At 34.0% G+C, this 115,343-nt stretch carries 97 protein-coding genes and 1 pseudogene (1 of these 98 running past the window's edge); 45 read left to right on the forward strand and 53 right to left on the reverse strand.

Going from position 1 to position 115,343, the window contains the following annotated elements:
* From EIG86_RS06210 to EIG86_RS06240, 7 genes are all read right to left on the reverse strand, one after another.
* The coding region (locus EIG86_RS06210) for a T9SS type A sorting domain-containing protein (RefSeq protein ID WP_157983113.1) at positions 1 to 888 on the reverse strand (888 nt) is incomplete at its 3' end.
* A 149-nt stretch (positions 889 to 1,037) separates the two neighbouring features.
* Positions 1,038 to 2,966, reverse strand: coding sequence for an amino acid ABC transporter substrate-binding protein (locus EIG86_RS06215; protein ID WP_240032186.1), 1,929 nt, complete (start codon positions 2,964 to 2,966; stop codon positions 1,038 to 1,040).
* A 2-nt stretch (positions 2,967 to 2,968) separates the two neighbouring features.
* Positions 2,969 to 4,498 (reverse strand): glutamine-hydrolyzing GMP synthase, encoded by a 1,530-nt coding sequence (gene guaA, locus EIG86_RS06220; protein ID WP_127845302.1) that lies wholly within the window; start codon positions 4,496 to 4,498, stop codon positions 2,969 to 2,971.
* Between the two features lie 332 nt (positions 4,499 to 4,830).
* On the reverse strand, positions 4,831 to 5,457 hold the full coding sequence (locus EIG86_RS06225; RefSeq protein WP_127845303.1) for a hypothetical protein: 627 nt from the start codon (positions 5,455 to 5,457) through the stop codon (positions 4,831 to 4,833).
* Between the two features lie 156 nt (positions 5,458 to 5,613).
* Complete coding sequence (locus tag EIG86_RS06230) at positions 5,614 to 5,931, reverse strand: type II toxin-antitoxin system RelE/ParE family toxin (RefSeq protein ID WP_127845304.1); 318 nt, start codon at positions 5,929 to 5,931, stop codon at positions 5,614 to 5,616.
* Positions 5,922 to 6,167 (reverse strand): hypothetical protein, encoded by a 246-nt coding sequence (locus EIG86_RS06235; RefSeq protein ID WP_240032187.1) that lies wholly within the window; start codon positions 6,165 to 6,167, stop codon positions 5,922 to 5,924. Before EIG86_RS06235 ends, EIG86_RS06230 begins: the two co-directional genes overlap by 10 nt.
* Before the next feature lie 95 nt (positions 6,168 to 6,262).
* Positions 6,263 to 6,868, reverse strand: a complete 606-nt coding sequence (locus EIG86_RS06240; protein ID WP_127845305.1) for a hypothetical protein — start codon at positions 6,866 to 6,868, stop codon at positions 6,263 to 6,265.
* 219 nt (positions 6,869 to 7,087) lie between these two features.
* Here EIG86_RS06240 and EIG86_RS06245 point away from each other — a divergent pair, with 219 nt between their 5' ends.
* From EIG86_RS06245 to EIG86_RS06255, 3 genes are all read left to right on the forward strand, one after another.
* Complete coding sequence (locus EIG86_RS06245; RefSeq protein ID WP_127845306.1) at positions 7,088 to 7,630, forward strand: hypothetical protein; 543 nt, start codon at positions 7,088 to 7,090, stop codon at positions 7,628 to 7,630.
* Between the two features lie 237 nt (positions 7,631 to 7,867).
* Positions 7,868 to 8,473, forward strand: a complete 606-nt coding sequence (locus EIG86_RS06250; RefSeq protein WP_127845307.1) for a DUF4136 domain-containing protein — start codon at positions 7,868 to 7,870, stop codon at positions 8,471 to 8,473.
* A 203-nt stretch (positions 8,474 to 8,676) separates the two neighbouring features.
* Positions 8,677 to 10,521, forward strand: coding sequence for a PLP-dependent aminotransferase family protein (locus tag EIG86_RS06255; protein WP_127845308.1), 1,845 nt, complete (start codon positions 8,677 to 8,679; stop codon positions 10,519 to 10,521).
* A gap of 184 nt (positions 10,522 to 10,705) precedes the next feature.
* Here EIG86_RS06255 and EIG86_RS06260 read toward each other — a convergent pair whose 3' ends face one another.
* From EIG86_RS06260 to EIG86_RS06290, 7 genes are all read right to left on the reverse strand, one after another.
* The gene (locus EIG86_RS06260) at positions 10,706 to 12,229 is read right to left on the reverse strand and encodes a class I SAM-dependent DNA methyltransferase (RefSeq protein WP_127845309.1); all 1,524 of its coding nucleotides are present in this window, start codon (positions 12,227 to 12,229) and stop codon (positions 10,706 to 10,708) included.
* Positions 12,230 to 12,231: 2 nt separating this feature from the next.
* On the reverse strand, positions 12,232 to 13,203 hold the full coding sequence (gene rhuM, locus EIG86_RS06265; protein ID WP_127845310.1) for a virulence protein RhuM/Fic/DOC family protein: 972 nt from the start codon (positions 13,201 to 13,203) through the stop codon (positions 12,232 to 12,234).
* Between the two features lie 38 nt (positions 13,204 to 13,241).
* A complete protein-coding gene (locus EIG86_RS06270) occupies positions 13,242 to 14,753 on the reverse strand; it encodes a restriction endonuclease subunit S (RefSeq protein WP_127845311.1) in 1,512 nt (503 codons plus the stop codon).
* A 9-nt stretch (positions 14,754 to 14,762) separates the two neighbouring features.
* Positions 14,763 to 16,499: a P-loop NTPase fold protein gene (locus EIG86_RS06275; RefSeq protein WP_127845312.1), complete on the reverse strand. Its 1,737-nt coding sequence runs from the start codon at positions 16,497 to 16,499 to the stop codon at positions 14,763 to 14,765.
* Between the two features lie 10 nt (positions 16,500 to 16,509).
* A complete protein-coding gene (locus EIG86_RS06280; protein WP_127845313.1) occupies positions 16,510 to 19,317 on the reverse strand; it encodes a type I restriction endonuclease subunit R in 2,808 nt (935 codons plus the stop codon).
* A gap of 655 nt (positions 19,318 to 19,972) precedes the next feature.
* Entirely contained in the window at positions 19,973 to 24,634 is a 4,662-nt protein-coding gene (locus tag EIG86_RS06285; protein WP_127845314.1) for a T9SS type A sorting domain-containing protein, read from the reverse strand.
* 161 nt (positions 24,635 to 24,795) lie between these two features.
* Positions 24,796 to 25,572: a UbiA prenyltransferase family protein gene (locus EIG86_RS06290; protein WP_127845315.1), complete on the reverse strand. Its 777-nt coding sequence runs from the start codon at positions 25,570 to 25,572 to the stop codon at positions 24,796 to 24,798.
* 158 nt (positions 25,573 to 25,730) lie between these two features.
* Between EIG86_RS06290 and gcvP the strand changes: the two genes are divergently transcribed.
* The 7 genes from gcvP (at position 25,731) to EIG86_RS06325 (ending at position 33,235) form a co-directional block, all read left to right on the forward strand.
* Complete coding sequence (gene gcvP, locus EIG86_RS06295; protein ID WP_127845316.1) at positions 25,731 to 28,577, forward strand: aminomethyl-transferring glycine dehydrogenase; 2,847 nt, start codon at positions 25,731 to 25,733, stop codon at positions 28,575 to 28,577.
* A gap of 242 nt (positions 28,578 to 28,819) precedes the next feature.
* Positions 28,820 to 29,275: an excisionase family DNA-binding protein gene (locus EIG86_RS06300; RefSeq protein WP_127845317.1), complete on the forward strand. Its 456-nt coding sequence runs from the start codon at positions 28,820 to 28,822 to the stop codon at positions 29,273 to 29,275.
* Positions 29,265 to 29,828, forward strand: a complete 564-nt coding sequence (locus EIG86_RS06305) for a PIN domain-containing protein (RefSeq protein WP_127845318.1) — start codon at positions 29,265 to 29,267, stop codon at positions 29,826 to 29,828. The genes EIG86_RS06300 and EIG86_RS06305 overlap by 11 nt, the downstream gene beginning before the upstream one ends.
* An 84-nt stretch (positions 29,829 to 29,912) precedes the next feature.
* The gene (locus EIG86_RS06310; protein ID WP_127845319.1) at positions 29,913 to 30,641 is read left to right on the forward strand and encodes a hypothetical protein; all 729 of its coding nucleotides are present in this window, start codon (positions 29,913 to 29,915) and stop codon (positions 30,639 to 30,641) included.
* Between the two features lie 97 nt (positions 30,642 to 30,738).
* A complete protein-coding gene (locus EIG86_RS06315) occupies positions 30,739 to 31,800 on the forward strand; it encodes a 3-oxoacyl-ACP synthase III family protein (protein ID WP_127845320.1) in 1,062 nt (353 codons plus the stop codon).
* Positions 31,801 to 31,858: 58 nt separating this feature from the next.
* A complete protein-coding gene (locus EIG86_RS06320; protein WP_127845321.1) occupies positions 31,859 to 32,383 on the forward strand; it encodes a methyltransferase domain-containing protein in 525 nt (174 codons plus the stop codon).
* A gap of 3 nt (positions 32,384 to 32,386) precedes the next feature.
* Positions 32,387 to 33,235 (forward strand): glycosyltransferase, encoded by an 849-nt coding sequence (locus EIG86_RS06325; protein ID WP_127845322.1) that lies wholly within the window; start codon positions 32,387 to 32,389, stop codon positions 33,233 to 33,235.
* On the opposite strand, the gene pafA is transcribed toward EIG86_RS06325, so the two are convergent.
* The gene (gene pafA / locus EIG86_RS06330; RefSeq protein ID WP_127845323.1) at positions 33,227 to 34,855 is read right to left on the reverse strand and encodes an alkaline phosphatase PafA; all 1,629 of its coding nucleotides are present in this window, start codon (positions 34,853 to 34,855) and stop codon (positions 33,227 to 33,229) included. The genes EIG86_RS06325 and pafA overlap by 9 nt on opposite strands.
* A 116-nt stretch (positions 34,856 to 34,971) precedes the next feature.
* Between pafA and EIG86_RS06335 the strand changes: the two genes are divergently transcribed.
* Both EIG86_RS06335 and EIG86_RS06340 read left to right on the forward strand, forming a co-directional pair.
* Positions 34,972 to 35,715, forward strand: coding sequence for an MlaE family ABC transporter permease (locus tag EIG86_RS06335; protein ID WP_127845324.1), 744 nt, complete (start codon positions 34,972 to 34,974; stop codon positions 35,713 to 35,715).
* A gap of 1 nt (position 35,716) precedes the next feature.
* Positions 35,717 to 36,481, forward strand: coding sequence for an ABC transporter ATP-binding protein (locus tag EIG86_RS06340; RefSeq protein WP_127845325.1), 765 nt, complete (start codon positions 35,717 to 35,719; stop codon positions 36,479 to 36,481).
* On the opposite strand, the gene EIG86_RS06345 is transcribed toward EIG86_RS06340, so the two are convergent.
* The 6 genes from EIG86_RS06345 to pdhA all read right to left on the reverse strand — a co-directional run bounded on the left by EIG86_RS06345 (position 36,478) and on the right by pdhA (position 43,106).
* On the reverse strand, positions 36,478 to 37,941 hold the full coding sequence (locus EIG86_RS06345) for a DUF389 domain-containing protein (RefSeq protein ID WP_127845326.1): 1,464 nt from the start codon (positions 37,939 to 37,941) through the stop codon (positions 36,478 to 36,480). The genes EIG86_RS06340 and EIG86_RS06345 overlap by 4 nt on opposite strands.
* Positions 37,942 to 38,038: 97 nt before the next feature.
* Complete coding sequence (locus tag EIG86_RS06350) at positions 38,039 to 38,635, reverse strand: SprT-like domain-containing protein (RefSeq protein ID WP_127845327.1); 597 nt, start codon at positions 38,633 to 38,635, stop codon at positions 38,039 to 38,041.
* A gap of 2 nt (positions 38,636 to 38,637) precedes the next feature.
* Positions 38,638 to 39,321 (reverse strand): SDR family NAD(P)-dependent oxidoreductase, encoded by a 684-nt coding sequence (locus tag EIG86_RS06355; protein ID WP_127845328.1) that lies wholly within the window; start codon positions 39,319 to 39,321, stop codon positions 38,638 to 38,640.
* On the reverse strand, positions 39,318 to 40,292 hold the full coding sequence (locus EIG86_RS06360) for a M20/M25/M40 family metallo-hydrolase (RefSeq protein WP_127845329.1): 975 nt from the start codon (positions 40,290 to 40,292) through the stop codon (positions 39,318 to 39,320). The genes EIG86_RS06355 and EIG86_RS06360 overlap by 4 nt, the downstream gene beginning before the upstream one ends.
* A 78-nt stretch (positions 40,293 to 40,370) precedes the next feature.
* Positions 40,371 to 42,104, reverse strand: a complete 1,734-nt coding sequence (locus tag EIG86_RS06365; RefSeq protein ID WP_127845330.1) for a pyruvate dehydrogenase complex dihydrolipoamide acetyltransferase — start codon at positions 42,102 to 42,104, stop codon at positions 40,371 to 40,373.
* 3 nt (positions 42,105 to 42,107) lie between these two features.
* On the reverse strand, positions 42,108 to 43,106 hold the full coding sequence (pdhA, locus tag EIG86_RS06370; protein WP_127845331.1) for a pyruvate dehydrogenase (acetyl-transferring) E1 component subunit alpha: 999 nt from the start codon (positions 43,104 to 43,106) through the stop codon (positions 42,108 to 42,110).
* 158 nt (positions 43,107 to 43,264) lie between these two features.
* On the opposite strand from pdhA, the gene EIG86_RS14110 reads away from it, so the two are divergent.
* Complete coding sequence (locus EIG86_RS14110; RefSeq protein WP_157983114.1) at positions 43,265 to 43,402, forward strand: hypothetical protein; 138 nt, start codon at positions 43,265 to 43,267, stop codon at positions 43,400 to 43,402.
* Positions 43,403 to 43,572: 170 nt separating this feature from the next.
* A pseudogene (locus EIG86_RS14370) lies at positions 43,573 to 43,706 on the forward strand (IS982 family transposase); the annotation flags it as partial.
* A gap of 357 nt (positions 43,707 to 44,063) precedes the next feature.
* Here EIG86_RS14370 and EIG86_RS06375 read toward each other — a convergent pair.
* Together EIG86_RS06375 and EIG86_RS06380 are read right to left on the reverse strand one after the other, a co-directional pair.
* On the reverse strand, positions 44,064 to 44,702 hold the full coding sequence (locus tag EIG86_RS06375; RefSeq protein WP_127845332.1) for a hypothetical protein: 639 nt from the start codon (positions 44,700 to 44,702) through the stop codon (positions 44,064 to 44,066).
* A gap of 122 nt (positions 44,703 to 44,824) precedes the next feature.
* A complete protein-coding gene (locus EIG86_RS06380; RefSeq protein WP_127845333.1) occupies positions 44,825 to 45,391 on the reverse strand; it encodes a lipocalin family protein in 567 nt (188 codons plus the stop codon).
* A 479-nt stretch (positions 45,392 to 45,870) separates the two neighbouring features.
* Between EIG86_RS06380 and EIG86_RS06385 the strand changes: the two genes are divergently transcribed.
* The gene (locus EIG86_RS06385; protein WP_127845334.1) at positions 45,871 to 47,088 is read left to right on the forward strand and encodes an LETM1-related biofilm-associated protein; all 1,218 of its coding nucleotides are present in this window, start codon (positions 45,871 to 45,873) and stop codon (positions 47,086 to 47,088) included.
* 122 nt (positions 47,089 to 47,210) lie between these two features.
* Here the strand turns inward: EIG86_RS06385 and EIG86_RS06390 are convergent, their stop codons facing one another.
* The 3 genes from EIG86_RS06390 to EIG86_RS06400 are packed head-to-tail and all read right to left on the reverse strand — an operon-like array spanning position 47,211 to position 50,006.
* A complete protein-coding gene (locus EIG86_RS06390; RefSeq protein WP_127845335.1) occupies positions 47,211 to 48,056 on the reverse strand; it encodes a head GIN domain-containing protein in 846 nt (281 codons plus the stop codon).
* Positions 48,057 to 48,085: 29 nt separating this feature from the next.
* Entirely contained in the window at positions 48,086 to 49,669 is a 1,584-nt protein-coding gene (locus EIG86_RS06395) for a PspC domain-containing protein (RefSeq protein ID WP_127845336.1), read from the reverse strand.
* Positions 49,662 to 50,006 (reverse strand): PadR family transcriptional regulator, encoded by a 345-nt coding sequence (locus EIG86_RS06400; protein WP_127845337.1) that lies wholly within the window; start codon positions 50,004 to 50,006, stop codon positions 49,662 to 49,664. Before EIG86_RS06400 ends, EIG86_RS06395 begins: the two co-directional genes overlap by 8 nt.
* A gap of 457 nt (positions 50,007 to 50,463) precedes the next feature.
* Here EIG86_RS06400 and hpt point away from each other — a divergent pair, with 457 nt between their 5' ends.
* The 6 genes from hpt to gap all read left to right on the forward strand — a co-directional run bounded on the left by hpt (position 50,464) and on the right by gap (position 55,147).
* The gene (hpt, locus tag EIG86_RS06405; RefSeq protein ID WP_127845456.1) at positions 50,464 to 50,988 is read left to right on the forward strand and encodes a hypoxanthine phosphoribosyltransferase; all 525 of its coding nucleotides are present in this window, start codon (positions 50,464 to 50,466) and stop codon (positions 50,986 to 50,988) included.
* Between the two features lie 7 nt (positions 50,989 to 50,995).
* Positions 50,996 to 51,568 (forward strand): adenylate kinase, encoded by a 573-nt coding sequence (locus tag EIG86_RS06410; RefSeq protein ID WP_127845338.1) that lies wholly within the window; start codon positions 50,996 to 50,998, stop codon positions 51,566 to 51,568.
* A 16-nt stretch (positions 51,569 to 51,584) separates the two neighbouring features.
* A complete protein-coding gene (obgE, locus tag EIG86_RS06415; protein WP_127845339.1) occupies positions 51,585 to 52,610 on the forward strand; it encodes a GTPase ObgE in 1,026 nt (341 codons plus the stop codon).
* A 17-nt stretch (positions 52,611 to 52,627) separates the two neighbouring features.
* Entirely contained in the window at positions 52,628 to 53,086 is a 459-nt protein-coding gene (locus EIG86_RS06420) for a hypothetical protein (RefSeq protein WP_127845340.1), read from the forward strand.
* A 149-nt stretch (positions 53,087 to 53,235) separates the two neighbouring features.
* A complete protein-coding gene (lipA, locus tag EIG86_RS06425; protein ID WP_127845341.1) occupies positions 53,236 to 54,138 on the forward strand; it encodes a lipoyl synthase in 903 nt (300 codons plus the stop codon).
* A gap of 1 nt (position 54,139) precedes the next feature.
* A complete protein-coding gene (gene gap, locus EIG86_RS06430) occupies positions 54,140 to 55,147 on the forward strand; it encodes a type I glyceraldehyde-3-phosphate dehydrogenase (protein ID WP_127845342.1) in 1,008 nt (335 codons plus the stop codon).
* On the opposite strand, the gene cmk is transcribed toward gap, so the two are convergent.
* Both cmk and EIG86_RS06440 read right to left on the reverse strand, forming a co-directional pair.
* Positions 55,144 to 55,833, reverse strand: coding sequence for a (d)CMP kinase (gene cmk, locus EIG86_RS06435; protein WP_127845343.1), 690 nt, complete (start codon positions 55,831 to 55,833; stop codon positions 55,144 to 55,146). The genes gap and cmk overlap by 4 nt on opposite strands.
* A 1-nt stretch (position 55,834) precedes the next feature.
* On the reverse strand, positions 55,835 to 57,877 hold the full coding sequence (locus EIG86_RS06440; RefSeq protein ID WP_127845344.1) for an HD family phosphohydrolase: 2,043 nt from the start codon (positions 57,875 to 57,877) through the stop codon (positions 55,835 to 55,837).
* A 168-nt stretch (positions 57,878 to 58,045) separates the two neighbouring features.
* Here EIG86_RS06440 and EIG86_RS06445 point away from each other — a divergent pair, with 168 nt between their 5' ends.
* Entirely contained in the window at positions 58,046 to 59,221 is a 1,176-nt protein-coding gene (locus tag EIG86_RS06445; RefSeq protein ID WP_127845345.1) for an acetyl-CoA C-acyltransferase, read from the forward strand.
* Between the two features lie 22 nt (positions 59,222 to 59,243).
* A complete protein-coding gene (locus EIG86_RS06450; protein WP_127845346.1) occupies positions 59,244 to 59,987 on the forward strand; it encodes a C40 family peptidase in 744 nt (247 codons plus the stop codon).
* On the opposite strand, the gene EIG86_RS06455 is transcribed toward EIG86_RS06450, so the two are convergent.
* Positions 59,984 to 63,715, reverse strand: coding sequence for a metallophosphoesterase (locus EIG86_RS06455; RefSeq protein WP_127845347.1), 3,732 nt, complete (start codon positions 63,713 to 63,715; stop codon positions 59,984 to 59,986). The genes EIG86_RS06450 and EIG86_RS06455 overlap by 4 nt on opposite strands.
* A 49-nt stretch (positions 63,716 to 63,764) precedes the next feature.
* On the opposite strand from EIG86_RS06455, the gene EIG86_RS06460 reads away from it, so the two are divergent.
* Positions 63,765 to 64,952 (forward strand): Pycsar system effector family protein, encoded by a 1,188-nt coding sequence (locus tag EIG86_RS06460; protein WP_127845348.1) that lies wholly within the window; start codon positions 63,765 to 63,767, stop codon positions 64,950 to 64,952.
* Here the strand turns inward: EIG86_RS06460 and EIG86_RS06465 are convergent.
* Entirely contained in the window at positions 64,944 to 67,313 is a 2,370-nt protein-coding gene (locus EIG86_RS06465; protein ID WP_127845349.1) for a GAF domain-containing protein, read from the reverse strand. The genes EIG86_RS06460 and EIG86_RS06465 overlap by 9 nt on opposite strands.
* 155 nt (positions 67,314 to 67,468) lie before the next feature.
* Between EIG86_RS06465 and EIG86_RS06470 the strand changes: the two genes are divergently transcribed.
* Entirely contained in the window at positions 67,469 to 68,581 is a 1,113-nt protein-coding gene (locus EIG86_RS06470) for a TlpA disulfide reductase family protein (RefSeq protein ID WP_127845350.1), read from the forward strand.
* A 76-nt stretch (positions 68,582 to 68,657) separates the two neighbouring features.
* Here EIG86_RS06470 and EIG86_RS06475 read toward each other — a convergent pair whose 3' ends face one another.
* The 7 genes from EIG86_RS06475 to nadC form a co-directional block, all read right to left on the reverse strand.
* The gene (locus EIG86_RS06475; protein WP_127845351.1) at positions 68,658 to 70,181 is read right to left on the reverse strand and encodes a SulP family inorganic anion transporter; all 1,524 of its coding nucleotides are present in this window, start codon (positions 70,179 to 70,181) and stop codon (positions 68,658 to 68,660) included.
* 229 nt (positions 70,182 to 70,410) lie between these two features.
* Entirely contained in the window at positions 70,411 to 71,361 is a 951-nt protein-coding gene (locus tag EIG86_RS06480; RefSeq protein ID WP_127845352.1) for a hydrogen peroxide-inducible genes activator, read from the reverse strand.
* Positions 71,362 to 71,459: 98 nt separating this feature from the next.
* Positions 71,460 to 73,922, reverse strand: coding sequence for a replication restart helicase PriA (gene priA, locus EIG86_RS06485; protein ID WP_127845353.1), 2,463 nt, complete (start codon positions 73,920 to 73,922; stop codon positions 71,460 to 71,462).
* Between the two features lie 18 nt (positions 73,923 to 73,940).
* Positions 73,941 to 74,366 (reverse strand): DUF2147 domain-containing protein, encoded by a 426-nt coding sequence (locus tag EIG86_RS06490; protein ID WP_127845354.1) that lies wholly within the window; start codon positions 74,364 to 74,366, stop codon positions 73,941 to 73,943.
* A 3-nt stretch (positions 74,367 to 74,369) separates the two neighbouring features.
* Positions 74,370 to 74,930, reverse strand: a complete 561-nt coding sequence (locus EIG86_RS06495) for a chalcone isomerase family protein (protein ID WP_127845355.1) — start codon at positions 74,928 to 74,930, stop codon at positions 74,370 to 74,372.
* Positions 74,927 to 75,862, reverse strand: a complete 936-nt coding sequence (locus EIG86_RS06500; protein ID WP_127845356.1) for a YihY/virulence factor BrkB family protein — start codon at positions 75,860 to 75,862, stop codon at positions 74,927 to 74,929. Before EIG86_RS06500 ends, EIG86_RS06495 begins: the two co-directional genes overlap by 4 nt.
* Before the next feature lie 3 nt (positions 75,863 to 75,865).
* Complete coding sequence (gene nadC, locus EIG86_RS06505; RefSeq protein WP_127845357.1) at positions 75,866 to 76,723, reverse strand: carboxylating nicotinate-nucleotide diphosphorylase; 858 nt, start codon at positions 76,721 to 76,723, stop codon at positions 75,866 to 75,868.
* 47 nt (positions 76,724 to 76,770) lie between these two features.
* Between nadC and rlmH the strand changes: the two genes are divergently transcribed.
* Positions 76,771 to 77,244 carry a 23S rRNA (pseudouridine(1915)-N(3))-methyltransferase RlmH gene (gene rlmH / locus EIG86_RS06510; protein ID WP_127845358.1) on the forward strand — a complete coding sequence of 158 codons (474 nt, stop codon included), beginning with the start codon at positions 76,771 to 76,773 and terminating at the stop codon, positions 77,242 to 77,244.
* 3 nt (positions 77,245 to 77,247) lie between these two features.
* Here rlmH and EIG86_RS06515 read toward each other — a convergent pair whose 3' ends face one another.
* From EIG86_RS06515 to EIG86_RS06530, 5 genes are all read right to left on the reverse strand, one after another.
* Positions 77,248 to 77,610: a cupin domain-containing protein gene (locus EIG86_RS06515; RefSeq protein WP_127845359.1), complete on the reverse strand. Its 363-nt coding sequence runs from the start codon at positions 77,608 to 77,610 to the stop codon at positions 77,248 to 77,250.
* Positions 77,610 to 78,053 carry a c-type cytochrome gene (locus EIG86_RS06520; protein WP_127845360.1) on the reverse strand — a complete coding sequence of 148 codons (444 nt, stop codon included), beginning with the start codon at positions 78,051 to 78,053 and terminating at the stop codon, positions 77,610 to 77,612. The genes EIG86_RS06515 and EIG86_RS06520 overlap by 1 nt, the downstream gene beginning before the upstream one ends.
* Before the next feature lie 2 nt (positions 78,054 to 78,055).
* Complete coding sequence (locus tag EIG86_RS06525; protein ID WP_394342213.1) at positions 78,056 to 79,168, reverse strand: PQQ-dependent sugar dehydrogenase; 1,113 nt, start codon at positions 79,166 to 79,168, stop codon at positions 78,056 to 78,058.
* 91 nt (positions 79,169 to 79,259) lie between these two features.
* Entirely contained in the window at positions 79,260 to 79,409 is a 150-nt protein-coding gene (locus tag EIG86_RS14115; RefSeq protein ID WP_157983115.1) for a hypothetical protein, read from the reverse strand.
* The gene (locus EIG86_RS06530; RefSeq protein WP_127845362.1) at positions 79,409 to 80,170 is read right to left on the reverse strand and encodes an MBL fold metallo-hydrolase; all 762 of its coding nucleotides are present in this window, start codon (positions 80,168 to 80,170) and stop codon (positions 79,409 to 79,411) included. The genes EIG86_RS14115 and EIG86_RS06530 overlap by 1 nt, the downstream gene beginning before the upstream one ends.
* Positions 80,171 to 80,277: 107 nt before the next feature.
* On the opposite strand from EIG86_RS06530, the gene EIG86_RS06535 reads away from it, so the two are divergent.
* Positions 80,278 to 81,738 carry a TonB-dependent receptor gene (locus EIG86_RS06535; RefSeq protein ID WP_127845363.1) on the forward strand — a complete coding sequence of 487 codons (1,461 nt, stop codon included), beginning with the start codon at positions 80,278 to 80,280 and terminating at the stop codon, positions 81,736 to 81,738.
* A gap of 194 nt (positions 81,739 to 81,932) precedes the next feature.
* On the opposite strand, the gene EIG86_RS06540 is transcribed toward EIG86_RS06535, so the two are convergent.
* From EIG86_RS06540 to trkA, 3 genes are all read right to left on the reverse strand, one after another.
* Positions 81,933 to 82,511: a DUF6252 family protein gene (locus EIG86_RS06540; RefSeq protein WP_127845364.1), complete on the reverse strand. Its 579-nt coding sequence runs from the start codon at positions 82,509 to 82,511 to the stop codon at positions 81,933 to 81,935.
* A 77-nt stretch (positions 82,512 to 82,588) separates the two neighbouring features.
* The gene (locus EIG86_RS06545) at positions 82,589 to 84,049 is read right to left on the reverse strand and encodes a TrkH family potassium uptake protein (RefSeq protein ID WP_127845457.1); all 1,461 of its coding nucleotides are present in this window, start codon (positions 84,047 to 84,049) and stop codon (positions 82,589 to 82,591) included.
* Between the two features lie 35 nt (positions 84,050 to 84,084).
* Entirely contained in the window at positions 84,085 to 85,455 is a 1,371-nt protein-coding gene (gene trkA, locus EIG86_RS06550) for a Trk system potassium transporter TrkA (RefSeq protein WP_317129920.1), read from the reverse strand.
* 77 nt (positions 85,456 to 85,532) lie between these two features.
* Here trkA and ubiE point away from each other — a divergent pair, with 77 nt between their 5' ends.
* Positions 85,533 to 86,261, forward strand: a complete 729-nt coding sequence (gene ubiE / locus EIG86_RS06555; RefSeq protein ID WP_127845366.1) for a bifunctional demethylmenaquinone methyltransferase/2-methoxy-6-polyprenyl-1,4-benzoquinol methylase UbiE — start codon at positions 85,533 to 85,535, stop codon at positions 86,259 to 86,261.
* Between the two features lie 5 nt (positions 86,262 to 86,266).
* A complete protein-coding gene (porT, locus tag EIG86_RS06560; RefSeq protein ID WP_127845367.1) occupies positions 86,267 to 86,959 on the forward strand; it encodes a type IX secretion/gliding motility protein PorT/SprT in 693 nt (230 codons plus the stop codon).
* Between the two features lies 1 nt (position 86,960).
* Here porT and EIG86_RS06565 read toward each other — a convergent pair whose 3' ends face one another.
* The gene (locus tag EIG86_RS06565) at positions 86,961 to 87,689 is read right to left on the reverse strand and encodes a TrmH family RNA methyltransferase (protein WP_127845368.1); all 729 of its coding nucleotides are present in this window, start codon (positions 87,687 to 87,689) and stop codon (positions 86,961 to 86,963) included.
* 27 nt (positions 87,690 to 87,716) lie between these two features.
* Here EIG86_RS06565 and tamL point away from each other — a divergent pair, with 27 nt between their 5' ends.
* The 9 genes from tamL to EIG86_RS06610 all read left to right on the forward strand — a co-directional run bounded on the left by tamL (position 87,717) and on the right by EIG86_RS06610 (position 99,715).
* Positions 87,717 to 90,275 (forward strand): translocation and assembly module lipoprotein TamL, encoded by a 2,559-nt coding sequence (gene tamL / locus EIG86_RS06570; protein WP_127845369.1) that lies wholly within the window; start codon positions 87,717 to 87,719, stop codon positions 90,273 to 90,275.
* Between the two features lie 48 nt (positions 90,276 to 90,323).
* Positions 90,324 to 91,391 carry a class II fructose-bisphosphate aldolase gene (gene fbaA, locus EIG86_RS06575; protein WP_127845370.1) on the forward strand — a complete coding sequence of 356 codons (1,068 nt, stop codon included), beginning with the start codon at positions 90,324 to 90,326 and terminating at the stop codon, positions 91,389 to 91,391.
* Between the two features lie 12 nt (positions 91,392 to 91,403).
* Complete coding sequence (accD, locus tag EIG86_RS06580) at positions 91,404 to 92,261, forward strand: acetyl-CoA carboxylase, carboxyltransferase subunit beta (protein ID WP_127845371.1); 858 nt, start codon at positions 91,404 to 91,406, stop codon at positions 92,259 to 92,261.
* A gap of 767 nt (positions 92,262 to 93,028) precedes the next feature.
* Positions 93,029 to 93,298, forward strand: coding sequence for a 30S ribosomal protein S15 (gene rpsO, locus EIG86_RS06585; RefSeq protein ID WP_127845372.1), 270 nt, complete (start codon positions 93,029 to 93,031; stop codon positions 93,296 to 93,298).
* Between the two features lie 155 nt (positions 93,299 to 93,453).
* Positions 93,454 to 95,598, forward strand: a complete 2,145-nt coding sequence (locus EIG86_RS06590) for a polyribonucleotide nucleotidyltransferase (RefSeq protein ID WP_127845373.1) — start codon at positions 93,454 to 93,456, stop codon at positions 95,596 to 95,598.
* A 279-nt stretch (positions 95,599 to 95,877) separates the two neighbouring features.
* Complete coding sequence (gene proC / locus EIG86_RS06595) at positions 95,878 to 96,681, forward strand: pyrroline-5-carboxylate reductase (protein WP_127845374.1); 804 nt, start codon at positions 95,878 to 95,880, stop codon at positions 96,679 to 96,681.
* A gap of 16 nt (positions 96,682 to 96,697) precedes the next feature.
* Positions 96,698 to 97,468 (forward strand): glutamate 5-kinase, encoded by a 771-nt coding sequence (gene proB / locus EIG86_RS06600; RefSeq protein ID WP_192901716.1) that lies wholly within the window; start codon positions 96,698 to 96,700, stop codon positions 97,466 to 97,468.
* A 15-nt stretch (positions 97,469 to 97,483) separates the two neighbouring features.
* Complete coding sequence (locus EIG86_RS06605; protein ID WP_127845376.1) at positions 97,484 to 98,686, forward strand: glutamate-5-semialdehyde dehydrogenase; 1,203 nt, start codon at positions 97,484 to 97,486, stop codon at positions 98,684 to 98,686.
* Between the two features lie 165 nt (positions 98,687 to 98,851).
* Positions 98,852 to 99,715, forward strand: a complete 864-nt coding sequence (locus EIG86_RS06610; RefSeq protein ID WP_127845377.1) for a sigma-70 family RNA polymerase sigma factor — start codon at positions 98,852 to 98,854, stop codon at positions 99,713 to 99,715.
* 227 nt (positions 99,716 to 99,942) lie between these two features.
* Here EIG86_RS06610 and typA read toward each other — a convergent pair whose 3' ends face one another.
* The 3 genes from typA to EIG86_RS06625 form a co-directional block, all read right to left on the reverse strand.
* Positions 99,943 to 101,739: a translational GTPase TypA gene (typA, locus tag EIG86_RS06615; RefSeq protein WP_127845378.1), complete on the reverse strand. Its 1,797-nt coding sequence runs from the start codon at positions 101,737 to 101,739 to the stop codon at positions 99,943 to 99,945.
* Between the two features lie 308 nt (positions 101,740 to 102,047).
* On the reverse strand, positions 102,048 to 103,751 hold the full coding sequence (locus EIG86_RS06620) for a DUF6029 family protein (RefSeq protein WP_127845379.1): 1,704 nt from the start codon (positions 103,749 to 103,751) through the stop codon (positions 102,048 to 102,050).
* A 3-nt stretch (positions 103,752 to 103,754) separates the two neighbouring features.
* Entirely contained in the window at positions 103,755 to 104,231 is a 477-nt protein-coding gene (locus EIG86_RS06625; RefSeq protein ID WP_127845380.1) for a TlpA family protein disulfide reductase, read from the reverse strand.
* A gap of 124 nt (positions 104,232 to 104,355) precedes the next feature.
* On the opposite strand from EIG86_RS06625, the gene EIG86_RS06630 reads away from it, so the two are divergent.
* From EIG86_RS06630 to EIG86_RS06640, 3 genes are all read left to right on the forward strand, one after another.
* Positions 104,356 to 105,807 (forward strand): T9SS type A sorting domain-containing protein, encoded by a 1,452-nt coding sequence (locus EIG86_RS06630; protein WP_127845381.1) that lies wholly within the window; start codon positions 104,356 to 104,358, stop codon positions 105,805 to 105,807.
* Positions 105,808 to 105,812: 5 nt separating this feature from the next.
* Positions 105,813 to 106,358, forward strand: coding sequence for a hypothetical protein (locus EIG86_RS06635; RefSeq protein ID WP_127845382.1), 546 nt, complete (start codon positions 105,813 to 105,815; stop codon positions 106,356 to 106,358).
* Positions 106,359 to 106,495: 137 nt separating this feature from the next.
* The gene (locus EIG86_RS06640; RefSeq protein ID WP_127845383.1) at positions 106,496 to 107,560 is read left to right on the forward strand and encodes an Omp28-related outer membrane protein; all 1,065 of its coding nucleotides are present in this window, start codon (positions 106,496 to 106,498) and stop codon (positions 107,558 to 107,560) included.
* 65 nt (positions 107,561 to 107,625) lie between these two features.
* On the opposite strand, the gene EIG86_RS06645 is transcribed toward EIG86_RS06640, so the two are convergent.
* Complete coding sequence (locus EIG86_RS06645) at positions 107,626 to 109,032, reverse strand: hypothetical protein (RefSeq protein ID WP_127845384.1); 1,407 nt, start codon at positions 109,030 to 109,032, stop codon at positions 107,626 to 107,628.
* A gap of 136 nt (positions 109,033 to 109,168) precedes the next feature.
* On the opposite strand from EIG86_RS06645, the gene EIG86_RS06650 reads away from it, so the two are divergent.
* Complete coding sequence (locus EIG86_RS06650; protein ID WP_127845385.1) at positions 109,169 to 110,803, forward strand: ABC-F family ATP-binding cassette domain-containing protein; 1,635 nt, start codon at positions 109,169 to 109,171, stop codon at positions 110,801 to 110,803.
* 77 nt (positions 110,804 to 110,880) lie between these two features.
* On the opposite strand, the gene mltG is transcribed toward EIG86_RS06650, so the two are convergent.
* The 3 genes from mltG to dapF are packed head-to-tail and all read right to left on the reverse strand — an operon-like array spanning position 110,881 to position 113,220.
* Positions 110,881 to 111,924, reverse strand: coding sequence for an endolytic transglycosylase MltG (mltG, locus tag EIG86_RS06655; protein ID WP_127845386.1), 1,044 nt, complete (start codon positions 111,922 to 111,924; stop codon positions 110,881 to 110,883).
* Complete coding sequence (locus EIG86_RS06660) at positions 111,914 to 112,441, reverse strand: GNAT family N-acetyltransferase (protein WP_127845387.1); 528 nt, start codon at positions 112,439 to 112,441, stop codon at positions 111,914 to 111,916. Before EIG86_RS06660 ends, mltG begins: the two co-directional genes overlap by 11 nt.
* Entirely contained in the window at positions 112,435 to 113,220 is a 786-nt protein-coding gene (gene dapF, locus EIG86_RS06665; protein WP_127845388.1) for a diaminopimelate epimerase, read from the reverse strand. The genes EIG86_RS06660 and dapF overlap by 7 nt, the downstream gene beginning before the upstream one ends.
* Positions 113,221 to 113,341: 121 nt before the next feature.
* On the opposite strand from dapF, the gene EIG86_RS06670 reads away from it, so the two are divergent.
* The 3 genes from EIG86_RS06670 to EIG86_RS06680 form a co-directional block, all read left to right on the forward strand.
* On the forward strand, positions 113,342 to 114,751 hold the full coding sequence (locus EIG86_RS06670) for a trypsin-like peptidase domain-containing protein (RefSeq protein WP_127845389.1): 1,410 nt from the start codon (positions 113,342 to 113,344) through the stop codon (positions 114,749 to 114,751).
* Positions 114,752 to 114,836: 85 nt separating this feature from the next.
* The gene (locus EIG86_RS06675) at positions 114,837 to 115,133 is read left to right on the forward strand and encodes a type II toxin-antitoxin system HigB family toxin (RefSeq protein ID WP_127845390.1); all 297 of its coding nucleotides are present in this window, start codon (positions 114,837 to 114,839) and stop codon (positions 115,131 to 115,133) included.
* A gap of 11 nt (positions 115,134 to 115,144) precedes the next feature.
* On the forward strand, positions 115,145 to 115,343 hold the 5' portion of the coding sequence (locus tag EIG86_RS06680) for a helix-turn-helix domain-containing protein (protein WP_127845391.1). The gene runs 173 nt beyond the window's last position; the window shows 199 of its 372 coding nt (coding positions 1-199); it begins with the start codon at positions 115,145 to 115,147; its stop codon lies beyond the right edge, outside the window.

The following is a 115,343-nucleotide window of genomic DNA, read 5'->3' on the forward strand; positions in this document are numbered from 1 at the left end:
CTTAAAAGTTTCAGTGGCTAATTCACTCTTCACTTTCACAAAATACACGCCTTGATTCAAATTATCTAAATTAATGCTGTTTTTGATGTTTGTAAAGGATTTCACCAACTGACCTTTCATATTGAAAATTTGAACTTCGTCTAAATTGATTTGTTTCGGATTCTCAAAATTCAACTCACTTTGCACTGGATTGGGATATACAGAGATTGAGTTTAAATTTTGGAAATCCTCAGTATTTAGGTTGCAATTTGAAGTAAAACTATAGTTTGTATAAAAATCTTCGTGATATATCGACCAGGTATTGTAAGGTGCTTCGTTATTGCTTGCCGCTTCAGGGTCAGACACTTGAATGCAAAAATTATGTTCTAAATCGTAATCAATAAATAAATTTAATGTCAAATTTTCATAATTATAACTCGAATTATCTAATGTAATCGAATTGATATAAACATTTCCTAAGTCAACATATTCTAAATGTTCCAAATTACTTAAATCTAAACTTTCAATGTAAATAAAAGGACCTACATCTACAGATTGGTTATTCAAGTAAATTTCCCTCAGATTCAAATTTGAATTGAGAATGTCTTCATTTTCTCCAGATACCCAATAAATTGGTTGTCCATATAAATTTAAGATTTCGAGTGCTGTAAAACCTGAAATACCCGTGATGTCTAAATCGTTCGAACTATAAACTTGGGTTGAAAGATCTAACTCTGTTATTGTTTCAATATCAGCGGTGAGAACTTGCCCGTTGACGGTGCCGTCGCTATCGATCCCTAGGTCGATTAATGCTTGTTCAAAACCCTCATCGGGGATATTTGTAGTTTGGGAATAGCCAAAATGCAAACACATTAGACATAAACAAAAAGGAAGTAAAGTTGTTTTCATTGGTTTTGGTTTTATTACCTTATAAAGTTAATTAAAATATTTAAAAATAAAGGAATTAATAACAAAATGTATATCCAACCATGTGTTAAATAAAAAACCCTCTAAAACATTGCTTTAAAGGGTTGATTGAATTATTTCTGTAAGATTTTTTATTCAGCAGCAGCTTTCAAAATACTTTCTAAATCGATTAGTGCTGTGTCGAGATTTTTCAAATATTGTATTAAATAAATAGCATCATTGCTATAACCAATACTAAATTCATTTTGGGTATAATGAAATTTATTTTCAAAATACTCTGTGTATCCATTAAATATTGTGGATTCGTATAAATTTTCTGAAGAAGCCAATCTTAAAAGTAAATCATACATCACATCAAAACCACGAATCACATATCGGTTTGGGTAATAACCATGTTCATTTTTATAGTTGGTACTGAAATTACCTTCGTCGATATCTAAATAAAATTTGGACACTGATGGAAAGGTGAAATTCAAATCACTTAAATAATAATTGGAAATTTCATCTTCATAAAAACTGCTACGATTTGAAGTGAACAATCGCACTTTATAATCATCACGTTGAAAAGATTTTAAGAAAGAGACTGCAGACTCAGCAATACCAAGACTTTCAGTTTCTAAAATAAACCAATTGGTTTTGTCTTTCACCAAGTGCGGTTTCAGGTCAGATTTTTGTAAATATTCTCCATCTTCCTGCTCAACAAATTTGGCATCTGGAAAAGTATAGGCATATTTACGCTCAATATTTTGAGACAAACTGTCTGCCAAGACAATTAGATTGACAGAATCTTTAGTTGAATTGATATAGGAAATCAATGCTTCCTGCATTGCCGACGGTTCTGGTAAAGTTTTGAAAAGGTTATAAAATTCAAAATCAGGATTGACCAAAGGCGTGATGACTGGGATACTATCTTTTAGTAAAGCTGAAGATACGATTTTAAGATTTTCATCTAGCAAAGGACCGACGACAGCATCATAGTTACTAAAGTCATGTTCTATAATTTTTTGGACACGATTTGGGTTTCGCTTGGTGTCGAACACTTTCAAATTGACGTTTATATTTTTAGCCCTTGCAGAATCTATTGCCATTTGTACACCTTCATAAAAGTCTAAAGATATTTGAAGCAATTTATCCTTTTTAATAAGTTTTTCAGGATTTATGGTATCATTCCGAAATTTATCCATTGAGAATGGTAACATCAAGCCAATGGTTTTAGTGCTAAAATATTGTAATTCTTCTTCTAGATTGAGTTTTTTATATTCTGTTTTTGAAGCATCTTCAAACTGTGGAATTTTAATTACTAAACCATCACTAACTCCTTCGTTTTTAAGAGATGGATTCACCTCAAACAATTCTTCTTTAGTTACTTCATACTCATCCAAAATTGATTTTAAAGAACTTGAAGATTTCAATTCCAAAAACTTATAATCTTTATTTTTAGCTTTTGGTAATTCTTTTTGAGCATAACTTTTTCTTTGAATTTTCAAAAACTGTCCAGGCTGAATTTCTTCTTCTTCAATACCAGGATTCAGGTTTTCCAACTCGCTGATGCTGAGTCCGTATTTTTTAGAAATTCCGTATTTAGTTTCTTTCGGCAAAACCAAATGCATCAAAGTGCTGAATTGAGAATTTTTTACACTTTGGTTAAAGTCCAAATCCTCATTATCAACTTTATAGACGGGAATGCGCAGAACATCATTCATATTGAGTTCACGGTCTGCCAAATACGGATTGTACTTGACCAAGTCTTTCACTTTAAGGTTGTATTTTCTAGAAATACTATAAAGTGTTTCTTTGGGACTGACTTCATAAGCCCGCAATTCCAAAGATGGGCTGAATTCAAAATTCTGGTTTTGAGGCACTAATACATTTTGGCTCTCAATCTCGTTGAAATCATCAATATTTGGATTTAACTTTTTTAGAGTTAATACTGATGTATTGTATTGTCTAGCTAAAGATTTCAGACTTTCATTCTTTTCGACTTTATGACTAATAAATTCTTGGGCATTTAGATTGCCAAAAAGCATCAAATTGAAAACAAATATTAAAAGATATTTCATAATTATTCCCATTCTATAGTTGCCGGTGGTTTTGAACTGATATCGTACACTACTCTATTCACACCTTTCACTCTATTTATTATTGTATTTGATACTTTTTGAAGAAATTTGTAGGGCAAATCTACCCAGTCTGCCGTCATTCCGTCTGTAGATTCTACAGCACGAAGCGCCACAACTTTCTCGTAAGTTCGTTCGTCGCCCATCACGCCAACAGAATCTACCGGAAGCAAAATAGCACCAGCTTGCCAAACGCGATCGTAAAGTTCCCATTCTCTCAAAGCATCGATAAAAATAGCATCGACCTCTTGCAATATACTAACTTTTTCTCTGTTGACCTCGCCTAAAATGCGAATGGCCAATCCAGGACCAGGAAACGGATGTCGACCTAGTAATTTAGAATCGATGCCAAGTTCTGCGCCTACTCGCCTCACTTCATCTTTAAAAAGCATTCGCAAAGGCTCCACTACTTTCAGTTTCATAAAATCTGGTAAACCGCCCACGTTGTGATGTGATTTTATTGTTGCTGATGGCCCGTTGACAGAAATCGATTCGATTACGTCTGGATAAATCGTGCCCTGCGCCAAAAATGTGGCATCTTCAACTTGAGAAGCTTCATCGTCGAAAACTTCTATAAACGCATTGCCGATAGCTTTTCTTTTTTGCTCCGGATCAGTAATACCGTGAAGTGCAGACATAAATCTATCTGTAGCATCTACACCTTTCACATTCAGACCCATATCTTTATATTGATGCAAAACCGCTTCAAATTCATTTTTACGCAACAAACCATTATTCACAAAAATGCAATGTAAATTCTTGCCGATGGCTTGGTGTAATAAAGTTGCTGCAACGGTAGAATCTACGCCACCACTCAAACCTAAAATTACTTTTGAATTGCCAACTGTGGTTTTCAACTCGTCCACCGTCATATCTACAAATGCAGATGGCGTCCAGCTTTGCGGAACTTCAGCAATTTTGACTAGGAAGTTTTCTAAGATTTGTTTTCCGTCTGTAGAATGGTAAACTTCTGGGTGAAATTGAATGCCATAAGTCGGTTCGCCTTCAATTCGATAAGCCGCATTGAGCACATCATTTGTACTAGCGATTCTTACTGCATTATTCGGTAAGCTTTTGATGCTGTCACTATGTGACATCCATACTTGAGATTGTTCCAAAACCTCATCGAACAACAACTCCTGATCTTTGATAAAAGACAAATTGGCGCGTCCAAATTCTCTGGTGTTTGAACCTGCCACTTCTCCGCCAAAATGTTGCGCCATGTATTGCGCACCAAAACAAACGCCCAATAAAGGAAGTTTACCTTTGATTTGGCTGAGATCTGGTTTTGGCGCTTCTGGATGTCTAACAGAAAATGGACTACCAGATAAAATAACAGCTTTAAAAAGGCTGATGTCGTCTGGTAATTTGTTAAAAGGGTGAATTTCGCAGTAGATGTTCAATTCTCTCACACGTCTAGCTATCAGCTGTGTGTATTGCGATCCAAAGTCGAGTATGAGTACGTTTTTTTGCATAAGCAAAAGTAAAAATTTGCAGATTAATGGGAAGTGAATCTGCATTTTTTTTTAGTTGACTTTTATTTTAGTAAAATTGCTATTCTAGGACTGACTTATGAATTTAAAAAAATTCGTTTTTTTCGCTTTTCGTCGCTTTTTTCGCTTTTTGACCTGTTTTGTTTTGATACATTAGCTATACTTGAGCTATGCTTAAACTACGGAGAAGCTATACTTGAAGCTTGAGACAAATAAAAAGGCTTTTCGATTTAATTTACTTCATCGATATTGACGTAAATGATTTGATTTTTTTTAATAAGTCAATTAAAATAGTAAAATACTTATCTAATTATTTAATTTGATTTATCGAAATTTAATATAGTTTCAGTTACTCTTAATACATATGTTGAGCCAAATTCACCAAAATAACTGATGTAATATCCATTTTTTGAAATTACAACGAAACTATAACACGGATAATGGTATTCAAAAAATAATTTTTCAACGATGCCTTCAGGGTCTTTGACCCAATCTACACTGCCTTCATATTTATCCAAGCCTTTCTTGTCTTTGTAAATATGGATGGGTTTTATTCCAGCTAAAATATTCATATTCTCTATAAAACGTTCATTTTTTTTTCTAATTTTTTCTTTAGTTGCAGAACCAGTACTGTTACAGCGATCTTTCCCTGGATAATAGATAATCGCTATTGGTTTATTAGGATCAATTTCACGTTCTGTAGCCTTTGATAATAAAGCTTCTAATTTTGGTTTATTGGTTAGTTTACCACGTTTTTCTCGTAATGTAAGCTTTCTATGGTGTGTAGAATCTCCAGGAATGTCAAGTAAGGCATTCGTCGAACGGATTTCTTCGAACTTGGCTTTACTTATTTCTACATTGTTTTCATTGAAATATCTGATCTTTGGAGAACAACACAAAAATAGAAAGCCTAATAATATAAAAACAATACTTTTTTTCATAAGTTTAAAAATTGAGTGTCAACTGTCCCGCTATTGGTTCGTTACGAGAAAATTAGCTATTATTTTTCAATTCATGTTTTAACTTTCAGAAAATCCTGAAGCTCCAATTTCAACCGGAACTCCACAATGAGCGATATGCAGTGATGGCAACTGGCTTTATTTCGTTCTATTTATCTTTTCAGGTTGTTGATGGGTTTCAAAAATATCCATTATTTCAACTCTGTTTTGTTCAGAATTTATCCAATAAAGTATTTTGTAAGTTTGATGAAGTAAATATCTAAATTCAATTTCTCTTTCAAACAACATTGGCTCTATTTGTCCAATCTCAGGCTGATTTATTAATCTTAATGTTGATTGAACTATTTTTTTATTTTCATTTTTTGCAACTCTCAAACTTGCATTTTCTTTTAAATGTTTAAAAATCTTTTTCAACTCAGTCTTAGCGAAGTCTGTCCAATAGATTTTTAATTCCATTTGTCAATTTCTGCAAGTAAATGATTTGCTTCTGTCAACTTCCCATTTTTTGAATCTTGAAGCGACTTATCAATTCTAGCGTTTAATTCAACAGAAGTCATTGGTTCAAGGTTTTCGAGTGAAGAGTGTTCCTTTTCTTTTTTTAATAACTTTTCAAATTTTGAAATGGCTTTTTCACTTTGAAGTTTAAAGAACTCCTGAACAAATTCGATTTTACGCTCTTCTATATTCATCATCAATTATTTCTCCAAATATACAAATTATAACTTTCAAATTTATTGTGTTTTCGTTTTCATAGCTTGTTACCAACTTATATTTAAAACAAAAAACATTAATTTTCTATCGGGCTTTTATATGTTTCCAGATTAGTCAATTTACTTGAACTTTCTAATATTTGAGTTGCTTTCAAAACAGAAGCAAACCAAAATTCACCAAAATAACTGATATAATAACCATCTTTTGAAACTACAACGAAGCTAGAACATGGATAATGGCGTTCAAAAAATAATCTTTCAATTGTACCCTCAGGGTCTTTTTTCCAATTAAGTAAGTCACCATATTTATCCAAACCCTTATTGTCTTTATAGATATAAAACGGTTTTACTTCTGCTAATTTATATAAATCCTCTTTAAACTTATCGTGATGTATTTTCACCCTTTTCCTATAAGAACTTCCCCCACCACTATTGTTACAATAATCTTCACCAGGATAATACAAAATAACTATAGGTTTGTCGGAGTCAATTTCTCGTCCAGTTGCTTTAGATAATAAAGCTTCAAATTTAGGCTTATTGGTTAGTTTCCCTAATTTTTCTCGAAAAATAAGTTTTTTATGATGTAAAGAATCTCCAGAGATTTTAACAAAGGATTTGCCAGAAAGTTTTTCTTCGAACTTGGCTTTACTTATTTCTACATTGTTTTCATTGAAATATCTCATTTTTGGAGAACAACACAAAAATAGAAAGCCTAATAATACGAGAACAATACTTTTTTTCATAGGTTTAAAAAGTTAGTGTTATCAAATATATATAAATCCAAGTAAAATATATGAGATACATTTCAATTATTTAACCTTCAATTCAATTTTTGAATCGAAAAAAGGATTTAATTTACAAAGCTTTAAGCACATGAACTTAAAGGCTTTATAAACCATAAAATGAAAACATTAAATAAGAGTTTTAAAATTTATTTGGCATTTTTAGTATTGTCAATAATCACTACTGCTTGTTGTGAAACAAATTACAAAATTATAGGCAGTGGCACTTTTACAGCTTACAATATTGAAACCGATGAAACTTTTACAGAATCTTCAGGAACTATTACTGGCGAATTTATTTTAGAAGTCATTCTTGACACCAGAGTGGTCGGCTCAATTTTGAATTTAGACTTGATGACTTCAGCTTACGCGACAAGCTGTGGAGAATCTTTTGACAATGCTTTAGACTTTTCAACTTTAAAGCTTTATACCAATAAATCATTCTTATTAGATGGGCAAGTTATTGAAGAAAATTCGAATCTAATTAATTTGGAAGATCTTAATTATATAGATAATTCTGCTGGGTTCACAATTTATTTTGAAGATGCTTTCATAGAAAGATTGGAATTCTCTGAAGAGGTTTATGATTTCACTTTTGAAATCAAAACCTCTGATGGTTTGGAATTGGAAAACAGCCTTCAGTTAAGTTTTGAAATTGAATGATCCATAAAAACAATTAATTTTTCAATCTGTAGTTTTTATCATGAAGAATTTATTTTCTAGATTTTTATAAGAAAGTTTAAAGTTTGATGAAAAAAACTTGCAATTTCTAAGTTGGTCTTAAATTTTATTAAGATATAATCACCTCTGTTAAACTCATTTTAAATTGTTTTTTGAACCCATTATTTTCATTGAATACTTTTAGATTTATGAAAATCACTAATAGAAAAACATATATTTATGAAGTTTTTAAAAATAATTATACCGACTATTTTAGGCATATTACTAATAAGCTGCGGTTCAAGCGTAAAAACGGTGAGACCCAACAAAGCAGATTTAAGTAAGTACGACACTTACGCTTATCTACCAAATGCATCATTAGAGATGAAAAATCTACCAAATGAAAATGATTATCTCAACAGTTTCATGATTGAAACCATAAATGATGAAATGAAAGAATCTGGCTATACTTTAGATAGAGATAATCCAGATCTTTTAGTTCTTGTGAGTGTGTCTACAGATCTCGCTGTCAAAAGAAAAAATGAACCTGTATATGCAAGATTTCCCTACGGAAATGCAGTTGCCGCAACTCCAATAAGTCCTTTCTACCAATCTTTTTATTATAGAGGATGGCACAATTGGTATTATCCAGGAGGCGTTATTGGTTATACAACCGACACGTATTCCTACGAAGAAGGTACAGTCGTTGTTGATTTAATTGACAGAAAAACCAAACAATCAGTTTGGAAAGGAAGAACCTCTGAACCTATTTTGAATCAAACTAAAACTGAAGCCGTGATTGACGCAATCAATGATATATTCAAAAATTATCCATTGAATGAATAGTAGATTTTAAATAAAATAAGTTTTAAAATATTTTTTTAGAATCGGATTCGCTTCACCAAAGTGAATCCGATTTTTTTTTATGATATTCTATTCAATACATTTAACATTCTCCATAAATCAGGTTATAGACAAAACATCTTGTTAAGACAACTCGTTTACCCCATATAAATCTTTAATTTTGAAATTTCAAAAAATCAAAAAGGATGCAAAATCAAAGAATACTTAAGTTTGTAGAAGATATTTTAGACAACGTACCTACCGATTGGCTAAAGCTAACCACTCACAGACTGGATATTTATAACGAGAGTTTAGCCAAAACTGAATTTTTGGAAGCACTTGAAAATTTGTATAAGAATCAAACTTCAGAAACTTCAAAACTAAGCCAACTTCCTACAGCTTATGATTATATCAGGTTAGGCCATCCTTTATCCTCAGTTCTGGAATGGGCTATTGCACACTTACATGGCTTGAAAGCAGAACAAGTTATAAGTTTTTCATCACAAACAATGCCTATTTTAGCCGTGCTGAGGCAAAATAAATTCAAGAATAAAAATACTCAAATTGTTTATACTGAAAAATTACCAGATTTTTTTGATTCTGAAACCCTCAGACATGTTTATGGCTATAATTTTGAATTGAAAAAAATTAGTAATAATGATGATATTCCTGAATTTGATGGAAGCCGTATTTTCATTTCACAAAACAATGAAATCGGAAAAACTGAAGTTCCACAGTCAGTTGATTTCTTAGTAAATATTTACCCAAAGCTTGGTAGCATAATTATATCAAATAGTGAAGATAATGACCACTATATTTCAGAAATTCAACATGTGCGAAGAAGAGAAACTATCGCTATGACACCAGCAGATTCTTTTTCTGCCTTGCAGCGTCTAATCGGTAAAACACCTTCTGCAAAAGCTAAGGAAAATAAAGAAACAAATAAAACAAGTGTTGTCAATTCGGTTCAAAAAATTACCGATACACAATCAAAAGTACTATTAGGATCCTGTGGATTGTCTGTTCAGTATGCCATAATGATGGGACTGATCGACGATGCCAAAGCAAAACATCCTGGCAAAAGCATCAAAATTGTTGTTCCTCCCAATTGTTATGGCGGAACCAACGACCAAGCCAGACGAGTTGCCGCAGCAGTTGATGGTGTAGATATTTTAGATTTACCCGTTGATGGAGATCATGATATGGTGCAAAGTACCGATTTGGTTTTAGACCAAGTTGCCAAAATGGATGCTGTGCCTTATATCATTGCTGAGATCCCAACCAATCCAAGAGTGGAAGTTCCAAATTTAGAAGATTTAAGAGCCGTCTTGAGTCGAACTCGACAAACGCCATCAGGCAATCAGGCAATTGACCCAGTTTTTATTCTAGACCAAACCTTCTGTCCTAATGTTCAATTTTTAAGCAAAGATGGCATATTCTCTTCCATCCGCACAATTTCATACGTGAGCGGTTCAAAATTTCCAAGTGGTGGAAAATGCACGACTGGCTATTGTGTTGCCAATGAAAAAGCTGAAAATTTGATGCCTACTATAGAAAAGCATTTTCAACTCTGTGACAATGAAGCCACTGATCTTCAAGTTGAAATTCTAGCAAAGCAATTGCCTTCGATGAATCAAAGAATCAAAGATGCTTATAAAAACACCCTAGAATTCGTTGATTTTATCAAAGAAAAATTACCCGAAGCTAAAATCAATTTTGTCCCAGATGAAGTGGTTGAACAAGGATTTACGCCTTCCGTCTTTTCACTTGACCTCCCAACCAAAGGAAATACTGCGGAGGAACGGGAAACTTACAAAAGAGCTTTGAATCAGAAACTCATAACAATGATGATTTCAGAAATTCCTGAAGAAAGCAAACATTGCGTGAGTTACGGACAGCTAAAGGGTTGTTACTGGACCATTCCTGCAACTTCTACACAAGGCACAACCAAAGAAGAAGACAAAGATTATATCGCACGTGTCTCCGTCTCGCCCAATTTGGATTTGGAACGGCACAAAGCAGTGTTTTTAGATTTTGTCAATCAGCTTTGATTGTTGAGGAGGTTTAGTATTTCATGAATTTGGATTTATAACTAGATTTTACCATTGAGGCTATTTCAGTGGCTGAACGATTAAATCGATAAATGGGATTTTATAATATAGAGTTTAAAATAACTCTGTAACTTTTTTAAAATCCCCTCTATATTTTCAAAGCTCAAATTACCCAACAAATAAACTATTCTTCATTACTGCTTATAGCTTCTACAATACCTCTGAAGCTATTTAATCCAGATTCTAAGTTTTCCATAATCTCATTGGCTAAAATGTCAGGGTCAGGTAAATTTTCTAAATCAGTTAAGCTTTTATCTCTCAACCAAAATATGTCCAAACTTGTCTTATCTCTTGCAATGACTTCGTCGTAAGTATATTTTTTCCATCTCCCATCCTGATTATCTTCACTCCAAGTTTCTTCCCTTTTGTCAATATTTTTCCCATTATAGAGCTCTACGAATTCTTTCAAATGCTCCTCACGCATTGGGCTTTTCTTTGGCGTATGATGTACGTTTGTTCTGTAATCATAAAACCATATTTCTTTAGTCCAAGCCTCTTTACTTGCTGCCTTATTGGTAAAAAACAACACATTAGCTTTTACGCCTTGTGCATAAAAAATTCCAGTAGGTAGTCTAAGTATGGTATGTAAGTTTGTAGTTTTTAATAATTGCTTTCTCACTTCCTCACCAGCACCACCTTCAAACAATACATTATCAGGAAGAACAACAGCTGCTTCGCCATTAATTTTTAATTGTGTTTTAATGTGCTGTAAAAAGTTCAGCTGCTTATTAGAAGTCGTCTCCCAAAAGTCCTGACGATTATAACTTAAATCTTCTTTTTCAACATCACCCTGTTCATTCGTAGAAGTCATGGTGCTTTTCTTTCCAAATGGTGGATTAGCTAGTACGTAATCATATCGAGTACCATCATCTGATACAAGAGCATCATTTGGACTAATAAATGATTCTCCATCAATTTCTCCAATGTTATGTAAATACATATTCATTAGGCACATTCTACGGGTGTTAGCAACTATTTCATTGCCGTAAAAAGTTTTGTTTTTAATGAATTCTTTTTCTTCTCGGTCTAGGCTGTGGTTCTCTACTATCCAGTCATAAGCTGCTAAAAAGAAACCACCCGTACCACATGCAGGGTCTGATATGGTTTTTAAAGGTTTAGGCTGAACACAGGCTACCATTGTTCTTATTAACGCCCTAGGCGTAAAGTATTGTCCTGCTCCACTCTTGGTATCTTCTGCATTTTTCTCCAGAAGCCCTTCGTAAATTTTCCCCTTAATATCTGCTCCCATCATTGACCAATCTTCTTTGTCTATAAGATTGATGACTTTTAAAAGCTTGGCAGGGTCTTGAATTTTATTTTGACTTTTGGTAAAAATCTGCCCTAATGTTCCTTTTTCTGTGGATAAAGTCCTTAGTAATTGAACATAAAAAGATTCTAGCTCTGCTCCACGTTTGCTTGACAGCGTCTCCCAATTAGCAACTTCTGCGTCTTCTACTTCATTACCTTCTACATCTTTTAGCTTAGGAAACTCTAAGCCCTTATTGTATGGTGGCTTGTTGAGTTCATCTGCCATCTTAAGGAACAGCAAATAAGTAATTTGCTCTAAGTAATCTCCATAACCTACACCATCATCACGTAGTACGCTGGCAAGGTTCCATATTTTTGATATTATTGTTGAGTCTGTCATCTTTATTTATTTCTATTTAATACGCTAATTACTAACCGTTTTACGATTTCCATTTCTTCTGGTTTGCTTGAAGCTATAAAAAGGGTTAAACTCGCTAGTGTATCATTACTAATTATAGGTTGGTTTTGTGAGTTGTAAAGCATATTATTTTGCTGTAAGAATTTAAGAAAACAAGCGGCTGCTATACGTTTATTACCATCAACAAACGAATGGTTTTTTACCACTAAATACAAAAGCATTGTTGCTTTTTCTTCTAATGTTGGATAAAAATCATTTTCTCCGAATCCTTTTGTAATTTGGGCAATAGAACTTTGAAAACTTTTGTCTTTTTCTTTGCCAAATACATCAGTGTCAAATTCGGTGAGCATTTGACGAATTAACTTTTCATAATCGTCTAAACTTGGGTATTTGGCTTCTTCGGTTGTGAGTCCTTGCGTGTCTAGTTGTTCGTGGTCGTAATCATCTAACAAACTTAAACCTTTAGAAAATTTTGTTAGCCATTCATTATCTGCTGCTTTCTCTTCAATGGCTCTGCTTAAGATTTGAATGCCACTTTTTAGTAGCTGAACTTCTTGTTCTTTTTGCGCCAAACGTTTTTCGTTAACGGCATATCCTTTTACCAAATAGTCTTGTAAAACACGATTTGCCCAGATACGAAATTGTGTTGCACGTTTAGATTTTACACGGTAACCCACCGAGATTATGGAATCCAAGTTATAGTGTAACTGCTTTCGTTTTACGGTTCTTGTTCCTTCTTTTCGAACTTGTAAGAAATCCTTACAAGTTGCTTTTTCATCCAATTCTTGGTCTTTGTACACACTTTTTAGATGCATTGTAATATTTTGAGGTGTAGTCTCAAAAAGTTCTGCCATTTGTGCTTGAGTAAGCCAAACCGTATCCTGCTCAAATTGTACGTTAATTTGAGTAGTACCATCATTGGCTTTGTAAATCTCTATTTGGTTTTGTTTATCCATCTATTTTTTTCCAACTATTGCAATTTTTGCACAAGTTGCTACTTCTTTTTCTCTTTTTTTATTTTTTCCAACAATACACTTGCTGGCTCATAATCGGGCTGAGCTTTGCATTGAGCTATTTCTTCTTCACTTAGTAGTTTTCCTTCAAAAGCTTTTTTGAGAATACTCTGGCGTAAGGCTTTGGCTTTTTCTAAACTCTCGCTGATGTTCTGCTCTACAGCATCACAAACCGATAAACGGGATTCTATTTCTTTGACGATTTGATGTTGTTCTTCTGGTGAACAAATGATAAATACAGAGTTATTAAGTTTTACAAGTGTTAGCCTTGTGATTGCAACTCCAGCGATATTGCTGAGCATTCTATTTCTTGTTATCTGTGCGTTTAAATAATGTTCTAAAAATTTTGGAAGTATTAGATTATGTGAAGTTCTAAATACACCTACGCTAGACAATAGTGAAAATTCTTCGTCAAAATTATTAATTGCAGCTCTGCCTGTAGTAGCGCCATCTTTTATGTACAGAATATCACCTTTTTTCACGTCACATCTAGCATATATTGCTAAATGGTCTTCTTTTGTTACGTAAGAAAGATTTTTTAAATCAATTCTTCCTTCTTTTATATTTTTAGCTGTGATATATTTAAAATCACCATTTTCTATATTTTTTGGCGAAAAATGAGTTCCATCCATTATTTTAAGACAAACATTTCCAAATTTTTCCCAATCCCAACTCGAAGGTAGTTTTGGTAGCTTACAATAATCATCTTCTGATATTCCATTAAACTGTTTAATTTTTTGTGGTTTTGCGGGCTTTTTTCCTTCATCCACAATCTTCTCCCAATTCTTTAAAGCCTTTTTCCAATCTTCAATTTGCTCTTCGTAATACTTTTGACGTTCTACTTTTATCTGTTCTAACAATTCATCAGCAGAAGGTAAGTTAGTTTGTTTCTCTCGCCATTCTTTAGTCAATTCCCCCTCAAACGCTTTTTTCAACACCGCTTGTCTATAAATTTTGAGTTGCTCTTGTGCTTTTTTAAGGTCGGCTATGCCTTGGTCTAAATCTGAAAATAAGGCTTCTATTTTTTTGACTATGGCTTTTTGGATGGTGAGGGGTGCAATTTTGAATCTAATAGAATTAAAACTAGTTTTATTAACTAATGAAACTGTCGTAGAGGTGCTCAACTTTTCTAATTGATTTCGAAAATAAATAGATTGGGCTTGATAGAAAGTAAATTTTGCTTCAATTCCTGAAACTGGCTTGATAGCATTTATTTGTTGATTAAAAGCAACTTCTTTTTTATTTAAACCAACCCTGCCTAAGTTTCCTATACATGTTACAAGTACCGAGTTAATAGGTAAAATTCTTGCTTTCTCTTTCCCTTTTAAGCTTAAATACTCTAAGGATGTTATTATTGTATTATTTTCAATTTGTGGTGGTTTTATGAAAGGTATTTCATCTCCATAGTTTTCTTTTTCTTTTTTCGGTGGTGTATTACCAGTTACTGTTTCAAAAGCTTCTTGTAAAGTACATTCAATCCAATCTTGTTTCATTTATATCTTTTATAAAAGCTTAATGTTTTCAATTAATAAATCACACAAATCATCTCTTGTAAAGCCTTTAAATTCTTCTTTTGTATCATCGTTAATTAATACTTTAATTTCCTCAGCCATGAATCCTTCTGCAAATGCGCTATGAACATGTTTAAACTCTAGTTTTGATTCTCCTAAAGTATAGCTTCCAATTTTTTCATCAAAAGTTGAAGTTATTGAAGCAAGTAAGTTTTTACAAATGAATTCTATCGATTCATTAAGTTGTACTCTCGAGTTCCTTAGATTTATATCTATGATTTTTATGAAGTTTTCTTTTGTATGATAAAAATCCAAGAGATAATCTAATATAGGCGTATAAAGACCAAGTCTAAAGTATCTAGACTTCTCAAAGTTTTTATTTAGGTCATTAGAAAGCTGTCTAAAACTAAAATTATTATTTAGCTTAATTATTTGCCTCAGTGATAAAATCTCTAAATTATTAAACAAAGACATTAATTTTAAAGACCTATAGTAATCGTTGTTATTGTATCTATCTCTGTATTTATCGTAAAGTTGTTGTAATAAAACTTGACCAACTTTATTACTGTCAAATTTAAAAATGCTGTTACTGTAGAACTTATTGATATATCCATCAAAGTCAGCATTCTTACCAAAACGATGTTCATAAATAGACTTTAAATTATTAATATCGGCTACCAAAATAATTTTATCAAAACCAAACTTATTATTGAATTCCTTATTGTCTTCCAATGTATAAGAATCGTAATGGGCAGATATCACATTAAGAATCCTGAAAATGTGTTCAGGGTCCATACGGTCTAAATCATCAATAATTAATACCGTTTCTTTCTCATTTTCAACCTCTAATTGTTCAACAAATTGCCTTATGAGTTGGGTATGAAAATCATCTTCAAATATAGAGCCTTCTTCTTCATATAAATATTCTATATAATTCTTAGTCTTTTCAAAATCATCAATTTGAATATTGCTTTCGAAAGCTTCAAATTTTTGAAACAAGTCTTCCACTTCATCTACTACCTTTGTAAGTGGGGCTGTCTCTTTATTTAAAGAGAAACCTATTTTCAATAATGACTTTATTATTGATACTGGATTATTAATGGCAAATTGTTGTGCAAGAAGTGAGTTAGAGAATTCTTCTTTATCAAAGGTTACCCCTTTAGAAATTAGCTGAAGTAATACATCGACTTTTATATACCTAAAAATATCTTTATTAGAAGCAATTGAATAATTAACAGGAAATACTTTAAACACCTCATATTCATTTTTTTTATTTTCAAAAAAATTGTTTAGAAATGTAGATTTACCTTTCCCAAAAGGTGCAGATAAAAATATTTTTCTGTTGAATTTATTTTTTATATGGTCATCAAATTCTTTATATGCTTCACTTGGAAGTTTGTAATCAATATCTTCATAGACCAACTCTAATTCATAACCTTTAAAGTCAGAAAAGTCAAAGCTTAGTGAAACTGTATGATTGTTTTTTAATTCAGGGAAGTTGCTATTAAGTTTATAACCTGTTTTAGCCTTTTTAAACTCTAAGTTATATTCGCCCTGTGAAGTAATTGAGATGAACTTAAGTTTAGCAGAAATTACATCATTATCTATTTCTACTTCCTCTCTATCTTTGAATATGTTTAAGTGTAGAATTTTAATGAAAGGTACTTCCTCATTAAAGGACATAGATTGGCTACTATTTGTTTCATCAAAAATTAAATTTCTTTTCATAAAGTAGTATTTAAGCCACTAATACTTCGTTTAATTCATTAATTACATTATCCATTTCATTTCCGAAGAGTTGATACATTTTACCTCTGCCACCTTGATTATCAAATGGGGTATAGTCCAAATCCTCTAGTTCTAAATGATAACTACTCACAATATGGTCCTTAATCATACGTAACCATTGCATTTGTTCTTTATCAAATCTATTATGCTTTCCTGCATTTTGTTTAAAAATCCAGTTTTTAAAATTTTCATCAATGGTTTTATCAAAAGCTACTAAATTACTGTCTATCCCACATGCCCTTCTTATCAGTGATACTAGAGCAGTAAGCTCATCTTTAGGTTGTTTGCTTTTCACCTCTTCAAGTTGAGAATAAGCATCCCAAACATAATCTGGTGATAACAAAGGTTTTTCTAATTTCATCTTTTCCATCACCTCTTTAATCATTTTGAAAGTGATTTCCCTTCTGTTATAAGGTTGATTATAAAAGATGCTTAGAGCTTTAATTTCGTCTTTATTAGCTTCTAAATACGCATTAAAATCTTTAACTATTGCTTTGGCTTTATCTACAGAATTGGTGTCCCATTCACTTTTAATCACCGTGTCTATATTGATGCTATCAATGATTTGGTCATGCTCTTTTCTTACGTTCTCTAAGTAATCATTAAACTCACCATTAAAAGTTTTGCTTGCTTCATTTATTAATTCTTCCTGAGCTTTCTTTTTGGTTTCTTCAACCAATGCTGGTGTTCTGTCCTCAATGGGTATTTTATCAATTTCAGGTTGAGCTTTATCATTAATGGCGTCCTGGTCAAAAGCTGTGATGAGCTCTTTTGTGATTTGTTTTAGGTTTTTACCCTTAGAAAACTCTAGTATTTTATCTTTCTCTTTATCTGTGATTTGCTTTTCTAGGCGTATCAATCGGTTAGCTAAAGACATGAACAAATCTTCTTCTGCCACACCCATTGTAATGGCGCCAAGTAAATCCTTCATCGCCACACTTGGTTTACGTTCTAGGGGTCTACTATCTGTTTTCTTCGATTTGGTAGCGCCTACAGCATCTACAATAACAAAGTGTGTTTTACTATTTGCCGTTCGGGATACCAATTGTAGTGAATCTTTATTTATAGTTCTAGTTCCCCTACCTTTCATCTGCTCGAAGTAGTTGACACTTTTCACATCACGCATAAAAAGTAGAACCTCTAAAGGCTTCACGTCAGTTCCTGTAGCAATCATATCTACTGTCACCGCTATACGTGGATGATAAGAATTTCTAAATCGATTTAGGACCGACTTAGGGTCTTCTTCAATTTTATAGGTTACTTTTTTACAGAAATCATTGCCTTCATCAAATTCTTCACGGATGATTTTTATGATATCATCTGCATGACTATCGGTTTTGGCAAAGACTAAAGTTTTTGGCACTTCATAGTCACCATTTTCATCACTTCGATTAGGGAAAATTGTGGTTTTTAAAGCTCTTTTGTATTCACGAATAATGTTTCTAATCTGACTAGGGTTGACTACTTTTTTATCTAAATCATTGCGCTTATATTCAGTGTCTTCATCTTCTTGCTGCCACCTCTTCTTTCTAGTCAGCTTATCCCTCCTATCTACAAACCAGCCTGCTTTCACAGTCTCTCCCTTCTGTGAAATTTCAGTTTCAATCGTATAAACATCGTAGGGTACATTTACCCCATCAGTTACAGATTCTTCATAAGTGTATTGGCTCACTACATTTTCATTGAAGAAGCCAAAAGTTCTTTTATCAGGAGTAGCGGTTAATCCTATAAGGAACGCATCAAAATAATCTAAGACTTGTTTCCATAAATTATAAATGGAACGGTGAGCTTCATCTATAACAATAAAATCAAATTGTTCAATAGGCACTCTTGGCGTATAGTCCACAGGAAAAGCTTTCTTTTCAGACATTTTACTTTTCAGCCAACTACTCTCATTAGGATTATCTTGTTCAGCACTTTCTTCCAGTTCTTCTCCTTTTAAGATAGAATACAGGCGTTGTATGGTAGAAATAGAGACTTGGCTATCAGAAGCTATATAACTTGAAGTTAATCGCTGTACGTTGTATAATTCAGTAAATTTCCTGTTATCATCATTAGGCTGAAAAGTCATAAATTCTTGTTCTGCCTGCTCACCTAAATTTTTTGTATCTACCAAAAACAAGATTCGTTTAGCATCAGCATGCTTCAGTAATCTATATACAAAAGTGGCAGCAGTAAATGTTTTCCCAGCTCCAGTAGCCATTTGAATCAAAGCTTTGGGTCTGTTTTTCTTGAAAGAATGTTCAAGGTTATTTATAGCAACTATTTGAGCAGGTCTTAATCCAGTTTCATTCAAGTCAGGCATTGAGAGCAACCTCTCTCTTAGGCTTTTCCCTTTTTTTAGCCATTCTCCAATTGTTTCTGGCTTATGAAACCAAAACACTGCCCTTCCCCTAGGTTTTGGGTCTCTATAATCAGTAAAACGAGTTATAGTGCCAGTGCTTTCATAAACAAAAGGCAGCGGGTCATTATTTAAGTATTTTAATTTCGCGTTTGCATAATTTGTAGATTGGTCTTCTACGACTGTTAATCTATGACCTTCATCTTCTCTCTTGGCTTCAATTATACCAACAGGCTTCTTGTTTACAAAAAGCACATAGTCAGCTGGTCCAACATCAGTTTGATATTCCCTTACTGCAACCCCTTTTTTTGCATTTAAATCAACTTTACTCTTTGACTGAACTTCCCAGCCTGCTTCAATAAGCATCTTATCGATTTTATCACGAGCTATTTGTTCAGGATTTTGATTGGCATTCATTCTCACGTATACTTATTGTCTATAAAGCAAGTTACTTTTAGAAACTTTTCATTGATAAATTGTAAAAGTTTTTAAATGTACAAAAAACGCAAATTGTATTCAACGAACTGCAAAAAATAAAAAATTTAAGTAAGTTTAAGTTTCAGATAAAAAATGAGAAGCATTAAAAAACGACATTAAGACAAACAAAAACTTACAAGCAGAATAAATAAATTTACAATAGGAGAAAATGTATAATTGTGTACATTGTTTAATTTAATTATGTACATCAAATTTTAAAGTTTTGTACATTAATTAAAGAAGTCTTGTAGAGTTAATCTTTAGTATTTATAATGTACTGATTTGTAAAGCAGTAAACACATAAAAAAACCGCCTCAGAATTTGAGACGGTTGAACATTATATTAAACCTTTAATACTTCATATGTCTAGGACAGAATCAAGCACTTTGTTTTTGTTTCCAAAAATACCAAAGTCCTAAACTCAAACCAAGTAGAAGCAACACAAAAATGTTGGTATCTATCGGTGCTTCTGGATCTTGAACATCTTCAAAAGGAGGCAATGGGGGTTAATAAGCCAATACATTCGATCCAATAAAAAAGCATCCCACGGCCGCTATCTTAATCAATCTATCTAATATTTTGGTTCTCATGTTTATTATTTTATCATTATTTTTTTAACAATTATTTTTTCATCAACTTTTAGGCGTGCAAAGTAAATTCCACTTTTCAGCAAACCTTCTAAATTCATTTTTAGTTGCTGATTCTCTACCTTGTGTGCGTCTTCATATAACTTTTGACCTAAGGCTGAATGAATAGTCACTTTTATTTCCGAATAAGTATCAGGCAAAGTGATGGTGAAATTACCATGACTCGGGTTTGGATAAAGTCGTACATCAGCATCCAGATTTGGTGTCTCTGTACTTAAAGTCTCATTGAAAAGAATTTCAAAACGATCGCTGATATCAGCGCCTTCTGCATCTATTGTGTAATAATGGATATAATCCGAATCTGACTCCAATAGAGTTTCTGTGCCACTATAGTTGTCTTTTAAAACAACGTCAACATTTTCAAATTCTGGCACATCAATCCTCAAGGCATAGTTCAAACTTTGATAATTTGTAATGTCTAAATCTATTTGTTCTCCGTCTTCAGGAATAGCTCGACTTTGAATACTAAAGCGTTCTCCCTCTGCTCGACTAGCTAACTCTTCAGACTCCATAAAAAATTTAGTTGCGTCTGTTAAGTCTGCTAAATTGGTGAATTGGTCGCCAAACTTGATTACTGTACCATCTAATGCATTATCATCATTGATGTTTTGATTTGCGTCAAACAAATCAATTTGAATTTTGGAAACAGATGAATTGTCTGTATTGCTGTAAATTTCATTATTCAACTGATTGACAGCTTTATCTGCTTCAGAGAAATTTAATGCAGTAAGGTTGTCATTCGGATCGGCTTGGTCGGTTTGAATAAACACAGATTGTGAAGCTTGCAAGTATTGGTCAGCATTGCTACTTACATTATTGTTGCTACCATCGGACAAGTCTATAGCGACAAAACCGCCTTTGTTGTTGACACCAGTATCCCAAACCCAGAAATAATTGGTGTTTAGGTTAGAAGATTGCGAAGCATTCAGCACACCCGTCATATCTACTGGCGATTGGTATGGATTTCCTATTAAATTGAAATTGCCGCCTTCTTCCGTAGAAAGATTACTGGCATTGATTGCAAAATTCCCAGTGTACAAAGTCCCTTTGGTTCTTATCACTGTTGGCGTTGCTGGTGGAGACGCTTGGGTTAAATCTATAGTTCGATCTCCACGAATTAGTATATAATAACCATCACCAACCTCTAATGTATTGATATTTGTATTGGTGACAATTTCGTAAGCTTCGGTAGAATTATTAAATATTAATAATGAAGGATTATTGGTTGCGGTGTCATCAAAACCATTTGTACTGCCTCCACTACCAGTAATATGAGTTCCCAAACCAGGCGTATTATTTCCACCTTCTTGCCAATTTTCTCGAATTGTTCCAGAAGTGTTTACTGGTGAAGCAAAAAAGCGAAATGCACGTTGCGGTGGAATATAGCGTTCCACCATCACTTCACCTGTAATGGAAGCGTTAGAACCGACTGTATCTACAAAAGCAGTTTCTGTGGAATTAGACTTTAAAACTAAAAACCCATTGGATTTAAAAGTTCCTGAGTTCAACTGAAGTAAATCCGTTACATTCATTTCGTTACTCAAATTTGGTCCGCCCAGACCAGAATTGACCACTCTATTGATTGTATTATTCACAAAAGAAAGTTGATCTATATTTTGATCTGTCACGCCTACAAAATCAATTGTAGCGTTAGTGGCATCGATAATACCGTTAGTTTTGGTAATGTTTCCGCCTAATTTTAACGTTTGCGAACCTAACGGCAAATCACCTTCGGTAAGATTTAAATTACCTTGAACTTCAAAGCCGTCAGGAATACTGAAATTAGCATCATTGTTTAAGGTTAAATTGCCTTGGTGTAAATCATTTTCAAAAAGTCCGGATTGAATTGTCGTTGGTCCAATAAATTCTATTGTGCCTGCTCCATCTAAATGTCCATTGCTTGCACTCAGCTGATTGCTCAGGATTAAATTCTGTAAGGCATTCACCTCTAAATTACCATTAATTAAATTCAGAGCATTCACCTGTAAATTGTCAATATTGGAAATCACTTCTCCAGTATTGTCAACATTTACAGTTGCTAAATTCAAATTTGATAAGATATCGGAGAAAATATTTTGATTACTTCCTAAAAAGTTAAGGTCAACTGCAGATAAATTCAAGCCTGAACTCTGATTGACCGTTAAATCCCCATAAATATCTAATGTATTCGATAAGACTGTTGTTCCAGTAGATGATAAATTCAAGCTGTAATATCCTCCGATTTCGGTGACTGTTTGATCAGTTCCGGCATAAATAATTGTATTGGGGTTGGTTGATGCATCAACTGTTGCGCCATTGTTAAGGTTGAAATTATTTAGAATTTCTAATTCTGTACCCGATTGCATTTCAAGGTTTGCATTATCGGAAACCACTAAGTTATAAAGCGAAGTTGTTCCAGAAATCGTTGCGGTAGACGCCGTGGCATCATCTAACAAATATATCGTGCTTTGACCAGGATTGATGGTTCCGTTGACGTCCAGCGTACCGAAATTGATTCCGCCGCCACCTTCATTTGGGCCGCCATAAAGGTAAATCTGGGAAGCACCTTCAAGATTGAAAGTTGCGTTGTTAGAAACTTCCAAGGTTCTCATTCTCACCTCTCCAGCTGTAACATCTGTAGATCCAGATTGTGAATAGCCACTATTGGTATTGATTGTGGGTTCAAAGGCATAATTGGTTGCATCGGGAATAGATACATTTGCCGTTTCATCAGGTACCCGTCCTCCATTCCAATTGGACAATACATTCCAGTTTTCATTGCTAGATGGTGTGTTGTTAACAGCACCTATCCAAACAAAATCGCCTTCGCTTTCTTTTTCTGAGAGCATCCAATATTTAGTAAAATTAGTATCGTTATTTTCAGCTAAGTAGAAGACAGAGTGGTTACTCAACTCTACCCAGTTTTCTGAACTACTTGTATTGGTGCTACCGTGCTCATGAGGCGTCACCCCGCTATATGGCAAGTGGTGATCCCATGTGATTAAATCTCCTTCGGGATTGGCATTCAGGTCTTCATCCTGATAGGCAAAACGAACAGTAAATCTAGATTGTGCTGACCCGCCTTCTCGCCTAATTTGATATAAACGTTGGACTGCACTTCGGTTTGCTGTAGTTCCGTTGATTTCAATACCTCCAGTATTATCGATGTGTTCACCATATTGACCTCTAGAGACTAGCATCGTTACTGCTGTTGGTATAGCGCTACCTCCAACAGAATTAAAGATAAGACGTGTATTTTCATTACCGAAGTCATAAGTCACATTATTTTGTAAACCAGTTCTTCTAATTTTACCCGTGACATCTCCGCTTCCCGTTGTCGATGCTGAACTTCCCATAGTCAACACCCACGAATCTAAATCATTAAAATCTTGGGTACTATCTGCAAAATTCGTACTTCCATAAGCAGTTTGTGCATAACCTGTATAATCATTGACCAATTCTAATAAGCCAATATCAGCATTTGGATTATCCGCCGCTAAGTCTAAAACCCCATTAATGGTAAAATCACGATCAGCTTTGACGCCATTGGTATTTGAAATTGTAAAATTATTGATGATGTTTGAAGATGGAACTTCATTCCCCATAGTAATTTGGCTATTATGTTGACTATAAAGTAAATTCAGACTCGTTCCGAAGTTAGGCGAAGTTTGTAGTGTCCCACCAGAACGTTCAATTGTAGCGCCAGTAGAAATATTAAGTGCATTTCCTCCCAGATTTAAGCTACCATCTAAAATTTTCAAAATACCTGTAACGGTTTGATTTCGACTTAAAGTCACTCCAGAATTTGAGGAATTATTTACTGTAAAATTGATATTCGTAGTTCGGTTTTGCACGCCAGTAAATCCAGACCTAATAATACTACTGCTTCCAAAGACTGAATTCTGAGCGATACTTCCAGTATATTCTACCGTAATTTGATTGGTTGAACCAGTCTGGATAAAAAACCGCTCTCTGGCTAGACTAGACACTTGCGAGCTGACTCCTAAAGTTTGTGGAGAAGAACCCCGTAGATATAATCCAGAATTATTTAAACTACCATTAGATTGATTAATCGTTAAACCTCCATTGATAAAAGCATCTCCATAAACGTCGAAATAAATTGCAGAATTGCTTCCACCATCAACGTAAATAAATTGGCCACCATTGACGATAAATTCATCCAAAATTTCTACAGAAAGTTGTGGGTTATTTCCAAAATCTGTAAGAAATTGACCACCTGAATTTATTACAAACCTGTCCGTTCTTGCGGCAAACTGAGTGTTTGAATTGGTATTTATATTTACTGTAAAATCACCATTGATTGTCAATGTTCCTAACAATTCAAAGAAACCATCACCAGTAGTGGTATAAGTCACATCGCTTCCGTTGCGAATGGTAATATTGGTTTGTTGACCCGAAAAAGGTGGATTCGGAGCAGCTATCCAATTTCCATTATTATAGATTTGCCAAGTAGAGGTACTAGCGAAACTTTGATTATTTCCAATTACAGATCTGTAATCTCCCTGTTGCTGAGCCACAAGATTAAGGCTAAAGAAAGAAATAAAAACTAACAAACTAAGCTGTTTTTTTTGAAAAACAGCTTTAATGAATCGGCGAATGCATTTTTTCATAACTCTAAAAATTATATCGTTTTTTCCGAAAATAAAGACTTAAACCACCAATAATTCATAAAAAAGGTTAAAACATGTTTAAGTTTACATAAACCTTAATCTGGGGTGCTCTGAATTCGTTTTTTTAATTTTTTCTAAACAATTGTTTAATAAATTGAATTTTATAAAATTAAAATCCACCAAAGCAAAGGCAAAGCCTCAACCCAAAAAATTGTATAATAACGACTTCGCTGGCGACCAGAATATAACAGGAGAAAAAGAAGTATAGCATAACGCAAAGCCAATTCAGCAGAATTTGTGTAAAATTCAAAATAAACCTCAATCAGTATAGCAAAGAGAATCAAAATACTACCAATAATTTTTGCTTTGGATTCGCCAAATAACTGCGGTATGGTTTTCAATTCAGCATCATCCCAACCCAAATCCCTGATTTCAAATGGAATAATTAGCACCAATACCAGCAAAAACCTCAGCAAAGCATAGCAGATGTCCTGCGGTCCTATGTTTGAAAAGTCAAAGTCATTGGACAACAAAGGCAAAAACACAGTTGCGCCAGTCCATACTATGGCAATAATAAAGACTTTAAGTCCAGACATATTGCGTAGATTTTTCGATTTTGGTGACAATGGTACGGCATATAAAAAAGTAAGCACACCAAGCCCTAAAATCAAAAAAAACAAACCTAAATTCAGTTGAAATAAAAAATAAAACATCAAAGGAATTACTGCAAAAGAGAAAATTTGAATTTGTTGTAATCGCTTATTTAGACCTCGAAATTGAAATTTGGCAATGCCTGAAAACTTTACAAAATTATAGGCAGTTATGGTCGCTGTAAACAAAAAGGCATAAAGATTTAGGTCTCTGTTCAAATTCAATTGCCAAATCGAAATTTCTGCAAATACCACTACCGCCAAGGCAACATGAATGCTGGCGTTCAAATAAAAATCAAAGATTTGTTTAAGATATTTCACATGGCAAAAGTAAAAGATATTTGGTGAATAAATTTACACCAATATTAACGATAGTATTTCCGTCTTTAACAAGTGTTTCTTTATAAAAAATGTATTTTTGCAAGCAAATTTTTAAAGAATCTTCAATGAACACTGAATCATTTGCGTCAAGACATATCGGCCCTAGAGATGAATCTGTGCCAGAGATGCTCAAAACCATCGGCATAGAATCACTTGGTCAACTTATTTACGAAACTGTTCCCGATGATATCAAGCTAGAAAAACCACTTAATTTGCCTGCGCCTTTAACCGAATATGAATTCTCTAATCATATTCACAAGCTCGGTTTAGACAATCAGGTATTTCGTTCATTCATCGGTTTAGGATATCATGAAGCCATCGTTCCGGCTGTGATCCAAAGAAATATTTTGGAAAATCCGGGATGGTACACCGCTTACACGCCATATCAAGCTGAAATTGCACAAGGCCGACTAGAAGCATTGTTGAATTTCCAAACTATGGTTTCGGATCTTACGGGAATGCCTGTGGCTAATGCTTCTTTATTAGATGAAGCTACTGCTGCTGCAGAAGCCATGAGTCTTTTGTTTGCTGTGCGAAGTCGCGACCAAAAGAAAAACAAAGTGCAAAAATTCTTTGTTGAAGAAAACGTACTTCCACAAACATTAGCTTTATTAGAAACTCGTGCCGAACCGATGCAAATCGAATTAGTTATTGGTAAACATGATGAATTCAACTTTGGTGATGACTTTTTTGGCGCTTTGGTGCAATACCCAGGTAAATACGGTCAAATTATTGATTTTGAAAAATTTACAAAAACAGCCGTAGAAAATGAGATTAAAGTTGCTGTTGCTGCTGATTTGTTAAGTTTAGTCAAGCTAGAAGCCCCAGGCGATTGGGGTGCAGATGTAGTTGTTGGCACAACTCAAAGGTTTGGAATACCATTAGGTTATGGCGGACCTCATGCGGCTTATTTTGCAACTAAAGAAGATTATAAAAGAAATATTCCAGGACGAATTATTGGGGTAACTAAAGATGTGGATGGCAATAATTCATTGCGGATGGCGCTTCAAACTCGCGAGCAGCATATCAAGCGTGACAAAGCCACCTCCAATATCTGTACCGCACAAGTCTTGCTAGCGGTAATGGCAGGTATGTATGGCGTTTATCACGGGCCAAAAGGTTTGAAACATATCGCTGACCAAATCCATAGAAAAACTGTCAGTTTAGCAAATGCTTTAGAGAAATTAGGCTTTTACCAAGTCAATTCATTGTATTTTGACACAATTCTTATCAAAGGTGATGCTGAAAAAATCAAATCTGAAGCAGAATCTAGAGGTTACAACTTCTACTATCCAGATGCAGAATCGATTTCAATTTCTTTGAATGAGACAACATCTTCCGAAGATTTAGATCAAATCATCAGTATTTTCGTCAAAGTGGCAAACCAAAATAAAGTTGAAATTTCATCTTTAAGTGAAGGAATTATTGAGTCAAGTGATTTGCACCGAGAAAGTGAATTCATGACTCACGATGTGTTTAATGTTTATCATTCTGAAACTGAATTGATGCGATACATCAAACGTTTGGAACGTAAAGATTTGGCATTGAACCATTCTATGATTTCCTTGGGATCTTGTACAATGAAATTGAATGCTGCCGCAGAAATGTTGCCATTATCCAATTCACAATGGGGGAACATTCACCCATTTGTGCCAAAAAATCAAGCCAAAGGTTACCAAACCATCTTAAAAGAACTGGAAGATTATCTTACTGAAATCACAGGATTTTCTGCCACTTCGCTACAACCAAACTCAGGAGCTCAAGGAGAATACGCAGGATTGATGGTCATTCGCGCCTACCACAAATCTCGTAATGAAAGTCATCGTGACATCTGCTTAGTACCATCTTCTGCACACGGCACCAACCCCGCTAGCGCTGTTATGGCTGGCATGAAAGTCGTGGTAGTCAAAGCGACAGACAAAGGCAATATAGATGTAGAAGATTTGAAAGCCAAAGCAGAAAAACACAGCAAAAATCTTGCGGCTCTGATGGTGACTTATCCTTCAACTCACGGCGTTTTTGAATCTGAAATCAGAAACATTACAAAACTTATTCATGAGCACGGCGGACAAGTTTATATGGATGGAGCCAATATGAATGCCCAAGTTGGCCTAACTAGTCCAGGTAGAATTGGTGCTGATGTTTGTCATTTGAACTTACATAAAACCTTTGCTATTCCGCATGGTGGCGGCGGTCCAGGTGTTGGTCCGATTTGCGTAGCTAAGCAGTTGGTAGAATTCCTGCCTAATAATCCTTTGATAGAAACTGGTGGGAAACATGCAATTTCAGCCATTTCTGCAGCCCCATTTGGTTCATCATTTGTATGTTTGATTTCTTACGCATACATTAGAATGTTGGGTGAAAAAGGTTTGAGAGAATCGACCGAATATGCCATTCTGAATGCAAACTATATTAAATCAAGGTTATCAGAACACTATAAAACACTTTATTCTGGAGAACGTGGCAGAGCCGCACACGAAATGATTATTGATTGTCGTGAATTCAACAAAAACAGTGGCATTGAAGTAAAAGACATTGCCAAACGTTTAATCGATTACGGATTCCACTCTCCTACTGTTTCGTTCCCAGTGGCTGGCACTATGATGATAGAACCGACAGAAAGTGAAAGCAAAGCAGAATTGGATCGTTTTTGCGATGCGATGATTGCTATTCGTGAAGAAATTGAAACTTGCCAGAAAGACGAACCTAATAATGTGATGAAGAATGCACCACATACTTTAGCAATGCTTACTGCTGAAGATTGGCCGTATGAATACAGTCGACAAAAAGCAGCCTTCCCACTGCCTTATGTCGCTGAAAACAAATTCTGGCCAAGTACAAGACGAGTGGACGAAGCTTTTGGGGACAGAAACCTGATGTGTACTTGCGCTCCGATTGAAGCTTATATATAAGTTTATTTCTACTGATTTAGAAAATTATAAACACCTGAATTATTCATTTAATTCAGGTGTTTTTTATAATAAGCCTAACAAAAAGCAACATTCAAATGTGTTTTGACAACAACTTTGAATTCATCCTTGAATAGAAAATAGCTTGAGTTTGTAAGCTTGAATTTTAAAAAATTAACAAACACTTACAAGGCTATTTCGTTTATTTCGTTTAATATTGTCATTGAAAGCAATTCACAACAATTATGGATAAATCACAAACTATAAACAAACCATCAAAGGACGATCAAAAGCTTGCTATAGAATCCTATAATGCTTTAGCATCCGTAATTGAGCAGTTAGAAACTGACAATCCAGAGATTGAAATTGAAGCCTTACAAGAACGAATTAAAATTCCTTTGAGTGCATTAAAGTTATTAAGGGAAATTTTAAAAACTATGAGTCAAGGCAAGCCGTTTTCTCTCGTCCCCATTGCGACAGAAGTCACGACTCAAAAGGCTGCTGAAATTTTAGGGTGTTCTAGACCTCATTTAGTAGGATTGCTCGAAGAAGGTAAAATTGAGTACACTAAAATTGGAAAACACAGAAGAGTCAAGTTTTCGGATGTTATGGATTATAAAAACAAAATGAAAAGAAGTCAGAAGCAACACATTATTGACATTATGAAATCTGACGAAGAATTAGGCATCTATGATTCATAGTGTAAGATTCAAATGTGTATTGGATACCAATGTTATTTACCCAATTGAAATCAGAGATTTACTTTTTTGGTTTGCGTATTTCGATATGTTCACGCCTAAGTGGAGTGAGCATATATTCGATGAGTGGAAAGATGTTATGAAGCGCAAGGGTATTTCAGATGAAGAAGCTACTAAGAGAACAGAAAAGGCAAATCTAGCTTTCCCTGATGCTTTAGTCAAAAATTATTCTGGACTAATACCTCATTTGACTTTACCAGATCCAAAAGACTGTCACGTTTTAGCTGCTGCAATAAAAACTAACGCCAACCTAATTGTAATAAACAATATTAAGGATTTCCCTAAAGACTATTTAGCGAATTTTGGTCTAAGAGCAAAAACAGCTGATGATTTCTTGACTGATGTTATAGACTTGAATCTGGATCAAGCGATAAAGGCATTCAAACAATTGGTTTTAAATAGACGAAATCCGAATTTAGATGAATTTGAAGTCCTGAAAATTCTAAGAAAGCAAGGATTAAAAAATACAGCTGATTTTCTACATTCACACCTTTAATTCGAGTAACGAATCAATTTATTTTATATATTAAATTCAAGTTTTAAAAAATGTTTTCTAACTTTACATTAGTTATAAAGACCCATGAATTTTACAAGTGAACAACACGATCGGTTAATTGCTTTCACCAAGCAACACTTCGTTGATTATTATGATGTTCAGCAAATGATTGTTAAGGATTTGAAAGTTAAAATTCATGAGCAAATCGAAGCAGATCCCGAATTGAATTTTGATGAAGCTTTACAAAAAGCTTTCAAAACCTATGGCGTTTGCGGGTTTAGTGATGATTTTGAAAAATACACTAAACAAATCAACAAACAATGCTGGTCTTATACTTGGCAAACTACCAAAGGTATTTTGCAAGAATCCAAGTTATGGCTAGGCGTCTTGCTAATTTTTTTCTGTTCAGTCTTATTTTTAAGTTGGAATCCATTCAATAGTATTTTAGCAATTTCTGTAGCAGGTCTGGCCATGGTTTTTGCATTGATCATGATTATTAAACGAAGAAAAAAAATTAAGCATAGACAATACAATCTATATATGGAAGAATTGTTGTCCAACAGCGTCGGTTTTTTACCCTTTACCTACTTACCCTGGTTGGTCGTTTCCAACTTATATAATTATGCTGGCGACCTATGGTATATCAACTATATTGTTGCTGCAATCATCACTTTAGAAGCTATAGCTTTATATATTCTGAATTTCAAACTTCCAGAACAAAAACGAGAAATTCTTGAAAAATATCTCACTAAAAATGATTTAGATGCTGATTTATCATCAGAAGAAAGTATATTAAATACCCAACAATCTTAAAATTTATTTCAAATTGCGAATGATTTAATTTAATTTTGTCCTAAACTTTAAGATTTAATCACATTAGCTGTAACTTGCAGAAAAAATTGAATTACCGATGAGTCAAGTAAAAATTGTAGGCGTAGGAAGTTATATCCCTGATCTTATTAAGAAAAACGAGGATTTTCTTAAGAATGAATTTTACAATCAAGATGAAACAGCATTTGACGCGCATCCAGAAGTAATAATCAAAAAATTCAAAGCCATCACTGGCATCGAAGAACGACGCTACGTCGATAAAAATTTAAAAACCTCTGATATTGCAACATTTGCTGCAGAAAAATGCATCGAGAATGCAAATATTGATGCAGAAACTTTAGACTATATTATTGTAGCACATAATTTTGGTGACGTAGGCTATAATACACAACAAGCAGATACTGTACCAAGCATTGCCTCTAGAGTAAAAGAAAAACTAGATATTGATAACCCATCTTGCGTGGCCTACGATTTGCTTTTCGGTTGTCCTGGCTGGATAGAAGGCTGTATACAAGCCCAAGCTTTTATAAAGGCAGGAATGGCTAAACGCTGTTTGGTTATTGGTGCAGAAACACTTTCTAGAGTCGTAGATCCGAATGATCGTGACAGTATGATTTATGCAGATGGTGCTGGTGCAACAATTTTAGAAAGTTCCAAAGATTCTGGCGGAATTTTAGCTCACAAAACTGCCACTTATACTAAAACAGAAGCTAGCTATATTTACTTCGATAAATCTTTTTCACCCAATAGAGAAGACGACCGGGGCTATATTAAAATGTACGGCCGCAAAATTTATAATTTTGCACTTTCTAAAGTTCCTGAGGCAATGAAATCTTGCCTAGAAGCTAGCGGTAAGCAGATTGATGACATCAAAAAAATATTTATTCATCAAGCTAATGAAAAAATGGATTTTGCCATAGTTGATCGGTTTTACAAACTTTTTGAAAAAGACATGCCCGAAAATATAATGCCGATGAGTATCAACAAACTTGGCAATAGCAGTGTGGCAACTATTCCAACTTTATACGATATGTTTTTGAAAGGTGAATTTGAGCATGAAGCTTTAGAGTCTGGCGATACAATTATATTTGCAAGCGTAGGTGCAGGAATGAACATAAATGCTATCGTTTATGAAATCTAACAGCTTGAAGTGAAGATTTTGAGGTAGATTTTTTATGAAATTGATGAATTACAAATAAATGTACGAAAAAACCTATCCTGACAAGCGTTTCAACATTACTTTAGATTTTTTAAAAACTCATGCTGCTCCACCACAAACAGTTTTGGATTTAGGTGTGGAAAATCCATTTTCAAAAATCATGACATCTCAGGGTTACCAAGTTGAAAACACCAAAGGTGAGGATTTAGATTTGGATTATAAAATTGTAGAAACATACGACACTAAATTAACCACTGCTTTTGAAATTTTCGAGCATCTGCTCTCCCCTATGCAAGTTTTGCAACACATCAAATCCGATTATTTATTTGCCAGCGTGCCTTTGAAATTGTGGTTTGCCTCAGCTTATAGAAGCAAAACGGATCCTTGGGACAGACATTACCATGAATTTGAAGACTGGCAATTCGATTGGTTATTAGAAAAAGCTGGCTGGGAAATATTAGATCGTAAAAAATTTAGTAATCCCGTCAAAAAAATAGGCATTAGACCAATATTAAGACATTTTACGCCTAGATATTATTTAGTGCATTGTCAAAAGAAGTCGTAAATCTTGGATATTCTAATCATTATACCAGCTTATAACGAAGCACAATTTATAGCTGAATGCTTAGATTCACTTTTGAATCAAAGCATTCTTCCAAAAAAAATTATAGTTGTCGATGATGGTTCTACGGATGAAACACCACAAATTCTGAAAAAATATGCTTCTGAAAATCAAATCATTTCAGTTTATACCAAGTCCAAAAGTGATGAACACCAACCAGGCGCTAAAATTATAGAAGCATTTCAATTTGGCTTAAACCAAGTAGATTTCTCTTATGATGTTTTGTGTAAGTATGATGCCGACTTGGTCTTTCCAGAAAATTATTTAGAAATCATGAATGAGGCATACACCAAAAACCCAAATCTAGGGATGTTTGGTGGAATTTGCAGTATTCAGAAAGGCAATGAATGGGTGATTGAAAATCTTACAAATCAAGATCATATTCGGGGAGCGCTAAAATCCTATAGAAAAGCTTGTTTTGATGATATCGGTGGGTTAGTTACTGCAATGGGCTGGGACACAATAGATGAGTTTCAGGCTAGATTCAGAAATTGGGAAGTCCAAACGACATCAGAATTAGTTGTGAAACATCGCAAACCGACTGGACATTCTTATGCTAAATCTCTACCCAAACGCTTTGGTATTTCGCTGTTCCAAATGCGGTATAGTTTTATTTTAGCTAGCATCACCTGTATAAAAATGGCTTTCAACAAAAAAAGTTTTGCGTTTGCCAACAAATCTATTCTTAGTTTTTTGACTGCTAATTCAAAAAAAAATCCCTTCTTAATCAGTGATCAGGAAGGGAAATTCATTAGGAATTACCGTTGGAAAAATATTAAGTCGAAATTATTTTAAAACCTCCGAGATTACTGTCCCCGTAGCTCCGTTTGGTAATTCTATACCTAATAATGCTGAAACTGTTGGTGCAATATCTGGAATATGATATTTCTTATAACTTTTGCCTTGCTCGATTCCGTTTCCGAAAAATAACATTGGCGCTTGTGTATCGTAACTATTACCGCTCCCGTGAGTTGACCCTTTATGCGGATAAGTAATATGAGAGGTTTCTAAAACGTAGGCTATATCTCCACTTCTTTTCTGATGAAAACCTCGTTGAATCAATTCACCAACACCATAACTATAGTTTGTATTTTCCAGCATGTTTCTCGTAAAAACTCTATCTATTTGCTCATATTGGAGTAAGAAATGTTTGATTTCATTTTGGATATTTACAAAATCCTGATGTGAATTGAATTTGTCATAATTCAAGAAAATTTGATGATTTTGGATTTTTTCAATGAGATCATTTCCTAAACCTGAATTAATTAAGTGTTCGTTTAAAGCATTTTGCATTTGTTCTACTTCAAAATAACCTGCTGGGATTTTTTGATCTTTTAAAAACTGAGGAACATGAACAGCACCATGATCGGCAGTAAGGAAAAGTGTGTATTCTCCTTTTCCAACTTTCTCATCCAAAAAAGTCAACAAATCGGCAATGTTTTGATCTAACCTAATGTAGGTGTCTTGTATTTCTTTAGAATTGACCCCAAAATTATGACCAACGTAGTCTGTGCTAGAAAAACTTAAAGTGAGAACATCTGTATACTCATCTTGGCCTAGCGTCTCTTGCTCTATGGCTGTTTTGGCAAAATCTAAAAGCAAATCGTTGCCATAGGGTGTAGATTTCAAAATATTGAAACCGCTATTTTCATCGCTTAATTTTTTTAATTCATAAGGAAAGGTTGCTTTAGTCTTGCCTTTGAAACCAAATTCATAATTGTTTTCATCTTCACCACTTTCAATATAGGAATCTATGTCTGCATAGGTGTCCCAAGTTTTTAGATAATTCTTTGCCACATTAGATTTATTGAATTTTTCAACCCATTTCGGCAATGCTTTCATATAAAAATCACTACTTATAAAATGCCCTAAATCTCCACCATAAAACCAATAAGCTGCATTGGCAGTATGACCTGCCGGTAGAATTGCGCCTCGATCTTTAATTGACACACCAATTGTTTTGCCTTTAAATTGAGTATGCAAACGATTTTGGTCTGCAAAACTTGTGGTTAGCATTCGGTGTGGAGACATTTTTCCATCAGAATTATCTTTATCTAAACCGAGCGGTGTCACACTATAATCTGAAGCACAATAGACACTTTCTTTTAAAAATTTATCATACCAATTGTTGGCCACAATACCATGATTCATTGGACTTGTACCAGTAAAAACTGAAGCATGACCAGGTCCTGTATAAGTTGGTACATAATCGAAATGAAAATTTTTCATTTCAAATCCTTCACGTTTCAAACGTTTGAAGCCATCTTCAGAATAATGTTTTTGAAATTTAGTAAGGTAGTCAAATCTCATTTGGTCGACTACAATGCCAACAACCAATTTGGTTTTGTTAGTATTCTGCGCTTGAAACGGAAGAACGTAAAGTGTCAGAAACAATAGCCAGAGTAATTTTTTCATATTTAAATTTTAAAGCAAAGATAAGTATTCGTCTAAAATCTGAGATTATCTGTGAGTTAAATAGAAACCTCAAGATTTTATTATATTTTTATGCAAAATTCTAATTAACGCAGAACATGCTGTCAAGTTACATAAAAAGCATTGGACAATATTTTATCATGATTTTTGATATGTTCAAACGCATGACAAAATTATCTGAAATGCGACGTTTGATCATGCAGGAAATCGATGATTTGATTGTCAATTCTATGGGAATTGTAATATTTATTTCATTTTTCATAGGTGCTGTAATTACCATTCAAACCGCATTAAATCTTTCTAACCCTTTCATTCCCAAATCTTTAATCGGATACGCTGCCAGACAATCTATAATTTTGGAATTCGCACCGACTTTCATTTCTGTTATCATGGCAGGAAAAGTTGGCTCGTTTATCACTTCCAGTATTGGTACGATGCGTGTTACTGAACAAATTGATGCTTTGGAAGTAATGGGCATCAATTCTTTAAATTATTTGGTATTGCCTAAAGTTATAGCTTTGATGGTGTATCCTTTTGTAATTGCTATTTCAATGTTTATAGGAATTATTGGGGCATATTTAGCTGCAACATATGGCGGATATTTGAGCGGAGAGCAGTTTTTAGAAGGTTTGCAAGACGAATTTGTCCCCTTTCATGTTGCTTATGCATTTATTAAATCGTTCATCTTTGCATTTTTATTGGCCACAATTCCTTCTTTTCATGGTTACTATATGAAAGGTGGTGCTTTGGAAGTAGGTCAAGCTAGTACAACTTCTTTTGTTTGGACGAGCGTTGTTATCATTTTTTCAAATTATTTTATCACACAATTATTATTGAGTTAGTATGATTAAAGTCGAAAATTTACATAAATCATTTGGTGATTTAGATGTTTTGAAAGGCATTTCAACTGAATTTGAAAAAGGCAAAACCAACCTCATTATTGGACAATCCGGTTCTGGTAAAACTGTCTTTTTAAAATGCTTGCTTGGATTGATTAATCCAGATAAAGGAGATGTTTATTTTAATGGAAAAACCTACAATGATTTTACAGTTGAACAACGCCGTAATCTCCGTAAGCAAATGGGAATGGTTTTTCAAGGCGGTGCACTTTTTGACTCGATGACTGTAGAACAAAACGTGACTTTTCCTTTAAAAATGTTTACTAAAATGAGTCGTTCAGAAATGAAAAATCGAGTTGCAGAAGTTTTGGATCGCGTCAATTTAGTAGATACAAATGATAAATTCCCTTCAGAAATTAGTGGCGGGATGCAAAAACGAGTCTCCATTGCAAGAGCAATTGTCAACAAACCAAAATTTTTGTTTTGCGATGAGCCAAACTCAGGACTAGACCCTAGAACTGCAACCGTTATAGATAATTTGATTCAGGAAATCACCCACGAAAACCAAATTACAACTGTCATAAACACCCATGATATGAATTCTGTATTTGAAATTGGTGAGAAAATTATTTATTTAGAAGGCGGTAAAAAAGCTTGGGAAGGCGATAAGGATATTATTTATAAAACAGATAATGAAAAAATTGCCGACTTTGTCTACTCTTCTAATTTATTCCAAAAGGTTAGAGTTGCGCAACGTGAAGGACTTTAATTTAGTGAATTAACTTGAATGTCATCAATATTCAATTTATAAGACAACCATTTCTGAAGCTTATCCTCTGTGGTCGATTTTTGTTCTTCCTCGAGTTCGGGTTTCCATTTGATACTAAAGGTTGGAATGGTGTCAATTTGTTCAAAATTGGATGTCAAAATATCTGCAAAACTTACCGCTTCTATGTTTTCATAATTCAACCTAATTTCTTCTGCTACTTGGTCAAATTTAATCAAACGTTTGCTCTTTTGAAGCTTAATCATTTCGGTTTCTAAATCTTCAATATGTTTCTTTGATTCTGCTAATTCAAGAGAATCACGACGTTTAAGCTCGACCATATATTTCAATTGATCGAAATTTTCAGAATTTTCATTTTGAAGTACATTCAACTCTGTATTCTCCAAGTACTCGTAAGTATTTAGTTTATCTTTCCAAAGTAAAATCACATCTTTAGGTATCTCTTTACCTAGAAAAGAAACTTCAATTTCAGGATTGATTCCAGAATTATAGCTTATTACTGTTGAATTTTTTTGAAGAAAAGATTGTTTGTAACTCGCCAATTCACTCTGGATAAATTTGGTTGCATCGTTTTCGAAATAAGATTCTTTTAATAAATTGTAGAAAAGATATACACTAGGAATCATAACCACTACTGCAATAGTTGAAGCGATTTGAGCAATACGTTTTCGACGTAAAGAATTTGCATATTTGACCAAGGGAAATCTCAGAAATTTTGACACCACAAAGGTGGATAGTGCAATAAATATAGTATTGATCGTAAATAAATACATCGCACCACCAAATACGCTAAAATCCCACACTGCCAAACCGTAACCAGCTGTACATAATGGTGGCATCAAAGCTGTGGCAATAGCTACACCAGAAATTACAGTGATTATTGTACCACGTTTGGCTTTAGCAATAATCAAGGCTAATCCACCAAAAATTGCTACTAAAACATCTAAAATAGTAGGATAAGTTCTGGCTTTCAATTCTTCTGTAAGTTCGGTAAGAGGTGACAATTGAAAATATAAAAAAGCAGTGATCAAACTTAGACCAACCATTACTCCTAGATTCACTAAAGAACGACGTAAAGTATCAACATCATTAATAGCCACGGAAAATCCCAAACCCACAATTGGTCCCATAAGTGGTGAAATCAACATCGCGCCAATAACCACCGCCGTGCTTCCAACATTTAGACCAACGGATGCCACAATAATGGAAAAAATTAAAATCCAAGCATTATGTCCTTTGAATGGAATATCTTTTAGGATGGCTTCCATGGTTGCATCCCGATCGGTGTCGTGGCTAATGTCTAATAATTCGTATAGAAAAGACTTGATGCTTCCATAAGTTTCCTTAACGTTGCTTTGGACTTGCTTGCCTTTTTCATTTTCATTTTTAGATTCTTCAGGATTTGTCTGTGAACCTGTATTATTGTGGTCTTTATTTTCCATTGTTACCCGAAATTTATACTATAATTACTCATGAAAACAAAGAGAAGGTTTGATTAATGTTTAGATTATTAAAAAAATCTATTACAATTGTTTTCACTTATTTAATCCAATCTACCTCTGCATTCGGCTGAAACACATACATTTTGCCAGTATCAACATCCTGACATTGGTAACGTTTTCTAATTTTTTGTCCTTTTTTAAACATTCTCCCATTATGAATTTTAAAAAGGCTTCCTATTGGAATTTCAAATATATAATTTTTATCATTCGGTAAGTCAAATTGTTTTAGCACAACAGATAATCTGGCATCAGTATCGCTACTGGCTGTAGGATTCTTGAAGTGTCTTGCTAATTCTGGCAAAACAGCTTTAGGAAATATTTGCGGATGAATAAAAGGCAACATCAATTTTTGAAAGGTTCTCTTCCACTCCACGCCGTGTGGCTTGATTTGCATACCAAAAGTTTTGAAGGCTAACAAATGTGCGACTTCATGCACTAAAGTAATCAAAAATCGATATTTATTGAGATTGGCATTGACTGTTATTTGATGAAACCCGTCGGGCAACAATCTATAATCACCATGTTTGCTTTGCCTTTGGTTGACTATTTTCAACTGAATCTGGTAAGCTTCAATCATTCCCATGACAGGTCTTACAGCACCTTCTGGCAAATATTTAGCTAAAGTCGAATCCATTATTATGGCGTTGAACTAGACACTTGAAGTAGTTTTCCATTATAAAATTGATGTCCAGTTTCAGAAAAATGCTTGATATAAGTTGCCATTTCTTCAGCTGAATTCGGAGCCTGAATGCCAGGAAAAGCTTCTTCTAACATTTCGGTTTGCACTGCACCTAAGGCTAAGACATTGAAAGACGGCCCCTCATTTTTGTATTCTTCTGCCAATAACTCTGTCAAGGTAATAACTGCAGCTTTACTGGAGCTGTAAGCCGCCAATCCAGGAAATTTCACACTGCCTTGCACACCACCCATACTACTGATAGTTACTACGTGCGAAGTTTCTATCATCATTGGTAAAATTTTGTAAGTCAAATCAATTACACCAAAAACATTGGTTTGATAGACTTTTTTTACTGCATCCATTTGTGTGTCTTTAAAATCTTGTTTTAAAAACTTCCCAGCATTATTGATCAGGATATCAATTTGACTTACTTTATTTGCAATAAAATTTACGGCCGCTGTCACACTTTGTTCATCACAAAGGTCACAAGACAACGAATGAACATTTTCTAGTTTTAAGGCTTTTGTATTTTCATCATTTCTAGACAATGCAAAGACTTGGTGACCATCTGCTGCAAATTTTTTGGTCAATTCAAAGCCTATGCCTCGACTCGTGCCAGTGATTACAATATTTTTTGTCATTGATTTAATTTTAATTTATCGTCTTCAGCATTAATTAAATTCATAACACCAGGCTTCATTTGATCAACCAATTTCTGGAAAAACTTTAAATCCAAATGCTGTATTTCATCATCAACATGGTGATAATATTCAAAATTGGTAAAATCAAATGTGCAAATCGTTTGTGATGGAATTTTGAAAGTTTCAAAGAATGGATAATTATCACTTCGTTTAAAGAGCTGAAATTCTTGAGCTTTTGGCAAAAAACCTAAAAAAATATTATCGTAAGCTTGATTGAAAACATCTGCCATATTAGAACCATTATAACCCGTAAGATAAGCTTCAAATTCTTTATTTACCATAGGAACTCCCAACATTTCGATATTGAAAACAGCCATAGGTTTCATGTTTTTTGATTTCATCTTTTCGGCTAAATGTTTCGAACCTAACAAGCCTTTTTCTTCCGCAGAAAACAAGGCAAAAATTACGTCTCGATTTAGATTTTGCTGACTAAGATAATTTGCAAGTTCTAAAACGGCAACTGTTCCGGTAGCATTGTCATTGGCTCCATTGGCAATACTATCGCCTTCCACAGGTTTTGAAAACCCGATATGATCGTAATGTGCGCCTATAAGTAGTGGTTTTTTATCAGTGGTGTTTGTGGCTTTTAAAACGCCAACAACATTATAAGCCTGTATATCTTGTATTTGAAAAGAATCGCGATAAGTTTCAAAAAGAGGTTGCACATCGAAACTTTTAAAAGCATCTTCAATATAAATTGCGGCTTTATTAATGCCTTCTGAACCAGTGTCTCTTCCATTTAATTCATCTGATGCCAAAAAATTCATTGCTTTTTCTGTTGAAAAATTGAATTTTTGCTTTTTTTCTGTAAACTCAGCTATAACTTGCTGATTGTCTTGTTTTTTTTCTGACTGTTGACATGCTAAAGTTAATAGCGATAAGAAGCCTAAAGTAAGTAGTGTTTTTTTCATAGTGTGAATATAAAAAACTGCCTTTAAAGACGATAAATTTGGTCTAAAAAGGCAGTTATATTTCAAAATAATAAAATATTAAGCCAACATTGTAACTGGATTTTCCAGATAGGTTTTAAGTGTTTGTAAAAACTTGGCACCAGTTGCACCATCGACAGTTCTATGATCACAAGCCAGGGTGAGCGTCATGGTATGACCGACTACAATTTCACCATTCTTAACCACTGGTTTTTCGACTATAGTTCCAACAGAAAGAATAGCTGAATTAGGCTGATTGATTATACTTGTGAATTCTGTAATTCCAAACATTCCAAGGTTAGAAACTGTAAACGTACTACCCTCCATTTCATTAGGCTGTAGTTTTTTGTTTTTAGCTTTGGTTGCTAAAGATTTTACATTATTCCCGATTTGAGTTAAAGATTGCTGGTCGGCAAATTCAAGAACTGGAACAAGTAAACCTTCTTCTACGGCAACAGCAACGCCAACATGAATGTGTTTGGCAATTTTTGTGGTCTCTCCATTCCATGAAGAATTGACTTGTGGATGTTTTCTTAAAGCCATTGCAGACGCCTTGATTACCAAATCGTTGAAAGACACTTTTACATCTGGCATATCGTTGATATGAGTACGAGATGACATGGCGTTTTCCATATCGACTTCCACATTCAAATAATAATGTGGCGCGTTGTTTTTGGATTCCAAGAGTCGTTTGGCGATAGTTTTTCTCATTTGAGAATTTTTGTTTTCCTCAAACTCTTCTTCGCCAACAGGGCTATAAATTTCTGTCGTTGCAGATTTAGCCTCTTCTTTTGGTTGCTCTACTTTTTCAGACTTTTCAGCCTTTTGTTCCTTTTGATCTGAAGGCTTGAAATCTTCAACATCTTTTCTGATAATCCGACCGTTATCTCCTGTTCCTTCAACTTTTCTTAAATCAATTCCTTTTTCTTCTGCAATTTTCTTAGCTAAAGGTGAAGCTAAAATACGCCCGTCTTCATCGGTTGAATTCGATGACTTATCGCCTTTAGTAGCTTCAGTTTTCTTATCTTTAGAATCGCTTGAAGTATCTTTGTCGTCAGTATCTTTAGACTTTGTTTTTTTATCTGAAGATTTTTTATCAGAATCACCTGATTTTAAATTTTTAAGGACTTCATCTACATCTGTTCCATCTGGACCGATGATTGCCAAAACATCGTCTACTGGAGCGCTTTCACCTTCATCTATACCAATATGCAATAGTTTACCGCTAAAAAATGATTCGAACTCCATCGTTGCTTTATCGGTTTCGATTTCAGCTAAAATATCGCCTTCTTCAACATCGTCACCAACGGATTTCAGCCATGAAGCTACAGTTCCTTCTTCCATTGTGTCGCTTAGCCTTGGCATGGTAACAACTTCAACGCCTTCTGGCATACCAGAAGTTTCATCTTCTGCGCTATCCTTTTCTTCCGATGACTTCTCTTCTTCATCACTATCTTCCGAAGATTTTTCATCATCAGATTCATCTTCAGATTCTGATTTGTTTTTGGAAGATTCTTCTTTTTTGCCGTTCTCAATCAAATCATCAATATCTTCACCTTCTTCTCCAATAATAGCTAAAAGTGAATTTACTGGTGCTCCTTCGCCTTCTTCAACGCCAACGTATAGCAAAACACCATCATAGAATGATTCAAATTCCATAGTGGCTTTATCGGTTTCGATTTCAGCTAAAATGTCGCCTTCTTCAACTTTGTCTCCCTTTTGTTTAAGCCATTTTGCCACAACACCTTCTTCCATAGTGTCGCTTAGCTTTGGCATATTTACTACTTCAGCCATTATTTATAATTTATGAGGAATGAAAGGATAATCTTCTTGTTCGTAAACCACGTCGTACATCACATTTTTTTCTGGAAAATCTGATTCTTCAGCGAATTTTTCACACTCACTGACTTTATCTTTAACACGCTGGTCTATTTCCTTGATGTCATCTTCCGTGGCGTATTTTTTATCTAAAATTACTTTTTTGACTTGAGAAATTGGGTCAATTTTTTGGTATTCTTTAACTTCGTCTTTAGTTCGATATTTTTGTGCATCACTCATAGAATGACCTCTGTATCTATAAGTTTTCAAATCCAAAAATGTTGGCCCTTTGCCAGCTCTGGCACGAGAAATCGCTTCATCTAAAGCTTCTGCAACCTTACTTGGATTCATAGCATCTACGGGGCCGCATGGCATTTCGTAACCGAGTCCTAATCTCCAAATGTCTTCGTGACTGGATGTTCTTTTGACGGAAGTCCCCATCGCATAACCATTATTTTCAACACAAAAAACTACAGGCAGATTCCAATTGGTTGCCATATTTAGCGTTTCATGTAGCGAACCTTGTCGTGCTGCGCCATCTCCCAAGAAGCATAATGTAACCGCATTATTATTGTAATATTTATCAGCAAAGGCAATACCCGCACCTAAAGGAATTTGACCACCAACAATACCATGTCCACCATAGAAACGGTGTTCTTTAGAGAAAATATGCATGGAGCCACCCAAACCTTGGGATGTTCCTGTAGCCTTACCATACAATTCTGCCATAACACGCTTAGGGTCAACACCCATACCAATTGGTTGGACGTGATTTCTATAAGCCGTAATCATCTTATCTTTTTTAAGATCCATTACATGTAGTGCGCCAGCCAAAATAGCTTCTTGACCGTTGTATAAGTGCAAAAAGCCTCGCACTTTTTGTTGTATATATACTTGAGCCAACTTATCTTCAAATTTTCTCCAAAACAGCATGTCCTCATACCATTTCAGATAAGTCTTTTTTGTGATCTTTTTCATTGATGCGTAATTTTCTTTTGACTTGATTTAAAAAATATCGAAATACAAAAGTAACACTTTAAATAAGATTTGAAAACACTTTAAATAGTATTAACTTTCAGAGTTGAATCCTATGAAAAATGACGATTTGTAATATATATCTCAAAAAATTCATGTTTATGAATTTAGCCATCGTTGGATTTACATTTACCTCTTGTTCAGATGATGATGACGGTGGTGGTTCAAGTTGCCAAGATTTACTAAGTAATTACGAAGCAGCTTTTGAAGCTTATTTTGCAGATCAATCTAACCGATAATTATCTTGAGTTTCAAGCTACTGCTTAAGCTTATCAAGACGAAATGTTTATTGTGATAAATCATACAGGTTATAAAACTGAGTGCAAGCTTTAATAAATATTGCTTATTATCTTCTTATCAAAATAACTCTTAGAAAAAGGTAGTTATTGAGCTTTAAATTTTGAGCTAAAAAAACATGTGTCAAGTTGAACATTCGAGACATAAATTTATAGGTGATTTCTTACAAATCTGATGTCTGGACTAATTACGTATTCATTTTTGACAAAAGCAACTGCAAACCACTTAATAATGAATTCCAATTAAATAACTCTATATAAAAATCAAACGAACTCAGGTTAAAAGTAAACATTTATGGCGTAAATAAAATATTTCAAAATATCAAAGGAACAATTCCTTAAAGCTATTTTTTGAAACATCTCATACATATACTACTTTAAATTGAGGTAAAGAAAACATAAATTTTATGTAACTCAATTTAAAGTAGTGTTATACTTGCCAAGACCTATTATACATAAAGTTAACGGTTTTGGCTATGGTTTTGTTGCGGAAAAATCACCAGGATCTTTTCCGCCGTGGCAGAAAGATAGCAAAATGCGGTGAATTCCGATTAGGAATTCACCGCAATGAACTATAGCCGTTGTTGGCATTTCGTTGTTTTTATTATTCTAGTATAAGTTCTACTAAGTCCAAGTATGAACTAAACCCATCAGCACCCAAATATCCAACGCCTTGTTTATAAAAAATCAATCCATTGTCAATTAAAGTCCCATCATTAGTGATTGTATATTCTCTAATTGCTAAACAATCCTCATATGTACAATCACCTGTTTCGATAGTTTCGTTAAGACTTTCAACTTTTTTGTAATGACTACAAGGGCCTAATATACAGTTGCCAAAAGAATCCCATTCTTGATTGAGAGTTGGACTATTTGGTAAATAAAGAACTTCTGATGGATTCTCTGAACCTGGTGCAGAATGTTGGTAAATATTTCCTTCATTGTCTACTCTCAAGTAAATAGGCTCCCAAGCTAAAACTCCTGAGGGTTCTATCTTGAAATATTCTTGTCCTGCAATTTCTACAGTTTCTATAACTGTAAGAATCAAATCGTCTGAACCACCTTCATATGTCCATTGATTTCCAATTGTTAATGGCCAATAACTTGAGCTTTCATTTCCAGTACATAAGAAAATTTCTTCTTGATTCTCATCTTCATTTGGGTCATTAGAATCACTTTCGCTACAACCCATAAAAAATAATAATGCTAATAAAGTTAGGTTAAGAAATAGTAGTTTTTTCATTTTTTAATTTTGATTTAAGTTATTATAAATTTAGTTATAAAATTCAATTCGTTCACTCACAATGAATGCCAACTTTTAATATTTGTATAGTAATTAAGTCAACGTACTTTAAAACTGTTTTACTATTTGGTAAGTGTTATTGTAAAATCTATTGTGACGTCTAATTCAATGTCAGATTCTTGAATTAATTGTTGGTCAACTCCTGATATAACCATTGTTGTAGCAGTAAGCTCTTCTACAACATATTCTTGAGATTGGATTTCATTAGGGTTGCCAACTACTGGTGTACCTGAAGAAATTGAAACCAATCCTCCTGCTACAGTCAATATATTACCGTCTAAATCCCATTCACCTTCAGAATAATAATCATTTATTGGTATTGTTTGAGTTTGAGTCTGACCTGAGTTTGAAGAGGTAAGTTCTATAAAGTACGATCCTTGACTGGAAAATAAATTATCAGCTTCATTGAATGTCATTGTTGCATTTTCATCAAAACTTTCTCCTGATAAATTTGTAGTCACTGAATTTCCTTCTTGAGAAACAATTGTTGTGCCAGTATAATTGATAGACTCAATATTCCATTCACCACCAATCTCTCCATTAATTGTTGCTGTGTCATCATTGCTTTCGCAAGAGGTTAAAACTACTGCAAGTAGTAAAATTAATAAGCTGCTCAATCTGTTTTTCATAATATAATGTTTTGTTAATTTAAGGCTGCGAATATAGTTCAATAATTAATATATACAATTGTTTTTTAAGTTATAAATACTGAGACGCTACCATTTTATAGGACAGGATATTAACAAATTTTAATCGATTTTTTTTATTATTTATGCTGCTTTTTTAATCATTATATCTTCTATGATATGTTCTTGAGTCAGGAACTTCTTTAAATTTCGTATCAATTTTATCAAGTCTTACTGCTTCATTTGAAGTAGAGTTTTTTTAAATTCCGACAGCATTTTTTCTAACCATTTGTGGTCAAAATTCTCCACTTGACACTTTTAAGTTAGTATTAGGTTTTTATTTGAACTCAATCTAAAAAGTTGTTAATCTTTTTTTGTAAATCTTCTAAACAGTCTTGAAAGTATCTTTATACCAATTCAAGTTTTCAACATTCATCTTTTTAAATAAAAATTCTCTTACATTTGAGTTATAAAAAAAATTTATGAATCCTTCTGCTTCGGGTTGGTTGAGACACGCAGTTCAATTAAGTATAAAAAAATTTGAAACTAAAATTAGTTTCGAAGACTTCTATTCAGAATTGAGAATAGCCGGATTCATTTATGGCACTAATCAAAATTCTGTTTTAGAGGTAGATGCGGTACACCAACTAACGCAACAAGAATTGGCTAAAATAAATCTTTTAGCTGGTTTAGTTTTTATAGATTTTCAACAACATCAATCTTCAGATATTGAGAACATCACCACTCGAATTCTGAAATTTTATGAGCAATTGAACTCTCAAAAACAGGCTTTTAAATCTATTTTTAGACTAAAGACTAAATCTGATATTAAGTTAGAACACTCAATTCATGAGCGTGTTCAAACTAATGAAAGTATTTTTCAGAAAAATTTCAGTCATCTTATAACAAATGCTTTGCTATTTACCGATGTGTTGACTTTTCAACACTTTCTCACAAAAAATACGTCTACGGTTGAGTTTGCCAAAACATTAGAATTTCAAATTGTCAGTCTCGTTTTTTCGGCACTTCAACAGAAAACCAACAGGTCTAAATACGAATATTTAATCATCAAACTTTTGCAAAGTTCTCTTCGTTACACAAAATCCAAAAATTTAAGTGAAAGTGATTTTAGAACTTTAGAATTCGAAGAATTTAGCGAAAGTCCGACCTCAAAATATTTGATGGATTTAACATGTATGGCAGTATATAGTGACGAAATTGTAGAGCCCGAAGAAATGGAGATGCTTCAAAAATTAGGAGAAAATTTAAAATTATCTCCTGAAGAAGTTGACTTATCAATCTCATTTTTATTTGAATTCATCAGCATAAATAAACAGAAAATTGCATATTTCAATTATAGCAACCCCTTAAAGCATTTCTATAATCGGAGTCAAAGAACTGCAAAAACTTTGCTGACAAGAAATAAAAAACGATTGATTCAAGAAATCATGGAAAGCCGCGAGTTGTTTGTGCTCCTTCATCAATCAGCGCAAAGGGAGTTACTTCCCGAGGAAAAGGCTAAAGTGAAGTCGCAATTAATGGACATATTCAAAAGCATACCTTCGCTGGCCATTTTCGTTTTGCCAGGTGGCAGTGTGTTATTACCTATTATTATTAGCTTTATCCCACAATTACTTCCGTCATCTTTCAATGAAAACAAGGCTAATAAAAGCGAAAATTTAAGTAAAAATAGTGATTAACCACTGGACTAAAAATTGAGTTATACTGATCATAATTGGGATTTCTTAAATTTATTTGTCATTGAAGGAAAATCGACGAGACTTCCCTTCGTTGACAAACTTCTAAAACAAACAAACAAAATTTAATTTTTATACTTTACGCCGCCTCCAGATTTTGAATCCTCGATATCTATAGAATTCGAAGGTTTATGATAATATTCGATATGACCACCACTAGAGTGGTTTGCTTTTAAATTTTCTAATGGGTAAACACTGGCATCCGAACCGGAACTCACCGAAACGAATACAGACTTTGCTTTCAGGGCTTTTGCTTCAACATCTGAGCCACTGGATGAATCTATGCTTAAATTATCGGTTTCACCTATTATTTCAACATTAGATCCTGATGAAGAACTAACGTCAATATTTTTCACATTTACTTCTAAATTAGAATCAGAGCCACTAGAAGCATCAAAAATAACTTCTTCGCCAAAAACATTCATGACTAAATCTGCGCCACTCGACACCGAAGCGTCCATTTTTTTGAGTTTAGCATTGAATTCTACATCAGCACCACTAGAGACTTTCAGTTCTAAATCATCGAAATCCAAAACACTTTCAGCAGTTAAACCAGTACCACTTGAAACTGAAATATTATTCAGACGCTCAGTAAAATACAAACGAATATTTTTAGCATCTGCACTGCCGATATTCGATTCTGCACTGATTAATAATTTCCCGCCTTCATCTTCTACTATCAAAATATCGAGCAAATTGGAATTGGCTTCTACTTCTATGTAATTTTCTGTACTAGGAATTAGTTTTACCTTCCATCCTTTTTCTAATTTCACTTCTGTGAAAGTACTCAAGTCCATGCGCTCGTTAAGCACTTCCCCGGTTCCATTGACTTGGTTTGAAAAGTTAAAATTCGAATTACAACTTGTGGTTAGCATCACAAGGAAAGCTAAAATTGATAAATAGGTTTTCATAGTTTTTATTTTAAAGGTTGAATTTTGTTTTAAATACTCTTTTCTTCTATAACTTCGCCTTCAGTTTCGATTACACAATCAATACATTTCAAAGTCTGATCTTCAAATTTCACTAAATGGCCGAAATATTCTGGATCTATTGCTCTGCGATTCAAAAATATTTGTAAGTTATTGTCGACTCTAAAGATCATATTTTCTGGAATAAAAAGTGTAATATTCAGACTGAAATTTTGATCTAAATACTCTGGATTATTCAAAAAGTAGCTGTCTAATTTTAGCGCATCATTTCTAATTTCATAATTATAATCTACTTCTGAAGCGCGTTGCCTAGCCAAACTAACACTAGAGGCGCTTGAAGATTTCTCCAACCTAAGTTTAATTATAGAATCTTGGGCAGGTTTCAAAGCTATATTTAGATTAGAACTGTACAAGAACTCTTGATTATTATTATCCACCACCAATTTTTGTCTTGAACTTTTGATTAGCGTTTCACTGTAAAGTAAATTATTGTTCATTCTAACTTCCAATGTATCTGTCGCAAGATTAGATAAACTCTCCACCTCAACTACTTCTGCGCTATAAGTCCTTTCCAAGCCTTTTTTGACCCCAAAAGTTGTTACAGTTATTACAGCCAAAATCCATAGTGCCAATAATGAAATATGAGTTGTTTTCCCAATTGATTTTAGGTTAGAGAACAACAATTTCAAGCTTAAAATAAGTAAATAAAAAAATGGAATAGCAGCAATAATAAAATAAATAAGCAATTGAAGCCAAGTTGGCAAATCCAAAGCAAAAATTTCTGCGTGAGAAAAATCCCCTAATTCCAAAACTGAAATAGTTCCAAAACTGAATAATGAAACTAATAAACTCACTAAAACTAAACCTGAAATCAGAAACAAAATCAAACCTAAAAATTTGGCTAAAAACTGCCCTAAAGTTCTTAAAACTTCACCCAAGCCATCAAAAAAACGAGTTACACCAGACTTGGTTTGTTGCGAATATTTTTCATAATCGATGTCACCAACTTTATCAGCAAACTTATCGTAACCTTCTTTAACTTTTCTTTCTATATTCGACAAATTGACGGGCTCGCCTTGCATAGCAAGTTTTTCTGCTGTGGTTCTTGCTGGTTCTATAAGAATCCATAACAAAATATAAATCCCTAATGTAATTCCGAAAGAAAGAAAAGCAGAAATAACCCAAATCAGACGAATCCAAAAAACATCAAGTCCAATATAGTGGCTCAATCCTGAAGATACTCCGCCAATATAATTGCGATCAATATCTCTGTATAATTTTTTTGTAGCATGTTGACGGTGAGTTTTTTTAGAACTAAAATCAGCATCATCTTCTATACGATAAGCTTCTGGTTCTCCCATTATTTCAACGACTTCATCGACGTGTTTAGTGGTGATAACTTCGTTTCCATGATTGATATTATTGCTAAATATTTCGGCAATTCTGGCTTCAATATCTTGTAATATTTCGCTTTTACTTTCTTCGTTGCTCAAATATTTTTCAATAGTTTTAAGATACTGATCCAGTTTTCTAAAAGCGTCTTCATCAATATGAAAGAAGACATTGGCTAAATTTATGTTGATTGTTTTATTCATCGTCTTTTGATTTTGATTGTGTGACTTGTTCTACGGCAAAGCTGAGTTCGTTCCAGGTTTCAGAAAGTTCATTCAGAAAATTTTCACCTTGTTCGGTTAGCCCATAATATTTTCGCGGTGGCCCACCAGTCGATTCTTCCCATCTGTAAGACAGTAGGTCTGCGTTTTTTAAACGAGTGAGCAAAGGATAAATCGTACCCTCAACGACTAAAAGCTTTGCGGCTTTCAGAGTTTCTAATATTTCAGCAACATAAGCGTCGTTTTGATGAAGTACTGACAAAATGCAATATTCCAAAACTCCTTTCCGCATTTGTGCTTTTGTGTTTTCTATCTTCATAATTCCATTATAAAATGAGTTTTATTACAATACAAAGATATATTTTTTAAACACTACTATGCAATACAAAGTAATATATATTAACTTTTATTTAACTTTAAGCTCAGAATAATATTTGTAAAAAATGAAGAAACCTTAGTATTTATAGTGGTTTGATAAGAAAATAATTAAAAAGGTGAAAATGAAACGTAAATGGAAATTTTACTTAAAAATTGATATTTAATAGGTAGACAAAAAATTCATGGTTCAATTAAAGTTGAAACTTAGAGTTAAAAATATTGCTCTCAAATTATCAAAACTTAGAAGTTTAAGTAAAAAAAAAATCAATTCTCATTAAAATAAGAATTGATTTTTAAAGTTGAATTTTAATATTAATTTCAAACAAGAGAATAAAGCCTTTCTATATAAACCTAGTAAAATTGGAATCCTTATATTTGCCTTTTTAAATGTAAAAATGATGGTTAAACTCCACGATTTAGAATTTGAGCCTTACCTCAGCCACAATGAAATTCAACAAGCAGTCAAAAATTTAGCGCAAAAAATCGATGAAGATTACAAAGGCAAAACGCCGATTTTTCTTGGTATTTTGAATGGTGCATTTATGTTTTTGTCGGATTTAATGAAATACTACGAAGGCGATTGTGAGGTTAGTTTTACCAAACTTGCTTCTTACGAAGGAACCTCTTCCACTGGAGATGTTAGAACATTACTTGGCGCAGGAAATCTTAAAAATCGTGATGTCATTGTAGTAGAAGATATTGTAGATACTGGCAACACATTGGAACATATCGTTGCACAACTTAAGACCGAAGCAGTTGCTTCATACAAAATTGCAAGTTTATTCTATAAACCTGAAGCCTACAAAAAATCATTACCCATAGACTACGTCGGTCTCGAAATTCCAAATAAATTTATCGTCGGTTACGGTCTTGATTATGACGGATTAGGTAGAAATATTTCAGAAATATATCAATTAAAATAAAAATCAGATGATTAACATCGTATTGTTTGGCCCTCCGGGAGCAGGAAAAGGAACCCAAGCTGAAAATCTTAAAGAAAAATATAATTTGAAACATATTTCCACTGGAGATGTTTTTAGATATAATATCAAAAACGAAACAGAGCTTGGTCAAAAGGCTAAATCCTACATCGACAAAGGTGAGTTGGTGCCAGATGAAGTCACCATAAAAATGCTAAATGAAATAGTCGAAGAAAACATGGATAGCAAAGGTTTCATATTCGATGGTTTCCCAAGAACAGAAGCCCAAGCCGAAGCTTTGAATGATTTGATGGATTCTAAATCTACACAAATCGATGCGATGATAGCTTTGGAAGTTCCTGACGAAAAACTCGTTGAAAGACTTTTGGAACGCGGCAAAACTTCAGGAAGGAAAGATGATGCAGACGAATCTGTTATCAGAAATAGAATAAAAGTATATTACGAAGAAACAGCTGTTCTTAAAGAATTTTATAAAAAAGAAAACAAATACTACGGCATTGACGGCGTTGGTTCAATTTCAGAAATTACTGAACGCATCAGCAAAGTCATTGACCAATTATAATTCATAAATACATCAAATGACTGAAGGTAATTTTGTAGACTACATAAAACTACACCTGAAATCCGGAAACGGCGGAAAGGGCTCTGCGCACTTAAGGCGGGAAAAATATATTCCCAAAGGCGGACCTGACGGCGGTGACGGCGGTCGTGGTGGCCATATTATCATCAAAGGCAACAAAGATTTGTGGACACTTTTTCATTTGAAATTTAAAAGACACATAAAAGCAACTCACGGTGAGCATGGCGGAAAGCAAACCAGTACAGGTGCTGACGGAGAAGACCAGTATATTGATGTGCCAGTCGGAACGGTGATTCGAGATACCGATACCAATGAAATCATTAAAGAAATTACAGCCCACGAAGAAGAATACGTTATTCTTGAAGGCGGTATGGGCGGTAAAGGAAATTCTCATTTTAAAAGCTCGACAAATCAAACTCCTAGATTCGCACAATCTGGAATTCCTGGCGAAGAAAAAGATGTTACTTTAGAACTGAAACTCCTCGCAGATGTTGGTCTTGTAGGTTTTCCGAATGCCGGAAAATCGACTTTGCTTTCTGTCATTACAGCAGCAAAACCGAAAATAGCCAATTATGAATTTACAACACTCAAGCCCAATCTTGGAATTGTAAAATACCGCGATTATCAATCTTTTGTCGTGGCAGATATTCCCGGAATTATAGAAGGTGCCGCAGAAGGAAAAGGACTTGGTTATCGTTTTTTAAGACATATTGAAAGGAATTCAACTTTATTATTTTTGATTCCCGCAGATGCGCCAAGCGTCGTAGAACAATATGAAATTCTTTTAGACGAATTGCGACGTTACAATCCTGAATTGCTAGACAAAGCAAGAGTAATAGCTATTTCTAAATCAGATTTATTAGATGATGAATTGAAAGCTGAACTTTCTAGTGAACTCGAGAATGCATTCGGTAAAATTCCACATATGTTTATTTCATCGATTGCTCAACAAGGTCTTCAAAACTTGAAAGATTTGCTCTGGAAAACACTAAACCGCAATCCAATTGAATCTGAAATGGACTAATTAAAATCAAATTATTTATGCCAAAACTGGTCTGCAAACACAAAAAACTTGGTTTCGACAATTTTTCAAAATGCCAGGTTTTTGTGGATGGAAATCCCCTATTTCGACTTGGCGCCAATGGATTTGATTTCAAAAAATTGGAAGCTAAAAAGCATGATATTTATGTTAAGCGTTTCTGGTTAACAAGTCCTCTTGTTGAATTTGACTTAAGCGACGGTGAAGATGTTCTGGCAACGATTAAAGCCAATCAGTTCGGAATGTCTGATAATTTAAAATTTATAATTTTTATTATTACAGTTTTAGTAACCGCATATTATACTTTTTTCGCTGATGAATTTCCGTTGTCCATATCTTTTGCAATCTTGGGTGTGTTCTCTTTAATTTTAATTAACGAAATTATTAAAATCACTATTTTCAGTAAAAAGTATTTCAATATTAAACTTGAAAATATTGATAAAAGCAAAATAAAAGTTTAAAATCTAATTAGTATTTTTTAAATTTTCCAGCTAAGAAAAATCAACTCTGGTTAAAGTTTTCTTAGATTTTATAATTTCCATTCGGTTCTTGAGTTCAAAAATAATTAACTCCTACATATTTCTTACCTTTGTAAAAAATTGCATCAAATATGAGCACTGCAGTATTAGAAAAACAAGAAACTGTTGAAACTTCAACAAAAACGAAAACCAGAACGGCAAAACCGAAATGGTTACGCGTGAAGCTTCCGACAGGAAAAAAATATAGGAATCTCAGAAAATTAGTCGATAAATACGATTTGCATACCATCTGCACCTCTGGAAGTTGCCCAAATATGGGCGAATGCTGGGGAGAAGGCACAGCTACATTCATGATTCTTGGTAATGTTTGTACGCGTTCTTGCGGTTTTTGTGGTGTTAAAACTGGTCGCCCTGAAGACATTGAATGGGATGAGCCTGAAAAAGTCGCACGTTCCATCAAAATTATGGGTGTGAAACATGCCGTTTTGACTTCTGTAGATCGTGATGATTTGAAAGATATGGGCTCTATCATTTGGGCTGAAACTGTGAAAGCTGTTCGCAGAATGAATCCAGAGACCACTTTAGAAACATTAATTCCAGATTTTCAGGGAAATACTAGAAATATAGATAGAATTATAGAAGTTTCTCCAGAAGTCGTTTCTCATAATATGGAGACCGTCAGAAGATTGACAAGGGAAGTTAGAATTCAAGCCAAATACGACAGAAGTCTTGAAGTTTTAAGATATTTGAAAGCGCAAGGTATTCGCAGAACAAAGTCTGGCATCATGCTCGGTTTAGGTGAAAAAGAAGATGAAGTTATCCAAACTATGAAAGATTTGCGAAGCGTAGATGTTGATGTTGTTACCATTGGTCAATACTTACAACCAAGTAAACAACATTTACCTGTTCAAGAATTCATCACGCCAGATCAGTTTAAAAAATACGAGACAATTGGTAAAGAGCTTGGCTTTAGACATATAGAAAGTTCAGCATTGGTAAGATCTTCTTACAAAGCTCACAAACATTTGGAATAGAATGAATCACAAAATAAAAGTTGGAATCAATGGCTTTGGTCGGATCGGTCGAAGCCTTTTTCGTTTGCTTTATAATCATCAACATATTGAAGTTGTAGCCCTCAACGATTTGTCAGACACGAGAACTTTGTCACATTTGTTGAAATACGACAGCGTTCATGGTCAATTTCCATTTGAGGTAAGTTATGATGCTGAAAATATTATCGTAGATAATCAAAAATTTCCATTGACTTCAATTTCTGCTTTAGAAGAATTAAATTGGGGAAAATTTGATGTTGATATTTTAGTTGAATGCACAGGAAAATTTAAAACCAAAACTGAGTTGAATCTTCACCTCGAAGCCGGAGCCAAAAAATTGATTTTGAGTGTTCCACCAAGTGATGATTCTGTAAAAATGATTGTTTTAGGTGTCAACGACCAAGTGCTTTCCCCAGAAGACAAAATGATTTCTAATGCGTCTTGCACTACTAACAATGCTGCGCCTATGCTAAAGATTATTCATGAAGCTTTGGGCGTAGAACAAGCTTATATTTCAACAATTCACTCATTCACTGCTGATCAAAATTTGCATGATAAACCACATCGTGATTTACGACGTGCTCGCGCGGCTACGCAGTCTATCATTCCTACGACAACTGGAGCGGCAAAAGCATTGACCAAAATTTTTCCAGATTTAAGCGAAGTTATTGGTGGTTGCGGTATTCGGGTTCCAGTTCCAAATGGGTCTTTGACTGATATGACATTGAATGTGAAAAAATCCACGACTATAGAAGAAGTCAATCAATTATTTAAAAATGCAGCAGAAAATTCACTGAAAAATATTTTACAATATTCAAAAGAACCGCTCGTGTCTATAGATATCATCGGCAATACTTATTCCTGTATTTTCGATGCTGAAATGACTTCAGTCATCGGTGGAAACCTTGTAAAACTCATCGGCTGGTATGATAATGAGCGTGGCTACAGCAACAGACTTGTAGAGTTGATATTGAAGATGAATGAGGTTTAGTCCTTAATTCTTTCCTTAGCTAAATTCAAAATAAGTTCAAATTGTTGGTCTTGAGACATTTCGCTGTTATCTACTTTTATGGCGTCTTTGGCTTGAATTAAAGGTGAATTTGCTCTTGAAGAATCAACTTCATCTCGGGATTTTACATTTTGGAAAACTTCCTCAAAAGTAATATTTTCGCCTTTCTTTTTCAATTCTTGGTAACGGCGTTCTGCCCTAACTTCAGCTGAAGCCGTCATAAATATTTTCAATTCTGCTTCAGGAAAAACGACTGAACCAATATCACGCCCATCCATCACGATGCCTTTATCTTTACCTATTTCCTGTTGAATAGCAACTAGTTTTTCTCTGACTTTATCAATCTTTGCAATCGCACTCACATGATCTGAAACATGCATTTTGCGTATTTCATTTTCAACATTTTCACCATTTAAAAATACATCATTGGAATTTTCTTCAGGATTGTATTCAAAATTTATATTGATATCATTCAATGCTGAAATGAGTTTATTTTCTTCAACCTCAGCTACAGAAATCAAATTATTTCGCAAAGCGTAAAGTGTTACCGTTCTGTACATAGCGCCAGTGTCTACGTATTTATAATTTAAAGTTTTAGCTAATTTTTTGGCAACAGTGCTTTTCCCTGTGGAGGAATGTCCATCAATGGCGATGATAATTTTCTTCATGTTAATCAGGATATTCTATTCTTAAATGGTAAATATTATTCAGTTTGGCTTTCAATATTTTTTTTATGGACTGAATTTCTTTAAAAGTAATATTCGCATTTACAAATTGATTGTCTTCAATTTGCTTATTAATTATTTTTTCTACAAAATCATCAATCAATTGTGTATTTGGCTCTTTCAAGCTTTTGCTGGCAGCTTCAACTGCATCACACATCATCAAAATTGCAGTTTCTTTGCTAAAAGGAATCGGTCCAGGATAACGAAAATCTTCAATATTCACATTGTCTTCGTCTTCTTCTTTTTGCTTAGCATAGAAAAAATAAACCGTTGAAGTTCCGTGATGCGTACGAATGAAGTCGATAATTCTATCAGGAAGATTTCTTTTTTTGGCAATTTCAATTCCTTCTTGCCTATGATTGATAATTACTTCTGCACTTTCTTTAGGCGATAATTCGTCATGAGGAGACACCGATGTTGTTTGATTTTCTGTGAAGTAAATCGGGTTTTTCATTTTTCCGATGTCATGATACAATGCACCAACTCTTATCAATAAAGAATTGGCTCCAATTTCATTTGCGGCAGCTTCAGCTAAATTAGCTACATTTAGCGAATGGTGAAATGTACCAGGCGCTGCATTTGAAAGTTCTTTCAGCAATTTTGAATTGGTATCAGTGAGTTCTAATAAAGATAAATCTGAAACTAAACCAAACACCTTTTCGTAAGTATAAATCAGCGGTTGTACAAAAAGTAAACCAACACCACTTAAAAGAAAATAGACGAAATTATTATAATTTATTTCTGACAAACTAGCTTCCTGAATCATATTGAAAGCAAAATAGGCGAAAATATAAATCAATGTAATTTGCGCCACAGAAATGAACAAATTAGCACGTTTGTAAAGTTCGGAAACCGTCAATATCGTAATAATTCCTGCTGTGATTTGCAAAAACATATATTCATAACTATCAGGTACAATCATTCCTAAAATCAGTACAGTGATGACGTGTGTAAAAAGTCCCAATCTTGCATCAAAAAAAGCTTTTAAAGTAAGCGGTAAAATACAAATTGGTACGACATAAATATAATCTGTATCAACACGCATAACCATTAAAGTTAAAAATACGACGAACAAAATATTGAAAAAAATAAAGGTCAGCTTGTTGTTATTATCGAAAATTTTAGGTCGGTATTGACCGATAAACAAGTACAGCATCAACAAAGATAGAGCCACCAACAAAGTATAACCAGCGATTACAACTACGAATGCTGAAGATTCTAAACTTTGCGACTCATATTCAAATTTTAATGATTTCAGTTTGCGTAATTTTTCGCCATCAATGGTTTCTCCTTTTGCTATAATTTTACTCCCTTTTGTAACTTGACCGCGTGTATAAGAAATCTGATTGAATTTGGACTGAATTTGTTTTTCGTTTAAACTCTCGTTGTATTCAACATTAACTTTCAAAATATCAAAAAACATACTCAATAACTCGTCCTTTATATCTTGAAATTCAGAATTATCGATTCGATTTTGCAGGTAAGATTTCAAGTTTTGTTGTGTAAAAATATCTCCTAAAGTAAGCTCTTCGACCTGATTTTTTTTGGTCAAAAAAACCAACTGATCTTTGCTTTCTTCGGATTGTTCAATCCTAATTCCTGTTTGATAAATTTTAGAAATTGTACGATTTATAAAATCATGAAGTAAAGAATCATTTTGAACTAAATCTTTCTGCTCATTATTTAATTGATCCAACCAAGTATTTTGAACATTTTTGGCTTTATCAACATCAAATTTATAATATGGAATATGTGTTTCTTTGATTTTGGACTTCTCAGCAGCAATTTCTTCGTCAGACTTTAGAATAGCAAAGTCAAATGGTGCATACAAATTTTCATACTGCCAAGGTTTATTTTTGGTAATTTCATATTTGAACTGACCACCAGTAGGAAAAAAATAAACAATCAAGAAAACGCTTACAGCTAACAAAAAGAATTTGTAAATTCTAGATTGATTTTTATAAAGATTATCGACTAATTTTTTCATATTCCTAAATTATTCAAATTTATGAAATAATATGAGTTAGCAAGGCTAGAGATTTGAATTTAATCCAGATTCAGAAAAAGATGAAAAGATTATGACCTTCTTAAAACTTAAGCCAGATTTTGCGCTAAAATTCTTAATTTAGCAACTTTAATAATAAAACATAGCATTATGTCAAAAGATATTGTAATTGTAAGCGCTGCAAGAACGCCAATAGGAAGTTTCCTAGGAAGTTTAGCTAGCGTTCCAGCCACAAAATTAGGAGAAATCGCCATTAAAGGTGCTTTGTCCAAAATCAATTTGAAACCTGAGTTGGTCAGCGAAGTTTTAATGGGAAATGTTGTTCAAGCCAATAATGGCCAAGCTCCTGCAAGGCAAGCCGCCATGGGTGCAGGCATTCCTGACACCGTTCCTTGTACGACTGTAAATAAAGTTTGCGCCAGCGGTATGAAAGCTGTGATGCAAGGTGCGCAAGCTATTGCGCTTGGCGATGCTGAAATAGTTGTAGCCGGTGGAATGGAAAATATGAGTATGATTCCTCATTATTTACATCTTAGAAATGGTCAAAAATTTGGACCTACACAAATGGTAGATGGTTTACAGCGTGACGGATTAGTCGATGCTTACGACAATAATGCCATGGGAACTTGTGCCGACCTTTGTGCTGCAGAACACGACATTAGCAGAGAAGAACAAGACGAGTTTGCAAAAGAATCTTACAAAAGAAGTGCTGAAGCGTGGAAAAATGGAAAATTTGACGATGAAGTCGTTCCAGTAGAAGTTCCGCAAAGACGTGGCGAGCCAATCATTTTCAAAGAAGATGAAGAATTCAAAAATATAAAATTGGATAAAATTCCAAATCTAAGACCGGCATTTAGTAAAGACGGCACAGCAACTGCAGCAAATTCTTCTACCATAAACGATGGCGCTGGTGCTGTCATTATGATGAGCAGAGAAAAAGCTGAAGAACTCGGTCTCGAAATTTTAGCTACAATCAAAAGTTATGCAGATGCAGCTCAGGAGCCAAAAAGATTTACTACAGCTCCAGCAAAAGCATTGCCTTTGGCATTGAAAAAAGCTAATTTAAATACTGATGATGTTGATGTATTTGAATTTAATGAAGCCTTTTCTGTCGTTGGCATTGCCAATACTAAAATATTAGGTTTAGATTCTAAAAAAGTGAATATCAATGGTGGTGCAGTTTCACTTGGACATCCTTTAGGTTGTTCTGGAGTTAGGATTTTGATTACGCTAATAAACGTCATGAAACAAAACAATGCTAAAATTGGAGCTGCAGCCATTTGTAACGGCGGCGGCGGTGCTTCAGCAATGGTTTTAGAACGCTAATTAATTTTATAGAAATTTTCAAATGCTATACGGAATTTGTCCCCTAAGTGTCGTGCCGGTGAGAGCCGAAGCTAAAGATGCTTCCGAAATGATTACTCAATTGCTATATGGTGATCATTTTGAAATAATTGAAGAGCAAAAAAAATGGATCAAAATTCGCATAGCATTTGATGCCTATGAAGGTTGGTTGGATCGAAAGCAATGTTTTGAAATTGACGAAAAAACCTATCTTCTACTGAATGAAAAACAAAAACATGCTTCAGATTTACTGAGTTTAGTAAATACAAATTCCAATCAGTTGATGCCAATTTGCATTGGATCCGCCATTCATGCTACAGATATTCTAAAACATGAATTTGATGGCAGTATAAACTCAAATTTCGACAAATCAAATCTTGTAGAAATAGCCATGTTGTATCTCAACTCACCCTATTTGTGGGGTGGAAAATCGCCTTTTGGAATAGATTGTAGCGGATTTACACAAATGGTTTATAAAATTAATGGAATTCCCTTACAAAGAGACGCGCATCAGCAAGCAAAACAAGGTGATGCGCTGTCTTTTATTGAAGAAAGTGAACCTGGAGATTTAGCATTTTTTGACAATGAAGAAGGTCATATTATTCATGTTGGAATTATGCTGAAAGACAATTTTATTATTCATTCACACGGTCAAGTTCGCTTAGATCGAATTGATCATTCTGGAATTTTCAATGTGGATACCAATCGTTATTCCCATAGCTTACGAGTGATTAAGAAAATCGTTTAGAAACTTGCTCCAAATCCAAATGAAAACCAAAATCCATCTTCACTATGGAAAAAATTGAATGTACCAGTAAACAAATCTGCGCCATTCAGCCAAAATCCAAGTCCGTAATCGTGATGCCATGTTTCAGATTCATTCTGAACATCTGACCAAACTCGGCCAACATCTGTCCCGGCAAAAACGCCTAGTTGAACTGGTAACAAAGCCGTTTTAATTTGGTTAAAACTATACCTCAAATCAAAATTTCCCACCAAACTTTGTTGACCGATAAATCGATCTTTTCTATATCCACGAAGTCCATTGTTTGCCCCTAAAGTTGCGCCTTGATAAAACTCATAAGTATCATCAAAAATCAATTGAGACTGGGCTTTGGAACGCAAAACCAACTTTTTATTTCCACTTATTGAATTGAAAAACTCCAAAGAAGGATTCAGATACAAGAAATTTCTTTTAGTGTCGTCTAAATTCAACTTTCCTCCAAATTCCAGTTGAAAATCCATGCCGCGTTTTGGATTCAAATTATTATCAAAACTTTGGTATTGATAAGCAGTTTCCAAACCTGCAAAATTTTTACTTTCAAAAAAATCAGGATCTTCAACGAGCAAATCTTCTCCGATTTGGTCTAAAAATCGACCAGCTGTGCGTTGAACTCTATAATTTTCAAAAGTAATTTCGTGTTGAAACACACTCCCGTATTCTGAACGTTTTGTCAAACCGATGGCAGTTTCAATCATTCTAATTTTCACCCTGTTGAAATCTCTTCCTAAATCATCATCAAAATTTGGGGTATTGTTTCCAATACCGAAAAAGTTTTGAGCAAAATTTGGACTGGTATAATGCAAACCAAGGTGCAAATTATATTCACCTAAAACATTAGCAAATTCACCTTGATAACCAAAGTCAAATCCACCTGTAGCAGTGTAAAATCCAGCATTTAATTTATGTCTAAATGTAAAAGGATTCAGTTGAAATCCTTTGAAAGTGTAAATATCTTGAACTCCAAAAAGCAATCCATCATCAGGATTGAAACCTATTCTTGGTAAAATGACGTTGGTTCTGGATATTTTTCGATCCTTGTCGAATACGTTTTGTTTGTATTGGTCGGATCTCACTAGTCTGGCACTGTCCTTTTCTTCTATTGTGTTTTCTAAAGTTTTATAGTCGTAAATCACAGTCTTTTGTCCTGATTTTATTTTGAATTCATCATCTCCGTGACCGCCTATGAGTCGCACTTTAATTGAACTTTTATGGTCGCCTTCAACTTGAAAAATATCGTCATCATCTAAGCCATAAATCCAAATTTCTTTGGTGTCTTCTGGCGAAAATGTTTTATCAACAATAGTATATTCTCGTTCGCCTTTAATATTTCTCATTATTTTGACTCGAGTCGATCCGTCTTCTTGACGAAACACATCGATAAAATCGTCTTTATCAGTAGCAGTAATCATGCTGTACTCACTCAAAATGCCGTAATACCTTTCAGCAATTGATTTCAAATTTCCTAATCTCGCTTTGAAAGTTTGTTTAAGTTTTTCAGTTTCTTCGGCATCGATTTCTTTAGGAAAATTTGAAAACGCACTATTGATGACTTCATCGGTCAAGTTATTTTGAATAAATTCAGCTTCTGCTAACCAATCTTCACCCGTTGCATTTCTAATAATTGTGCGATCCAAGCCAAGTCCAGAATTATTCAGCCATTTTAGATATTTAATATCTTCAGAATAAGGTTGATAAATTCGAGGAAAACTCGCCACACTTCGCAGTGAATTGAAAAAACCGCCATCAAAATTGGCAAAAACTTGATCGCGATCTCTTGGAATTGGTTTAAAAGTATGGTTGCCGTCTTCGTCTTCAAATTCTGACCAACGCCACTGGTCTTCGTGTCTGTCCCAGTCACCAAGCAACATATCAAACAATCTGGCACGCAAATATGAAGATTCGTCAACGCTGTATTTTTCATCACGCCGTAGCCTTTCAAAAACATCGGACGTACTTACAATATCGTGATTCGGATTGCTAAACACGCCTTCAGTTCCTTTCCAGTGTTCTTCAGGGCGCTCTTCGATCATATAAATGGCATCACCATGAGCTGCATTGAATTTTCCTAAAGCTTTTTGCTTCGGAATGTAGTATAATTCTGGATTCGTATGGTAAACGTCAATGGCTTCAGCCAAATCTGGTACAGCCATAAAACTAAAAGGATGTGCAGAAGTCAGAAAATCTAACAAAACTTCTTCTACAATAGTTTCATCAAATTCACCGGTAAGATTCTTATCTGGGTAAACAAACTGCTGTAATAAGCGAATCGGATTTTTTTTGATTTGTCGAATATTGTACTCTCTACCAAGAGAATCTTTAAGGCGAAGTGAATTGGTTTGCATGCCGCCGCCCATTCTTATGGGTTCCAAACCACCGTAAGCAGAATCTAAATCCAATACTTTAAGTTTCAATTTTTTGCCGTACATATTTCTGTAGCGCTCACCCCACAAGCTTTCGTAAAAATCAGTACGTTCTATTTTAAAATCATCGTAAATTGAAGCTTCAACAAATTCTGGTAATTCATTTGGTAATTGATCTAAGTCAAAAGTTTCAGGTTTTGGATAGACTTCTTTTTGATAAATCTTTTCAATTTTCCCATTGTTTTCAGCATAAAAACTGACCCAAGAGGAACCATCTTTAAGTACGTCAAATTTTGCAAAACCGTGTTCTGGAGAAGCAAATAAGCCATCGTTACCTAATTTTGCATAAGACACTTTGGAAGCAGAACCAGAAACAATTTGTTTAACCAAATCATGCTCGATATATTGTAGATTATGCTCATGTCCAGAAGCAAAAACCACACGATTCCAGCGGCTGGCAATGGCAGAAATTCTGTCGACCATAGCTCGATACTGATTATTTTGTGTGTCTTGAACTGAAATACCGCCAGTAGTACGAATCATATTTACCAGAGATCCCAATATCGGCAATGGAACTTTCTTTTGAGATGGAAATAAATGTTTGGTAAATTCATAAGTGCCACCATGAATTCCGTTGGAATAAAGTGGATGATGAAGGGCAACTAAAGTGGTTTTATTTTGGTTTTTTTTGAGTTCAGTTTCAAATTCTTCATAAAACTGACTGCGGGTTTTGATTTCATCGCAATTGCGATTGATTTTTGGATTGTCGTCCCAATCTTCCAAAATCCATTGCGAATCAAGAATAATGAGATGCACATCGTCTGAAATATCGACAAAAGACATTCCGCATCCTGGTTTTGGCAACCAAACTTGATCTTGGTTTGGAAGTCCTTTTTCTATAAAATCCTTTTGATTTTCTAAAGCTTGAATGCCTTCGATATACCAATCGTGATTTCCGGGAATAAAATGTATGTCGCCTTGAAAATCTTTTAAAACTTGAAGTTGGCTATTCATAACTGTTTCCGCTTGCGGGCGATTCTCATCACCTTGGCTCGGCATCCCTTTGGGATAAATATTGTCGCCTAAAATCAATAACTTAGTACTTTCGGTATTTTTGTTTTGAATAAAAGTGTTGAAGATTTTCAAACCAGGTGCAACTCCAGACAAATTTTTGTTACCAGTATCGCCTATTAAATAAAAACTTTGGCTGATTTGATCTTCAGAATAAGCATTTTTAAATTTTTGAGTTTGTTCAAACTTATATTTAGGTTGGTAAGTGGCGCAAGAAAAAAATAAAAAAGTTAGACATAAGACTTGTATATTTTTAAGCATATTGTAAATTGTAATGGGTTAAGATATTTTACCTTAGTTTGTGAAAATTATGACAGATTTAATTTCAAAAATTGAAGACTTTGTGCTTCACTTGTTCAAAGATAAGCTTTCTAATAATTATATTTATCATAATTTCAGCCATACTAAACGCGTGGTTGAAAGTGCTTCTTTTTTAGCTAAAAAAGAAAATATTCATCCTGAAGATCAGGAAATTCTATTGATTGCGGCTTGGTTTCATGATACTGGATACACTCAATCTGAAGGCGATCATGAATCGGAAAGCATGCGGATTGCTTCTGAATTTTTGGAAAACGAAACCGATTTCAATTCAGAAAAAATTGAAAAGGTTAAGAATCTAATTGCGGTAACAAAACTTGGGGAAACTCCTGAAACGCTTTTGGAGAAAATCCTAAAAGATGCCGATTGTTCTCATTTTGCACGTGAGGATTTTAATGAAATCAGCGAATTGCTTCGGCAAGAGTTAAAACTGCTTGGAAAAGCCAATTACAAGTCTTTGGAATGGCAGAATATCAATATCCAAATGCTTACAGAAAAACACCGATTTTACACAAATTATGCAGTTGAATTTTGGCAAACCAAGAAACAAGATAACCTCATCAAACTCATAGAATCTAAAAATAAAAAAGAAAAGCGTGCTGAAAAAGAACGCATGAAAGCCAAGTATAAAGCTAAATACAAGAATGAAAGTCCTGAACGCAGCATTCAAACTTTATTTAGAGTTACACTTCGTAATCACCTGAAATTAAGTGATATTGCAGACACCAAAGCTAATATTTTATTGTCTGTAAATGCGATTATTATTTCTTTAGCTTTAGCGAATATTATTCCAAAACTAGACAGTCCAAGCAATGCACATTTGATGATTCCGACTTTGATTTTGATTTGCTTCAGTGTGGCGTCGATTATTCTTTCCATCATGTCCACGCGCCCAAATGTGACTTCTGGAGAATTCACAAAGGAACAGGTGATGAATCGTGAAGTGAATATATTGTTTTTTGGTAATTTCCATAAAATGAAATATGAAGATTACCTCTGGGGCGTCAAAGAAATTATCCAAGACAAGGAATTCGTTTATGAAGCACTGGTCAAGGATTTGTATTTGTTAGGCAAAGTTTTGGACAGAAAATACCGACTGCTCAGGTTGACCTATACCATTTTTATGCTCGGAATCATTGTGTCAGTGGTCAGTTTCTTTTTCGCTTTTGATTTAATTTAAAGATTTGATCAAATCTTTGTAAGTTAAAGTTTCGTCTTTGTCGTTCGATTTTTGATATAAAATATTAGCTCGAATGGCTTTCAGTCCAGAGACGCCTTGCAAATCTTGAACTTCTAAAATTTCAACGTCGTCACCTAAATATTTGATTTTTCTAAGATATTTGATGTAATTTAAATATTCACGTTCGCTTTCTTTTTGAGCGTAAACAATAGTAAGTTTTCCTTTTTGGGTGATGCGCTCCTCACTGTCTTTTACAAAAGCTTTGTCTATTCTTTTCTTGATAATTTCGTAGCGCGTATTGTAAGTGCCATCAACGTCAAAATGTTTTTCGTCCATTCTGTATTTGATGGACAATGTGGAATTGAACACAAAAATCATAGATCGGGCTTCCAATTTCAGCGGATGATCACTTTGGAAATTATAAAATTTATTTTCCATTTCACACATGGTTTTCAACTGCCACAGCCTTAAATTCTGCAACATAATTTCAGAAAACTTGTATTGTTCATTAATGGATTGACCGATATAAATGTTATGCTCCACACCATCGGTTTTGTAGCGTTCAAAATAATGTGGAAAAATTTTCTGGGCTTCAATTTGCTTTTGATCTATCAAGTTTGCCATCACTTGATTGATTTGCATTACCGCATCATCAAAGCGATTTCTATGTTTGAAAAACACGTCGTTTCTGGATTCTAAATCTTTGAAATACTGGTGAACTTGAGTTTTGAGTTCAGGTAAATTGTCTTCAATATGGTGAAGAATTGGATCAACATCGTAGGTCATTAAATCCAAAACTTTTTGCTCGCTAGAGGCTGTTATCCCTTTCATTAAAAAAGCCAAGTTATCCGAAATTCTGAAACTGATTTGTTCATAAATCGGGATGGCTTGAATGTCAAAAGCTGAATTGATAATATTAAGCGCTTTATTCAATTGTGTGGTCAAATCTTCTTGAATGGCTTCATTTCTTTGAGTGGAAGAACCTGCAATATCAATTTGACCATATAAAGGATAAATATCTTCAAATTTGATATCTCTGAAACTGGCGTTTTTTTCATCAGAATTATTGATCAGCCGTTTGGCTTCTTCCTCGAATTTCCACTCTACACTAGGATGAATAGAAGTACATTCACTTTGAATAATAGCTTTCACCCGATTTTGAAACTCTGTAAAATAATGTTCTACAGTTTCTGCAATATATGGGACAACATCGTCCAATTTTGTGGCATTGATGATGTTTAATTCATTCTTTTTGTAAGACACCAATTCCATGATTGCCAAAAGTTTATCATTTTTGGTGATTGGTGCTAAAATGGCAGATTTCACCCCTTTTTTTTGAAGGTTTTCAGCGAATTTATTGTTCGGATTTTTACTGAAATAGTCTTCGATATTGGTTATGCAAAAATAATTGTCCTCTTCAACCAACGACTTGTAGGCTTCAGCACAAAAAGCCTCATGACAATTGGCATTGTTAACTGCTTCAAGAATGTAACTATGAATATTTTGAGAGTTCAAATTCTGAAAACGATCTGTAGATTCATCGAATAAAGTAAAGCCAAATTCCAAGTTTTGTATATTGAAAATCGATTTCAAAATTTCAGACATTTTGGTTGAAATCAATTTGGAATCAGTTTTGATGTTGTGGCTCAACAAAAGAGATTTCAATTCAGAAATTCCATTATCTGAAGTCACATCTGTAAAATTCATAATTGTAAACCCCTTGAAAATCCAAGATTCTGGCGGAAATTTTTGCATCCATAAATCCGTGTCATCATAATTAATAAGCAATTCATCTACATCCGACTCTGTAAGGTCGATGCTTTGTTCTGTAGGGAAAATCTCTACAAAATCAGCATTGATAAATAAGCGGTAATTCTTAACATTACCCTGAGCATCTGGAATATCGTAGTAAATGGGTCTGAAAAAATCTAAATCGTAACCAAAATATTTGTTCAAAATAATTACACAAGCAAACACATAGTTGATCTCTGGATTGAAATTTCTAGGTTGAAATTCAAAATTTTCATAACCAGAATTTGCTAAAATTTCTTTTAAACGGTCAGAAGTTTTAAAAATTTTAGAACGAAATGGCAAAGCTGCTGCTTTGATTTCATTTTTAGACAACATGTCTGGAAATAAATCGTCCAAGAGCACATCGATTGGTTTCTGATATTGCTTCAAATTCGTCTCGTCACTAAGTCCAGAAAACAATTCAGGAAAACCATTGGCATAGCCCAATACACTTTCTATATATTGTCTTGACAATGCTTTATCTTCAGTTTTTAGTCGGTTTTTCAACTCGTTCAGAACTTTTTGAAAACTGATTTGTATGGTAAAAGGATAGCGTAGTTTTTGTTTCATCTTGTAAATTTACGTCATTACAAAGTTATTTTCAACAGCATTAAATTACTTTAACTTAAGAATCTTTTATCATTTACAATTCTGAATTTTATTGAATTTTTTGAGTATTAACCGTAGACTTGATTATTTTTGTTTCAAATAAAAAAACAAAGACAATGAGAATTCTATTGGTTTTACTACTTGCTATTACTATAGTTGGGTGTGAGCAAAATGAAAAAAAACTAAATGCCAATATTGCTGGTGTTGAAGATGGAACAGAGGTTTATCTAGCCAAACTAGGCCCACAAAATAACCCTGAACCCGTTGATACAACAACGGTCAAAAATGAAACTTTTAGTTTTGACCTAAAAGATTTGGAGAATCAAGAAATCAATTTATTGAATTTTCAAGGTCTTAATGGTAATGTGATATTCATCACTGAAGACCAAAGTATTGAAATGGAAGTTTACAAAGATAGTTTGAATGCTTCTAAGGTCATGGGCGGCAAGCATAATCAACTTTTGGAAGATTACATCTCTATGCTTAAAAATTTTGGAGAAAAGCAACAGGAATTGCAAAACGAATATCGTTCTGCAGCCATGGCTAAAGAGCGAGAAAAGGTGCAACAGCTACGTTCTGAAATGAAGTCTATCATGGACGAGTCAAAAGAAGCAAGATTGAAATTCGCCAAAGAAAATAAAAATTCAATCGTTGGTATGATGGCTTTGTCTGATATTGTAAATTCAAAAGGTGCATCTTCAAAAGAAATGAAAAGCATCTATGATGGATATTCAAATGAAATCAAAGATTCTCAACTAGGAAAAATGGTTGGCGAAAAGATTGCCAAAATCGGTGCTACAGATGTTGGTGCAGAAGCGCCAAAATTTTCTGGACCAACTCCAGAGGGTGAAACTTTAGCTTTGGAAGATGCTATGGGCAAACTTACTTTAATTGATTTTTGGGCATCTTGGTGTAAACCTTGCCGTTTAGAAAACCCGAATATTGTAAATGTTTACGAAGATTACAAAGACAAAGGTTTTGCAGTAATCGGAGTATCTTTGGATAAACCAAATAAAAAAGACGCTTGGATCAAAGCTATTGAACAGGATAATTTGAATTGGAATCACGTTTCAAATTTAGAATTTTGGCAGGAACCAATTGCTAGAAAATATGGTGTCCGTTCAATTCCTGCAGCATTTTTAATTGATGAAGACGGAGTAATTGTTGCTAAAGATCTAAGAGGTCCAGCTTTAAGAAAGAAGGTTGAAGAAATTTTAGGTGAAGAATAATTTACTGAAACACTAAAAACAAAATCCCATAATTTTCTAAAATTATGGGATTTTTTTATATTTAAACGATTTTTAATCAATCACTCAAGACTTTGTAATTTGGATCTTCAATCACATTGACATCTATAATTTCTTCTGCATTTTTTAGCAGATTTTTACAATCTGGAGAAAGATGTTTCAAATGAACTTTTTTACCGACTTTCATGTAACGCTCTGTAATTTTATTCAGAGCTTCTATGGCTGACATGTCCACTACTCTACTTTCTTTAAAGTCTATAATGACCTCATCTGGATCATTCAAAACATCAAATTTATCATTGAAAACTGTAGTTGAACCGAAAAATAATGGACCATAAATTTCATAGTGTTTCACACCATTTTCATCTATACTTTTTCTAGCACGAATTCGCTTTGCATTGTCCCATGCAAAAACTAAAGCAGCGATAATCACGCCGACTAAAACGGCTAAAGCCAAATTATGCAGGAAAATAGTCACTAAAGTTACCAAAACCATGACCAAAACGTCAGATTTTGGCATACGTTTGAAGGTTTTCAAACTTGCCCATTCAAAAGTTCCAATCGCTACCATAATCATAAGTCCTGTGAGTGCAGCCATTGGCAATTGCTCAATCAATCCAGACCCAAACATGACAAAAGCAAGTAAAGCTATCGCAGCAATAATTCCTGAAAGTCGAGCTCGCGCACCATTGGACACGTTAATCAAACTTTGCCCTAACATGGCACAACCACCCATTCCTGAGAAAAATCCAGATAAAATATTGGCCGAACCTTGAGCAATAGCTTCTTTATTACCATTACCACGGGTTTCTGTAATTTCATCTACAATATTCAAAGTCAATAAACTTTCAATCAACCCAACACCTGCAACAATTGCAGAATATGGTAAGATTAGCATGAGGGTCTCTAAAGAAAATTCAACTTCAGGAATATGAAATGGAGGAAAACCACCGCTAATAGAAGCAATATCTCCAACAGTTTTAGTAGAAATTCCACCAAAATAGACAATTCCAAAAACCACTAAAATTGCAATTAAGGAAGCCGGAACAGCGCGTGTTAGTTTTGGTAGCAACCAAATGATTAGCATGGTTAAAACTACCAAGCCAAGAATAATATAAAGACTGGAACCCGTCAGCCAATTTCCTGAAGCATCTTTGAATTGGTCGAGTTGTGACATAAAAATGATCACTGCCAAACCATTTACAAATCCAAAAATAACGGGATGCGGCACTAAACGCATAAGTTTACCCAATTTGAAAAGTCCAGCCAGTGACTGAATAATTCCAGCTAAGACTACAGCTGCAAAAATATACTCTACACCATGAGATTTTGAAAGAGAAACCAACACAACAGCAACAGCTCCCGTTGCCCCAGAAATCATTCCTGGACGGCCACCAAAAATAGCTGTTACAAGTGCCATTACAAAAGTTGCGTAAAGTCCTGTAAGTGGAGATAATCCAGCGATGAGTGAAAAAGCTACCGCTTCAGGAACTAAAGCTAAAGCAACTGTCAGACCAGACATTATTTCGATTTTATAATCAACTTTTTGTTTGAAGTCAAATAAATTGAATAACTTCTTCATTTGGAAAAATTTAAAATATTACTAGAAAAATCAGGAATTGAAATTAAGTGTACACACAAATATTGCGGTCAAAGTTGACCTAAATGAAAATGGTATTTCAAAACATTATGGCGGTGTAGTTGTCATCACTTAACTTTTTGAAGTTGCAAAAGTAAAATAAAAATCCATAATGAAAAGCTTTACAAGTCTTTTCTTACAGAGAATCACTTAAGCTTCAACATTCTGAATTTCAAGACTTTGATTTCTGAACAGGACTAATTATTTCAATATCTTGAAATTGAATAGCAGCTCTAACGATTGAGTTGATCACTTCCATTAAAGCATCGATAATATGCATTTTCAATTCATTTTTATGATGAACAATACTGATCTCACGAGAAGGATAAGGTTTCTGGAAGAATTTTACGAATTTTTGCTTTTCTGAACTCAGGTCTAGTGTATGCAAATACGGTAAAAGCGTCATGCCTAAACCTTCATCGGATAATTTAATAAGTGTTTCAAAACTTCCGCTTTCCAAATAAAACTGTCTTTGGTCGGGTTTCAACTGACTAGCTTTGCATAAATTCAACACATTATCTTTGAAACAATGACCATCTTCCAACAATAAAATTTCATCAACATCCAAATCGTCTGGCGTTAAGTCTGTTTTATTGAACAATGGATGTTGCTTAGGAATGTAAGCTGTAAAAGGTTCGTAATAAATTGGTTTTTCAATAATATTTTCAAACTCCAAAGGCGTGGCAGCTATACCAGCGTCAAGATGTCCTTGCTGGATTTTTTCTATAATGGCTTCGGTGTGAAGTTCTTCTATCTTAAGATTTATTTTTGGATACTTTTTTACAAAATTATTCAGAAACATCGGTAGTAAAGTCGGCATCACTGTAGGAATGATTCCCAATTTGAATTCACCACCAATAAATCCTTTTTGTTGTTCTACAATATCCTGAATCCGAATGCTTTCATTCACTATATTTTTAGCCTGTGCTATAATTTTTTCACCAACAGGAGTTAATTTGATGGGTTTTTTGGTACGATCGAAAATTTTCACACCCAACTCCTCCTCTAGCTTTTGTACTTGCATACTTAAAGTCGGTTGAGTTACAAATACCTTTTCTGAAGCTTTGGTAAAATTCTTATATTCAGCAACAGCCAATAAATAATTAAGTTGAGTGATCGTCATGATTCAAATTTTTCACAAAAATACACTATTGGATTTATTTATAACAATTTTGAAGTCGATAAAATTTAAGCTATAGTTCCAGTAAAACAAATAAAATATTAGTAAGGATCTACATTAACGACCACTTTTACAGATCGAAAAAAACTGATAGCTTTAAATTTATCAATCCCTTTTTGAAGATATTCTTTGGTTTTTTCTAATGATTGTTTTTGAGGAATTTTGACTAGAATATTTTTATGATATTCGTTTCTGATTCTAGAAATTGGTGGAAATTCAGGTCCCAGAACATGGGTTTTGAAAATCTGTCGATAATATAAAGCCAACCAATCTGCGGATTCATTCAACTTGTTTAAATCTTTAGTTTTCAGGACAATTTTCACCATTCTAAAAATTGGTGGATATTTGAAATTGTATCGATCATCAAGTTGTTCTTTGAACATTTCAGCATAATTATTGGTCGTCACTTGCTGAAGTATTTGATGATGCGGATTGTAAGTTTGAATCAAAACCAAACCTTGTTCATCGGTTCGTCCAGCACGACCGGACACCTGAACCAATAATTGGTAACTGCGTTCGTGTGCTCTGAAATCTGGAAAGTTCAATAGACTGTCTGCATTCATTACCCCGACAAGTTTCACATCGCGAAAATCTAAACCTTTGGTTAGCATTTGGGTGCCAACCAAAATATCTATTTCGCGATTTTCAAAAGCTGAAATAATTTTTTCATAGGAATTTTTTCCACGAGTTGTGTCCAAATCCATCCTTTGGATTTTGTAATCTTCAAACAGCGAATTCAGTTCGGTTTCGATTTGTTCAGTACCAAAACCTTTGGTGCTCAACGATTGTGAGCCACAAGCCAGACATTTCAATTGCATTGCCATGTGAAAGCCGCAATAATGGCAACGCAAAGTGTTGTTGTGCTTGTGATAGGTTAAACTGACATCGCAATTTGGACATTGTGGCGCATGTCCACAAGTATTGCATTCTAAAATTGGTGAAAAACCACGACGATTTTGAAATAAAATAACTTGCTGCCCAGCTGCTAAAGTTTCTTTCATAGCTTCAAGTAGACGTTCAGAAAAATGTCCAGTCATTTTCTTCTTACGCTGATTTTCTTTTAAATCAACCAATTCAATTTTTGGTGGCATGACATTTCCATAACGTTTATCTAATTTCACATAACCGTATTTATTTTGATTGGCATTATGAAAGCTTTCAATACTTGGCGTGGCAGTTCCTAACAAGGTTTTAGCTTTGAAAATATTTGCTAAAACTACAGCAGAATCCCGAGCATGATATCTAGGCGCAGGATCAAATTGTTTAAAGCTACTTTCGTGAGATTCGTCAACGACAATAAGACCAAGATTTTGGAATGGTAAAAAAATTGAAGATCTTACGCCAATAATGATTTTACCTTTGGTACCTTCCAAAATATGTTTGTAAACCTCTACACGTTCATTTACTGAATATTTGCTGTGATACACCAAAACTTCTTCTCCAAAGTAAGCCTGCAAACGATTGATTAATTGTGTCGTAAGTGCGATTTCAGGCAAAAGATAAAGCACTTGTTTCCCTTTTTCTAAAACTTTTTCAATCAGTCTGATGTAAATTTCAGTTTTCCCAGAAGATGTGACACCTTGAAACAAACAAACAGGTTTTATTCTGAAATTTTCTAGAATTTCATCATAGGCTTGTTTCTGTTCTTCGTTCAGATGAATAGAAGTATTTGTAATTTCACCTTGAAAATTGACCCGGTCTTTTTTAATAACATATTCTTCAAGAATATTTTTTTCAATTAAAGCTTTAATAACCGGAGCTGAAACTCCCGCTTTTTCTCTCAATTCTTTGGTCATTATTGGCTTTTGGCTTTGAGCTGATAAAGAAAAAAGTTTTAGCAAAGCTTCTTTTTGCTTATTCGCTCTGCTCAAATCTTCAAGCAACTGCGGCAATTTATTTTCAGACTGGTATTCAGGCAGTATTCTTATGAATTTTTCAAGTTTTGGTTTGTATTGTTTATTTAATTCTTGATTTACTGTAATCAAACTTTTATCAACCATTTTATTGACAACCGGAAGTATGGTTTTTTTATCAAGAATTAGAGTAATTTCTCTAATTTTAAGAAGCGGTTGTTTTTGTAAAGCCTGTAAAATTAAATACTCATCATCGGTCAAATCCTCACGTTCGTCAATGTTTTCCATATCCATTTCAGGATGTGGCTCGATGACGGTTTCACTTTCAATCAATAACGCACTTGGCAATGCAGAACGCAAAATTTCACCTTCACTACACATGTAATATTCTGCCATCCAACGCCAAAGTTGCAATTGCTTTAAAGTGACAATTGGCGTTTCATCTAAAATTTCTTCAATAGGCTTGGCTTGGTACCGCAGTGGTGGATTTTGGTGTATATTGACCACAATCGCAGAATAGACCTTGGTTTTACCAAATGGAACAGCAATACGCATACCGATTTCCAAGATTTCAAACTCGGTTTCAGTTATGCTGTAGGTAAAATATTTTTCTAATGGTAATGGAACAATTACGTCAACAAAATAGGACATTCAATATCTTTTTCAATCTTATTCCTCCAGTCGTTTCCAGGTTTGGGTGCGGTAAAATACAGAAACATAGCCACGGACATGTAATTCGTCAGGATTGTCTTCATTGAGCCAAATTTTAGCATCATAGGACTTCCCATTTTCTGGATCAATAATTTCTCCATTGGCATATTCATCACCGTCTTTTTCTAGATCTCTTATAAAAACCATGCCTTCTACTTTGATATCTTTTAAATCACCTTTGCATTCTGTACATCGAACATCGCGCTTAGAGTCTTTAAGAATACGCTTAATTTGCCCGTAAATTTTACCGTTTTCTTCATAAATTTCGACGATAGATTTGGCTTCACCTGAATTATCGTCTATAGTTTTCCATTTTCCAAAAACGTCCTGCGCATAGAATGTGCAAGACGTCATAAGTGTAATAAAAATTAAAACAAACTTCATAAATTATAAATTTAGCATTCCTTTCATCAAATCTTCGTCTGCTGGTTCATCGCAGAACCAAATTCCGAACAATGCTTTTTTGAAATCGAAACCTTCTATCGTGCCTAGTTCTTTGCCGTTTTTGTAAACAACAATGCCTTTTTCAGGCTGATAAGTAATATCGAAAATATCCTGTTTTTGAATTTCCTCAGAGAAAAAAGCTTTGAATTGATCTATTTTCTTTCGGTAAGCTTCAGTGTTACCTTTGGTAGAATTTTCGAATCCTTCCTCCACTGCGTCACTCATTTTTTTACTTGAAATTAATCCAGAAACAATATGGATTTTAATTGTCATAGGTGAATCTGCATCCATAACTTTCTGTGCGCTGTTCATTTTTTTTGTGACATACAAGCCACCAGCATACATGTCCATCCAAAATTTTTCTCTAACACCAGCACCGTTAAGCATCATCTCGTGTTGACCAAAATTCTGTTTATTTGGCAATTCTACACCGGCAACTTCAGTTTGAGAAAAAGCTGGCATCGCCATAACTAAAGCTAAAATAATTGTTGAAAGTAGTTTCATAGTAATTTATTTTTATTGTGTTTCTTTAAGTGATAGATAGTCCCGTTGAGTTCAAACCCCAACAACAATATATTTGAATTCAACCAAATGTATAGCATCAAAATCAACAAAGCTCCAATAGAGCCATAAAGTTGGTTATAGGCACTAAAATTTTCAACATAAATTGAAAACAAATAGGTGGTTAAGATAATTAAAATTGTTGTAAAAAAAGCTCCCGGCGAAAAAAAGCGAGATTTACGACCTTCTTTAGTCCCAAAATAATATAAAATTGAAATTCCCAGAATTAAAATGAAAATTAAAATTGCAAAACGGCCGTATTTAGCAAGAAGCAAGGAATCTCCTACGACACCTAAACTCTGAAATTGATCAATTAAATAAGTAAAATAAACTGTCGCAATTACAGCAATCAAAAGTAAAAAAGCCACAACTATTGCAATTCCAACTGCAACAATGTACTGCCTTATGATAGTTCTGTTGACTTTGGTATGATAGGAAAATTCAAAACCAGTAAAAATAGCATTCACTCCATTGGACATCAGGAAAATTGATAATAAAAACACAAATGACAATAAACCTGCTCTCGGGTTGTTGGCGATGTCGTAAAAAATATCTTCAAATAAACCTGAAGTTTGAGGCGGCAACAATTCTTCGAAATAATTGAGTAATTCTTGCTGAAAATCATCGATAAACCAAACAAAAGGAATCAAATTCAGGACAAATAACAAAAATGGAAAAATGGCCATGAAAAAACTAAACGCAATAGAACCAGCACGGGTTGAAAAAGTGCCTTTTATAATACCTAAAATGTAAATTTTCAACAAATCGTAAAGCGTTAAACCATCCAATCTTGGCAATTTCAATCGGTTTGAAAATTTTGCCAATGTTCTGATAATTGGTATCTTTTGGAAGCTTTCATCAATTTGTTCAGCCATAAACTATACTGCTTTGAGACTTAAATCGAGATTATATACAGAATGCGTTAATGCACCACTTGAAATAAAATCAACACCACAAGCGGCGTATTTCGGGGCTGTTTCCAACGTTATGCCGCCGCTAGATTCGGTTAAACAATTATTGCCAATTATTTCTACAGCAGATTTTGTATCGTCATAATTGAAATTATCAAGCAGAATTCTATAAATTCCTCCAGCATTTAGAATTTGTTGCACTTCGTCCAAATCTCTGGCTTCAACAATAATTTTTAAATCCAAATGATTCTTGGACAAATAAGACTTCGTTTTTTCTATGGCTTGCGGTATTCCGCCAGCAAAGTCGATGTGATTATCTTTCAGCATAATCATATCATACAAAGCAAATCGATGATTTTCTCCGCCGCCGATTTTTACTGCCCATTTTTCTAACGCACGCAATCCAGGGGTCGTTTTTCTGGTATCTAAAATTTTGGTTTTATAAGGTGACAAAGCTTCAGCAAAAGATTTTGTTTTAGTTGAAATCGCACTCATTCTCTGCATCGCATTCAAAACTAAACGCTCGGCTTTCAAAATAGATTGACTAGAGCCTTCAACAAAAAAAGCGACATCTCCATATTGGATATTTTCTCCATCCTTAATTTCTTGAGTAATTTCTAGTACGGGATCTACAAATTTAAAAACTTGTTTGGCGAAATCTATACCTGCAATAATCCCTTCATCTTTGACTAAAAGTTTAGCTTTACCTATAGCTGAACTGGGAATACAAGCTAAACTGGAATGATCTCCATCGCCAACATCTTCGCGAATAGCGTTAGTGATGATCCATTCTATTTCTTTTTCAAATTGTTTTTGACTAATCATTAGGTTCTCTATTTTTGTCACAAACAAAGTTAATCTTTTTTATACTGATGACCATCAAATTACTACTTGTCGGCAAAACCGATTTAAAAGATCTTCAATCCTTAGTAAAAATTTACGAGCAGCGATTGTCGCATTATGTGAAATTTGAAACTGAAATAATTCCTGATTTAAAGAAAACCAAGCATTTAACGGTTGAACTTCAAAAGCAAAAAGAAGGAGAGCAGATTTTGAAACGCCTTTCCAGTTCGGATGTGGTGGTTTTGCTAGACGAAAATGGTCGAGAATTTACTTCTGTAAAATATGCACAATGGTTACAAAAGCAGATGAATTCTGGCATCAAACAGTTGGTTTTTGTAATTGGCGGTCCTTATGGTTTTTCGGAAGATGTGTATAAAAAAAGCCGACAAAAAGTAGCCTTGTCTAAAATGACTTTCTCGCACCAAATGGTCAGACTATTTTTCACAGAACAGTTGTATCGCGCATTTTCAATTTTGAATAATCAACCCTATCATCACGAGTAGAGTTTAAATCTTATCTAAATTGTTTTTGGTGAAATGATTCTGTTGATCACCAGTATTCAAGGTAGATTTTGGTTCAAACAAAAGGACGTGGACTTCTTCGTCTGCTACTGGCCGATGTCTTTGACCTTTAGGAATAATCAAAAATTCACCAGCACTTAAATGTTTAGTTTCAGATTCAAATTCAATTTTGAGTTCGCCTTTGATAACCAAAAACATTTCATCCTCATCTTTGTGACTGTGCCAAACAAATTCACCTTTAAGTTTAGCCAACTTAACCTGTTGTTCGTTGAGATCTCCAACGATTTTCGGAGTCCAAAACTCAGAAAATTCAGTAAGCTTTTGATCGATATTGACAACTTGATTCATTATTTCTTTTCTAATTTGGAGACTTCAGCTTTGGTGACTTGTTTCAAATTATAGTCTGAGTTTCCGAAGTTATGCATGATATAATTCATAACATCGGCGACTTCTTGATCACTTAAACCCATCGCGCTCATTCGGTTGTTATAGGTTTTACCATTTACGATGATTTCTCCACTCAAACCAAATTTTACGGATTTTATACTAGCTTCACGTTTATTTTTCAGCCAGTTGGACTTTGCCAAAGGCGGATAAGTATTTTCAACGCCTTCGCCATTTGGAAGATGACAACGCATACAGAAATCTGCATAAATCGATTTGCCATCGTTTATGCTTTGTTTCAATTCTTTTTCTTGTAGATCATTGTAATTTTCATTTGAAGAAATTGAATTTAAATTCATAAAAAATACTGATAGACAGGCTAAAAAAAAGACTAATATAAATTTCATTGTTATGATTTAGGCAACATTTTTATCAAACCTACACCTTCCACACCAACATAAATAAAACCATCTTTGCCTTGTTTTACACTTCGAACTCGACCAATTTGATCTAAAAGTTTTACTCTTTTATTCACTCCGTTTTCATCTATTGCCAAATGTTCTAAATATTGAAACTTAAGTGAGCCAGCTAAGATATCACCTTTCAAATCTGGATATTTATCCGAAGTTACAAATGTCATTCCACTCGGCGCAATGGATGGCACCCAATAATAAAAAGGCTGCTTCATGCCTGGTTTGGAAGTTTCGTCGGTAAATTCTGTCCCGTCATAGTTTATTCCGTAGCTCACAACAGGCCAACCATAATTCTCTCCTTTTTCAATAATATTGATTTCGTCGCCACCACGCGGACCGTGTTCATGAATCCAAACTTTTCCAGTTTCAGGATGCAAATCCATTCCTTGGGGATTTCTGTGTCCGTAAGAATAAATGGCTTTTTTTGCATCTTTTTCATCATAAAATGGATTATCAGTAGGAATGCTGCCATCATCATGAAATCTATATATTTTACCACCATCTCTTGTAATATCTTGCGGATTCACTTCTCTAGCACCGCGCTCACCAATTGACATAAATAGATAACCGTCTCGGTCAAAAACCAAACGGCTACCGAAATGCACGCCTTTTGTAGTGTTTGGTGAAGCTTTGTATAGCTGTTCGATATTAGTAATTTGGTTATTTTCGAGTTTTGCACGAATTAGTGCTGTGTGTCCACCTTCTTCTTCACCTGTTGTAGAAGCTAAGGTGAAATAAATCCAGGGTTTATTTGGATAATCTGGATGAATTTTCACATCTAACAAGCCGCCTTGTCCGCGATTGTAAACATTAGGAATTTCACCAATATTGGTGGTTTCACCATTTTTATAATGATAGACTTGTCCTGATTTAGCAGTTACGATTATACTCCCGTCATCGAAAAAATCGAAACCCCATGGGATTTCTATATTGTCAACTAATACATCGTATTTATAATCTTCATCAATATTTTGAATACTTGTATCTTCAGTTTGAGCACAAGCTAGAAAACCAAAGCTCAATATGAATAAATAAATTCTTTTTTTCATCATGACCATTTTAAAATTTTCACTAAGTAAATTAAAAATGACATTATTTTTAGGGCAATTAACTAGATTTTAATCTAAAAAATTGAAAATATTAGTTTTCTGCTTCTAACTTTTCAATTTCAAGTTCTAATTCTTGAATTTTAGATTCCTGTTTGTCGATGATTTTTTTACCATTGAAATAAATTAATACTGCTAATAATGCTGAAATAACAAACAAGTATAAATAGAGATTTTTTAACATTATACAGAGATTTTTAAATTATCGTAGGCCAAAAAAACATTTTCTGGCAGTTCTTTTTGAACTTCTTCATGAAATCCCATGTGGTGACTGATGTGAGTAAAATAAGCACGCTCTGGCTTGAGTTTATCCACAACTTCTAGAGCTTCACCTAAAGTTAAGTGAGAGTGATGTTCTTCTTTTCTTAGCGCATTCAGGACTAATGTTTTTACTCCTTTCAACTTTTCCATCTCAGAATCAGGGATAATTTTTGCATCGGTAACATAGGCAAAATCGCCAAACCTAAAGCCATAAACTTGAAGTTCTGGGTGATAAACATTGATAGGTTTCACTTTTAGATTTCCAATAACAAATTCTTCATCATCGATAATATTTGTATTTAGAGATGGCGCACCGGGATATTTGTTATTTACCTGAAAAACATAAGCAAATCGTTGTTTTAGTTGTTCTAAAACGCGTTCATGAGAATAAATTGAAATTTCTCCCTGACGAAAGTAAAATGGACGCACATCGTCCAAACCAATGACATGGTCATTATGTTCATGAGTAAATAAAATACCATCAATTTTTTCAACATTATTTTTCAGCATTTGCTGTCTGAAATCTGGCCCACAATCTATGACGTAAGAAAAATCATCCCATTCTAGAAGTACGGAAACACGTAATCTTTTATCTTTTGGGTCATCGCTTAAGCAAACTGGATGTTTACTGCCGATAATTGGCACGCCTTGTGAAGTTCCTGTACCTAAAAACGTTACTTTCAAAATGTTATTTTTACTACAAAACTATGTTATTTTTTTCTTTACACATAAGTATTAACTACTTTTGTTTAGAGTTTAAAAAGTGTTTAAGATTTCAAAAAATACAGCTTATGTCTATAACAATAATGGGTGACAAAGACTTTAAGAGTGCACCATCTATTAAAGATAAATCTTTACGAATAAACCTTAACGAAAATATCTACGGCACCTTTGCTGAAATTGGAGCGGGACAGGAAACCGTTCGGAATTTCTTTAGAGCTGGTGGATCTTCGGGTACGATTGCCAAAACTATGAGTGCTTATGACAAAGACTTTAGTGATGCAATTTACGGTGTTGAAGAAGATAGACGTTATGTTACAGAAAGTCGTCTGCATAAAATGATTGATCACGAAACTCAACTTATAGAAGACAGAATACATAGAAGTAAGCATCCGAATAAATTGTTTTTTACTTATGCAAATACGGTAGCAACCATTGATTTTGCAAAGCGTTATAAAGGTCACGGTTGGGTTGGCATCAAATATCAATTGAAACCTAATGCTGAATATAATAAGATTGTTCTGCATATTCGTTTCAAAGAAAATGATGCACGTTTACAACAAAATACTTTAGGAATTTTGGGTACAAATTTGATTTATGCTGCGTATTATGCCCACAACAATCCAAAGCAAATATTAAAAGATTTGTACGATCATTTGCATAAAGATCAAATTGAAATTGATACAATTAATTTTTCTGGTCCTGACTTTGAAGATGTAGACAATCGATTGATGAGTTTACAATTAGTGAAAAACGGAATGACTGAAGCCGTTATGTTTTCGCCAGACGGCAACAATATCCTGCCTGCAAAAGCACTCTACAAGAAAAATATTATTGCCTTAAGAGGAAGTTTTAGACCTGTGACTAAAGTAAATATGGATATTTACGAAACAGCTTTAGATTTGTTCAAAAAAGAAAAAAAGGTTAAGCAAGATAATATTCAGCCTGTTTTTGAAATCACATTGTCTAACCTTCGTTCTGAAGGAGAAATCAACGAAGAAGATTTTATGGATCGTGCCAAACTGCTTTGCGCTCTAGGCCATACAGTTATGATTTCAAATTTTCAAGAATATTATAAATTGGTTGAATATTTTTCAAATTATACCAAAGAACGCATGGCACTGGCCATGGGCGTTAATAATCTAATCGATGTGTTTGATGAAAAATATTATCGCCATTTGAGTGGAGGAATTTTGGAAGCCTTTGGTAAATTGTTTTTCAAAGATTTAAGAGTTTATCTTTATCCTTATAAAGATCCTAAAACAGGAAAAATCACCAATAGCGACAACTTAAAGGTTCACCCAAGAATGAAAGAGCTTTATAAATTCTTCAAATACAATGGTAGAGTTGTTGACATTGAAGATTATAATGAAGATATTTTGGGTTATTTCTCGAGAGATATTTTACAGAAAATTTCTAAAGGAGAAGATGGATGGCAAAAAGCGGTTCCTGAAAAAACCGCAAAAATGATTGAAGATCAAGAACTTTTCCAAAGAGAATATAAACGTGAAACAGAAAATGTTGGGTATTAATTTCAATTAATGATAACCAAAATTAAAAAAGGCTTGATTTAAAAAAATCAAGCCTTTTTTTAATTGAATTCTAATCAGTTAGACTGCACTTTAAATGTTTGAAAATGTTTTCTAGTAGATACCATTTTTAACCCTAAAATCTTAAATTTTGATAAAATTGAGTAATTTCGAAAATAATCATTCCTCAAAATATTCTATAATTCAATATCGAAGCGACCCTCTCTTACTTTAACGACTTTACCATCAACACTTTTGGCATCAAACCAAAAAGTACCTGATATAATATTTTCATCTTCATCGAAATGAGTTATGATCAATTCTCCTATATTATCCTGATTGGTAACAAAATAACCTAATTCAAATTTGTCATTCGAACTTTCTAATTCACCAATACCTCCATCGCCAGATTCTAGTTCAGATGCTGAAGAATTGAGTTCTAAGATTTCGTTCTGATTGATTTCACTTAATGTATATGAGATTTTTAAATAACTAAGAAAACCTCTTCCATTAATAAATTCGATGTGTGGAATTGTAATTATTAACAAGAAATTTTCTTCAAAAATGTTTACATACCTAGCTCTAAAGAAGGGATCAGATTTATCGTTTACCACAAAAGGAGCGCCATTAACGATTGCTCCTGCTGTATTTGCTCCAATATTTGTAGCTTCAGGAAGTTCGTTGGTTAGGTTATTAGAATTGTCATCATCATTGCTGCAACTAGAAAAGAAGAAAAAAAGTATGATAAAGCTTAAGTTTTTAAATATGTTTTTCATTTAAATTTTGTTAAATATATTTTCGTTTTTAATTACAATTTATTGGCTTACTTGAATTACCTGATTTTAAAAATTCACTAGACGTTGCGCCAAAAATAAGGCGTTAAGATAATCAAAACCGTAAATAATTCCAACCTACCAATCAGCATCAGAAATGAACTCCAAAACTTACCAAAATCTGTTAATGAGGCGAAATTATCCACAGGACTCAAATCACCAAAAGCTGGACCTATGTTACCTAATGACGATGCCGATGCACCAATGGCGGTTTGAAAATCTAAACCTGTACCTGCAAAAACCACAGCGCCTAAAATAAATGATAAAGAATACAAAATAAAGAAACCTAGAATATTGTAAACAATTTTTTGGTCAACTGCTTTGCCCTTGTATCTCACTGGCAAAATAGCATTAGGGTGCAAAATTCTTCTGAATTCTTGAAAGCCATTTTTGATCATAATAATGTGTCGTACCACTTTTACTCCACCAGATGTCGATCCCGCTGAACCACCTAAGAAAAACATTCCGAAAAACAAAACGGTAAGAAATGGCATCCATAGAGTATAATCAGCAGTCACAAAACCTGTTGTGGTAACAATTGCCAAAACCTGAAATAAGCCATGCCTAATGGCACTTTCTAGTTCACCAAACACCATTGGATGAGTAATACTTGAAATACTAGGATCTGCGTAGAAATAAATCATTCCTGCTGAAATTAATGTAAACCCAGCTATGAAAAAGAAAAACCATTTGAATTCTTCATTATGTAGTACTTTTTGAAACTTTCCTTTAAACGCATAATAACTAACTACAAAATTTGTACCTGCTAAAAACATAAACAATATTATAATATATTGAATAGCTGGACTGTCGTTCCAATACGCAATACTAGCATTTTTTGTTGAAAAGCCCCCTGTAGAAAGTGTACTAAGTGCATGATTAACCGAATCAAACCAATCCATTCCAGCAACTTTCAGTAAAATTGTTTCAGAAACAGTGTATCCAAAATAAATCAACCACAAACGCTTGGCCGTATCTGCGATTTTCGGTTTCACCTTATCGGCACTTGGCCCGGGTGCTTCGGCAGAAAACAACTGCATACCGCCTATACCAAACAATGGCAAAATAGCAACAGCCAGAACAATAATTCCCATACCACCAATCCAATGTGTCAAACTACGCCATAGCAATATACTTTTGGGTAAAGCTTCAATATCATTTAAAATTGAAGCACCAGTAGTCGTGTAACCTGACATAGTTTCGAAAAACATATTTGAAAGCCCTGTTATGGTTCCTGAAAAAGCATAAGGTAACATGCCGCTCAAGACCATAAATAACCAACCCAAAGTCACAATAAGGTAACCTTCCCTTTGAGCTATGGCTTTATCATGTGTTTTTGTTAAAAACATCATTAAAAAACCGATAAAAATTGAAGTTGAAGCCGCTACAGCCAAATCAAAAGTAACCTGTTCACCTATAATCCAACTCAAAACCGTGGGAACGAGCATGAATCCACCGTTGAAAATCAGCAAAACTCCCATGATATGGGTTACTACTTTTAAATTAAGACTATGCATCAACAGAATAGTTTTTCAACTTTTTTAATGGATTTCGGTAGGGTACAAATTACGAGTCGGTCGCCTTCTTTAATGACAAAATCACCCAAAGCAATTATACCTTTGCCATCACGAATAACACCACCAACAACCGAAGTTCTTGGAAAATCGATATCTACAATTTTGTTATTGACAACTTGGGAATCTGCATTCACGACAAATTCTAAAAGTTCGGCATTCATGTTATTCAATTTTGTCATAGCAACTACATCGCCTTTTCGAATATATCTGAATATACTATTGGCTGCCAAAAGTTTTTTATTAATTAAAGAATGAATTCCGATAGAATGACTCAACTGAAAATAATCCATATTTTCAACCAATGCAATAGTTTTTCTTACAGATTTGGAATTGGCTACCAAACAAGACATAATATTTGTTTCGGAATCCTCGGTAACCGCAACAAAAGCATCCATTTTTGTAATATTTTCTTCTTCCAGAATTTCCACATTTCTACCATCAGCATTAATCACCAAAGCATTGGGAAGCAAATTCGCCAGTTCAGTAGCTTTTTTGTAGGTTTTTTCAATAACCTTCACTTTAAAATTTTGCTCACAAAGTGTTTTTGCTAGGGTTCTTCCAATATTACTACCACCTAGAATCATCACTTTTTTAATGACACGTTTTTCAGCTCCAGTAAGTTTATAAAGTTCTTCAACTCCCTGTCCATCTGTTATAAAATAAACCCTGTCGCCGCGTTTGAAAACTGTATCACCTCGAGGAATTATGGTATATTGTGTACCGTAGCGTTGTAAGGCAATCGGTACAAAGTGTAAGCCAGGAAATATATCTGCAGCTTCTTGCACTGTGTTTCCTAAAAATGGAGCTTTGGAACGCAAGGTTAGGCCAATCATAGTTAAAGCTCCGTCATCGAATTCAAAAGTATCTGTAAATGCAGATTGATTCAGCAACATCATAACTTCTTCTGCTGCTAAAGCTTCTGGTGAAATCATTTCATCTATACCTAAAGCCTTAATATCTAAAACTTCTTTACTATCTATTAATTCCTGACTGGAAACACGAGAAACAGTACGACCACAACCTAATTGTTTAGCAAAAACACAAACAGAAATATTGATGGATTGATTAGACGTTACAGCAATAACTAAATCAGAATCATCGACCTGAGCATCTTTCAAAATACTAGGCAATGTAGCATCACCATTCAATGTTCTAATATCTAAATGTTTGTCGGCGTATGCCAAGCGTTCTTCGTCTATATCAATAAGTGTGATGGCGTGAGATTCATATGAAAAAAGTTTAGCCAAATGAAATCCGACTTCTCCTGCGCCTGCGATAATTATTTTCATGAATGCAAAATTAAGGTAAATTTATAAAAAACTAAGTTTCAAACCGCTTATATTTTGAAGATTAGTTTTTTAGAAAATGTATCTTTGCGAAAAAAAGGATGAGCAAAAACGTCACTCCATATAAAGATTCCGAACTCAAAAAGAAAAAGCAAGTTGAACAAATGTTCGATAACATTTCTGAAAATTATGATGGGTTGAATCGTGTGATTTCTTTTGGGATTGATACCAAATGGCGAAAAAAATTGATCGACATTGTTAAAGCATCAAAACCAAAAAGCATTTTGGATATTGCTACTGGAACTGGAGATTTAGCAATTGCTTTGGCAGATTCTGAAGCTGAAAAAATAATAGGTTTGGATATTTCTGCTGGAATGTTGAAAGTTGGGGAAGCAAAAATAAAAAAGAAAAACCTAGACAAGCGTATAGAAATGGTGCAAGCGGATTCTGAAAAGCTGCCATATTCAGACAATTCTTTCGATGCAATTACTGTGGCATTTGGCGTTAGGAATTTTGAAACTCTTGACAAAGGTTTAGCTGAAATCTATAGAGTTTTACGACCAGGCGGCATTTTTGTGGTTCTGGAAACCTCCGTTCCTACTCGATTTCCCTTCAAACAAGGTTATAAATTTTATTCAAATTATATTTTACCCAATATTGGTAAGTTTTTTTCAAAAGACAAAAGCGCTTACAAATATTTAAGCGAAAGCGCCTCGGTTTTTCCCTACGGAAAAAAATTCAACAATATTTTGAAAAAAATCGGGTTTATAGATGTGAAAGATCGGCCACAAACATTTGGCGTTGCAACAATCTATTCAGCATCAAAATAATGAATATGAGGACAGTCGTACTGATCATGATCCTTTTGGGATCATTACAAGCTGAAGCTCAGCTTTTTACCAAAGAACGTGTATTGAATAAGGAGAATTTTGACAAAAAACGTTGGTCATGGGGTTATTTTTTGGGCATGAATTTTTATGATTTTCAAATTAGATATAAAGATGAGGCTCAGGATATTAACGTTGATAAAGCTCCTAGTTTCAATGTTGGACTAATTGGAAATCTAAGAATTAATGACTACTTGGATTTGCGCCTTGAGCCTGGTGTTGTTTTTGCTAACAGGAATCTAACTTTTCCTAATTTCGAAGCTCAAAATGATGCTTTCAGAGAAGTGAAATCTTCTTATATCCACATTCCATTATTGGTCAAATTTTCTACAAAACGACTTAATAATTTTAAACCTTTTGTGGTTGCTGGTGCTTCAATTTCTCACAACCTATCTAGCAATCAAGACAATCCGGATGACAATTCTGCTGGGCAATTCAGAATGAAAAAACAAAATTATTACTACGAAGTTGGTTTTGGTGTTGATTTTTACTTAGAATATTTCAAATTTACGCCATCAATTCGCGGTGTTTTCGGAATGTCTGATGAATTGGTAAGAGATGAAAATCCGAATAGTCCGTGGACTTCTAATATTGAAAGTTTAAAAACGCGTGGCATTTTCATAAATTTTACTTTTCAATAAATCATCTTCGTCGAAACTCGCTAAGAAAAATAGAGCTCGCTGTGGCAACATTTAGACTTTCCGTATCCTTGGTTTGACCAAATTGTGGAATACAAATTTTATCAGAGACTAAATCTTCAATTTCTTTTGAAATTCCATTAGCCTCGTTACCCAGTACAATAATCGCATTCTGAGAATTGACTTCTTTTTGATAAATATTTTCGCCATCCATCACAGCGGCATAAGTTGGTTGATTTGTCTCAGAAACAAAGGCTACTAAATCTTTATAATGTAAATTCACTCTAGCTAAAGATCCCATTGTAGCTTGCACAACTTTACTGTTAAAACAGTCTACGGTATCATTAGAACAAATAATTTCTTTCACGCCAAACCAATCGCATAGTCGAATAATTGTACCTAAGTTTCCAGGGTCGCGAACACCATCTAAAGCTATTTTTAAATCCAGAGAGGAAGAAATCTCCTTGACTTTGGGGATTTTAAACACCGCCAATGCTGTTTGTGGTGTTTTCAAATTAGAAATAGATTTCAGTTCTTTTTCTGAAATAATATGAGACTCACCCTCTTCTACATGAAAAATATCAGCAATAGCATATAAAGCGTGTAATTCTATGGAACTTTTTAAAAATTCTTTGATTACTTTTACACCCTCAGCTACAAATAAACCGTGCATATTGCGGTATTTTTTTTGATTGAGACTTTTTATCAGTTTAATTTGACTTTTACTGAGCATTTAAAAAAATTTAGAAAAGAAATACAATTGAATATTCAATTCACAAAAATAGCATTTATTATTCTAACACTGGTTGTTTTCAGCGCTTGCAATGTGACCAAAAAATTAGATGAGAAATCATTTTTGATTACAGAGCACGAAATCATCAGAAAGGATTCAGTTTCAGAATACAGAGAGCTTTATAATCAGCTTCAACAAGAGCCAAATTCAAAACTATTAGGCTTTCCTCTTAAACTACACATTTATAATTTTGCTAAAAAAAATCCAGAGCGGAGCTTTATAAATTGGGTTGAAAAAAAACCAAATCGCAAGCAAAAACTAGTGTCACTTTTATCTCAAAAACAAGTTATTCAATTAAAAAAATCTTATATAAAACTAAATGAAGGCATTAAAAAATCAGGAGAAAGTCCTGCTATTTTTGATGAAAGCTTAGCCGAAGAATCAACAGAACGTTTGGAAGATTGGTTCTGGAATCATGGCTGGTTCAATGCCAAATCTGAATTTAGTGTTGAAAGAGATTCTACTACTCAACATGCCAAAGTCACTTACAAAGTTTATCCTGGTAAAGCATATATTATTGATAGTATTACGGAAAATATTGAATCCAAAGCCGCAGATTCTTTATACCAACTCATCAAAAAAAGCAGTTTTATCAAAAAAGGAGAGGCGTATAACACGAGTAATTTCAACCTTGAACGCAACCGAATTACAGAGTATTTCAGAAATCAAGGCTTATATCATTTTGAAAAGGAATACATATCATTCTATGCCGACACCATAAATACTGATCATAAAATAAAACTTGAAATCAATATTGCGAATCGAGAAATTCAGGAGCGTGACAGTTCTTTCTCGATTCCATTCAAAGTTCACAAAATTAGCGATGTCAATGTATTTACAGATTATGACAGCAATTCTACTTACGTTGAAGATAGCACAGTTCATAACAGAATAAATATTTTCAGTTTTGGCAGATTGAAATTTCGCCCTAAGGCAATTTCGAATTTAATATTTATAAAAAAAGACAGCATTTACAGAGATATAGACCGTGCCAGAACCAACAGTCGTGTATCCGAAACAAGAATTTTTGAATACCCGAATGTGCAATATCAAAACGACCCGCGTGACAGTACAAATACCGACCTGATTGCAAATGTTTTTTTGACACCAAAAGAGTTGTTTTCTACAGACTTCAGTGTCGACGTTACGCAAAGTAATATACAAGAATTTGGTATTGGTTTCAACACTTCTTTATTGGCTAGAAATGTATTTCGGGGAGCAGAAACACTGGAATTATCTGGACGTGGAAATTTTGGTTCGTCTAGAGATGCTGCCAATCCTGACGACCAATTTTTAAATATTTTGGAATATGGGGCTGATTTGAGGTTAAGTTTTCCAAAGATAATTTTTCCTTTTGTCAATGAAAGAATTATTGATAAACGCATGTCTCCTTTTACTTCAGCTAGTGTTGGTTTTAGCTCTCAACAGAATATTGGTTTAGATCGGCGCAACCTGAATGCTACTTTTGGCTACCGATGGAAACCCAAAAGAGAACTTTCATATCAATTGGATTTAATGAATATTCAGTTTGTAAATAACCTAAATGTAGATAATTTTTTCAATGTTTTTAGGAATTCATATAACCAACTCAACACAATTGCTCAAAACAATATAGACCAATTAGATAGCGAATTTTTCACAGAAACTGAACCAGGAGAAACTCCAAATTTAACTATTCCTAGCGGCGCAAATAGTTTTATAAATACGATTCGAAACAATAATGTAAATCTAAATACAGAAGAGCGACAAACTGCAAATTCACTTATAGAACGAAAAGATAGACTGACTGAAAACAACCTAATTATTGCCTCTAATTTTATTTATGATTTCAGTACTCGAAAAAACATTTATGATGAAGATTTTTCTCAATTTAGGGCAAAAATAGAATTGGCAGGAAACCTGCTTTCAACGTTAGCAGAAACTATTGGGCTAAATCAAGGAGACAATGGTAATTATCGTCTTTTTGATGTTCAGTTTTCACAATATGCCAAAACCGAATTGAATTTCATCAAACGCTGGTACTTAGGCGATCAACAAATTATTGCAGCAAGAGCTTATGGTGGCTTGGCCATCCCTTATGGCAACTCCAACTCTATTCCATTTGCGCGTAGTTTTTTTGGTGGTGGACCAAATGACAATCGTGGTTGGAGACCATACGATTTAGGGCCTGGAAAAACTAATGGCGTCAATGACTTCAACGAGGCCAACTTCAAATTATCTTTTAATGGAGAATATCGGTTCAACTTGTTTGGAGCATTGAATAGTGCTGTCTTTATAGATGCTGGAAACATTTGGAATCTTTGGGATAATGTGGAAGACCCTGAAGCTAGATTTGATGGTTTGGAAGATTTAAGCGAACTTTCTATAGCTTCTGGATTTGGATTACGCTACGATTTAGAATTTTTTGTAATCCGTGCAGATCTTGGTTTCAAGACTTATAATCCTGGTAGTGAAGGACAAAAATGGTTCAAAGATTATAACTTTGCCAACGTTGTTTTCAACTTTGGAATTAATTATCCGTTTTAGAATATTATATTTTCTTAATTTTACCGTTTTAATTTAAAAATCAATATTATGAGCCACAATATCAAACCAGGCGTTGCCACAGGAAAAGAAGTTCAAGTTATTTTCAAACACGCAAAAGAAAACAATTACGCACTTCCTGCTGTAAACGTAGTTGGTTCTAATACTATAAATGCAGTTTTAGAGACTGCTGCAGAATTGAATTCGCCCGTAATTATTCAGTTTTCAAATGGTGGTTCGCAATTCAATGCTGGCAAAGGCTTATCTAATGAGAATCAGCTGGCCGCAATCAAAGGTGCTGCTACTGGTGCAAAGCACGTTCACGATTTAGCTGAAGCCTATGGCGCAACTGTAATTATGCACACCGATCATTGTGCCAAAAAATTATTGCCTTGGATAGACGGTTTGTTGGACGAAGGAGAAAAGTTTTTTGAACTTCATGGCAAACCGCTTTACAGCTCGCATATGATCGATCTTTCTGAAGAACCGCTAGAAGAAAATATCGAAATTTGCAAGAAGTATCTTGAAAGAATGAGCAAAATGGGGATGACTTTAGAAATTGAACTTGGTGTAACTGGTGGTGAAGAAGATGGAGTTGATAACACAGATATTGATTCTTCTAAACTTTACACACAACCTGAGGAAGTTGCTTATGCTTACGAAGAATTAAGCAAGGTTTCAGACCAGTTCACCATCGCAGCAGCATTCGGAAATGTTCATGGTGTTTACAAACCTGGCAATGTAAAATTAACTCCAAAAATCTTAAAAAACTCTCAAGAATATATTTCTAAAAAATATAATGTTGAACACAATCACATCGACTTTGTTTTTCATGGAGGAAGTGGTTCTTCAGTAGAAGAAATCAAAGAGGCGATTGGTTATGGTGTTATAAAAATGAATATCGACACAGATCTTCAATATGCATTTACAGAAGGTATTAGAGATTATATGAATGATAAATATGATTATGTATCGGCTCAAATCGGAAATCCTGAAGGTGGCGATTTACCAAACAAAAAATACTATGATCCAAGAAAATGGTTAAGAGAAGGTGAGCAAACTTTTATCACTAGATTGAAAAAAGCTTTTGCAGATTTAAATAATATAAATACTTTATAATTAAAGGAAAATATGGGTGCTTGGTTTAAAAGAAAAAAGAAAGGCATACAAACGGCAACAGAGGATAAAAAAGATGTTCCAAGAGGTTTATGGTACAAATCTCCTACTGGTAAAATAATTGATGCCGAACAATTGGCAAAGAATTTTTATGTCAGTCCAGAAGATGATTATCATGTTAGAATTGGTAGTGCAGAATATTTTCAAATTCTTTTCGATAACGAATTCAAAGAATTAGACGAAAATTTGAGTGCTAAAGATCCTCTAAAGTTTGAAGATACTAAGAAGTACAAAGATCGCCTGAAAGAAGTTCAAGATAAAACTAAACTTAAAGATGCGATTAGGACTGCTGTAGGCAAATCCAAGGGCAAACAAATAGTTGTTGCCTCTATGGATTTTAAATTTATTGGAGGTTCTATGGGTTCAGTAGTTGGTGAGAAAATAGCACGCGCTGTAGATTATGCTATTGAACATAAATTGCCTTTAATAATCATATCAAAATCAGGTGGCGCCAGAATGATGGAAGCCGCACTCTCACTAATGCAATTGGCAAAAACATCTATAAAGTTAGCGCAATTATCAAATGCAAAACTGCCATATATTTCATTGTGTACAGATCCAACAACTGGAGGAACAACAGCTTCTTTCGCTATGTTAGGTGATATTAATATTGCAGAACCTGGTGCATTAATTGGTTTTGCCGGACCACGTGTAGTGAAAGACACCACTGGCAAAGATTTACCTAAAGGTTTTCAATCCTCAGAATTTTTAAAAGAACACGGGTTTTTAGATTTCATTACACACCGTAAAGAATTAAAAAATCAAATCAATTTGTATATTGATTTGATTATGAATCAAACGGTTAGAGCTTAAAAAAGGTGGCAAATTTGCCACCTTTTTTTTTGAATTTAGATTAGCCTAAGCGTTTCATATACAAAAACGCTAAGATCCAGGAAAATAAAGCCTGACAAAATAAACAAGACAATAAGCAGACTGATATATTTATACAGGTTCATTTTTTTGGATGAAAACAAGACTATTAGCTGAAACGCACCTGAAAAAAGAATCAAAAAGAAATAAATCAACTTTAAGTTTAAGGTTAAATTTTTTGTAGCGTCGCAGAAACTATTAGTTGCCAATATAGAAAGTGAAGCAAATAAAAATATGCTAGCAATAGAGATCAAAAAAGTTTGTAAAAAACCATAATTCGTTAATATCTTATTTGTAAAGTAAAGCATAACACTGAGGACAACCAAAGTGATTGCTGGAAATAAAAAATATAAGCTATTTAGAATAGTTGAATCAAATATCAAAAAATATTCATTAAATAAAACTAAATCTAAAGAGTTGATATAGGTAAAAAGGCTTAAAAATAAAATCAAAAATCCATAAAACATTTTTTTTATAAATAGATTGAGACTCGTTTTAAACATTTGATTTAGTATTATTTTAAAAGCTTTTCTAAATAAAGATAAATAAATTCAACTTATAATTGAAGTAGTAAAAGAAAAACTAATCGCAACAAATACAACAATCTGAAGATGAATATATTTTTTCGCTCTGATTTAAAAAAATAAAGTATCTTTGCACTTTGAATAGAAAATCTATTCTTGCATAAAAATTATTGAAACAATATTGGCATGTACTTAACATTAGAAGAAAAGGGCAAATTATTTGCTCAACACGGTAAGAACGAGAAAGATTCTGGTTCTGCTGAAGGTCAAATCGCATTGATGACCAAAAGAATTGAACACATTTCAAATCATTTGAAATCAAACAGAAAAGATTTTAACTCTGAAAGATCACTAGTAAAACTAGTTGGTAAAAGAAGAAATTTACTTAAATATCTTATAAAAAAAGATATTATGAGATACAGAGCAATTGTAAAAGAATTAGGATTAAGAAAATAATTTTCAAGGGGCAAATTTGCCCCTTTTTTTATATCAAAAAAACCGTTCCTTAACATATTTGAATACTTCTTTTGGATTATACAACTCCTTCCAGACCAACAACACAACAACAGTTCCGTAGGGACAATTTTGTATAACATTTAAAATCATTTTTTATGATTCCAAAAACATTCAAAGAGGTTATCGATTTAGGAGATGGAAGAGAAATCTCTATCGAAACCGGAAAATTAGCAAAACAGGCTCACGGGTCAGTTGTTGTTCAAATGGGCAACGCCATGTTGCTTTGTACTGTAGTGTCTTCTTATAAAGAAAGCACGATGGATTTCTTTCCATTAACTGTAGATTACAGGGAAAAATTTGCTGCCGCAGGTCGTTATCCAGGTGGTTTCTTTAAAAGAGAAGCAAGACCTAGTGACGGTGAAGTTTTGACAATGAGAATTGTAGACCGCGTATTGCGCCCACTTTTCCCATCAGATTATAGAACTGAGACTCAGGTGATGATTCAGTTGATGTCTCATGACGAGGAAGTGATGCCAGATGCTTTGGCAGGACTTGCAGCTTCCGCCGCTATTCAACTTTCAGATATTCCTTTTGAAACTGCTATTTCTGAAGCTCGTGTAGGTAGGATAAATGGTGAATTCGTGATCAACCCAAGCCGCAGCCAACTACAAGAATCTGACATCGATATGATTATTGGTGCTTCTTCAGATTCTGTAATGATGGTTGAAGGTGAAATGAAAGAAATTTCAGAAGAAGAAATGGCAGAAGCCATTCAATTTGCTCACGAGCACATCAAAAAGCAAATAGACGCTCAATTAAATCTTGCAGAATCTTTTGGCAAAAAACCAGTTAGAGAATATGCTACTGCCGAAGAAAAAGAAGATATCGAGAAAAAAGTTCACGATGCTGCTTACGACAAAATATACGCTATCGCCAAAGGCGGTCACGGTAAAAAAGAACGCAGCAATGCTTTTTCTGCTGTAAAAGACGAAGTTTTAGCTTTATTTTCTGAAGAAGAATTAGAAGAGAACGAAAAGCTGATCAAAAAATATTATAGTAAAACCGAAAAAGAAGCAGTAAGAGAACTCACGCTTGCTGAAGGTTTGCGTTTAGACGGTAGAAAAACCGATGAAATTAGACCTATTTGGTGTGAAACTGATTATTTGCCATCAGTTCATGGTTCAGCTATTTTTACCCGTGGGGAAACTCAGGCTTTAGCAACGGTGACTTTAGGTACTTCCAGAGAAGCAAATACCATAGATATGCCAACTCACCAAGGCGAAGAAACTTTCTATTTACATTACAACTTCCCTCCATTTTGTACAGGAGAAGCTTACCCAATTAGAGGTACTTCAAGACGTGAAATCGGACACGGAAACCTTGCACAACGTGCATTAAAAGGAATGATTCCTGAAAATAATCCTTACACAGTAAGAGTAGTTTCTGAAGTATTGGAATCTAATGGTTCATCTTCTATGGCAACGGTTTGTGCTGGAACTATGGCAATGATGGATGCTGGAGTTAAAATGAAGAAACCAGTTTCTGGTATCGCTATGGGATTAATTTCTGATGGAGAGCGTCACGCTGTACTTTCAGACATTCTTGGAGATGAAGATCACCTTGGTGATATGGACTTTAAAGTAACCGGAACGGCTGACGGGATTACCGCTTGCCAAATGGATATTAAAGTAAAAGGATTGCCTTACGAGATTTTAGTAAAAGCACTAAAACAAGCACGTGCAGGAAGACTTCATATTCTTGAAAAATTGACTGATACTATTGCTGAGCCTAACGAAAATGTGAAAGCTCACGCTCCTAAAATTATCACCAGAAGAATTCCTAACGAATTTATTGGCGCATTGATAGGACCTGGAGGAAAAGTAATTCAGGAACTTCAAAAAACTACAGGAACCGAGATCGTTATTAATGAAGATCCTGTAACTGAAGAAGGTATCGTTGAAATTCTTGGAACAAAACAAGAAGGAATCGATAAAGTTCTTGCCAAAATAGACTCAGTAACTTTCAAACCTGAAAAAGGCAGTATTTACGAAGTAAAAGTTGTAAAAGTCCTTGATTTTGGAGCGGTCGTTGAATTTGTGGATGCTCCAGGTAACGAAGTACTTCTACACATTTCTGAACTAGCGTGGGAACGCACTGAAAATGTTGCCGATGTGCTTAGCTTAGGAGATGTAATCGATGTAAAATATTTCGGTATTGATCCTAGAACTAAAAAGCAAAAAGTATCTCGAAAAGCTTTAATGCAGAAACCTGAAAGATCAGATAATAAAAAATCTGAATAATCACTTTCAAAATAATTATACAAACGGTTTAGAATTTCTAAACCGTTTTTTGTTGATTAAAATTTCATTTTGACAAAATTTCAACTGACAGAACTGCGCAACTGACATAATAGCATAGCACATTTTGGAAATAAATTGAAATTAACAATGTAAAATTCAAAATTTTTACTAAAAAGTTTAAATAATATCAAATAAAAAGATAAAATTGGTATTTTAGTAGATGTGCATGAAAGTTGCACATTTTATATAAATCATTTTATTAATCACTAAAAAATTAAAATGAAAGTATTAGTAATAGGAGCAGGAAACATGGGGTTAACCTACTCAGAAGGCATGGCCAAATCCCCACTTTTAAATCGAAAAAACCTAATGATTCACGATGTGTCAGCAGACACCATCGCTACATTAAAAGAAATATCATATTACGATGTTTTTGAAAAATTAGAAGATTGTCTCCCAAAAGCAGACATTGTTTTTGTTGCAGTAAAACCTTACCACAGTGAGGATTTATTCGAAAGGATGAAACCAATGATGAATAATCAACAAATCGCAGTCTCTTTGATGGCTGGTGTAACTATTGAAAATATTCAAAATGGATTAGGTATCCAAAAAGTAGTGAGAACAATGCCTAATTTACCAGCTAAAGTTGGTAAGGGCGTTACTTCATACACAGAATCCAAAGAAGTATCCAGAGTTGAATTATTGATGATAAGAAATTTATTAGATACAACAGGTGAATCTATTCATGTAAAAACAGAAGAATTCATCAATAAATCTACAGGAATTTCTGGAAGTGGTCCAGCTTATATATTCTACTTCATGCAATCTATGCTCGAAGCTGCTAAAAAAATGGGCTTTTCTGACAATGATTCAAAAATATTGGTCAGTAATACTTTTGAAGGAGCTGTTCACCTATTTAATGATGCCGATTTGTCGCCTGAAACTTGGATGGAACGCGTGGCTTCTAAAGGTGGTACTACACGTGCCGCATTAGATTCAATGGACGATAACAACGTAAAAGAACTCATTAAAGATGCAGCTTACGCAGCATTTAACAGAGCCGTAGAATTAGGGGATGAATAATTTAAACGCTAAAGATATGCACGCAAAAAGAATAGTTGTAAAAGTTGGGACAAACGTGATGACCAACACAAATAATAGAATTGTAGGTCCAATTCTTAAGAATTTGGTTAGACAAATTGCCTATTTATACGAAAGAGATATTATTACCATTTTGGTATCCTCAGGTTCAGCTATTGCTGGAAAAGAAGTCCTAGGAGGAAGTAATACCGAAGATAAAACTACCAGACGTCAAGTTTATTCTTCTGTTGGGCAACCAAGAATGATGAGACATTATTATACTATGTTTCACGATTTCGGAATGCGTTGTGGACAAGTTTTAGCAACTAAACGAGATTTTGCTCCTGGCAAATACCGTGAAAACATGATTAACTGTTATGAAGGTTTACTCTGCGAAGGTATAATTCCTATCGCAAATGAAGATGATGCTGTTTCCTTATCAATGTCGATGTTTTCTGACAATGATGAATTAGCAAGTTTAGTTTCAGAGCTGGTAAATGCAGACATGTTAATTATGTTAACCGATATTGACGGATTATATACTGGTCATCCAGATGATAAGAATTCAAAACTCTTGCGTCACGTTCGTGTTCATGATAATGTTGAAAAATATGTTCAAGAAAACGAAAAAGGTGAAGGCGAAGGTCGTGGTGGCATGGAATCCAAATTGAAAATTGCCAAAATGACCGCAAGCAAAAATATTCCGACTTATATAGCTAATGGTAAAGAAGAAAATATCATACTCGATATTTTGGATGGCAAAGAAGTCGGAACAAAATTTACTGTTTAATACAAAAATAAAATTATGAAGTTACTAGATACAAAAGTTAAAAATGATGTTTTGCAATCGATGATGGATATTATAGACCGTCGTAGAGATGAAATCATCACCGAAAACAAAAAAGATCTTGAAGCTTTCAATAGAGACGATCAAGCTTTATACGACAGATTAGTTGTTGACCAAAAAAAAGTTGATGGCATGATACAAGCCATCAAAGAAGTGAAAGAACAAGATGATCCGGTCGGCAACACTATTTCTGAACGAACTTTAGATACTGGTTTAAAAATTGTCAACAAAACCGATCCTTTCGGCACAATTATGATTATTTATGAATCTAGGCCAGACGTAACTATTGAAGCCGCAGTTTTAGCTTTTAAAGCAAATAATAAAATATTTCTGAAAGGCGGTAAAGAAGCCAACAACAGCAATATTATTTTAGAAGAATGCTGGCATCAAGCACTTGAAGAAAATAATCTTTCTAAAAATTGGATTACTCTACTTCATTTGAATCGTGAAGAAACCAGAGAGTTTTTGAGCAATCCACCAGAAAAAATGGATTTAATAGTACCACGTGGAGGTGAACGTTTGATTGATTTCGTCAAGAAAACAGCGAGTTGCGCCGTATTGATAAGTGGTCGCGGAAACAATTTCCTTTATGTAGCACCAGATGCTGATTGGGATATCGCTAAAAAAGTAATTATCAATGCTAAAACCGATAAAATTTCTGGTTGCAATGCTTTAGATAAAGTTCTTATTGATACCAATATGCCAGACTTTGATAATAGAGTTAAAGATTTAGCTGAAACTCTAGAAAATCAATACAAAGTTGAAATTTTAGTAGATGGAAAAATAGAAACAGTTTTAACTCAAAATGCTAAAATACCATCAGAAGATACTTGGTATGAAGAATTTTTAGCTTTAAAAATTGTGATTTCTTCTATAGATTCTTTCGACGATGCAGTTGAAAAAATCAACAAATATTCAGGCGGACACTCTTCTGTAATTATTACAAAAGATGACCAAAAGGCCTTAGATTTTATGCAACAAATCGATAGTGCGGCTGTATATCAAAACGCATCATCAAGATTTACAGATGGCGGACAGATGGGCGTTGGCGCAGAATTGGCCATTTCAACTGACAAATTACACCATAGAGGACCACTTGGACTAAAACAATTGGTTACTAACAAATATTATGTCTGGGGAGAAGGTCATATCAGAGAATAATTCAATTTCAAAATAAAATTCTAAATGCCTGTTTTACAATGTTAGAACAGGCATTTTTCATTTCTAAAATAATTAAATTTAAAAATAAACTATCTTCTTGTAACATTTTCATCTAATCGAACGTAAAATAAGATGTAGATAAAAATTTAATCAGGATTTCATTAAATGAGACAATTAAAAATCACCAAGCAAGTCACTAATAGAGAGACTGCATCCTTAGACAAGTATTTACAAGAAATTGGAAAAGTCGACTTAATCACTGCGGAGGAGGAAGTTGAACTGGCTCAACGAATTAAAGCTGGCGACGATCGTGCTTTAGAAAAATTGACCAAAGCCAATTTGAGATTTGTTGTATCTGTGTCTAAACAATATCAAAATCAAGGATTAACCCTTCCTGATTTGATTAACGAAGGAAACTTAGGCCTTATCAAAGCGGCTAAACGTTTTGACGAGACTAGAGGGTTTAAATTCATTTCTTATGCAGTTTGGTGGATTAGACAATCTATTCTTTCAGCTTTAGCAGAACAATCTCGTGTAGTAAGATTGCCACTAAACAAAATTGGTTCGATCAACAAAATCAATAAAACTTTTGCAATTCTTGAACAGCGTCACCAAAGACCTCCAAGTCCAGAAGAAATTGCTAAAGAGTTAGAAATGACTGTGAATGATGTGAAAGAATCTTTGAAAAATTCAGGCAGACATTTATCAATGGACGCACCGCTTATCGAAGGCGAAGATTCTAATTTATACGATGTATTGAAGTTTGGTGAATCTCCAAATCCTGAAAACGATTTGCTTCATGAATCGCTTCAAACTGAAATAGAACGTGCTCTAGAAACGCTCACGGCTAGAGAAGCTGACGTTATAAGACTTTATTTTGGATTGGGGAATCAACAGCCTATGACTTTAGAAGAAATTGGAGAGACTTTTGGGTTAACCAGAGAACGTGTCAGACAAATTAAGGAAAAAGGTGTGAGAAGATTGAAACACACCTCTAGAAGTACGATTTTAAAAACTTACCTCGGTTAGTTTATATTTCAAAATTTATAATACAAAAGCCAGCAATTTAAAATTGCTGGCTTTTTGCTTTAATGAAAAAATAAATCGAATAATAATACTAAATTTAATCAATCGTGAAATTCTAAAATCTGAAAATTTATAACGGATTTCAGGGATGTATTTAATCAAATTTAGATTTTTAGCAAACAAAAAAACCGCCAATAATGACGGTTTTTATTTGATAATCATATTAATGATTAAATAATCTTATATCGTTTTCTGTCTACCTCTTTCAAGTAAATCTTTCTAATTCTTAAGTGTTTTGGAGTAACTTCAACATATTCATCTTTCTGAATATATTCCAATGCTTCTTCTAAAGAAAACTTCTTAGCTGGAACAATTTTAGCTTTATCATCCGCACCTGAAGACCTTACATTCGATAGTTTTTTGGTTTTCGTGATATTTACTGTCATATCATCAGATCTAGAGTTTTCACCAATAACTTGACCTTCGTAAATTTCTTCACCTGGATCTACAAAAAACTTTCCTCTATCCTGAAGTTTATCGATAGAATATGGAATTGCTTTTCCTTTTTCCATAGAAACTAAAGAACCGTTTTGACGCTGTGGAATATCACCTTTTAAAGGTTGGAATTCTTTGAAACGGTGCGCCATAATTGCTTCACCAGCAGTTGCTGTCATCAGTTGGTTTCTCAAGCCAATAATACCACGAGAAGGAATTAAAAACTGAATAACCATACGATTTCCACGACCTTCCATGCTCAGCATTTCTCCTTTTCTCATAGTAACCATTTCTACAGCTTTACCAGAAATATCTTCTGGCAAATCAATGGTCAATTCTTCAATTGGTTCACACTTTACACCGTCAATTTCCTTAACAATAACCTGTGGCTGGCCAATTTGAAGCTCATAACCTTCTCGTCTCATGGTTTCAATAAGCACAGACAAGTGCATAACACCACGTCCATAAACATTGAATTTATCTGCTGAGTCAGTTTCTTCAACTCTTAAAGCTAAGTTTTTTTCTAACTCTTTTGTTAGTCGGTCTTTGATGTGTCTAGAAGTTACAAATTTTCCATCTTTTCCAAAGAAAGGTGAATCGTTGATCGTAAACAACATACTCATTGTTGGCTCATCAATCGTAATTGATTTCAAAGCTTCTGGTTCTTCGATATCAGCAACAGTATCACCAATTTCAAAACCATCTAAACCAACAATAGCACAAATATCACCAGCTTGAATCTCTTCAACTCTACGTCTTCCAACACCTTCAAAAGTGTGAAGTTCCTTGATACGAGTTTTAGTAATAGAGCCATCACGTTTCACTAGAGAAACAGGCATATTTTCCTTCAATATTCCTCTATGCAAACGTCCAATAGCAATTCTACCAGTATAAGAAGAGAAGTCTAAAGAAGTAATTAACATTTGTGTGTTTCCATCTTTTACTTCAGGAGAATCAATATGTTCTATAACCATATCAAGCAAAGGCTCAATATTATCAGTCTTTTTGTCTGGACTTTCACTCATCCAGTTATTCAAAGCTGAACCATAAACAGAAGGAAAATCTAATTGCCACTCCTCTGCTCCAAGTTCAAACATCAAGTCGAAAACTTTTTCGTGAACTTCTTCTGGAGTACAGTTTGGTTTGTCAACTTTGTTGATAACCACGCATGGTTTTAAGCCTAAATCAATGGCTTTTTGTAAAACAAAACGGGTTTGAGGCATTGGTCCTTCAAAGGCGTCTACCAAAAGTAAAACACCGTCTGCCATGTTGAGAACACGCTCAACTTCTCCACCGAAATCGGCGTGACCAGGCGTGTCTATAATATTGATTTTAGTGTCTTTATAAACAACAGACACGTTTTTGGATACAATGGTAATTCCTCGCTCACGCTCCAAATCGTTGTTATCCAGGATAAGCTCTCCTGTCGATTCGTTGTCGCGAAACAGTTTACAGTAATGCATAATTTTGTCAACCAAAGTTGTCTTGCCGTGGTCAACGTGAGCGATAATCGCAATGTTCTTGATATTCATAAAAAGGCGTAATTTTAAGTCGGCAAAGGTAGGATTTAAATTTGTTATATGATTAATTAAATATTAAATTTTAATTAATTGATTTTCAATATTTTAAAATGTTTAAAGCGCTGAAATCAATTTATCAATGCCATGATAAGATCAAATTTGATTTTAAAAAAGAAAAAAAGATTCAAACTATTGATTTTGAAATTATTATCATTTGATAATTTTCAAATCAAAGATTGTTTTCAAAATATATTGAATAAATTCAAATAAATTATTTTCACTTGAAGCCATTTGATGTTTTAAAATACAGCAATTATAAACTAGAAAGAGGTGTTGAAAGCCAAAGTTAAACCAGAGCTTTCTGGAACAAATCTACACACGCCACCTACGCAAACTAACCCACCACGCTGGCGACCATAATTAATCGAAATACGGCTTGAGCCTTTTCGGTATGCGCCACCAAAATTATAGTAATGCACTTGTCTGTCTGGATCATCGTTGCCATAGTTCCAAATATCCCAAACATAAAAAGATAATTTTTCATTTAGGTTATATTCAACGACAGCACCAGCCCAGTCTTTACGATCTGCAGTTGCCCACATTTTTTCTAACTCCACCCGTAAAGATTTCGTTTTGGTAAAGTTGTAAGTAGCCTCTGTAGTAAAGATATTTGACTTTACTAACTTTCCACCTCCAAGAAATCGCTGATTATAGTATTGATTGATATAATTGAAGCCTAAATGCCATGTTTCATCTATTTTTTTTCTAATAGACAAATTATAATCTGAGAAATATTTGGTTCCGCGTCCAAAAAAATCTGTATCATAATCTGGAGGATTGAAAGTATATTGTCCTGGTAAATTATACCAGCTTGATAAATTTACCGAAATATTTGTTCCGTACTTTCCTCCTAAAGCTGTTCCCTCTTTAAAATTATAAAAGAAATCGATTTGTCCACCAGTTTCTCCTGCTTTCATTATGGCTAAATCTTCAAACAAAACTGCGTTCTGCGCCTGATAAACATAAATATTAGCCAACAATGAATGGTGTTGTTTTGTTAATGCTGGTGTAAAATTGATAACCTTGTCTAAATAATCAACGCTGGTTAAGATTTCACCTTCATTAGTAGTGTAAACTGAAGGTTCTCGTTCCGAGTAAAAACTCATGTTTTCAATTCTACGTAAGGAAACATCTAAACCCAATCCTGATTTTGAATATCCAAAATTCAATCGTACAGCACTACCCGGTTTTGCAAAATCTTCACTCAACTGATTTTGAACATTCAGCAAACCGTCCTTAGTTTTATAATTGACTTCTGTATTGACATAGAAAGAATTGTACAAATAGTCAACTCTGGCAGAAAATGCATTGGTAAGTTCGTCGTAATTATCAGTTTCAAAAGGGAGTTCTTCGTAGCGGCCAACATAACTAAATCCTAATGAAAGGTCTTGATTTTTTTCATATAAATTTAGCGTTTCGCCTAATAAAAATTCTGCATTGAAGCCGTAAATATCACCATCGGATACGCCAAAACCCGATCGTTGGCGACCATAAAGTAGAGTCAATTCTGTGTTGTAAGTTGGTGAATATTGAACTCTGGCACCACGTAAAGCTGTGTTAATTCCTAAAGCACGGTCTTCCCAAGCTCTAAGAATCATCCCACTACCAAATTGCTCGTAGAAATGACCTAAAGTTACATCCCATTTTTCAGATTTATAATTCAGGTAGTAGATACCAAAATCTGTACCGTCAAACTTAGGATTGTAATTCAGTAAGGCATTTTCTTCGTAAGATTCAACTTGAATTCCTGCGGTAAATTCTTCTAAACTATAATTTACATATAAATAATTGTTAGATCGAAAAGGTTGATTTGGCTGTTCAACACCCAAACCTTCATCCTCCATATAATATTGCATATTTGATTCTAAGCCTCCAAATACTCTACCCCAATCGGTTTTTTCTTCTTCCTCTTGTGCGAATATGACCGAACTAAAAAGTAAGATCAAAAATAGAAAATACTTCATATATTATAATTCCTTAAGCGATTCAAAGAGTTCGCTTTCAGCACCTTGACTATAGCCATTGACAATAAATTCAATTTTTTGATTTTTAACAACTACGGTGTAAGGAATATTTACAATAGATAAAGCACGTTTTAAATTTTGATTGTCATCTACTAAAACTTCATATGGCCAGTCTCGACCATTTAGCATCGGTCGTATTCTACGTTGAGTTCTTGCATCATCTATAGAAACTGCGATCAACTCCATATTTAACTCTTTAGTCCATTCCAAGTAATTTTCGCTTATAGCTTCCAATTCGCGGATGCAAGGTGCGCACCAAGTAGCCCAAAAGGAAAACACATAAATTTTATCTTTTTCATTGTATTCTTTATAAACATTTACAGGTTTATTCTTTAATGTTTTGATTGTAATATTTGGAAGTTCCTCTTGAGCAGAAAGCATTAAAGTTCCTAGAAAAAAAAGTAATAAAAGTGTACGCATTGTCTATTATTTAAAAGTTTGGTTTGATTTATTTGTGAACAAATTTAAGATAAAAAAATAATTATTAACAATTCTATAATAAAAAATAATTTTCTTTATATTTGGAATCACAAAAAAAATAATTATGAAACAAAAACTACTATTATTTGCATTACTTTTTGGCGGTTTTTTTGTAAACGCGCAAATTGCTGACGGATCTGTAGCTCCTGATTTTACAGCCACTGACATCAACGGTAATTCCCATACTTTGTCGAGTTATCTAGCAGATGGAAAAACAGTTATTCTTAATGTTTCTGCTACATGGTGCGGACCTTGTTGGAACTACAAGCAAACTGGCGCACTAAAAGACATCCATTATTCTTATGGATCTGAAGGATCTGATGAAGTAGTTATACTTTATATTGAAGGTGATGCTTCTACTGGCTTAGCTGAACTTAATGGCACTGGAAATACAGTAGGTAATTGGGTAGAAAGTACACCGTTTCCGATTATTGATAATGCTACAATAGCAAATCAATACCAAATCAATTACTTCCCAACAGTTTATAGAATTTGTCCAGACGGATTGGTATACGAAATGGGGCAATTGTCAAATTCTAATATAGAAAATCATATCAATGCAAATTGTTCAGGAACATTAGCTGGCGTTCAGAATCATGCTTCAATCGAAACTGACGAGGTTTCTTTATGTGATGACAATACAAATGCAGACATCAACTTAAACATTAGAAACTACGGAGAAAACGCTATTACTTCAATTACTTTTGAATTGGATAATGGCTCTTCTGCTACACAAATTACTGAATCAGTAAACATTGGAAAATGGCAGGATGCTTCAATAACTGTAAGTTCTCTTATTGATTCTAACAATAATTATGAAGTCAGCATTCTTAATGTCAATGGAAATGCGGCTAATAATTCTTCAATTTCAACTTCAGATGTAGAAGTCAGTGCTTCAAGTCAAGTTTTAAATGATATTGAAGTTCACATTTTAACTGACAACTATCCTGGAGAGATTTCTTGGAATCTAAGAGATGAAAGTGATCAAATAGTAGCTTCTGGCGGTCCGTATCAAGCGGGAACAGATGACCAATGGGGCGGCGGCGGTCCTGATGCCAATACTACAAAAGTACACCAAGTTACTTTAGCTGAATCTATAGAGTGTTATAGCTTAGAACTTTTGGACTCGTTTGGTGACGGTTGGAGTATCAGCAGCACACCTAATGGTGCTCAAATTCATTTCGATAACGAGGTTAAATACGAAAAAATTGTTGGAAACTTTGGATCATCATTACTTTTAAGCAAAGTTATTAAGCAAGTTGATGAACTCAGCACAACAGAAAACAATCTAGTAGAATTCAGTTTATATCCAAATCCTGCTAAAGATGTAGTCAACTTTAAAGCACAAGATCAGTTTGATATCGAAATTTTCAATATTGAAGGTAAAAGAGTTTTTGTTTCAAAAGCAATGGAAGCAAATTCTCAAATTAACCTTAGTGATTTATCAAAAGGTTTATATTTGGTGAAAATTACAAGTAACAATCTCACACAAACTGAAAAATTAATATTAAATTAAAAAAAATGAATAGAATTAAATCAAATCTTTTACTTTTTGCAGTATTATTCACAATTAATCTAGCATTCATTTCATGCAGTAGCGACGATGATAGTTCAGGAAATTCTTCAGATGAACAAAGAATGCTTAATGTAGAAAAAGCTGATGGTACTTTATTTACTGATGGTGAAGTTGTTACCTTCAATACTATCGGAGCAGGTGATGATCGCAATGATGGAGCAAAATTGAAATACTACTTAAAAAATGAAGGCAATGAAGATATAAATGTTAAAATAGAAGTTTCAGAAATTCGTGGAACAGACGGTTCACTTTTCACTTTCTGCGTACAACCACTTTGTATTTTCGAAGTCACGGAAGGGCAATCTTACCCTCCAAATGGTACCGTAATCACCCCAGGCGAATACAACAGTCAGGACGATTACTTTATTAATAATGATGCAGGTGAAGAAAATACGACAGCTATCGAGTATGATATGCGTTTCTATGTAGAAGATGAAAATGGAAATCAAACTGACGAATTAACCATTACTTACAGATACCAACCTGAGTAAATAAAGGTGTTTTCAATTTGAATTGAAGAGAGTATAAAATCTTTCTTAATCTATGTCAACCTTATCAGTATTAAGTTAATTACCTAAAATCTTCGAAACAATGTTTCGAAGATTTTAGTATAAAAAAGTCGCAAGAAATGAAAAATGTTATTAGTCGATATAGTTTTGCCCTAATTACTGTATTATTTTTATTACTAGGTTGTAGCGAAAAATATGAAACGATTGAAGGAGTTTCAGGAATGTCTAATATTTTTGCTACTTACAATAGTAGTACCCAAACAATCGGAGAAGAAACTATAATACGAGTATTTACAGAAGAAGGTGAAGAAATTACTGACGAATCTATAATATCTGTAAATGGTGAAAACATTCAAGGGAGTTCTTTTATAGCTGATGAAGTTGGATTATATGAAATCGAAGCATCTCACGCAAATCAGAAAGCACCAAATTTAACTGTAGAATATCACGACGGAAGTCAAAAATATTTCAAAAAAAGAGTTCTAATAGAAGATTATACAGGAACCTGGTGTGGATGGTGCCCAAGGGTTTCTTACGCCATGAAGAAAGTACAAGAAATTAAAGACGAAGTTGTGTTTTTAGCTATACATAGAGCACCATCTGGAACTGCAGATCCATATAATTACACCAATGCTGAACCGCTTGAACAAATGATTAATGCTCCAGGCTACCCAAAAGGTTTTATAAATAGAATCCATCAATGGGATTTTCCTGAACCTTTCAAAATTTATCAAGTAGTTGAATTTACCCATGGAAGTAATCCAAAACTTGGCTTAGCTATAAATTCTTCATTAAATAATGACAAAATAACCATCAATGTGAAAGTTGATTTTGCACAAGATTTTCAAAATCTAAAATTAGTTGTTCAGGTTTTAGAAAATGGATTAGTTTGGCCACAGGTAAATTACACCGATTACTACGAAGGATTAGATCCTGTTGAAAATTACGTGCATGACTATACACTCCGCTCTACGCTTACGAATATTTTAGGCGATGAAATACCAAACGCTCAAACTAGAATAGATAACGAATGGCAAAAAACTATAGAATATGAAATCTCAAATATTGTTGAGGATGAATCACAATTAGATATTATAGCTTTTGTAGTTGATGAAAATAACGAAGTAGTCAACGTTAGAAAAGCAAGCTTAGGAGAAAATCAAGATTTTGAAATTCTAGATTAAACTTTTAAAAAATATAATTTATGAGGTTTTCATTTATTTTGGAAACCTCATTTTTTTTTAAAATTTTAATTATTTAAGAGCGCTAGTAATTCACTCTCAAAATAAGGATCATGCAATTTTAAAGCATTGTCCTCAATTTTATATGAGGTGTCAATAAAATAAACCTTATTTAAGTAATTTCTGAAAAAACCATAATTGTGTTTTGGAGTGTCTACGATTAACTGAAATTCATTCTCTAAGTTATAGTTGTATCTTCTCAATGAATTTAACCAAGTATTTGGATTTTGTAGGTCAAGATTTAAGCCAATAAATCGTACTTCAGGGTATTTAACTTCTAAATCTGCAATTTTCTGAAAGCTTTTCTTGTGTGTTTCTGGACTTAAAACCGACCAAGTATAAAGTACAATTGGTCTATCATCATCCAAATCACCAAAGCGTATAGTGTCCATATTAGAGGTTCTTAAACGATAATCAACAACATCACTCCCCACAAGATATTTACTCTGAATTTCTGCTAATTCGTGTAATTCAGTTTTGTCCAGAGAAGATAATTTAAAATCTTTAATAGTTAAAATTGTCTCGTTCAATTGTGCTTCAGTTTTAGAAAACACAATTTCTCTTCTAATCAGTCTATTAAAAAAATTAGCACGTAAATATTCAGAAGTAAACAGATCTTGAACTAAATCTAATCGCCTTTTCAAATTATCGTAGTGATTCAAATCAAAACAACTCCTATTTCGAGATTCGCAAAGTTCAATAGATTTATTACGCAAATAGTTGTCTAAAAATCTTAAGTAACTATAATTTGAAATAAGCTTTTCATTATTAAAATTTACATTCTCACGATAATTAAAATATGATTCAGGCAACTCTTTTACTTTTTCAGGTAAATATTTTCTTATCAAAAAAGCATATCGTTCTCGCATATCATAAAGTTCATAATCTATGGAGTTTTCAGCAATCTCGGTAAATAATTCTGAAAAGTCATTCTCTAATTGCAGACGTTCAAACGCCAACATACGTCGCTCACGAATTGAATCTGTTTTTTGTGTAAAGCTTTGTGGATTGATTTTATAATATGATAAAATCAAATCATTATTAGATTCATTAAGCAAAAACATATCTATCAAAAAATTGTTTTCTACCGAAGAGTCACCACCGAAAGCCAAAGATTCGTCAAATTCTAAAGTATTCAATCTGAAAACAGCACTATCTCCTGGTTTCAAATAAATGGATTGTGTTTCAGGTTCGTGTTTGAAAGTAAAAACGGCTTCCTCAATTTGATCAAACTTATAACTAAAACTGTAATCATCATTCAAAAATATAGTATCAACTACTTTATCTTCTCTTTCAATCGTAATAAAATTAGTATTTGGGTTGACAATCTGTCCACCAATGTAAGTCAAATTTTCACAGGAATCTGATTGGCAAGCAGAAACTAAAATCACAACAAGCAGTAAGCAATATTTCATATTCTCATATTCTTACACAAATTTATGTTTACCAAATCGTTGTTCGTGTTAAGTCACAGTTAAAAAACTTGATTTCAGTAAGACTATGTAAATCAAGTAAATTTAGTACTTTTGCAAAAAATTTAAGCGAAGAATTATGCTTTCAGTATCAAACTTATCTGTACAGTTCGGCAAAAGAGTACTTTTTGATGAAGTCAATACCACTTTCACGCTAGGTAATTGCTACGGAATTATTGGAGCCAATGGCGCCGGAAAATCTACATTTCTAAATATCCTTTCGGGGAAAACAGAACCAACTTCAGGTCGCGTGTCTCTTGAAACTGGCAAAAGAATGTCGGTTTTGGAACAAGATCATTCTATGTATGATGAATATAATGTTCTGGACACAGTCATTATGGGCAACGAGCCGCTCTATAAAATAAAGAATGAAATGGATGAAATTTACGCCAAAGAAGATTTTAGCGATGCGGATGGCGAGCGTGTTGGTGTACTTCAGGTTGAATTTGAAGAAATGGATGGCTGGAATGCAGAAAGCAACGCTGCTTCATTATTGTCCAACTTGGGAATCGGCTCAGAATATCATTATACTTTGGTAAAAGATTTGGACGGACAACAAAAAGTCCGTGTATTGTTAGCCAAAGCGATTTTTGGAAATCCTGATGTCTTAATTATGGATGAGCCAACCAACGATTTGGACTACGAAACTATAAGTTGGCTAGAAGATTTTTTGGCGAATTTTGATAATACTGTGATTGTAGTTTCTCACGACCGTCACTTCTTAGACGCTGTTTGTACTCACATATCTGATATCGATTTTGGTAAAATCACTCACTACAGTGGAAATTATACGTTTTGGTACGAATCTTCACAACTCGCTGCTAAACAACGCGCTCAGCAAAACAAAAAAGCTGAAGAAAAAAAGAAAGAACTACAACAATTTATAGAAAGGTTTAGTGCAAACGTAGCAAAATCTAAACAGGCAACATCTAGAAAAAAGATGTTAGAAAAATTAGATTTTCAAAATATAAAGCCTTCCAACCGCCGTTATCCAGCTATTATTTTTGAAAAAGAACGCGAGGCTGGAGATCAGATTTTGCATACTGAAAATCTAGAAGCTAGCATCGATGGTGAAATCTTGTTCAGCAATGTTGATATCAATTTGAATAAAGACGATAAAGTTGTTTTTTATTCTAAAGATTCCAGAGCTACAACCGCTTTTTATGAAATAATAAATGGAAAGATGGAAGCTGACAAAGGAAGCTACAAATGGGGCGTAACCACAAACCAATCGTATTTACCTAACGACAATAGTGAATATTTTGAGAGCAAATTATCACTCGTAGATTGGTTGAGACAATGGGCAAAAACTGAAGAAGAGCGTGAGGAAGTTCACATAAGAGGTTTTTTAGGAAAAATGTTGTTTAGCGGAGATGAAGCTTTAAAAACCTGCGATGTTCTTTCCGGAGGTGAAAAAGTGAGATGTATGGTCAGTCGAATGATGATGATGCGAGCCAATGTCCTTATCTTGGATGAACCAACAAATCACCTAGATTTAGAAACAATTACGGCGTTCAACAATTCTTTGAAAAATTTCAAAGGAAATATTCTACTCACTACACACGATCACCAATTTGCACAAACAGTTGGTAATCGAGTCATTGAATTGACACCGAATGGAATTATAGACAAATTTTCAAATTTTGATGAATATATGTCTGATCCTAAAATTAAAGAACAAAGAGAGAAAATGTATGAAAAAGTTGAAGCTTAGTACATTTTAATTTTAAACATACCAAAGCAAAGCCCGCTTAACTTTTAATTTTGCGGGCTTTTTGTATAATTTAAGAATTAACGATAAATTTTATTTTTATTCACCCAATTCTGATAAAGCTTAGCATTACGATTATGTTGCGCTAATGTTTTTGCAAATTTATGATAGCCTGGTCTATCTACATCTGCTGCAAAGTACAGATAATCATGCTTTTCATAATTCAAAACCGCATCAATTGAAGAAATGTCTGGCATGGCGATCAAACCTGGCGGCAAGCCTTTATTTTTATAAGTGTTGTAAGGAGAATCCAACTCCAAATCTTTATATAAAACCCGCTTTATAGGCGTTTCAAAATCTTGATTTGCATTCTGAATAGCAAATATAACGGTTGGGTCAGCCTGAAGTTTCATCCCACGATTCAACCTATTCATGTAAACACCTGCAACACGCTTGCGCTCTTCTACTTTAGCAGTTTCCTTTTGCACAATTGCAGCCAGAGACATAACTTCTGTTTTTGAAAGACCGATATCTTTGAGTTTGGAAAGCCGATTATCATTCCAAAATGCATCATAACTACTCAACATTTTTTCACGAAATTTTTCAGCTGAAGTATTCCAATAAAACTCATATGTATTTGGAATATAAAACTTTAAACTTTCAATAACAGAAACATCTTCTCGAGCTAAAAATGTAGAATCCGCCATTGTTTTTAACAAAGTCAAACTGTCTGGTTCTATTTGTTCTGCTATTCTACCTGCCAAATCCTCGAGTCTATGTTGATTATTAAAACTGACCTTGATTGGCACGTTGGTGGATCGCAAAGTATTTACGATTTCGTTATTATTCATTCCATTTTTCAAAACAAAATGACCAGCTCTTATATTATGTTGGTAGGATTTTTTTTCTGCAACGGTAATAAAATCATCGGTATCTTTTAGATAGGGATTCAATATATTGATTACATCCTGAAAATTACTATCAGTTTTTATGAACACTGATTTGGTTTCAGTTTCAAAATCTGTGTTTGGTGAAAATATCACTTGGTAGATATTGTAGCTTATAAATCCCATAACCACCAAACCGATGATTACTATAGCAAATAGTATTTTTTTAATGTACATTTTTTATTCTTTGTAATAAATATTCATTGTTAAACTGCCCTTGGGTAAAAGTCCAATCTTTCTTCAGACCGATAATTTCAAAATCAAATTGTTTGAAGAGTTTTAAGCTTTTCTCGTTATTTTCGGTGATTGACGCATAAATTTGATGTAAATCTAACACGGTAAAACAATAATTAATCATCAAGTCCAAAGCTTGTTTGCCATAACCTTTGGATTGAAAATCTTCTACAATTAAAACTCCCAATCCTGCACGTTTATTTTTAGGATCGAAATCGTATAAATCTATAAAACCAATTGGCTGCTTGTTGTGCAACGCAATAACCATTCGCATTTGCTTCATTTCAAAAATATCGCGATGAGAGTTTGCTAAATATGCTGCAAGAACTTCTCTAGAAAAAGGCTGAATTGTATCGCTAAGATGCCAAAATTTCTCATCGTTTTCTACCAATTCTAAAAAATCTAAATCATCAGATTCTAAAGCACGTAGCAAGATATGTTCAGATTTCAGTGTTAGCATGATATTTCGCCTTCAAAAACAAATGTTGCTGGACCTTTTAGCCATATATTTTGACAACCATTAGGAGGTTTCAATTCAAAATTCACGTTCAGCTGACCTCCTTTTGTAATTACTTTCACTGGCATGTCGCTAACACGGTCTGACATTTTTGCAGCGATGGCTGCAGCAGTAACGCCAGTTCCGCAAGACCAGGTTTCGTCTTCTACACCGCGTTCGTAAGTTCTAACATGAAGTGAGTCTTCAGAAATTTCAACAAAATTCACATTTGCGCCGCCAATCGCAGAATAATTTTCTAAATTTCTGATTCTTCTGCCCTGCTCCTTTACATTGAACTCATTTAAATTCTTAACAAATTCTATATGATGCGGTGAACCAGTATCCAAAAATGTAGCATTACGTCCAATGTTCACCAATGGAACATCTGCCATTTTTAAATTGACTAAATCTTCTTTAATTTCAGCTTGATGAAGTCCATCAATTGCTTCAAAATTGACATGATTTTCAATGATGTTGAGTCGTTTTGCAAAAGCAACTATACAGCGACCACCATTACCGCACATAGTACTTTCGCGACCATCTGAATTATAGTAAACCATTTTAAAATCAAGATTTTCATCTTTTGAATCTTCAAGTAAAATTAAACCATCCGCACCAACTCCAAACCTTCTACTACAAATGTGGTTAATGAGTTTGGTATCTTTTTTGAATATATTTTGACGATTATCAATAATGACAAAATCGTTACCTGTACCTTGATATTTGTAAAAATGCAAATTCATTATATAATTTTCAAGTTCACAAATATAAGGTTTTTAATCAGCTTAAATTGTCGGTTAAAACAAGGTTAAAAATTATTTATTGAAAATCAAAAAAATTAAATTAGATAAAAATAACAGAAATATGAAAAAAAACATTCAATTATTTACCGTAGCCCTTATTGCTGGATTGGTTAGTCTTGGCGGTTACAAGCTTTTTTTTGAAGAGTTAAACGACACTGCTACAGAATTACCTTGGCAAACTGAAATACCTAACCAAACTCAACAAGTCGCAAACTTTACTAAAACGAACACAACATCAGAATTAGATTTTACAGAAGCTGCTGAGAAAACTGTAAATAGTGTAGTTCACGTAAAAAATGTTACAACCAGACGCTATGCCAGAACGCCTTTTGAATATTATTTTGGTAGTGGCGGCGAAACTCAAAAAGCCATCCGTGGCGCTGGTTCTGGCGTTATAGTAAGCCCAGACGGATTGATTGTAACCAATAATCATGTGATAGAAGGTGCATCGGAAATTCAAGTAACACTCAACAATAACAAAACTTATGTCGCAGAAATTTTGGGCACAGCGCCAGAAAATGACATTGCCTTATTGAAAATAGAAGCTTCGGATTTGGAGTATTTAACTTTTGGAGATTCCGACCAAGTCAATCTAGGCGAATGGGTTTTGGCAGTCGGCAATCCTTTCAATTTAACATCAACCGTAACCGCTGGAATCGTTAGTGCTAAAGCAAGAGATTTGGATCAAGATGACTCAAGATTCCAGTCATTTATTCAAACCGATGCAGCTGTAAATCCTGGAAATAGTGGTGGCGCTTTAGTAAATACTCGTGGAGAATTAATAGGTATCAATACTGCAATTACTTCTCAAACTGGTTCTTTTATAGGATATTCCTTTGCAATTCCTAGTAATAACGCCAAAAAAATTGTTGAAGATTTAATTGAATATGGAGATGTAAGAAAAGCAGTTTTAGGCGTTCGTGGAACAGATTTGAATAGCGAAAATGCTGAAAAGCTAGACGTTACCCGTTCACAAGGATTTTATATTGCAAATGTAGAAACCGACAGTGGTGCAGAACAAGCAGGATTGAAAGAAGGTGATATTATCACAGAAATTGACAACATCGACATCAGAAAATTTTCTGACATGGTTGGATATTTAAGCTCCAAAAACCCTGGTGAAACCGTTGAAGTCAATTATTATAGAAATGGAAAATTGAAATCCACACAAGTTAAACTCGATATTTTTAAAACTTACAAAATCGAAGAAATCGGTTTAGAAGTCACAAATGCAGACGAAAGCATCAAAAAAGTTTTTGGCACTAACCACGGAGTATTGATTAGCAAGGTATTACCAAAAAGTTTTACCAACGAAAATATTGCTGGATTAATGATTACCAAAATTAATGATGAAAAAGTTTACAATATTGAAGACGTTGAAAATATCCTTAAAAATAAAAGCGAAAACACAACATTGAATGTGACATTTTTAGCTCAAAACGGGCAAGAAAAAACCTATGTTTTTAGATAGATCGATTATTCTTTTAATGTAAAGTCAGATTTTTAATAGTTCTATATTAGAGAACTTATTGTATATTTGTTGCATAATTTGATTAATGAACCGAATAATTGCAAAAAGTACGCTACGTGAATTTTGGCTAAAACATGCTGACGCTGAACAATATCTAAAAACTTGGTATGAAACGGCTAGAAGTTCTAAATGGTTTTCACCAAACGATATTAAGCAAACTTACGTTACTGCAAGTATTCTTAAAAATAGTCGAGTCGTTTTCAATATTAAAGGCAATTCATACCGACTCGTCGTAAAATTTAATTATGAGAAACAATGGGCGTTTGTTAGATTTATAGGAACGCATGAGGAATATGATAAAATAGACGCTGATAAAATTTAAGAAAACTGATTATGAATTTAAAACCTATTAAAACCGAAGAAGATTACCATAACGCTCTTGAACGTTTGGAAGTGATTTTTGATGCTCCGATTGACACGAGAGAAGGCGACGAAGCAGAGATTCTTTCTTTGATGCTAGAAAATTATGAAAACGAGCATTACCCGATAGAAGCTCCAGATCCGATTGAAGCGATTAAAATCCGAATGGAAG

Origin of the sequence: Psychroflexus aestuariivivens (genome assembly GCF_004010055.1) — a bacterium.
In the GTDB taxonomy this organism is placed as follows: Bacteria; Bacteroidota; Bacteroidia; order Flavobacteriales; family Flavobacteriaceae; genus Psychroflexus; species Psychroflexus aestuariivivens.

Excerpts from the sequence above, each read along its gene's own strand:
- EIG86_RS06260 (WP_127845309.1), bottom strand. The coding sequence starts at position 12,229 with ATGACAGACTCAACAATAATATCAAAAATATGGAACCTTGCCAGCGTA.
- EIG86_RS06645 (WP_127845384.1), bottom strand. The coding sequence starts at position 109,032 with ATGAAATATTGCTTACTGCTTGTTGTGATTTTAGTTTCTGCTTGCCAA.
- EIG86_RS06310 (WP_127845319.1), top strand. The coding sequence starts at position 29,913 with ATGAATTTTACAAGTGAACAACACGATCGGTTAATTGCTTTCACCAAG.
- EIG86_RS06500 (WP_127845356.1), bottom strand. The coding sequence starts at position 75,862 with ATGGCTGAACAAATTGATGAAAGCTTCCAAAAGATACCAATTATCAGA.
- EIG86_RS06355 (WP_127845328.1), bottom strand. The coding sequence starts at position 39,321 with ATGACAAAAAATATTGTAATCACTGGCACGAGTCGAGGCATAGGCTTT.
- rlmH (WP_127845358.1), top strand. The coding sequence starts at position 76,771 with ATGACCATCAAATTACTACTTGTCGGCAAAACCGATTTAAAAGATCTT.
- hpt (WP_127845456.1), top strand. The coding sequence starts at position 50,464 with ATGGTTAAACTCCACGATTTAGAATTTGAGCCTTACCTCAGCCACAAT.
- EIG86_RS06235 (WP_240032187.1), bottom strand. The coding sequence starts at position 6,167 with ATGATGAATATAGAAGAGCGTAAAATCGAATTTGTTCAGGAGTTCTTT.
- EIG86_RS06245 (WP_127845306.1), top strand. The coding sequence starts at position 7,088 with ATGAAAACATTAAATAAGAGTTTTAAAATTTATTTGGCATTTTTAGTA.
- EIG86_RS06270 (WP_127845311.1), bottom strand. The coding sequence starts at position 14,753 with ATGAAACAAGATTGGATTGAATGTACTTTACAAGAAGCTTTTGAAACA.
- EIG86_RS06300 (WP_127845317.1), top strand. The coding sequence starts at position 28,820 with ATGGATAAATCACAAACTATAAACAAACCATCAAAGGACGATCAAAAG.
- proC (WP_127845374.1), top strand. The coding sequence starts at position 95,878 with ATGAAAGTATTAGTAATAGGAGCAGGAAACATGGGGTTAACCTACTCA.
- EIG86_RS06365 (WP_127845330.1), bottom strand. The coding sequence starts at position 42,104 with ATGGCTGAAGTAGTAAATATGCCAAAGCTAAGCGACACTATGGAAGAA.
- EIG86_RS06490 (WP_127845354.1), bottom strand. The coding sequence starts at position 74,366 with ATGAAGTTTGTTTTAATTTTTATTACACTTATGACGTCTTGCACATTC.
- obgE (WP_127845339.1), top strand. The coding sequence starts at position 51,585 with ATGACTGAAGGTAATTTTGTAGACTACATAAAACTACACCTGAAATCC.
- EIG86_RS06565 (WP_127845368.1), bottom strand. The coding sequence starts at position 87,689 with ATGCTCAGTAAAAGTCAAATTAAACTGATAAAAAGTCTCAATCAAAAA.
- EIG86_RS14110 (WP_157983114.1), top strand. The coding sequence starts at position 43,265 with ATGAATTTAGCCATCGTTGGATTTACATTTACCTCTTGTTCAGATGAT.
- EIG86_RS06345 (WP_127845326.1), bottom strand. The coding sequence starts at position 37,941 with ATGGAAAATAAAGACCACAATAATACAGGTTCACAGACAAATCCTGAA.
- EIG86_RS06305 (WP_127845318.1), top strand. The coding sequence starts at position 29,265 with ATGATTCATAGTGTAAGATTCAAATGTGTATTGGATACCAATGTTATT.
- EIG86_RS06255 (WP_127845308.1), top strand. The coding sequence starts at position 8,677 with ATGCAAAATCAAAGAATACTTAAGTTTGTAGAAGATATTTTAGACAAC.
- EIG86_RS06445 (WP_127845345.1), top strand. The coding sequence starts at position 58,046 with ATGTCAAAAGATATTGTAATTGTAAGCGCTGCAAGAACGCCAATAGGA.
- porT (WP_127845367.1), top strand. The coding sequence starts at position 86,267 with ATGAGGACAGTCGTACTGATCATGATCCTTTTGGGATCATTACAAGCT.
- proB (WP_192901716.1), top strand. The coding sequence starts at position 96,698 with ATGCACGCAAAAAGAATAGTTGTAAAAGTTGGGACAAACGTGATGACC.
- EIG86_RS06610 (WP_127845377.1), top strand. The coding sequence starts at position 98,852 with ATGAGACAATTAAAAATCACCAAGCAAGTCACTAATAGAGAGACTGCA.
- EIG86_RS06395 (WP_127845336.1), bottom strand. The coding sequence starts at position 49,669 with ATGAATAAAACAATCAACATAAATTTAGCCAATGTCTTCTTTCATATT.
- EIG86_RS06660 (WP_127845387.1), bottom strand. The coding sequence starts at position 112,441 with ATGCTAACACTGAAATCTGAACATATCTTGCTACGTGCTTTAGAATCT.
- priA (WP_127845353.1), bottom strand. The coding sequence starts at position 73,922 with ATGTCCTATTTTGTTGACGTAATTGTTCCATTACCATTAGAAAAATAT.
- EIG86_RS06535 (WP_127845363.1), top strand. The coding sequence starts at position 80,278 with ATGTCTATAACAATAATGGGTGACAAAGACTTTAAGAGTGCACCATCT.
- EIG86_RS06225 (WP_127845303.1), bottom strand. The coding sequence starts at position 5,457 with ATGAAAAAAAGTATTGTTTTTATATTATTAGGCTTTCTATTTTTGTGT.
- EIG86_RS06635 (WP_127845382.1), top strand. The coding sequence starts at position 105,813 with ATGAATAGAATTAAATCAAATCTTTTACTTTTTGCAGTATTATTCACA.
- EIG86_RS06360 (WP_127845329.1), bottom strand. The coding sequence starts at position 40,292 with ATGAAAAAAACACTACTTACTTTAGGCTTCTTATCGCTATTAACTTTA.
- EIG86_RS06350 (WP_127845327.1), bottom strand. The coding sequence starts at position 38,635 with ATGGATTCGACTTTAGCTAAATATTTGCCAGAAGGTGCTGTAAGACCT.
- rhuM (WP_127845310.1), bottom strand. The coding sequence starts at position 13,203 with ATGGATAAACAAAACCAAATAGAGATTTACAAAGCCAATGATGGTACT.
- guaA (WP_127845302.1), bottom strand. The coding sequence starts at position 4,498 with ATGCAAAAAAACGTACTCATACTCGACTTTGGATCGCAATACACACAG.
- EIG86_RS06335 (WP_127845324.1), top strand. The coding sequence starts at position 34,972 with ATGCTGTCAAGTTACATAAAAAGCATTGGACAATATTTTATCATGATT.
- gap (WP_127845342.1), top strand. The coding sequence starts at position 54,140 with ATGAATCACAAAATAAAAGTTGGAATCAATGGCTTTGGTCGGATCGGT.
- pafA (WP_127845323.1), bottom strand. The coding sequence starts at position 34,855 with ATGAAAAAATTACTCTGGCTATTGTTTCTGACACTTTACGTTCTTCCG.
- EIG86_RS06280 (WP_127845313.1), bottom strand. The coding sequence starts at position 19,317 with ATGAATGCCAATCAAAATCCTGAACAAATAGCTCGTGATAAAATCGAT.
- EIG86_RS06320 (WP_127845321.1), top strand. The coding sequence starts at position 31,859 with ATGTACGAAAAAACCTATCCTGACAAGCGTTTCAACATTACTTTAGAT.
- EIG86_RS06670 (WP_127845389.1), top strand. The coding sequence starts at position 113,342 with ATGAAAAAAAACATTCAATTATTTACCGTAGCCCTTATTGCTGGATTG.
- EIG86_RS06375 (WP_127845332.1), bottom strand. The coding sequence starts at position 44,702 with ATGAAAAAACTACTATTTCTTAACCTAACTTTATTAGCATTATTATTT.
- EIG86_RS06620 (WP_127845379.1), bottom strand. The coding sequence starts at position 103,751 with ATGAAGTATTTTCTATTTTTGATCTTACTTTTTAGTTCGGTCATATTC.
- mltG (WP_127845386.1), bottom strand. The coding sequence starts at position 111,924 with ATGTACATTAAAAAAATACTATTTGCTATAGTAATCATCGGTTTGGTG.
- EIG86_RS06440 (WP_127845344.1), bottom strand. The coding sequence starts at position 57,877 with ATGAAAAAATTAGTCGATAATCTTTATAAAAATCAATCTAGAATTTAC.
- EIG86_RS06515 (WP_127845359.1), bottom strand. The coding sequence starts at position 77,610 with ATGAATCAAGTTGTCAATATCGATCAAAAGCTTACTGAATTTTCTGAG.
- EIG86_RS06400 (WP_127845337.1), bottom strand. The coding sequence starts at position 50,006 with ATGAAGATAGAAAACACAAAAGCACAAATGCGGAAAGGAGTTTTGGAA.
- typA (WP_127845378.1), bottom strand. The coding sequence starts at position 101,739 with ATGAATATCAAGAACATTGCGATTATCGCTCACGTTGACCACGGCAAG.
- EIG86_RS06450 (WP_127845346.1), top strand. The coding sequence starts at position 59,244 with ATGCTATACGGAATTTGTCCCCTAAGTGTCGTGCCGGTGAGAGCCGAA.
- EIG86_RS06455 (WP_127845347.1), bottom strand. The coding sequence starts at position 63,715 with ATGCTTAAAAATATACAAGTCTTATGTCTAACTTTTTTATTTTTTTCT.
- EIG86_RS06520 (WP_127845360.1), bottom strand. The coding sequence starts at position 78,053 with ATGAAATTTATATTAGTCTTTTTTTTAGCCTGTCTATCAGTATTTTTT.
- EIG86_RS06460 (WP_127845348.1), top strand. The coding sequence starts at position 63,765 with ATGACAGATTTAATTTCAAAAATTGAAGACTTTGTGCTTCACTTGTTC.
- EIG86_RS06495 (WP_127845355.1), bottom strand. The coding sequence starts at position 74,930 with ATGAAACTACTTTCAACAATTATTTTAGCTTTAGTTATGGCGATGCCA.
- accD (WP_127845371.1), top strand. The coding sequence starts at position 91,404 with ATGGGTGCTTGGTTTAAAAGAAAAAAGAAAGGCATACAAACGGCAACA.
- EIG86_RS06675 (WP_127845390.1), top strand. The coding sequence starts at position 114,837 with ATGAACCGAATAATTGCAAAAAGTACGCTACGTGAATTTTGGCTAAAA.
- EIG86_RS06230 (WP_127845304.1), bottom strand. The coding sequence starts at position 5,931 with ATGGAATTAAAAATCTATTGGACAGACTTCGCTAAGACTGAGTTGAAA.
- cmk (WP_127845343.1), bottom strand. The coding sequence starts at position 55,833 with ATGAAGAAAATTATCATCGCCATTGATGGACATTCCTCCACAGGGAAA.
- EIG86_RS06545 (WP_127845457.1), bottom strand. The coding sequence starts at position 84,049 with ATGGGAGTTTTGCTGATTTTCAACGGTGGATTCATGCTCGTTCCCACG.
- EIG86_RS06525 (WP_394342213.1), bottom strand. The coding sequence starts at position 79,168 with ATGAAAAAAAGAATTTATTTATTCATATTGAGCTTTGGTTTTCTAGCT.
- EIG86_RS06465 (WP_127845349.1), bottom strand. The coding sequence starts at position 67,313 with ATGAAACAAAAACTACGCTATCCTTTTACCATACAAATCAGTTTTCAA.
- fbaA (WP_127845370.1), top strand. The coding sequence starts at position 90,324 with ATGAGCCACAATATCAAACCAGGCGTTGCCACAGGAAAAGAAGTTCAA.
- EIG86_RS06285 (WP_127845314.1), bottom strand. The coding sequence starts at position 24,634 with ATGAAAAAATGCATTCGCCGATTCATTAAAGCTGTTTTTCAAAAAAAA.
- ubiE (WP_127845366.1), top strand. The coding sequence starts at position 85,533 with ATGAGCAAAAACGTCACTCCATATAAAGATTCCGAACTCAAAAAGAAA.
- gcvP (WP_127845316.1), top strand. The coding sequence starts at position 25,731 with ATGAACACTGAATCATTTGCGTCAAGACATATCGGCCCTAGAGATGAA.
- EIG86_RS06475 (WP_127845351.1), bottom strand. The coding sequence starts at position 70,181 with ATGAAGAAGTTATTCAATTTATTTGACTTCAAACAAAAAGTTGATTAT.
- EIG86_RS14115 (WP_157983115.1), bottom strand. The coding sequence starts at position 79,409 with ATGTTAAAAAATCTCTATTTATACTTGTTTGTTATTTCAGCATTATTA.
- pdhA (WP_127845331.1), bottom strand. The coding sequence starts at position 43,106 with ATGAAAAAGATCACAAAAAAGACTTATCTGAAATGGTATGAGGACATG.
- EIG86_RS06420 (WP_127845340.1), top strand. The coding sequence starts at position 52,628 with ATGCCAAAACTGGTCTGCAAACACAAAAAACTTGGTTTCGACAATTTT.
- EIG86_RS06275 (WP_127845312.1), bottom strand. The coding sequence starts at position 16,499 with ATGAAAAGAAATTTAATTTTTGATGAAACAAATAGTAGCCAATCTATG.
- EIG86_RS06380 (WP_127845333.1), bottom strand. The coding sequence starts at position 45,391 with ATGAAAAACAGATTGAGCAGCTTATTAATTTTACTACTTGCAGTAGTT.
- EIG86_RS06340 (WP_127845325.1), top strand. The coding sequence starts at position 35,717 with ATGATTAAAGTCGAAAATTTACATAAATCATTTGGTGATTTAGATGTT.
- rpsO (WP_127845372.1), top strand. The coding sequence starts at position 93,029 with ATGTACTTAACATTAGAAGAAAAGGGCAAATTATTTGCTCAACACGGT.
- EIG86_RS06625 (WP_127845380.1), bottom strand. The coding sequence starts at position 104,231 with ATGCGTACACTTTTATTACTTTTTTTTCTAGGAACTTTAATGCTTTCT.
- EIG86_RS06630 (WP_127845381.1), top strand. The coding sequence starts at position 104,356 with ATGAAACAAAAACTACTATTATTTGCATTACTTTTTGGCGGTTTTTTT.
- EIG86_RS06480 (WP_127845352.1), bottom strand. The coding sequence starts at position 71,361 with ATGACGATCACTCAACTTAATTATTTATTGGCTGTTGCTGAATATAAG.
- EIG86_RS06650 (WP_127845385.1), top strand. The coding sequence starts at position 109,169 with ATGCTTTCAGTATCAAACTTATCTGTACAGTTCGGCAAAAGAGTACTT.
- EIG86_RS06215 (WP_240032186.1), bottom strand. The coding sequence starts at position 2,966 with ATGAAATATCTTTTAATATTTGTTTTCAATTTGATGCTTTTTGGCAAT.
- EIG86_RS06470 (WP_127845350.1), top strand. The coding sequence starts at position 67,469 with ATGAGAATTCTATTGGTTTTACTACTTGCTATTACTATAGTTGGGTGT.
- EIG86_RS06390 (WP_127845335.1), bottom strand. The coding sequence starts at position 48,056 with ATGAAAACCTATTTATCAATTTTAGCTTTCCTTGTGATGCTAACCACA.
- EIG86_RS06385 (WP_127845334.1), top strand. The coding sequence starts at position 45,871 with ATGAATCCTTCTGCTTCGGGTTGGTTGAGACACGCAGTTCAATTAAGT.
- EIG86_RS06240 (WP_127845305.1), bottom strand. The coding sequence starts at position 6,868 with ATGAGATATTTCAATGAAAACAATGTAGAAATAAGTAAAGCCAAGTTC.
- nadC (WP_127845357.1), bottom strand. The coding sequence starts at position 76,723 with ATGATTAGTCAAAAACAATTTGAAAAAGAAATAGAATGGATCATCACT.
- EIG86_RS06410 (WP_127845338.1), top strand. The coding sequence starts at position 50,996 with ATGATTAACATCGTATTGTTTGGCCCTCCGGGAGCAGGAAAAGGAACC.
- EIG86_RS06640 (WP_127845383.1), top strand. The coding sequence starts at position 106,496 with ATGAAAAATGTTATTAGTCGATATAGTTTTGCCCTAATTACTGTATTA.
- EIG86_RS06590 (WP_127845373.1), top strand. The coding sequence starts at position 93,454 with ATGATTCCAAAAACATTCAAAGAGGTTATCGATTTAGGAGATGGAAGA.
- EIG86_RS06315 (WP_127845320.1), top strand. The coding sequence starts at position 30,739 with ATGAGTCAAGTAAAAATTGTAGGCGTAGGAAGTTATATCCCTGATCTT.
- EIG86_RS06605 (WP_127845376.1), top strand. The coding sequence starts at position 97,484 with ATGAAGTTACTAGATACAAAAGTTAAAAATGATGTTTTGCAATCGATG.
- EIG86_RS06540 (WP_127845364.1), bottom strand. The coding sequence starts at position 82,511 with ATGAAAAACATATTTAAAAACTTAAGCTTTATCATACTTTTTTTCTTC.
- dapF (WP_127845388.1), bottom strand. The coding sequence starts at position 113,220 with ATGAATTTGCATTTTTACAAATATCAAGGTACAGGTAACGATTTTGTC.
- EIG86_RS06250 (WP_127845307.1), top strand. The coding sequence starts at position 7,868 with ATGAAGTTTTTAAAAATAATTATACCGACTATTTTAGGCATATTACTA.
- lipA (WP_127845341.1), top strand. The coding sequence starts at position 53,236 with ATGAGCACTGCAGTATTAGAAAAACAAGAAACTGTTGAAACTTCAACA.